103 protein-coding genes, 1 pseudogene and 1 other annotated feature (1 of these 105 running past the window's edge) are annotated in these 115,343 nt (G+C 28.6%); of the genes and pseudogenes, 7 read left to right on the forward strand and 97 right to left on the reverse strand.

The features are described from left to right. From M4I33_RS02775 to M4I33_RS02805, 8 genes and pseudogenes are all read right to left on the reverse strand, one after another. On the reverse strand, positions 1–1,624 hold a 1,624-nt coding region (locus M4I33_RS02775; protein WP_257915356.1), incomplete at its 3' end, for an FAD-dependent oxidoreductase. A gap of 35 nt (positions 1,625–1,659) precedes the next feature. Continuing rightward, the gene (locus M4I33_RS02780; RefSeq protein ID WP_257915357.1) at positions 1,660–1,941 is read right to left on the reverse strand and encodes a helix-turn-helix transcriptional regulator; all 282 of its coding nucleotides are present in this window, start codon (positions 1,939–1,941) and stop codon (positions 1,660–1,662) included. Positions 1,942–2,094: 153 nt separating this feature from the next. Beyond that, the gene (locus M4I33_RS02785; protein ID WP_257915358.1) at positions 2,095–2,724 is read right to left on the reverse strand and encodes a hypothetical protein; all 630 of its coding nucleotides are present in this window, start codon (positions 2,722–2,724) and stop codon (positions 2,095–2,097) included. Between the two features lie 9 nt (positions 2,725–2,733). Then, positions 2,734–3,369, reverse strand: coding sequence for a hypothetical protein (locus M4I33_RS02790; RefSeq protein ID WP_257915359.1), 636 nt, complete (start codon positions 3,367–3,369; stop codon positions 2,734–2,736). 143 nt (positions 3,370–3,512) lie between these two features. Further along, positions 3,513–3,722: a YitT family protein gene (locus M4I33_RS16855; RefSeq protein ID WP_308367138.1), complete on the reverse strand. Its 210-nt coding sequence runs from the start codon at positions 3,720–3,722 to the stop codon at positions 3,513–3,515. A gap of 9 nt (positions 3,723–3,731) precedes the next feature. Then, positions 3,732–4,376: pseudogene (locus tag M4I33_RS02795) on the reverse strand (YitT family protein); the annotation flags it as partial. A 185-nt stretch (positions 4,377–4,561) separates the two neighbouring features. Further along, positions 4,562–5,209 (reverse strand): FMN-dependent NADH-azoreductase, encoded by a 648-nt coding sequence (locus M4I33_RS02800; RefSeq protein ID WP_257915484.1) that lies wholly within the window; start codon positions 5,207–5,209, stop codon positions 4,562–4,564. Between the two features lie 55 nt (positions 5,210–5,264). Continuing rightward, positions 5,265–5,999 (reverse strand): peptidoglycan recognition family protein, encoded by a 735-nt coding sequence (locus M4I33_RS02805; RefSeq protein WP_257915360.1) that lies wholly within the window; start codon positions 5,997–5,999, stop codon positions 5,265–5,267. A gap of 194 nt (positions 6,000–6,193) precedes the next feature. On the opposite strand from M4I33_RS02805, the gene M4I33_RS02810 reads away from it, so the two are divergent. Beyond that, the gene (locus M4I33_RS02810; RefSeq protein ID WP_257915361.1) at positions 6,194–6,481 is read left to right on the forward strand and encodes a DUF1294 domain-containing protein; all 288 of its coding nucleotides are present in this window, start codon (positions 6,194–6,196) and stop codon (positions 6,479–6,481) included. 12 nt (positions 6,482–6,493) lie between these two features. Here M4I33_RS02810 and M4I33_RS02815 read toward each other — a convergent pair whose 3' ends face one another. The 17 genes from M4I33_RS02815 to M4I33_RS02895 all read right to left on the reverse strand — a co-directional run bounded on the left by M4I33_RS02815 (position 6,494) and on the right by M4I33_RS02895 (position 31,670). Then, positions 6,494–7,186, reverse strand: a complete 693-nt coding sequence (locus tag M4I33_RS02815; protein WP_257915362.1) for a TrkA C-terminal domain-containing protein — start codon at positions 7,184–7,186, stop codon at positions 6,494–6,496. Between the two features lie 145 nt (positions 7,187–7,331). After that, positions 7,332–8,867, reverse strand: coding sequence for a cardiolipin synthase (gene cls / locus M4I33_RS02820; protein ID WP_257915363.1), 1,536 nt, complete (start codon positions 8,865–8,867; stop codon positions 7,332–7,334). 1,152 nt (positions 8,868–10,019) lie between these two features. After that, positions 10,020–12,377 carry a bifunctional diguanylate cyclase/phosphodiesterase gene (locus M4I33_RS02825; protein WP_257915364.1) on the reverse strand — a complete coding sequence of 786 codons (2,358 nt, stop codon included), beginning with the start codon at positions 12,375–12,377 and terminating at the stop codon, positions 10,020–10,022. A 92-nt stretch (positions 12,378–12,469) separates the two neighbouring features. Next, entirely contained in the window at positions 12,470–14,443 is a 1,974-nt protein-coding gene (gene pulA, locus M4I33_RS02830; RefSeq protein ID WP_257915365.1) for a type I pullulanase, read from the reverse strand. A gap of 2 nt (positions 14,444–14,445) precedes the next feature. After that, the gene (locus M4I33_RS02835) at positions 14,446–16,473 is read right to left on the reverse strand and encodes an amylo-alpha-1,6-glucosidase (RefSeq protein ID WP_257915366.1); all 2,028 of its coding nucleotides are present in this window, start codon (positions 16,471–16,473) and stop codon (positions 14,446–14,448) included. A 127-nt stretch (positions 16,474–16,600) separates the two neighbouring features. Further along, positions 16,601–18,964 carry a glycogen/starch/alpha-glucan phosphorylase gene (locus M4I33_RS02840; protein WP_257915367.1) on the reverse strand — a complete coding sequence of 788 codons (2,364 nt, stop codon included), beginning with the start codon at positions 18,962–18,964 and terminating at the stop codon, positions 16,601–16,603. Then, positions 18,964–20,445 carry a 4-alpha-glucanotransferase gene (gene malQ, locus M4I33_RS02845; RefSeq protein WP_257915368.1) on the reverse strand — a complete coding sequence of 494 codons (1,482 nt, stop codon included), beginning with the start codon at positions 20,443–20,445 and terminating at the stop codon, positions 18,964–18,966. The genes M4I33_RS02840 and malQ overlap by 1 nt, the downstream gene beginning before the upstream one ends. 19 nt (positions 20,446–20,464) lie before the next feature. Beyond that, the gene (locus M4I33_RS02850) at positions 20,465–22,612 is read right to left on the reverse strand and encodes a TIM-barrel domain-containing protein (protein ID WP_257915369.1); all 2,148 of its coding nucleotides are present in this window, start codon (positions 22,610–22,612) and stop codon (positions 20,465–20,467) included. A gap of 18 nt (positions 22,613–22,630) precedes the next feature. Beyond that, on the reverse strand, positions 22,631–23,650 hold the full coding sequence (locus M4I33_RS02855) for a LacI family DNA-binding transcriptional regulator (RefSeq protein ID WP_257915370.1): 1,020 nt from the start codon (positions 23,648–23,650) through the stop codon (positions 22,631–22,633). A 115-nt stretch (positions 23,651–23,765) separates the two neighbouring features. Further along, a complete protein-coding gene (locus M4I33_RS02860; RefSeq protein WP_257915372.1) occupies positions 23,766–25,481 on the reverse strand; it encodes a glycoside hydrolase family 13 protein in 1,716 nt (571 codons plus the stop codon). Positions 25,482–25,506: 25 nt separating this feature from the next. Beyond that, on the reverse strand, positions 25,507–26,370 hold the full coding sequence (locus M4I33_RS02865) for a sugar ABC transporter permease (protein ID WP_257915373.1): 864 nt from the start codon (positions 26,368–26,370) through the stop codon (positions 25,507–25,509). A gap of 1 nt (position 26,371) precedes the next feature. Next, complete coding sequence (locus M4I33_RS02870) at positions 26,372–27,310, reverse strand: carbohydrate ABC transporter permease (protein ID WP_194192352.1); 939 nt, start codon at positions 27,308–27,310, stop codon at positions 26,372–26,374. Positions 27,311–27,371: 61 nt separating this feature from the next. Continuing rightward, on the reverse strand, positions 27,372–28,586 hold the full coding sequence (locus M4I33_RS02875) for a maltose ABC transporter substrate-binding protein (protein ID WP_257915374.1): 1,215 nt from the start codon (positions 28,584–28,586) through the stop codon (positions 27,372–27,374). Positions 28,587–28,786: 200 nt separating this feature from the next. Then, positions 28,787–29,749, reverse strand: coding sequence for a CdaR family transcriptional regulator (locus M4I33_RS02880; protein ID WP_257915375.1), 963 nt, complete (start codon positions 29,747–29,749; stop codon positions 28,787–28,789). A gap of 52 nt (positions 29,750–29,801) precedes the next feature. Next, positions 29,802–30,914, reverse strand: coding sequence for an ABC transporter ATP-binding protein (locus M4I33_RS02885; RefSeq protein WP_257915376.1), 1,113 nt, complete (start codon positions 30,912–30,914; stop codon positions 29,802–29,804). Between the two features lie 108 nt (positions 30,915–31,022). Continuing rightward, positions 31,023–31,328 (reverse strand): hypothetical protein, encoded by a 306-nt coding sequence (locus M4I33_RS02890; protein WP_257915377.1) that lies wholly within the window; start codon positions 31,326–31,328, stop codon positions 31,023–31,025. A 69-nt stretch (positions 31,329–31,397) separates the two neighbouring features. Then, a complete protein-coding gene (locus M4I33_RS02895) occupies positions 31,398–31,670 on the reverse strand; it encodes a hypothetical protein (RefSeq protein WP_257915378.1) in 273 nt (90 codons plus the stop codon). Positions 31,671–31,838: 168 nt separating this feature from the next. Between M4I33_RS02895 and M4I33_RS02900 the strand changes: the two genes are divergently transcribed. Then, positions 31,839–32,270, forward strand: coding sequence for a nucleoside 2-deoxyribosyltransferase (locus M4I33_RS02900; RefSeq protein WP_257915379.1), 432 nt, complete (start codon positions 31,839–31,841; stop codon positions 32,268–32,270). A 31-nt stretch (positions 32,271–32,301) separates the two neighbouring features. Here M4I33_RS02900 and M4I33_RS02905 read toward each other — a convergent pair whose 3' ends face one another. The 3 genes from M4I33_RS02905 to M4I33_RS02915 all read right to left on the reverse strand — a co-directional run bounded on the left by M4I33_RS02905 (position 32,302) and on the right by M4I33_RS02915 (position 33,688). Continuing rightward, on the reverse strand, positions 32,302–33,027 hold the full coding sequence (locus M4I33_RS02905) for a hypothetical protein (RefSeq protein WP_257915380.1): 726 nt from the start codon (positions 33,025–33,027) through the stop codon (positions 32,302–32,304). Between the two features lie 95 nt (positions 33,028–33,122). Beyond that, a complete protein-coding gene (locus M4I33_RS02910; protein ID WP_194192344.1) occupies positions 33,123–33,284 on the reverse strand; it encodes a hypothetical protein in 162 nt (53 codons plus the stop codon). Between the two features lie 65 nt (positions 33,285–33,349). Beyond that, positions 33,350–33,688, reverse strand: a complete 339-nt coding sequence (locus tag M4I33_RS02915; protein WP_257915381.1) for a hypothetical protein — start codon at positions 33,686–33,688, stop codon at positions 33,350–33,352. Positions 33,689–33,887: 199 nt separating this feature from the next. Between M4I33_RS02915 and M4I33_RS02920 the strand changes: the two genes are divergently transcribed. Next, positions 33,888–34,688 (forward strand): hypothetical protein, encoded by an 801-nt coding sequence (locus M4I33_RS02920; RefSeq protein WP_257915382.1) that lies wholly within the window; start codon positions 33,888–33,890, stop codon positions 34,686–34,688. Positions 34,689–34,898: 210 nt separating this feature from the next. Here the strand turns inward: M4I33_RS02920 and M4I33_RS02925 are convergent, their stop codons facing one another. Genes M4I33_RS02925 through M4I33_RS02935 form a run of 3 tightly spaced genes read right to left on the reverse strand, consistent with a single transcriptional unit; the run spans position 34,899 to position 37,518 of the window. Further along, entirely contained in the window at positions 34,899–35,690 is a 792-nt protein-coding gene (locus M4I33_RS02925) for an ABC transporter permease (RefSeq protein WP_257915383.1), read from the reverse strand. 3 nt (positions 35,691–35,693) lie between these two features. Beyond that, a complete protein-coding gene (locus M4I33_RS02930) occupies positions 35,694–36,509 on the reverse strand; it encodes an ABC-2 family transporter protein (protein ID WP_257915384.1) in 816 nt (271 codons plus the stop codon). Beyond that, positions 36,502–37,518 carry an ATP-binding cassette domain-containing protein gene (locus M4I33_RS02935; RefSeq protein ID WP_257915385.1) on the reverse strand — a complete coding sequence of 339 codons (1,017 nt, stop codon included), beginning with the start codon at positions 37,516–37,518 and terminating at the stop codon, positions 36,502–36,504. The genes M4I33_RS02930 and M4I33_RS02935 overlap by 8 nt, the downstream gene beginning before the upstream one ends. A 715-nt stretch (positions 37,519–38,233) precedes the next feature. Here M4I33_RS02935 and M4I33_RS02940 point away from each other — a divergent pair. Further along, positions 38,234–38,905, forward strand: a complete 672-nt coding sequence (locus tag M4I33_RS02940; protein ID WP_194192338.1) for a YitT family protein — start codon at positions 38,234–38,236, stop codon at positions 38,903–38,905. A gap of 51 nt (positions 38,906–38,956) precedes the next feature. Here M4I33_RS02940 and M4I33_RS02945 read toward each other — a convergent pair whose 3' ends face one another. From M4I33_RS02945 to M4I33_RS03025, 17 genes are all read right to left on the reverse strand, one after another. Beyond that, entirely contained in the window at positions 38,957–39,295 is a 339-nt protein-coding gene (locus tag M4I33_RS02945) for a hypothetical protein (RefSeq protein WP_257915387.1), read from the reverse strand. 353 nt (positions 39,296–39,648) lie between these two features. Next, a complete protein-coding gene (locus tag M4I33_RS02950; protein WP_257915389.1) occupies positions 39,649–40,053 on the reverse strand; it encodes a PH domain-containing protein in 405 nt (134 codons plus the stop codon). A gap of 194 nt (positions 40,054–40,247) precedes the next feature. Continuing rightward, positions 40,248–41,744 carry a glycerol kinase GlpK gene (gene glpK, locus M4I33_RS02955; RefSeq protein ID WP_257915390.1) on the reverse strand — a complete coding sequence of 499 codons (1,497 nt, stop codon included), beginning with the start codon at positions 41,742–41,744 and terminating at the stop codon, positions 40,248–40,250. Positions 41,745–41,777: 33 nt separating this feature from the next. Continuing rightward, positions 41,778–42,482 carry an MIP/aquaporin family protein gene (locus tag M4I33_RS02960; protein ID WP_257915391.1) on the reverse strand — a complete coding sequence of 235 codons (705 nt, stop codon included), beginning with the start codon at positions 42,480–42,482 and terminating at the stop codon, positions 41,778–41,780. A 225-nt stretch (positions 42,483–42,707) separates the two neighbouring features. Continuing rightward, positions 42,708–42,968 (reverse strand): hypothetical protein, encoded by a 261-nt coding sequence (locus M4I33_RS02965; RefSeq protein ID WP_257915392.1) that lies wholly within the window; start codon positions 42,966–42,968, stop codon positions 42,708–42,710. A 13-nt stretch (positions 42,969–42,981) separates the two neighbouring features. Further along, complete coding sequence (locus tag M4I33_RS02970; protein WP_257915393.1) at positions 42,982–44,232, reverse strand: DNA polymerase IV; 1,251 nt, start codon at positions 44,230–44,232, stop codon at positions 42,982–42,984. A gap of 140 nt (positions 44,233–44,372) precedes the next feature. Beyond that, positions 44,373–44,504 carry a MetS family NSS transporter small subunit gene (locus tag M4I33_RS02975; RefSeq protein WP_257915394.1) on the reverse strand — a complete coding sequence of 44 codons (132 nt, stop codon included), beginning with the start codon at positions 44,502–44,504 and terminating at the stop codon, positions 44,373–44,375. 18 nt (positions 44,505–44,522) lie between these two features. Then, the gene (locus M4I33_RS02980; protein WP_257915395.1) at positions 44,523–46,070 is read right to left on the reverse strand and encodes a sodium-dependent transporter; all 1,548 of its coding nucleotides are present in this window, start codon (positions 46,068–46,070) and stop codon (positions 44,523–44,525) included. 264 nt (positions 46,071–46,334) lie between these two features. After that, positions 46,335–49,496, reverse strand: a complete 3,162-nt coding sequence (locus M4I33_RS02985) for a DEAD/DEAH box helicase (protein ID WP_257915396.1) — start codon at positions 49,494–49,496, stop codon at positions 46,335–46,337. A gap of 94 nt (positions 49,497–49,590) precedes the next feature. Continuing rightward, positions 49,591–49,779, reverse strand: coding sequence for a hypothetical protein (locus tag M4I33_RS02990; RefSeq protein WP_257915397.1), 189 nt, complete (start codon positions 49,777–49,779; stop codon positions 49,591–49,593). Positions 49,780–49,978: 199 nt separating this feature from the next. Next, positions 49,979–50,290 carry a hypothetical protein gene (locus M4I33_RS02995; RefSeq protein ID WP_257915398.1) on the reverse strand — a complete coding sequence of 104 codons (312 nt, stop codon included), beginning with the start codon at positions 50,288–50,290 and terminating at the stop codon, positions 49,979–49,981. A 12-nt stretch (positions 50,291–50,302) separates the two neighbouring features. Next, positions 50,303–50,926, reverse strand: a complete 624-nt coding sequence (locus M4I33_RS03000) for a nuclease-related domain-containing protein (RefSeq protein ID WP_257915399.1) — start codon at positions 50,924–50,926, stop codon at positions 50,303–50,305. A gap of 214 nt (positions 50,927–51,140) precedes the next feature. Beyond that, entirely contained in the window at positions 51,141–52,043 is a 903-nt protein-coding gene (locus M4I33_RS03005; protein ID WP_257915400.1) for a sensor histidine kinase KdpD, read from the reverse strand. A 17-nt stretch (positions 52,044–52,060) separates the two neighbouring features. Then, on the reverse strand, positions 52,061–52,804 hold the full coding sequence (locus M4I33_RS03010; protein ID WP_257915401.1) for a hypothetical protein: 744 nt from the start codon (positions 52,802–52,804) through the stop codon (positions 52,061–52,063). Between the two features lie 10 nt (positions 52,805–52,814). Continuing rightward, complete coding sequence (locus M4I33_RS03015; RefSeq protein WP_257915402.1) at positions 52,815–53,549, reverse strand: ABC transporter permease subunit; 735 nt, start codon at positions 53,547–53,549, stop codon at positions 52,815–52,817. Beyond that, positions 53,542–54,462, reverse strand: a complete 921-nt coding sequence (locus M4I33_RS03020) for an ATP-binding cassette domain-containing protein (protein ID WP_257915403.1) — start codon at positions 54,460–54,462, stop codon at positions 53,542–53,544. The genes M4I33_RS03015 and M4I33_RS03020 overlap by 8 nt, the downstream gene beginning before the upstream one ends. Positions 54,463–54,556: 94 nt before the next feature. Next, positions 54,557–55,249 (reverse strand): response regulator transcription factor, encoded by a 693-nt coding sequence (locus M4I33_RS03025; protein WP_257915404.1) that lies wholly within the window; start codon positions 55,247–55,249, stop codon positions 54,557–54,559. A 376-nt stretch (positions 55,250–55,625) separates the two neighbouring features. Between M4I33_RS03025 and M4I33_RS03030 the strand changes: the two genes are divergently transcribed. Next, positions 55,626–56,441 carry a hypothetical protein gene (locus M4I33_RS03030; protein ID WP_257915405.1) on the forward strand — a complete coding sequence of 272 codons (816 nt, stop codon included), beginning with the start codon at positions 55,626–55,628 and terminating at the stop codon, positions 56,439–56,441. 597 nt (positions 56,442–57,038) lie between these two features. Here the strand turns inward: M4I33_RS03030 and M4I33_RS03035 are convergent. From M4I33_RS03035 to M4I33_RS03050, 4 genes are all read right to left on the reverse strand, one after another. Then, positions 57,039–57,257 (reverse strand): hypothetical protein, encoded by a 219-nt coding sequence (locus M4I33_RS03035; protein ID WP_257915406.1) that lies wholly within the window; start codon positions 57,255–57,257, stop codon positions 57,039–57,041. A 324-nt stretch (positions 57,258–57,581) separates the two neighbouring features. Further along, positions 57,582–58,064, reverse strand: coding sequence for a hypothetical protein (locus M4I33_RS03040; RefSeq protein ID WP_257915407.1), 483 nt, complete (start codon positions 58,062–58,064; stop codon positions 57,582–57,584). Positions 58,065–58,172: 108 nt separating this feature from the next. Continuing rightward, a complete protein-coding gene (locus tag M4I33_RS03045) occupies positions 58,173–58,598 on the reverse strand; it encodes a hypothetical protein (protein WP_257915408.1) in 426 nt (141 codons plus the stop codon). 128 nt (positions 58,599–58,726) lie between these two features. Further along, positions 58,727–59,140, reverse strand: a complete 414-nt coding sequence (locus M4I33_RS03050; RefSeq protein WP_257915409.1) for a hypothetical protein — start codon at positions 59,138–59,140, stop codon at positions 58,727–58,729. A 321-nt stretch (positions 59,141–59,461) separates the two neighbouring features. Between M4I33_RS03050 and M4I33_RS03055 the strand changes: the two genes are divergently transcribed. Further along, the gene (locus M4I33_RS03055; protein WP_257915410.1) at positions 59,462–62,986 is read left to right on the forward strand and encodes a polysaccharide lyase 8 family protein; all 3,525 of its coding nucleotides are present in this window, start codon (positions 59,462–59,464) and stop codon (positions 62,984–62,986) included. 44 nt (positions 62,987–63,030) lie between these two features. Here M4I33_RS03055 and M4I33_RS03060 read toward each other — a convergent pair whose 3' ends face one another. From M4I33_RS03060 to M4I33_RS03105, 10 genes are all read right to left on the reverse strand, one after another. Beyond that, positions 63,031–63,708 (reverse strand): TVP38/TMEM64 family protein, encoded by a 678-nt coding sequence (locus M4I33_RS03060; protein WP_257915411.1) that lies wholly within the window; start codon positions 63,706–63,708, stop codon positions 63,031–63,033. Between the two features lie 202 nt (positions 63,709–63,910). After that, positions 63,911–65,212, reverse strand: coding sequence for a HAMP domain-containing sensor histidine kinase (locus M4I33_RS03065; protein WP_257915412.1), 1,302 nt, complete (start codon positions 65,210–65,212; stop codon positions 63,911–63,913). Then, positions 65,209–65,886, reverse strand: coding sequence for a response regulator transcription factor (locus M4I33_RS03070; protein WP_257915413.1), 678 nt, complete (start codon positions 65,884–65,886; stop codon positions 65,209–65,211). The genes M4I33_RS03065 and M4I33_RS03070 overlap by 4 nt, the downstream gene beginning before the upstream one ends. A gap of 1 nt (position 65,887) precedes the next feature. Beyond that, positions 65,888–66,436, reverse strand: coding sequence for a class I SAM-dependent methyltransferase (locus M4I33_RS03075; protein WP_257915414.1), 549 nt, complete (start codon positions 66,434–66,436; stop codon positions 65,888–65,890). Positions 66,437–66,522: 86 nt separating this feature from the next. Continuing rightward, positions 66,523–67,344: an alpha/beta hydrolase gene (locus M4I33_RS03080; RefSeq protein ID WP_257915415.1), complete on the reverse strand. Its 822-nt coding sequence runs from the start codon at positions 67,342–67,344 to the stop codon at positions 66,523–66,525. 50 nt (positions 67,345–67,394) lie between these two features. Then, positions 67,395–68,384: a tryptophan--tRNA ligase gene (gene trpS / locus M4I33_RS03085; protein ID WP_257915416.1), complete on the reverse strand. Its 990-nt coding sequence runs from the start codon at positions 68,382–68,384 to the stop codon at positions 67,395–67,397. A 382-nt stretch (positions 68,385–68,766) separates the two neighbouring features. Then, a complete protein-coding gene (locus M4I33_RS03090; RefSeq protein WP_257915417.1) occupies positions 68,767–69,801 on the reverse strand; it encodes a septation ring formation regulator EzrA in 1,035 nt (344 codons plus the stop codon). A gap of 169 nt (positions 69,802–69,970) precedes the next feature. Continuing rightward, positions 69,971–70,348, reverse strand: coding sequence for a PH domain-containing protein (locus tag M4I33_RS03095; protein ID WP_257915418.1), 378 nt, complete (start codon positions 70,346–70,348; stop codon positions 69,971–69,973). Positions 70,349–70,471: 123 nt separating this feature from the next. After that, positions 70,472–73,867, reverse strand: a complete 3,396-nt coding sequence (locus M4I33_RS03100; protein ID WP_257915419.1) for an FtsX-like permease family protein — start codon at positions 73,865–73,867, stop codon at positions 70,472–70,474. 10 nt (positions 73,868–73,877) lie between these two features. After that, positions 73,878–74,579: an ABC transporter ATP-binding protein gene (locus M4I33_RS03105; RefSeq protein ID WP_257915420.1), complete on the reverse strand. Its 702-nt coding sequence runs from the start codon at positions 74,577–74,579 to the stop codon at positions 73,878–73,880. A gap of 215 nt (positions 74,580–74,794) precedes the next feature. Here M4I33_RS03105 and M4I33_RS03110 point away from each other — a divergent pair, with 215 nt between their 5' ends. Then, positions 74,795–75,352 carry a TetR/AcrR family transcriptional regulator gene (locus tag M4I33_RS03110; protein ID WP_257915421.1) on the forward strand — a complete coding sequence of 186 codons (558 nt, stop codon included), beginning with the start codon at positions 74,795–74,797 and terminating at the stop codon, positions 75,350–75,352. Positions 75,353–75,374: 22 nt separating this feature from the next. On the opposite strand, the gene M4I33_RS03115 is transcribed toward M4I33_RS03110, so the two are convergent. From M4I33_RS03115 to M4I33_RS03285, 35 genes are all read right to left on the reverse strand, one after another. Beyond that, the gene (locus tag M4I33_RS03115; protein WP_257915422.1) at positions 75,375–75,929 is read right to left on the reverse strand and encodes a DUF6512 family protein; all 555 of its coding nucleotides are present in this window, start codon (positions 75,927–75,929) and stop codon (positions 75,375–75,377) included. Positions 75,930–76,036: 107 nt separating this feature from the next. Further along, positions 76,037–76,864: a cysteine ABC transporter substrate-binding protein gene (locus M4I33_RS03120; RefSeq protein ID WP_257915423.1), complete on the reverse strand. Its 828-nt coding sequence runs from the start codon at positions 76,862–76,864 to the stop codon at positions 76,037–76,039. A 20-nt stretch (positions 76,865–76,884) separates the two neighbouring features. After that, the gene (locus M4I33_RS03125) at positions 76,885–77,613 is read right to left on the reverse strand and encodes an amino acid ABC transporter ATP-binding protein (RefSeq protein WP_257915424.1); all 729 of its coding nucleotides are present in this window, start codon (positions 77,611–77,613) and stop codon (positions 76,885–76,887) included. A 12-nt stretch (positions 77,614–77,625) separates the two neighbouring features. After that, positions 77,626–78,303 carry an amino acid ABC transporter permease gene (locus M4I33_RS03130; protein WP_257915425.1) on the reverse strand — a complete coding sequence of 226 codons (678 nt, stop codon included), beginning with the start codon at positions 78,301–78,303 and terminating at the stop codon, positions 77,626–77,628. After that, positions 78,284–78,949 (reverse strand): amino acid ABC transporter permease, encoded by a 666-nt coding sequence (locus M4I33_RS03135; protein WP_257915426.1) that lies wholly within the window; start codon positions 78,947–78,949, stop codon positions 78,284–78,286. The genes M4I33_RS03130 and M4I33_RS03135 overlap by 20 nt, the downstream gene beginning before the upstream one ends. Before the next feature lie 63 nt (positions 78,950–79,012). Beyond that, positions 79,013–79,228 (reverse strand) — a binding site (T-box leader). Between the two features lie 151 nt (positions 79,229–79,379). Continuing rightward, entirely contained in the window at positions 79,380–79,727 is a 348-nt protein-coding gene (locus M4I33_RS03140) for a DUF1048 domain-containing protein (RefSeq protein WP_257915427.1), read from the reverse strand. Between the two features lie 13 nt (positions 79,728–79,740). Continuing rightward, positions 79,741–80,100, reverse strand: coding sequence for a DUF1048 domain-containing protein (locus M4I33_RS03145; RefSeq protein WP_257915428.1), 360 nt, complete (start codon positions 80,098–80,100; stop codon positions 79,741–79,743). 1 nt (position 80,101) lies between these two features. After that, a complete protein-coding gene (locus M4I33_RS03150) occupies positions 80,102–80,425 on the reverse strand; it encodes a PadR family transcriptional regulator (RefSeq protein WP_257915429.1) in 324 nt (107 codons plus the stop codon). Positions 80,426–80,573: 148 nt separating this feature from the next. Continuing rightward, on the reverse strand, positions 80,574–80,948 hold the full coding sequence (locus tag M4I33_RS03155; RefSeq protein WP_257915430.1) for a hypothetical protein: 375 nt from the start codon (positions 80,946–80,948) through the stop codon (positions 80,574–80,576). A 60-nt stretch (positions 80,949–81,008) separates the two neighbouring features. Further along, positions 81,009–81,860: an ankyrin repeat domain-containing protein gene (locus M4I33_RS03160; RefSeq protein WP_257915431.1), complete on the reverse strand. Its 852-nt coding sequence runs from the start codon at positions 81,858–81,860 to the stop codon at positions 81,009–81,011. 205 nt (positions 81,861–82,065) lie between these two features. After that, a complete protein-coding gene (locus M4I33_RS03165) occupies positions 82,066–82,689 on the reverse strand; it encodes an ankyrin repeat domain-containing protein (protein ID WP_257915432.1) in 624 nt (207 codons plus the stop codon). 305 nt (positions 82,690–82,994) lie between these two features. Then, complete coding sequence (locus M4I33_RS03170; RefSeq protein ID WP_257915433.1) at positions 82,995–83,675, reverse strand: SMI1/KNR4 family protein; 681 nt, start codon at positions 83,673–83,675, stop codon at positions 82,995–82,997. 27 nt (positions 83,676–83,702) lie between these two features. Continuing rightward, entirely contained in the window at positions 83,703–84,389 is a 687-nt protein-coding gene (locus M4I33_RS03175; protein ID WP_257915434.1) for a hypothetical protein, read from the reverse strand. A gap of 8 nt (positions 84,390–84,397) precedes the next feature. After that, the gene (locus M4I33_RS03180) at positions 84,398–84,988 is read right to left on the reverse strand and encodes a DUF4303 domain-containing protein (protein ID WP_257915435.1); all 591 of its coding nucleotides are present in this window, start codon (positions 84,986–84,988) and stop codon (positions 84,398–84,400) included. An 809-nt stretch (positions 84,989–85,797) separates the two neighbouring features. Beyond that, positions 85,798–87,168: a 23S rRNA (uracil(1939)-C(5))-methyltransferase RlmD gene (gene rlmD / locus M4I33_RS03185; RefSeq protein WP_257915436.1), complete on the reverse strand. Its 1,371-nt coding sequence runs from the start codon at positions 87,166–87,168 to the stop codon at positions 85,798–85,800. A gap of 116 nt (positions 87,169–87,284) precedes the next feature. Next, positions 87,285–87,413, reverse strand: a complete 129-nt coding sequence (locus M4I33_RS03190; protein WP_257915437.1) for a hypothetical protein — start codon at positions 87,411–87,413, stop codon at positions 87,285–87,287. A gap of 210 nt (positions 87,414–87,623) precedes the next feature. After that, on the reverse strand, positions 87,624–88,166 hold the full coding sequence (locus tag M4I33_RS03195) for an NADH peroxidase (protein WP_257915438.1): 543 nt from the start codon (positions 88,164–88,166) through the stop codon (positions 87,624–87,626). 587 nt (positions 88,167–88,753) lie between these two features. Further along, entirely contained in the window at positions 88,754–89,389 is a 636-nt protein-coding gene (locus tag M4I33_RS03200; protein ID WP_257915439.1) for an ABC transporter ATP-binding protein, read from the reverse strand. Position 89,390: 1 nt separating this feature from the next. Further along, positions 89,391–91,508: a DUF1430 domain-containing protein gene (locus tag M4I33_RS03205; protein ID WP_257915440.1), complete on the reverse strand. Its 2,118-nt coding sequence runs from the start codon at positions 91,506–91,508 to the stop codon at positions 89,391–89,393. A 178-nt stretch (positions 91,509–91,686) separates the two neighbouring features. Next, entirely contained in the window at positions 91,687–93,105 is a 1,419-nt protein-coding gene (gene pyk, locus M4I33_RS03210; RefSeq protein WP_194192193.1) for a pyruvate kinase, read from the reverse strand. Between the two features lie 50 nt (positions 93,106–93,155). Then, positions 93,156–94,115: a 6-phosphofructokinase gene (gene pfkA, locus M4I33_RS03215; RefSeq protein ID WP_194192192.1), complete on the reverse strand. Its 960-nt coding sequence runs from the start codon at positions 94,113–94,115 to the stop codon at positions 93,156–93,158. Positions 94,116–94,630: 515 nt separating this feature from the next. Then, on the reverse strand, positions 94,631–98,206 hold the full coding sequence (locus M4I33_RS03220; protein ID WP_257915441.1) for a DNA polymerase III subunit alpha: 3,576 nt from the start codon (positions 98,204–98,206) through the stop codon (positions 94,631–94,633). 39 nt (positions 98,207–98,245) lie between these two features. Continuing rightward, a complete protein-coding gene (whiA, locus tag M4I33_RS03225; protein ID WP_257915442.1) occupies positions 98,246–99,196 on the reverse strand; it encodes a DNA-binding protein WhiA in 951 nt (316 codons plus the stop codon). Between the two features lie 716 nt (positions 99,197–99,912). Continuing rightward, a complete protein-coding gene (yvcK, locus tag M4I33_RS03230) occupies positions 99,913–101,280 on the reverse strand; it encodes a gluconeogenesis factor YvcK family protein (protein WP_257915443.1) in 1,368 nt (455 codons plus the stop codon). Continuing rightward, positions 101,277–102,155 carry an RNase adapter RapZ gene (rapZ, locus tag M4I33_RS03235; protein ID WP_257915444.1) on the reverse strand — a complete coding sequence of 293 codons (879 nt, stop codon included), beginning with the start codon at positions 102,153–102,155 and terminating at the stop codon, positions 101,277–101,279. The genes yvcK and rapZ overlap by 4 nt, the downstream gene beginning before the upstream one ends. Positions 102,156–102,295: 140 nt before the next feature. Continuing rightward, complete coding sequence (gene hisC / locus M4I33_RS03240) at positions 102,296–103,396, reverse strand: histidinol-phosphate transaminase (protein ID WP_257915445.1); 1,101 nt, start codon at positions 103,394–103,396, stop codon at positions 102,296–102,298. Between the two features lie 28 nt (positions 103,397–103,424). Further along, complete coding sequence (locus tag M4I33_RS03245; protein WP_257915446.1) at positions 103,425–103,745, reverse strand: hypothetical protein; 321 nt, start codon at positions 103,743–103,745, stop codon at positions 103,425–103,427. A 377-nt stretch (positions 103,746–104,122) separates the two neighbouring features. Continuing rightward, on the reverse strand, positions 104,123–105,031 hold the full coding sequence (murB, locus tag M4I33_RS03250; RefSeq protein ID WP_257915447.1) for a UDP-N-acetylmuramate dehydrogenase: 909 nt from the start codon (positions 105,029–105,031) through the stop codon (positions 104,123–104,125). 76 nt (positions 105,032–105,107) lie between these two features. Beyond that, positions 105,108–106,991 carry an excinuclease ABC subunit UvrC gene (gene uvrC / locus M4I33_RS03255; protein WP_257915448.1) on the reverse strand — a complete coding sequence of 628 codons (1,884 nt, stop codon included), beginning with the start codon at positions 106,989–106,991 and terminating at the stop codon, positions 105,108–105,110. Positions 106,992–107,307: 316 nt separating this feature from the next. Beyond that, on the reverse strand, positions 107,308–108,777 hold the full coding sequence (locus M4I33_RS03260; RefSeq protein ID WP_257915449.1) for a penicillin-binding protein 2: 1,470 nt from the start codon (positions 108,775–108,777) through the stop codon (positions 107,308–107,310). A gap of 1 nt (position 108,778) precedes the next feature. Continuing rightward, positions 108,779–109,993 carry an FtsW/RodA/SpoVE family cell cycle protein gene (locus M4I33_RS03265; protein ID WP_257915450.1) on the reverse strand — a complete coding sequence of 405 codons (1,215 nt, stop codon included), beginning with the start codon at positions 109,991–109,993 and terminating at the stop codon, positions 108,779–108,781. Between the two features lie 16 nt (positions 109,994–110,009). Further along, positions 110,010–110,450 carry an FHA domain-containing protein gene (locus M4I33_RS03270; RefSeq protein WP_194192181.1) on the reverse strand — a complete coding sequence of 147 codons (441 nt, stop codon included), beginning with the start codon at positions 110,448–110,450 and terminating at the stop codon, positions 110,010–110,012. Positions 110,451–110,595: 145 nt separating this feature from the next. Continuing rightward, entirely contained in the window at positions 110,596–113,418 is a 2,823-nt protein-coding gene (gene uvrA, locus M4I33_RS03275; RefSeq protein ID WP_257915453.1) for an excinuclease ABC subunit UvrA, read from the reverse strand. Between the two features lie 267 nt (positions 113,419–113,685). Next, complete coding sequence (locus tag M4I33_RS03280) at positions 113,686–115,005, reverse strand: WG repeat-containing protein (protein ID WP_257915454.1); 1,320 nt, start codon at positions 115,003–115,005, stop codon at positions 113,686–113,688. Positions 115,006–115,090: 85 nt separating this feature from the next. Further along, positions 115,091–115,343 carry the 3' end of a Pr6Pr family membrane protein gene (locus M4I33_RS03285; protein ID WP_257915455.1) on the reverse strand. 407 nt of this gene lie beyond the right edge of the window, so only the last 253 of its 660 coding nucleotides appear in the window; the start codon falls outside the window, past its right edge — the gene reads right to left on this strand; its stop codon occupies positions 115,091–115,093.

Raw genomic sequence — 115,343 nt, forward strand, 5'->3', positions numbered from 1 at the left:
AAGTATATCCACCTGATAGGTTTTTTACATTTTTAAATCCATTATTTCTAAGGATTCTTTCTCCTATCCATCCTCTAAGACCTACAGCACAATAAATTAAAATTTCTTTATCTTTTGGAAGTTCATTTAATTTACTTCTTAAAGAGTTTAGAGGAATATGGATTGCGCCATCTATCATTCCGTTTTCTACTTCTATATCATCTCTTACATCTACTAAGATTTGCTTATCTTTATCTATATTTTTTATATCTTCTATAAAGAATAATTCAGTTAATCCATTTTCTACGTTCTCAGCTACAAATCCAGCCATATTTGCAGGTGATTTTGCTGAAAGATAAGGTGGTGCGTAAGCTAATTCTAATTCAGCTAAGTCTTCCATAGTTCCTCTTAGCTTAATTACAGTTGCTATTACGTCTATAAATTTATCTACACCTTCGTAACCTACAGCTTGAGCGCCTAAAACTTTTCCTTCTAAATCATATAAAACCTTTATATGAAGAGCTTTAGCTCCAGGGTAATACCCGGCATGAGTCATAGGGTGTATATAAACTTTTTTATATTTAATTCCTTTATTTTTTAAAGTTCTTTCGTTATTACCTGTTGACGCTGCAGTTACATCAAATACTTTTATTATAGATGTACCTATAGTTCCTTTATAGGAAGAATCTAAACCTGCTATATTATCAGCTATAACTCTTCCTTGTCTGTTTGCTGGTCCTGCAAGTGGAATAAATGCAACTTTACCGTTAACGTAATCTTTAACTTCTACTGCATCTCCTGCTGCAAAAACTCCTTCTTTGTTAGTTCTCATGTGATCATCAACTCTTAAGTGACCGCGTTCTCCAAGTTCTATTCCTGAACCTTTTAAAAATGAAGTATCAGTCATAACCCCTATAGCAGATACAACTATATCAGCTTTTACTTCTTTTAAACTATCAAGTTTCACTACTACTTTATCACATTCTTCTTTAAACTCTACAACTTTATCGTTTAATATTATAGAAACTCCTCTATCGTTCATTTCCATTTCTAATAGCTCTGATACTTCTGAATCAAATGGTGCTAAGATATGGGGTGCAGCTTCAACTAAAGTAACGTTTATATTTCTGTGCTTTAAATTTTCAGCGACTTCAACTCCAATATATCCTCCGCCTATAACTACAGCTTCTTTTACGGTTCCACTATCTACTTCTTTTTTTATTCCATCCATATCATTTATAGTTCTTAATCTATGGATTCTTTTATTATTTATTCCAGGTAAGTTTGGCATTATTGGTTTTGCACCTGGTGCTAAAACTAAATAATCATAATCTTCTTCGTAATTTCCATCTTTTTTTGATTTAACTTTAACTTTTTTGTTTTCTGTATCTATTGAAACAACTTCACTGTTTACTCTTACATCAATTTCGAATCTATCTCTCATCTTTTCTGGAGTTTGAAGTATTAATTTACTTCTATCTTGAATAACTTCCCCTATATGATAAGGTAATCCACAGTTAGCAAATGAAATATAATCACCCTTTTCAAATACTACTATTTCTAAATCTTCATTTAATCTTCTAAGTCTAGCTGCAGTAGATGCACCAGCTGCAACTCCACCAACTATTAAAACTCTCTTTGACATAATTTATCCTCCTCGATATAAATGTTATATCCTTATTATTTTTCCTCAATTATTTTAATGATATCTATAACTCTTTTATCTTTTACTTTGTAAATCACTTCAAGTCCTATTCTTTCACCTTCAATTATTCCTACACTTCTAAGTTTTTGAAGGTGTTGTGATATTGTTGATTGAGGCATTCCTAAGCAGTCTTGCATAAAACCTACGTTACAGCTACCCTTATCTAGAAGTCCTCTAACTATACATAATCTAACAGGGTGTGCTAATACTTTTAAAAAATCAGCTGCCTCTTGTAGTTCCTTATAATTATTTTCCATAATTTATTACCTCCTTGTTATCACTATATCATAATATTACGATATAGCGATATATGTGTCAACTATTTTTTATTTTATACTTTAGTTTATATTATAAACTTTTATTTTGTTCAAAAAAATAGAGCTTTTAAGCTCTATTTTGAATTATCTATTTTAACCTAGTATCACAGATACAGGTAGTCCACCAAGCATAGCTTGTAAAACTTCATCGTCATTTTGAATTTTATATTTTCCATCAATTTTTTTAAGTTTTACTAAAACTGTAGTTTCCTTCATAGGAACAGTTTGATTTTCGAGTGCTGCTATAAATTCATCAACATAATCTACATTTCCATAATTATTTTCTGAATAGTTTGTTTTAGTGTAATCTTCTTCGCTACTATTTATAGGGTTTTTAATGTCGTTATTTACCCTAGCTGGAGCCATATTTTTTATTCCTTCTTCGTAGTTTTTATAAATAACATTACCATCTAAAGCATTTATAGTAACCTTTACCTCTGCTTCATCATTTCCTAAATCTTTAACTTCTCCTATTTTATAAGAAATTTTAGATACCCAGTATCTTAAAGCATTTTCACGTTTTTCATCATAACTTTCAAACTGAGTTATAACTTTTGATATATCATTTCCGTCTACAGCATATTGATTTATATTATTAAAGTCTAATGCTTTATAAGAATCAAAAAAATCCTTAACATCTTTTTTTGCATTATCAGTTCCACAAGAAACTAAAATTCCTACTGATAAAACTAAAGTTAATACACACCCTATAATCTTTTTCAAATCCATCACCTACTTAAAATTAACCTTATCTGGGTCTAGTCCCCCATAAATTGCAGTTAATAGTTCATTATTAAATTCTAATAACCATTTTCCATCCTTTTTATTTAATTTTATATCTACTGTCTTTGATACAATTTCGTTATCCTTATCTTTTAAGGCATTTACTAAAGCATTCCCGTATTTTTCGTCTGCAAGCTTTGCACCTTCTTCATCTAATTCTTCCTGTTCACTTGGCTTTATCTTTAAGATATTATCTTTATACTTATTATAAATTTGATTTCCATCTAAAGCTGATACTTTAACTTTAGCTATAGCCTCATCACCATTTACATCAATTTTTATGATTTCATAGCTTAATTTTTCAAGCCAATATTTAATTGCCTTTTTCTCTGAATCTGAGTAGTCTTCCATCCCCTTAAGGCTTATACTTTCCTCTGTTAAAATATCATTTTGTACTCCGCTAAAATTACAGTTTTTGAACTTAGTAAAGAAATCTGTAATAACATCTTCAGGTTTTTGAGCTTTAAGGTCTTCTTTAATCTCCGATTTGTTTTTAGGTTCAGTGTTATTTGTAGTATTGTTATTGCAAGAAACTAAACTTCCTGCCATTATAATTCCTAATAAGACCGTTATAATTTTTTTCATAAGCTTTTCGCTCCTCCTACATATATGTAACTATTATTTATTATAACAATAATAAATATATTAATTCCCCCTGTTAACACTAATTTTACGGATATTATAAAAAAAATTAAGCAATACGCGTTAACATATTGCTTAATTTCTATTTAAAATCCTGATACTATAGGGAATCCTTTTCCCTTAACTTCATCTACTACACCTATAGTATAGAAGACTTCTGTATCAACTTCTTCAATATACTCTTTTAATTTGTCTAATTCTTTTTTATTTAAAACTGAATATATAACCTTTTTTGAATCTCCAGTATGTGCGCCTTCACCCTTTAGGTAAGTACACCCTTTTTTTAATTCAATCATTATATATTTAGATATTTCCTCTGTCTTTTCGCTTATTATAGTTATTTGTTTTCTTTGATTCATAAATGCAATTAACTTATCTATAAGAGGTCCATTTATTATTACGCTAGCTACTGCATACATTCCTTTATCTGCGCCAAATGTTATAGCCCCTAAAAGTGTAACTATAAAATCAACACATAAAAGTGATATTCCTATATTAAATTAAGTATACTTATTTAATATCTTAGCTAAAATATCAGTCCCTCCAGTTGATGCATTTTGGTTAAATACTATAGCTAGTCCAACTGCTGTAAATAGCGTTCCAAATAACGTTGCTAAAAATAAATCATTAGTAAGTGCATTTGGTTTTACGACTCCGTCAAAGAACCAAAGCATACCTGATAAACCAAAACTTGAATAAATAGTTTTTACTCCAAAGTCTCCACCTACGACTATAAATGCTAAAATGAATAAAACTAAATTTGTAATAAAAGTAAAACTTCCAACATCAAGTGCTGGGAAATAGTTTGTTACTACAACTGCAAGCCCCGTTACTCCGCCTGCAGCTAAATCGTTTGGTGCATAAAAATACTCAATACCTACTGTTACAAAAAATACTCCAAGTGTTATTAAAAAATATTCTTTAATATATTCCTTCGTCTTTTGCTTCAACTAAAATCTCCCCTTTACCAATTAGACTTATATAGAATAACAGAATAATATAGATTTGAACAGTATTTTAAAGATTAAAAATTATTACATTTTAACATTAAAAAAAAGCTTAGATATTTTAAGAAAGATATCTAAGCTTTTTACTTTGTTTATAATTAATCTATTTATTTGTATTTTTATAAATTCTATTCTTCTAAATCATTTATGATTTCATCTATTTTTTTAATAGCTTTTTCTTCTGCCCTTAACCTATCATCTTCTGTAAAGCCTGTTCCGTCTATAAGAAGCTCTTTAAATTTTTTGATACCTAAAAATTTCATAATATCTTCTATATACTCAACTCCTTGACTTAACTTTCCTCTAAGTAAGAAGGGAATAGTTCCTCCTGAAGATTGAACGTACACCATCCTTCTGTATTTGTCGTCTAAAAGGCCTTTGATTTTATCTTCTTTAATCATAATAGTTTTTCCTTCTTGGACTACACAATCTACATACTCTTTTAAAGGAGCTGGATACGAAAGGCTCCAAAGAGGTGCTGCTATAACATAAATATCAGATTCTTTAAATTTATCACCTAATTCATTAATTCTATCTACATCACGCTTTTCTTCGTAAGATAGATTTTCACAAGTTTTCGAATCAACTATACAGTTTCTTCCTTTAAATAAGTTGTACTTAAGTTTAGGGATATATTCTTCGTAAAGATTTAATTCTTCTATCTGAAGATCTTTATAAACCTCAAGATATTTGTTTACAAGTTTTCTAGATATCTTTCTGCTTGAAGATTCTTCTTCTTTTTTAGAGTTTACAATAATATATAAAAGTTTCATTATATCACCTTCTATTTTTTAATATTATTGTGCTATAAAAAGACTTTTATTATACATACTAAATCTTTTCTCTGTTACTTTCTATATTTTTCAAAACATCTTTTTTTATAGATTCAATATCTATATTTTTTCCAGGACAAGCTGTTTCATTTAAATTTCTATGACCTACTATATCTTTTAGGTTATAAGTTACAATTAAGCTAGTCGCTAAGTCTATCAAACTTTTATTTTGACTATCTGTTAATTTGTCTTCTTCAAAGTTACCATCTAAGCAAATAGCAATACTCTTTCTGTTGTTGTTATAAGCATGAGCTCCCATCTTCTCATCTGGCCTTCCTTTAAAAATAGTACCATCTTTTTTTATATAATAATGGTACCCTATTCCTCCATATCCCTTTTCTTTATGCCACTTATTAATCTCCTCTGGGCTTGCCCCCTTAGATACTGAGTGATGAATTACTAAAGTTTCCGGACTTTCTAAACCCTCTAGTTCAGGTGAAAAATCATAATTCACATTCTTTATAACTATTTTATTTTTGAAATTTTTTAACTCTTCGTTAAGTTTAGTATTACTTACCTTTTCATCACTTCCATAAGCCTTTAAATATGTAGAATATTCTTTTCTAAATAAAAATTCATAAGAAGCTATAGATACTATACTTAAAACTATAAGTGTTACTACTAAATAAGTTCTTCTTCTTCTTTTTTTCATAAGCTTATCATACTCTGCTTTCTTCTTTTTATAATAGAATTTTTCTATATCTTGTAGCTTTTTATAATTTTCACTTTTCATAACTACACCTCTACATTAATAACAAAATAATTCAAATCTTTTTATTTATGTACAAATTCTACTCTACAATATTTTACCATTAAATGTAATATTTTTCAAATTAATTTTATTTTATTTTATTTTTGAAATTATAATTCTTTTATTGATAATTTTATGTTTAGACAACTATAATAATATAGTGGAGGTTTTATATTATGAAACATTATATTTATTTATATTTAGTAATTATTAATATAGTAGGATTTTTATCTATGTATATTGATAAAAGAAAAGCGAAAAAGCACGAGTTTAGAATAAGTGAAAATACTTTAATGCTTATTGCACTTATAGGTGGAAGCGTTGGAAGTTTGATTGGAATGAATATTTTTAGACATAAAACAAAACATATAAAATTCAGTATAGGTATACCTTTAATATTATTATTACAACTTGTTTTTATTATGTATTTTGAGTTAAAAGAAATCTATTGGTTTCATCTATAAATAAAAAAGTGGCTAAATGCCACTTTTTCTTTTTTTTGCTATATGATCAAAATTTTCTTTTATGTTTTTGATATTCCCATAAACAGTTAGCTTGTCTAAAGATTCAAATACATAATCTGCTGTTGCAAATTTTATAAAGCTATCACCTTTATCTATGTTTAATACTTCTATTTCAATTTCTTTAAGTCCGCTCTTTTCTATAGATTTTCCTACTAAAAAACTATCGGCACTTACATAAACTTCGTATACTCCGTACCCTCTATTACTTGTTATAGCATTAGAATGTAATAAATTAAGTTTTTTCCACCCTTTAGATGAAGATATAACTTTTTCAAAAAATGTCTCTATCTTTTCTAACGAATCTGTTCTATATATCAAAAATACTACTACTCCAAAAAAACCTATAACAGCAAAAAAACCTATACTAGTTACACTATCAGATAACATTCTAACAAAAAATGATATAAATGTAGCAGTACTTACGTAACTGATTATCATAAGCCAACTTGCAAGTTTTCTTCTTACAGGATGCTGCACAATAGTTTCACTTTCCTTTGTTGTATATCCTGTACTTGATAGTAAGGATATGACTTGAAATCTTGCCTTTTGCACTGGTAGTCCTGTCATTCTAAATAATATAGTAAAAAAATTTATTACTAATAAAAATATAGTTAAAAATAAAATAAAAGTTAAAATTAATACCACTTGGTTAATCCTCCATATAAGTTATAGATATTATTATATATTATGTCTAAATCATTTATGTTAAGCTTTTTTAAACAAGATATAAAAAATAGGTTTGATTTAACAAATTAATTAAATCAAACCTATTTAGTAATTAAAATATCTATTACATAAGCGGTGCAAAAACTCTTAATATAGCCGTTAAGACTCTATTATACCAACATACGTGCTTGCAATCATATAAAGATACCTGTTCTGATTTATCTAAAATATCTAAAAAGTCTTTTTTGATGCTATTTATAGATTCGGTTTTATATAACCATACACCACACTCAAAATGTAGATATAAACTTCTATAATCAAAATTAATAGTACCAACCGTTGCAATTTCATCATCAGCAACAACAACTTTTGAATGAATAAATCCTGGCGTGTATTCATACACCTTAACTCCAGCTTCTATAAGCTGCGCGTAGTAAGCTCTTGTTACTATGTGAGCATACCATTTATCTTCTATATGCGGAGTAACTATTCTAACGTCAACTCCATTTTTAGAAGCTAAAGTTAGCGCTGTTACTAATTCATTATCAATTATTAAGTACGGAGTTTCTATGTATACATAATCTGAAGCTTTATTTATTATATTAAGATATACATTTTCTCCAACTATCTCATCGTCTAATGGGCTATCAGCGTAAGGCTGAACGTATCCATCCGATGTAACATTTTCTCTTTCATCATAAATATTTTTATAATAATTGTAATCTATATCTTCTTTACTATTAAAACTCCAAGCTTGAAGAAACATCACAGTTAAATTCCAAACTGCATCTCCTTTTATCATAATAGATGAGTCCTTCCAGTGACCGAATCTAACTATCTCATTTATATATTCATCAGCTAAATTAATTCCACCTGTAAAAGCTGTATGACCATCTATAACAGTTATTTTTCTGTGATCTCTGTTATTTAATATTAAAGATAGAAACGGTACAAAAGGATTAAACACTTGACACTTTATCCCTTTTTTTATAAGAGTTTCATTATATTTGTAAGGAAGTGTTGTTAAGCACCCCATATCATCATATATAAATCTAACATCTACGCCTTCTTTTACTTTTTCTTCTAATATGTCTAATATAGTGTTCCACATCTTACCTTCATGAACTATAAAATACTCCATAAAGATATACTTTTTTGCTTTTTTAAGTTCTTCTACAAGTCTTTCAAAAAAATCTTCCCCCGGTGATAAGAACTCTGTTTGAGTATTTTTATATATAGGAGACATAGCAAAATTACTAGTATATCTAGCTTGGTTTGCTACATTCTTATTTATTTTTTCAATCTCATCAATTATATCTGCATCTTGAGATACCACTCTTTTAGATTCATCATAAACCTTTTTTACTTTTTCTTTATATTTTTTGTTCATTTTCTTCCCACCGAATATAAGATAAAAGAACCCTCCAAAAAGTGGAAATAACAATACTGGTATAGTCCAAGCTAATTTATATGATGGGTTATCACGTCTACTTAAAATATAAATTACAACTAAAATACTAATTATAAAGAAAAATACATATAGGTATACAAAAGCTTCTGTAAGCTTCCAAATTGCAAAAGTTAAGATAGTTAATTGAAATAATAATAAAATCCCAACTATCACCATTCTGCTAAATAAAAATTCTAAAATCTTTCTCATTCTAACCTCACAAAACTTGTTTCATTTATATAACTTAATTATATAATAATATACAATACTTTTTAGCATTTAGTTATAATTTTATGTTATTTTAAGGTTATTAATCAATAGTTAATTTATATAAATTTTATTTTAATCCTAATTATTTAGATTATATTAAGTTTAATATTATATAAGCAAAAAAAGATTTATTGCTACTAGAGTACCAATCTAGTAGCAATAAATCTCTTAAAATCTAATAACCATATTCTCATAATACCGTTTTATACTAAGTTAAAAAGACATTACCCGTTTAACTTTGTATACGTAAAAAGCTTTACACTTTAAATCCCTTTTGTATAGATATCCCGTCCCCTAAAACGTTTAACCTATAATCTAATCATATACTATTTATAGCCCTTTGTTAATACTTTCGACATTATTAGTACCTAATTATTTTTAAAGTTTTAATAACTCTTTATTTTTCTATTTTTTTTAATATAATTAACTATAGGTATATAATTAACCTAAATTTTCCTATCTAAAGTAAAAATAAAAGGCTAATTCAAACGAATTAACCTTTTCCCCTAAGATATAATTTATTTTCCGCAAAATCGAAAGTCCCCACTTTAAATTTTAATAAATATATCATGCCACCGTATTGTATATGCAAAAACGTGCTTTAAAACTGTCCCATCCCTAAAATAACTTCACTTTCATTTTAGTAATTAAAATCATATCCCCTTGTATATATAATTTTAAATTTAGAAAGCCCCTTCGAAGTATTTTATTTTTAATAGTTCCCCTATTACTACTTTTAATTTAATCTCTATTAAAATATGATTTATAACCTATAAAGAAATCATACCTAGAAGTGATTTTTTATATCCCTTTAACCTTATCGTTAAGTACATTTTTATAATCTTACATTATGTTTTTAAGCTTCCATATACTAAAATTTAATCAATAGTCTTTTGTCTAATCCTCTTGACTTTTGATTATTTAATCGGCTGTTTATAATATTATATCTTTTTATTAACATTTTCAATATATTATTCATATTTTAGACATATTTCGCACTTTAATCTTTTTTTCTACATTTTTTTAACATTTTATTATTTGAAATCAATCTTTTTTTTATTATTTTTCTGTTTTGCTAAGTTTAAATTAAAATCAGTTTGTTATTTCACTTAAACAAAATCCTCTTTTTAAATATTCTTCTTCAAACTCTTCTTTTAAAAGAGGTTTACTCCATACATATCCCTGAATCTCATCGCACCCTAGAGACTTAATTTTATTTAGTTGATCTTCTGTTTCTATACCTTCTGCTATAGTCTCTATATTCATCCCCTTTGCCATCATTATTATAGCTTTAACTATTTTTAGATCTGATTTTTTAGTTGTAATATTATCTACTAAGCTTTTATCTATCTTGATTTCATTTATATTAAATTTTTCAAGATAACTAAAGGATGCATACCCTGTTCCAAAATCATCAATAGAAATTGAGAACCCTAAATTACTTAAATTACATAGTACGTCTTTTATATAATCATTTCCCTCTAGTTTTATTCCTTCAGTTATTTCTAAATTAACTAACCTTGTTTCTACATTATATTTTTTAACTACATTTAATAGATTTTCAGTAAATCCAATACTATTAATTTGACCTGGTGAAACATTAACTGAGGCTCTTAGGCTAGTATTGTATTTTTTATTCCAAACTTTTACTTTCTTTAAGGCCTCTATTAAAACCCAATTTCCTATAGATTCAATCATTCCACACTCTTCTGCTATAGGAATAAACTCTGACGGAGAAATATTTCCAAGTTCCTTACTTTCCCATCTCACCAAAGCTTCTGTACCTATTACCGTCCTTGTATTTATATCAAATTGAGGTTGATATAAAACTTTAAATTCTTCGTCAAAAGATACATTTTTAAGTAATTTTTCTATTTCATTTTTTCTTTCTAGTTCTCTATTTAATTCCTCATCGTAAAATTCAAAGAAACTTCCTTGAGTGTTTTTACACCTATACATAGCAAAGTCTGCTCCCTTTAAAAGAGAACGCCTAGTACTATCTTTTTTTGATGTAGCTATTCCAATGCTTGGTTCTATATAAAATCTATAGTTATTTATAATTATTTCCTCACTTACAGACTTAATTATTTCTTTTGCAAAAAGGCTAAGTTCCTCTTTAGTCTTTTTTCCTTTTAAAATAACTGCAAACTCATCTCCACCAAGTCTACATACAAGTCCCTCTTTAGGTAATATTTTAATTAATCTTCTGCCTACATATATTAAAATTTCGTCTCCTATATCATGTCCGAAAGAATCATTTATAAACTTAAATCTTATAAGGTCTATAAAATACAAATTAACTTCTCCTACCCTCTCTTCTCTTAAAAGTTTATCTACCTCTATATTAAAGAATCTTCTATTATAAATCTTAGTTAAGTAATCTTTATTAACTATGTCTTCTAATCTTTTATTAGTATTTAATAATTCTCTAGTTCTAACTCTAACCATCTTTTCAAGTTCATATTTTAATGCTTTTTCTTGATTTAATAATTTTTTAGTGTAATAAGAAAATCTAACATAATAACTTAATAGTTCTCTAATTAAAATCACCCCAGCAAATACTATCAGTGCAAAAAACTCAGTTTTTTTAATAAATAACATAAAAACTATAGGGAGGAATATTATCAAACTATTTTTCCTTTTAACTGTTATGTTGTAAGGCATTTCATAGTTGTAATTATTAGCATATCCTTCTTTAAATAGGTCTGAATAGATCGATATAAAAGAAAAAATCAAATAAGGAAGAAAATTATAACTTTCTACAATGCACATACTTTCATAGTGACCTTTACTTAAAATTTGATATATAAACCCTAAGTCTACTATAGTAAAAACAATTATTCCAATTCCAAATAAAGATATAACATTTTGATTTTTAAAGTTAGATATTGATAATTTTATTATTATAATTATGCTTATAGACGAGATATCTGTAAGAACGTATGATATTGCAACTAGATGTTTTAAACTTATAATACTTTTAAAATTTGCATCCATAAAAAATATTATAGTAAAACTAATCATTAAAATAACTACAGTTACTATATCTATAGTTAATTGTACTGATTGAAGATTATATATATTTCTTTTAAAATAATGGATTGCTGCAAGAAGTATAAATATATTAGGTATAAAATTTATCATAACTAAAGCGTCACTATACATAACTACAGGTCCGTTTAAAATATAACTAAATATCCAAAAACACCCTACTACATAATTACTTAATGCCGCACCAAATAATAGGAGTACGGTTGTTTTGTACTCCTCCATTTCTCTTACTGAATTATGAAATATTATTATAGTAAAAAATGAGGTAGCTAAATACATTTCTATAGAAATCACACTGCTGTTTAAAAGCTTTAGGATTATATAAAAGGAGTATAAAATACACAAAAATAAAATCTTTTTATTACCTTCTTTTATATCTCTCTTTAAATCAACAGTCACTTAGCTCGCCTCACTTTTAAAATACTTTTTACATATTTTATCAGCAAAATATATATTCTATATAAATAAAGTGTAATTTTAAAGTAAATATATTATTTATCTATTTTTTCTAAAATCACTGAACTTCTTCCTGAAACCTCTATAAATTTTCCAACAAAATGAACATTATCTTTATAAATTCCTTTGTGGTCTAAAAGTATTTTGTAGCTTCCATCATCTATTTTTACTACTTTATTTTCTTTGTTTCCATTGTGAATGCATATTAAATTTTTTTCTCCATTTATTTTGTAGTAAATAAGATTTCTTATTCCTGTATCTTGAAACCTTATTTTGTTGTTTATATCTTCTGAGCTTTCAAGCCTAAACTCTTTATATTTTTTTCTAAGTTTTATAAGTCCTTTGTAGTGATTAAAGACATCTTGGTATTTTTCTTTTCTAGCCCAATCAATTTTATTTACACAGTCAGGTGAATTATAACTATTTTCTATTATATTTCCGCTTAAATCCTTTTTAGTTCTTAAAAATTCTTCACCTGAATGAAGAAATGCTATTCCGTTTGAAGTAAGAGTTATATTTGCTATAAGCTTATTCATCTTTATAACTTCCTCTTCTTTAGAACTTCCAGAACTTATAGTTAATTTATCAAATAGAGTATAATTATCGTGAGCTGAATTATAAGTTATAGTTTGATAAGGTTCGTTTGCCCAAGATCCGTTAGAATAAATTACTCTATTATAATCTATTTCACTATGATTAGTAGATGCTACTATTCCGCATTTTATAGTTTCTTCAAAACCTTCTCCTCCGCTTGCAAAACCTCTTGCATAAGAGTTAAACACATCTCCTTTTACTCCATCTCTTATATCATCACTAAATGCTGCTATTTGCATTTTGCCGTATTTTGGAGTATTTACTTTAAGAGCTCTTAAATCTTCTCTTAAAGGAGTATTACCTCCAGTCCAGCCTTCCCCATACATCAAAATAGATTTATCAATTTTATCTAATTCTTCTCTTATTTCTTTCATAGTATCAACATCATGAAGTCCCATAAGGTCAAATCTAAATCCATCTATATGGTATTCTTTTGCATAATATTTAACTGAGTCTATCATATATTTTCTAAACATATATCTATCTGATGCTGTTTCGTTTCCACAAGCTGACCCGTTTGAAAAACTTCCATCATCCCATTCTCTATAATAATACATAGGAAAAGTTTTATTAAAATTAGAATTATCTCCTTCAAAGGTATGGTTATACACAACATCCATAACAACTCTTATCCCTGATTCGTGTAATTTTAAAACAGCTTCTTTAAATTCTTTTATTCTGCTTTTAAAATCATTAGGTGAAGTAGAATATGACCCTTCTATAGAATTAAAATTATCAGGGTCATAACCCCAATTATAATCATTAGTATCAAATTTACTTTCATCTACTGATTTATAATCAAATACAGGTAAAAGATGAACGTGAGTTATCCCTAGTTCTTTTAAATGGTCTAAACCGGTCTTTACAGAATTATATTTAGTCCCGTCTTCTATAAGCCCTAAAAACTTTCCTTTATTTAAAACTCCTGATGTTTTATCTATAGTAAAATCTCTAACGTGCATTTCATAGATTATAGAATCTAATGGAGAGTTTAGATCCGGTTTAATATCTTCATTAAACCCTTTAGGGTCAGTGCTCTTTAAATCTACTACTACAGAAAACTCACCATTTAAAGAAACAGCTTTAGAATAAATATCACAGGCTTCCGTAGAACTATTATTTATATCAAAAGCGTATCTATAAAAAACTCCATCTAAATCTCCTTCTTTTGTAAAGGTAAATAATCCTTTTTCCTCTTCTTTCATTTCTTCTACTTGAAAGATAACTCCATTTTTATCATAAAATTTTACAAAAGCCTTTTTAGATACTGGAGACCAAACTTTAAATGTAGTTTTTTCTTTAGAATAAATTGCACCTAGTTCTCCATCGTATTTATATTCATTTTGGAATTCAGTGCTATTTAAGGTTTTTACTATTTCCCATTTGTCCTTGTTATACAAATTCTTAATATCCATTTTTATACCTCAAATCCAAATAAATTTTCTCTTGCCTTATCTAAATTTTTATAATTACCTAATATATCTTCATAATAAACTCTAAGTATTTCTCCAACTCCCCAAGCTTGGTTGTAGCATCCTCTAGCTTTGTTTGGGAATTCTCCGTCAAATATTTCTGCTATACCATACAGACAATCGTCTTTAATATGCTCTTCCATATCTTTTAAACATTCATCTACAAATTCTAAACTATCTTTACTGTAATCATTAGCTTTACATACACCTGTTAAATAAGCACCAAGTGGGAAAGACCAAGCTGTTCCTTGATGATATGCCATATCTCTTTTAAATAATTCTCCTTCATAATAAGGTTTATAATCTTTATTATTTTTATCTAAACTTCTTAATCCAAAAGGAGTATATAATTCTTCATAGATTTTATCTAAAATCATCTTTTCTTTTTCTTTATCAAGCATTGTAAAAGGAAGTGATACTGCATATACTGCATTTGGTCTTATTGAGTTATCTTTTAAAGTATCGCTTAAAGCATCATATAAATACTTATCCTCTTCTGACCAAAACTCTCTATTAAAGCTTTCTTTTACCCTTTCTCCTAAATCTTTATATTCTTTAAAGTCTGGATCTTTAAATTTAATAGCTAATAGTTCCATTATTTTTAAAGCATTATACCAAAGTGCATTTATCTCAACTGGTTTACCGTGCCTTGGAGTTACAACTATTCCATTTACCCTTACATCCATCCAAGTTACCTGATCTAACCCGCTTCCTGCACTTATTAAAGAGTCTTCTTCCATCTTGATAGAAAAATCTGTTCCTTCTTTATAGGCTTTAATTATTTTTTTCATAGTAGGATATAATTCCTTATATACAAAGTCTAATTCTTTTATATCATTTTTATATAAAAGATAAGTATATATAGCGTGAATATACCATAATGATGCATCTACTGTATTATAAAGAGGTTCTTTTCCAAAGTCCGGGAACATATTTGGAATAAGACCATTTTTCTCATATCTTGAAAATGTCTTTAAAATATCTTTTGCATCATCTAGTCTTCCTGTAGACATAGTAAGTCCTACTACTGCAATCATAGTGTCTCTTCCCCAGTCTAAAAACCAAGGGTAGCCAGCTAGTATAGTTTTGCTATCTGTTGAATCCCTATGAACTATAAAATGGTCTCCCCCTATAGGAAGTGCTTTAGCTAAAATTCTATCTTCTTCAAATGTATTTCTTAAATTTTCTATTCTTTTTGTTTCTTTTTTTATAATATTTATAGGGTCTATTTCCTCTTCTTCTAAAGTACACACAAAGTGAATTTCTTTTAAAGAATAAGGTTTAATACTTATTTTAAATTCACCTGGTATATAGTATTTTTCTAAATATTTATCTCCTGTAGTTTTATCCACATCATAATAAACTTTATCTGTTAATAACTCACCTTTTTCTTCTGAAACTGTGCATTCTTTATCTAAAAACAGCCTTATATTTAAATCTTTCTTTAGCTCTGGATTTAATTTAAATCCATAATCTATAATTTCTCTTTTGAATTTTAAATTTTCTTCTAAACTAACTTCTCCCGGGTCTCTAAAAGACATAAATGGAGTTAGTATTAAATCTCCAGAAGTTTTTTTAGATTCTATTTTATATTTTATTATCGCTGTATTTTTTTCTCTTTCTAAAAATACTTCCTTTATTATTTTTATTCCATTAACTAGATAAGTATAAGTAGGTATTCCATTATAATTAAAACTCTCTAAATTTTCATATCCTTTAATAACTTTATCTTCGTATTTAGTCGTAGTTAAAGGATATTCTTTTTCTTCTATTAAAAGCTTTTCTGAAACCTTTGGAAGTATCATATATCTTTCATCAGGAGATTTTAATGAAGCTATTAGTATGCTATGATATTTTCTACTATTTGCCCCAATAATAGTACTTCCTGAAAAGGCACTCCTGCCGTTTGATAACATCCACTCTTTTTCTATTCCTCTTTCATATGTAGGATAACTATTTTTACTAAACCTCATTTTGACTACTCCTCCTAATATAAAACTATAGCTTAAGCTATGTAAGTAGAACTTAACTTTAGCTTAAGCTATAAATTTTAGTTGTATTTATGATATTAGATTATCACTTCAAAGAAGTGTGATTTAACTATTTTTCATTTTTTTCTCTTTTTACATTCCAAATATCTTTTGCATATTCTAATATAGTTCTATCTGATGAGAATATTCCTGCATTACAAGTATTTAAGAAGCATTTTTTAGCCCATCCATATTTATCTCTATAGCTTTCAAATACTTTTTCTTCTTCATCTTTAAATCCTTTAAAATCAGCAAGTAAGAAGTATTGATCTCCTTCAAATAATAGTGAATCATAAAGGTCTTTAAATAATCCTGTATTTGAATCATCTAATGTTCCATCTATTAAAGCATCTAAAACTCTAGCTATATCTTTATTATTTTTATAGAACTCTTTTGAATTATATTTTTCTTTTAAGCTTTCAATATCTTCAACTCTTAAACCGAATATAAAGTTATTGTCTTCTCCTGATTCTCTAACTATTTCAACGTTTGCACCATCAAATGTTCCAAAAGTCGGAGTACCATTTAGCATAAATTTCATATTTCCTGTTCCTGATGCCTCTTTACCTGCTGTAGAGATTTGTTTTGAAACATCTGCTGCTGGGAATAATTTTTCAGCATATGAAACTCTGTAGTTTTCAACAAATACTATTTTTATTTTTTTACTTACTTCTTTATCTTCGTTTATAAGTCTTGCAACTTCGTTTGTAAGTTTTATTATAGCTTTTGCTCTTCTATATCCTGGGAAAGCTTTTGCACCGAAGATAAATGTAGTTTTTTCTATATTCATGTTTGGATTTTCTTTTAATCTAAAGTATAAATCTAATACATATAAAGTATTTAATAATTGTCTTTTATACTCGTGAAGTCTCTTAATTTGAATATCAAAAATAGAATCTGTATCTAGTTCTATACCTTGAGTTTCTTTTATATATTTTGCAAGTTCTTCTTTTTTCTTATGCTTAATTTCCATAAATCTATCTAATATAGCTTTATCGTCAGCATATTTTTCTAAAGATTTTAACTTTTCTAAATCAGTTACCCAAGACTCATCTCCTATAAGTTCTGTTATAAGAGCTGATAATTCTCTATTACAAAGTCTTAGCCATCTTCTTGGAGTTATTCCATTTGTTTTGTTTTGGAACTTTTCAGGATATAATTTGTACCAGTTATTAAGTTCTATATCTTTTAATATATCAGTGTGAAGCTTTGCAACTCCATTAACTGCAAATCCTATATGAATAGCTAAGTTAGCCATTCTAACAGTTCCATCATTTACTATTCTAAATTCTTCTATAGCTTCCTCGCTATATCCTTTTCTTTTTAATTCTTTAATGAATCTTGCATCTATCTCTTCTACTATTTCAAGGATCCTTGGGAATAGTTCATATATTAATTTTGAATCCCACTTTTCTAAAGCTTCTGCTAATATAGTGTGGTTAGTATAAGCAAATACTGTCTTTGCAGTATCTATAGCTTTATCTATATTTATACCGAAATCATCTACTAAAATTCTAACAAACTCTGGTATAGCTAAAACTGGGTGAGTATCATTTAATTGGACTGCATGTAGCTTTCCGAAATTATCAAAATTTTCACCGTGCATTTTTACGTGACTTCTTATTATATCTTTTAATGATGCACTAACTAAGAAGTATTGTTGTTTTAATCTTAATAACTTTCCTTCTTTCATATCATCGTTTGGATATAATACTCTTGATATATCTTCTGCTCTATTTTTATCTTTTACAGCATCATCATATCTTCCTTCATTAAATGCTATAAAATCGAATTCTTCTAAAGGCTCACATTTCCAAAGTCTTAAAGTGTTTATATTTTTATTTTTATAACCGATAATTGGAGTATCATAAGGAACAGCTTTAACTTTCATTCCTTCAAATTCTACAAGTACTGTATCTTTATCTTTTCTAATGCTCCAAGGGTCGTTATATTTAAGCCAGCTATCTGCACATTCATATTGGAATCCGTCTTCGAAGTATTGTTTGAATAACCCGTTTGAATATCTTATTCCATAACCTTTTAAAGGAATTTCAACAGCTGCTGCTGAATCCATAAAGCATGCTGCAAGTCTACCAAGACCACCATTTCCAAGTGCAGCATCTTCTTCTGCTTCTTCAACTGCATTTATATCTATATTTAATTCTTTTAAAAGTTCTTCTACCTCTTCATATAATCCAAGACTTATTAAGTTATTTCCTAAAGCTCTTCCCATAAGGTATTCAGCTGATAAATAATAAGCTTGTTTATCTTCATTATATAAATCTGTTGTGTTGCTCCAATCGTCTACTATAGTTCCTACTAAAGCTTTTGAAAGTGCAGCAAATATTTGCCCGTTATCTGCTTCTTTTAAATTAACACCGTAATTAACCTTTAATTCTCTCTCCATATTAGCCTTTAATTCATTCTTAGTCATTAATTTGTCCTCCCGTATAACTTAGTCATATCATATAAATTTTTAGCTAACTCTTTTGTTAAGCTACCTTCTTTCATTCTCCACTGCCAGTTGCCTCCAAGCGTTGAAGGTATATTCATTCTAGCTTCAGTTCCTAATTTTAGAAGGTCTTGCATAGTAGCTATACTTAGTCTACTTACAGAACCCCATATACCTCTTATTAACCCGTAACTTACACCTTCATTAAGGTCTAACTTTAAGTATTTAATAGCTTTTTCTCTTTCCTCTTCACTTATACTTAAAAACCATCCTAGTGCAGTATCATTATCATGAGTTCCTGTATAAGCTATTGAGTTTTCAATGTAATTGTGAGGTAGATCTGTGCTATCTTCACCGCCAAATCCAAACTCTAATACTTTCATCCCTGGGAATCCAGTTTCGTCTCTAAAATCTATTACTTCTTTAGTCATAAATCCTAAATCTTCTGCTATTACGTTTACATCACCTAGAGCTTCTTTTATCTTATTAAATAATTTAATTCCAGGCCCTTTTACCCACTTACCATTTTCAGCTGTTTTATTTCCATAAGGTATTTCGTAATAACTTTCAAAACCTCTAAAGTGGTCGATTCTAATTATATCGTAGATTTTTAAGCTCTCTTTAACTCTTAAAATCCACCAATCAAAACCGTCTTTCTCCATCTTATCCCAATCATATATAGGATTTCCCCAAAGTTGTCCTGTTTTTGCAAAAGCATCTGGAGGACACCCTGCAACTACTTTCAGGTTATTATCTGAATCAACTTTGAAGTTTTTAGGATTACTCCACATATCTGCACTATCATCTGCAACATATATAGGTAAATCTCCTATGATTTTTATTCCCTTTGAGTTTGCGTATTCTTTTAGATTACTCCACTCATAGAAAAACTCATATTGTAAAAAGTTATAATACTCTATTCTTTCTTTTAGTTTTTCTCTATATTCTTTTAATGTTTCCTCGTCTCTATTTACTAACTTTTCATCTTCCCATTCTCTAAATGATTTAAGATCAAAACTTTCTTTTATAGCCATATAAAGACTATAATCATCAAGCCAAAAGCTATTTTCTTTTTTAAATATTTCAAAGTCCTCATTCTTTTCTTTATAGAAATTATTATATGCAATTTCTAAAATTTCGTTTCTCTTCTTAAATATTAGCGCATAATCTACTTTTTCTTTATCTTCACCAAAGTTTATATCTTTGTAATCTTCTTCTTTTAAATATCCTTTTTTACTAAGTGTATCTAAATTTATAAAATGTGGATTACCTGCAAAAGCTGAGAAACATTGATATGGTGAATCACCATAACTTGTGTGTCCAAGCGGTAGTATTTGCCAATACTTTTGACCTGCAAGTTCTAAAAAATCTACAAACTCATATGCTTCTCTTCCAAAGGAACCGATTCCAAATTCGTTAGGAAGAGATGAGATATGCATTAATATCCCACTTTCTCTTTTCATTTTTAATCCCCCTTATACTCTAGGAAATAGTTATTTTTTTCTCTACTCTACTTCCGTCTAAGTTAAATATAGTTAAATTTAACTTTTTCTCTTTCTTTAATCCTATGCTTTTAGTTTCTATTTTATAATTTTCTTTATCTTTCTCTATTACTATATCTATTTTTTCGAATTTACCTTCTTTAAAATCATTTGTTATACCATCATCATTATAGTAAGTGTAATTAGCTTTCTTATCTACAAATGCAAAGACATCTAATGTGTCTTCATCTATTTCTTCTACTCTTTTAGCATTACTATTATTTATCACTAACATCTTATTCTTTCTTATGAAGATTGGTACTTCATTAAGTTCTAAATCCATATAGCTTACGCCTTTTTTACATACTTCAAACTCTATATTTTCTAAAGAATTTGCTTTTAAAAGTAGCATGTCTTCTGGAATATATACATATCTTCCTTTTGCATTTTCTTCATAAACTGGAGCTATCATTAAACTATCTCCAAGAAGTAATTGATCTTCAACTCTCTTTGAAAAATCATCATTGTATTCAAATGCTAAAGGTTTAAAGTACATATCGTTATTTAGAATTGATTTCATATATTCACTATATAAATGAGGTATTAGTGCATATCTTAAATCTAATATATTTTTTAATGTTTCTCTTCCTTCTTTTGAGAAAGAATAAGGTTCTTGGTTTCTAGTACCTAGTGCTGCATGATTTCTAAATAAAGGAGTGAATAAGCTAAGTGCTGACCATCTTATAACTAATTCCTCATTTGCATCAGATCCAAAGCCTCCTGTATCTGCTCCTGTAAATATAAATCCACACATATTAATTCCTGGCATCATTTGAAGATTTAATTTTATATGTTCAAACCAAGATGCATTATCTCCAGTCCATATTCCACCGTATCTATGCATTCCAACTGTTGAAGCTCTTGAAAATAGTAAAAATCTTTTATTTTCGTCTATTTCTTTTAGTCCTTCACTAGCTGACCTTGTCATATTAAATCCAAAAAGATTATGAACTCTATCATGTCTTATTAAATTTCCATCTATGTTATGATAAAAACTTTTGTAATCTTCAATACTATTTTTTAATTTATCGAAGCTAGAACTTAAATCAAAATAATCATAAATTCCAATATTTTTATCTTTAAAAGAATCTATGTAATTAAAAGCTTCTTTTAATCTTTTTTCTGAATAAAATATTGCAGGTTCATTCATATCATTCCAGAACCCTTCTATTCCTTTATCAGTTAAGAATTTATATTTTAATCCAAACCATCTTCTAGCATCTTTATTTAAAAAGTCTGGAAAGTGAACTAGCCCTGGCCACACAGCTGCAACAAAAGGATCTCCATTTTCATCGTTGCAATAAAAATTATTTTTTATTCCTTCTTCGTAAACATCATATCCCTTTTCTATTTTGCACCCTGCATCTATTATAGGTATTAGTCTTATTCCTTTTTCTTTGAATTCCTTTACAAACCCTTCGAAATCTTTAAATCTTTCTCTGTCTACAGTAAAGTTTTTAAAATCTTTCATATAATCAATATCAAGATAAATCATATCAAGTGGCATTTCTTCTTTTTCGTAGCGAGATAAAACATTTCTTATATCTTCTTCATTTTTGTAACCCCATCTACTTTGCCCAACTCCAAGTGCCCATTTTGGTGCTACGTAACTCATTCCGATTATATCTCTAAAGTTTTTAACTATATCTAAAATATTATCTCCATCTATTATATAAAGGTTAAAATCATTTTCTGAAACTTTTATTTTTAATTTATCTTTATCGTTAAAACCTAAATCAAAGATAACTTTTCCTCCAAAGTCTAAAAATACTCCAAAAGTTTTTTCACCGTGAACTACAAAGAAGTTATGAGCTCCGTAAAGACTCTTTTTTTCAGGAGTGTGAGAGAAATCATCAGTACAAAAACTTTCAAAAATTCTTCCTCTCTTATTTATTCCTCCGACATTTTCCCCAAGCCCATAGATTATATCTTCTTTTTTAAGTCCAAATGTAAAGCCTTCTTCTTCTAAAGTTAAATACTTTAGATCTTCTTTTATTTCTTCACCTTTATTTTTTATAACTGATTCAGTTTCTAATGGATCCCCAAAAGTATACTTAATTATATTTTCATTTATTTTAAAACTTCTCATAATACCCTCCATTAATATTTACTTAACGCTTGTACATGACTCTCTTTCAATTATTTTAGTTTCAAAAACAATATGTTTATGATTTTCTTTTTTAGTTAAAAGAGCTAGTAGTAAGTCTATACTATTTGTTGCCATATCTTTGTTTGGCTGTTTAACTGTAGTTATACCTGGATTATAGTATTTTGCTATATCCATTCCGTCAAATCCTGAGATTGATATGTCTTTCCCGATTTCAAGTCCTAAATCTAAAGCTGCTTTAGAAGCTCCAACTGCCATAGTATCAGATATAGCAAATATAGCCGTTATATCTTTGTTTTCTTTTAAGAATCTCTTAGTTTCTTTATAAGCACCATCAAATGTATATTCACCTATTAAGATATTTTTTTCTTTTATTTCTAAAGAAAATTTATTCATAGCTTCCTTATAACCTTCAAGTCTTTGAGAACTAATTCCATCGTGCTCTTTATCTCCAAGCATCATTGCAATATTTTTATGTCCTCTATTTATTAAATACTCAGTCATATCTCTAGCTGCTTTTTTGTTATCAATACCAATAGATGAAAATTGATTTTCATTAGCCTTATCCATATATAACGTATTTACAGATGTTAAGATAATAGGTATATTTAAAAATTTAAATGTATCTTCGTTTATGTGATTAAAGTTTCCCCCTAAACAAATCAGTGCTTGAAGTCTCTTTTCTTTTACAAATGAAATTAATCTATCTGAATCTTCACCGTCATTAAAATCATTTTGTTGAAGTATCATAGTATACCCAGCTTCTCCTACCCTATTTGAAATAATACTTATCATCTCTGAGAAAAATGGGTTAAATACACCTTTTACTAAAACCCCAATGTTGTTGTTATTATTCTTTTTAAGTATCCTTGCACTATCGTTTGGGATATAATTACTCTCTTTAATTATCCTTTTAACCTTTTCACGAGTTTCATCTTTAACATCTGGATGATTATTTATAACTCTAGAAACCGTACTAACTCCCACTCCAGCCATCTTTGCTATATCTTTTATATTCATATAATTTCCTCCCATATACTCTTTAACTCTATAATTTTCTGAAAATATTACCGGTATCGTTCCCGTCTATATGGTATATTATACCCCTTCTGTAAAGAATATGGAGTATTTTACCTTATAATTTTAGTATATTGAAGTTAAATTCATTAATCCTTAATTTCTCATCTATAAATATATCTTTTTCATTGTAGATATCTTTATAATTACCTCTTAAACCTAAATCTAATTCTAATGACTTTTTAGAATTATTTATTATTACCATAATTGAATCATTTCCTAAAACCCTTTTATAAACTAAAACCTTATCTTCTGAAACTAAAATCTCTGTAGTTCCATCTATAAGTTCTTTATTTTCTTTTCTAATCTTAGTTAATTTTTTATAATGATTTAAAAGATCTATATCTATTTTTTCATCTTCCCAAACCATACATCTTCTACAGTCAGGGTCATCTCCCCCTGTAAGTCCAACTTCGTCTCCATAATAAATATACGGAACACCTTCACTTGTAAATTTAAACACTTCAGCTAAAGCAAGTTTTCTTTTATCTTCCTTACATTCATGCAAAAATCTAGCCGTATCGTGAGAATCTAAAAGGTTTAGCATCTCTTTATACATAGAATCAATAAGACCTTCTTTTCTTAAAGTTATCCTATCTATTAATTCTCTTGATGATATATTTCCATAAGCAAAGAAATCTAAACAAGCTTCTCTAAATGGGTAATTCATAGTTGAGTCAAACTCATCACCTTTTAAAAATTCATTTCCAAGGTGCATAACTTCACCTATTATTAAAGCTTCTTCTTTTAAATCTTTAACTGCTTTTCTAAAGTCTTTCCAAAATGAATGGCATACTTCATCAGCTACATCAAGTCTCCAACCGTCGATATCAAACTCACGAATCCAATACCTTCCGACTTCTAAGAAGTATTCCTTTGTTTCTTTGTTATCCATATTAAGCTTTGGCATATACTTTAGTCTTTCACCAAAAGTTTTATAGTTAATCTTCTCTTGGCATACGCTATCACCATCTATATAGTACCAATCTTTATATTTTGAATTACTATCTTTTTTTAATTCTTCAAAAGCAAAGAAATCATCACCTGTATGATTAAATACAGCATCTAAAACTATTCTTATACCTTTACTGTGAGCCTTTTCTACTAATTCTTTAAACTCTTCTTTAGTTCCAAAACTCTCATCTATCTCAAAATAATCCATAATATTATATTTGTGATTAGATTTTGATTTAAAAATAGGCGTTAGATAAATAAGATTTACTCCTAAACTATCTATATAATCTAAATTGTTTGTTATTCCTTTTAAATCTCCTCCAAAGAAACTTTTAGGCTTAACATCGCTTCCCCATTTTTCTATATCTCTTGGATCATTTTCTTTATTTCCGTTAGAAAATCTTTCTGGAAATATTTGATACACTATAGAATCTTTAGCCCAAGTAACAGGCTTATAAATTTCACTTTCGTGAACATAAGGCTTATGGAAATTTCCAAGTTCATCAGGTTTATTTTTAGATACGCCTCTTTCACTAAAGAAAATCTCTAAGCCGTTTTTATCTTCCACAGAAAAGAAATATTTAGCCTTTCCTTCACTTACATCTATAAGAGTTCCAAAGAATTTAAATAATTCAGTTTCCGCTTCTAAATTCATTTCTTTTTTTGTAAATCCAGTTTTCCAAGCATATTTTTCTTTGTAATAAAGATTCACCTTTTTTAAATCTTCATTAGCTATTCTAAGCTTTAAATAAATAGTATTTTTAGAAGTTCCATAACAATATGGAACTTCAGGGATGTGATAAATTGCATGTAAATTCATAGCTTTAGCCCTCCAAAGTTATTTATTAACCTTTTACTGAACCTGCAACTAAACCTTTAGCCATGTATTTTTGACCAACTGTTGCAAGAACTACTATTGGAATTGATGCCATAATAGCTGCTGCTGAGTATTGAGTCCAGTTAGTTGAGAATTGGTTTCTTATAAATTGTTGTAAACCTATTGGAATAGTTTGGCTTGCAGGGTCTTTCATAATTGCTGAAGCAAAGATAAATTCACTGTAAGCTCCTATAAATGTAAATAAGAATATTACAAGTAGCATATTTTTAGTTAAAGGTAATATTACTTTTCTAAATGCCTCAAATTGACTTGCTCCGTCAACATAAGCTGCTTCTGTAAGTTCTTTTGGAATTCCATCCATAAATCCTTTCATAAGCCAAATGTTATATGCACTAGCACCACATTGAATTACTATAAGAGTTATAAGGTGGTCCATTCCGTTTATTCTATAAACTACTGCAAGTATTGCAGGTAATGCCATAGTTGTTGGGAACATTTGAAGTAAAAGTAAGAACATAAGTCCATTTTTTCTTCCTGTAAACTTCATTTTTGAAAATGCATATGCAGTTGGTATAGTTAATATTAATTGTATTATTGAAATTGCAAAACATACGATTAATGAATTTTTCATCCAAACTAAAAAGTCTGTTTCAGTTAAAACCTTTTTATAGTTTTCTAATGAAAATGCCTTAGGTAAAATAGAAGTTTGAGTGAAGGCTTCACCCTTTGCCATTGAAGCTCCTATTACTGAAAGTACTGGGAATAATACTATTAAAACCATAAGTATTAAAAATATTCTAGATATCCAAACGCTTCTTATTTCAGCTGGTCTTAGTTTCTTTTTATATTTAATTGCTTCTCCATTACTCATATTATTCCACCTCCTCGAATTGACCTGACATTTTCATTTGAATGTATGAAATACTAGCTAATATAATAAATAAGATTATACTGATTGTTGCAGCTATATCGAATCTACCAAATTGAGTTGATAATTTGTAGTTAACTGATGCTAGTATATCTGTGTAACCTGCAAAAGATGTACCTACTCTTGCTGGTAAACCTTCTGTAATTAAGAATGCTGAACCGAAGTTATTAAAGTTAAATGCAAATGAAGAAATTAAAAGCGGATAAGCTGTTCTAGCTAAGCTTGGAAGAGTTATCTTTCTAAATTGAAGGAACTTGCTAGCTCCATCAACATCTGCTGCTTCATAATAACTATCTGGAATTGAACCTAAGGCTCCTAAACAAACGTTCATCATATATGGGAAACCAAGCCAAACACTAACTACGATTATTGATAATCTAGCCATATTAGGATCTGTTAACCATTGAACTGGTTCACTAATAATGTGTAAATTCATAAGTAAATTATTTATAGCTCCATAGCTTCCATTTAAAAGTCCTTGCCATGAAAGAACGGCAACTGTTGCTGGAAGAGCCCATGGAATTATAAGGATTGCTCTATAAAATGCTTTTTCCTTTAAGTTTGGATTATTTAAAGCTATAGCAACTATAAGTCCTAATAAAAATGTTAATACTGTTGCGCAAACAGCAAATATAATATTCCATCCAAATACAGGCATAAATACCTCTTTAAATGGACCTGTAAATACGTCTTTAAAGTTTTCAAGTCCTACAAATTTTGGACTTCCTTGAGTAAACATAGTGTAATCAGTAAATGCTATATAAACTGTGTATACTATCGGTATAACTGTGAATATTGCAATTGATATCATAGCCGGTATTAAATAAGGCATTGATTTTATAGTATTAATTCTATTCTTTTTACTTTTTGGCACCGTTTCCATCCCCTTTCAAAAAAAATAACTTATTTGACAGGGAGGCTTAAACCTCCCTATCTTAAGTTAATTATTTTTGTTGTGCAATACCTTGTTTAATTTGTTCTACCATGTTTTTACCGCATTCTGCTGGTGTGATTTTTCCTGAAGTTAATAATGTTAAGTTGTTACCTGCTGGTTCCCACATAGCTTGAACTTCTGGAATGTTTGGCATTGGAGTAGCGTTTTTAGCTTGCTCTGCGAATGCTGCCATTAATTTATTATCTTTAAATTCTTTACTATCTAAATATTTTTTAGTAACTGGTATTCTGTGTCCTGTATTAAGAATTACTTCACCTGAGTTTTCAACTAAATATTTACATAACTTCCAAGCTGCATCTTGATTATCTGATTTGTTATTAACAAATGCTGCTTGTACACCCATGAATGTTGGAACTTTCTTACCATCTAAAGTTGGCATTGGAACTACATCAAAGTTAACTCCACCATCTTTGAAAGCTTGAACATCCCAAGGTCCTGAAATATAAAGACCTGATTTTTTATTTAAGAAATCACCTTTTGCCATATCACCTTTGATATCAGCTGGCATTAATTTATCTTTAACTACTAAATCTTGAATGAATTGGTATCCTTTTATTGCACCTGCATTATCAAGTCCTATATTGTTTGGATCTAATGTTCCGTTATTATCTTTAAATACATATCCACCGTTTGCAGCTATAAATCCGTAGCTGTTGTAGAAGTTATTTATATCAAATTTAAATCCCACACTTTCTCCAAGTTTTGCTACTTCTTCCATAGTTTTTGGAGCTTCTTTAACTTTATCTTTGTTGTAATATAAAGCTATAGTTTCTTGTGCTAGTGGCACTCCGTATTTCTTTCCATTTATTGTTACTGCATCTAAAACTTGTTTTGATGCGAAATCTTCATCTTTAATTAAATCGCTAGGTACTTCTGAAAGTAATCCTGCTTTTTCATAAAGACCTAAGTTATCATGTGCTATACCAAACATTAAATCTGGACCTTTACCAGCTTTAATCGCTTGCATTGACTCTTGAGTTTTACTCTTGTCTATAACCATAGTAACTTTATAGCCGTTTTCTTCTCCCCATTTTTCAGCCATAGGCTTAATTTTTTCAACCTCTTGTTCTGTAAGTCTTGACCATACTTTTAATTCTTTAGATGCATCTGCTGATTTTTTATCTCCGCCTCCGCATCCTACAAGTGTTCCTGCAACTACAACAGCTGCGATAATTCCTGCTAAAATTCTTTTTCTTTTAATCATTTAACCTTTCCCCCTTAATACTTTTATGGAATTTCGGTAACGATTCCAAAATTCTTAAAAAAATTTATGACCTTTATGATTATAATAAGTTCTGTCTTGTAACTTCTGGTATCGTTTTCAATTATATTTTATAACTTTTTCTACCTAATCACAATATATTTTTTCTAATTTTTGTCTTTTTGTAATCTATTACAATTGAATTATGAACAAATTGTTAATAGATTTTCTTTCCATATAGATATTATCATTTTAAATTCTACAGCTTGATTAAATTCCCTTATATCATACCCTGTTATCTTTTGAATCTTTTCAATTCTATAGATAAGAGTATTTCTATGAATATATAAGCTTTTAGCTCCTTCACTTAAGTTTAATCCAGCTTTATAAAACATATCTATAGTTCTTAAAAGTTCATCGTCTAACATTTTAAGCTTATCATCGAATTCCTTGCATATTCCATTTTTAAACTTAATGTTTATGTTATCTACCATACTTTCAAGAAATAAATCATCATCTCCAAATACTCTTTTGCTTAATTTATTTTTCTTTGCAAGTATTACTTTATAGTTTATAATTTTAAAATCTTCTTTTAGATTTAAAACATTACTAATAGTTCTATATGATATATAGCATTCTGAATAAACGTTAGATTCTATAACTTCAAGTATACTGTTTATGTGATCTAACACATTATCGAAATCTCCAAGTAGCAAAATATGATCTTTGTAAATTAAATTTACAACCTCATTATTTTTATATAATTTATCTATAACCTCTTTAGCTATTTCTAGCTTCTCTCTGTCTATAAATATATCAATTAAATAAAAACTATCTTTAACTACAGTTATCTCTGCTTCAATATCCTCTTTTCTTATTTCTTCCCCATTTAAAATTCTTTTAATTAGCATCTCATTACTTTTAAAATACTCATGTAATTTATCACCAATAAGATACTTTAGAAGACTCATACAATTTTCATCTCTCTCTAGAGTTATAATACATATTTTATTTTTCCCAATCTCTAATACTTCAGCTTTTATCATGCTCTCAAGAAGTTCCTCTTTGCTGATTTTATTAAAAATTTCTTCCCCATTAATTTTTACCATAAACGGTATTTTCGTATGTGAATATATCTCTTCTAATAGCCTTTTAAAATTTCGCATTTGCCTTCTCTTCCCCTTTTTATTTTATATACCTCATATACCTCACTTACTATTATCCTATATTTAAATTAGTTTCTCTATCAAAAATGTGAATTTTTTCTGTATTCATATAAAATTTTGCTTTATCTCCAGTTCTTAAATTGCTTGCATAATTTAATTTTATAGCTACATCTTGGTTATTAAACTTAGTATATACATAACTTTCAGAACCCATAAGTTCAGTAACTTCTACATTAGATTCTATTATGCAATCTGGATTAGCTTTCATATATTTTTCCTTATCATTTAAATCTTCTGGTCTTATTCCGAAAATTATCATTTCACCTAATTTATTTTGAGCCTTAAGTTTGTCCCCTTTTTCTTTTGGGAATCTAACTTCTCCGCCTTTTTTAAAGTAAGCTTTGTAAGTTCCGTTTTCCTCTTCTACTTTACCTTCTAAGAAGTTCATTTGTGGGCTTCCTATGAAACTTGCAACAAACATATTAGCTGGTTTTTGATAGATGTTTTGTGGAGTATCAACTTGTTGAATTATTCCATCTTTCATAACAACTATTCTAGTTCCCATAGTCATAGCCTCAACTTGATCGTGAGTTACGTATATAAAAGTTGTTTGTAACTTTTGATATAATTTACAAATTTCAGTTCTCATTTGAACTCTTAATTTTGCATCTAAGTTTGATAAAGGTTCATCCATTAAGAATACTTTAGGTTCCCTAACTATAGCTCTTCCAAGTGCAACCCTTTGTCTTTGTCCTCCTGATAAAGCTTTTGGTTTTCTCTCTAAAAGATGTTCTATATCTAGTATTCTAGCTGCTTCTCTTACTTTTTTATCTATTTCATCTTTTGGAACTTTTCTTAATTTTAAAGCAAATGCCATATTATCAAATACGCTCATGTGAGGATATAATGCATAGTTTTGGAAAACCATAGCTATATCTCTTTCTTTAGGTTCAACGTCATTTACTACTCTATCTCCAATTTTTAATTCACCTTTTGAAATCTCTTCAAGTCCTGCAATCATTCTAAGTGTAGTTGATTTACCACATCCTGATGGTCCAACGAAAACTACGAACTCCTTATCTTCTATATCTAAATTAAAATCCTTAACTGCTACCACATCTCCTGGGTAAACTTTATAAATATGATCTAAAACTACTTTTGCCATATATATTCCCTCCTAAAATTTTATACCCTTATTCTACATTAGTTAAACCTTTTCATCTATGCACAAAATTCACAAAAATAAGCTAGGCTTATAAAATATAAACCTAGCTTATTTAAACTTTTCTAGTCTTTTTTTACAAATATCAATCTCTTCTTTAGTAAATATCTTTTTATATTTACTCTTAGTAACTAGAGCTTCAATCGTAAGGTCTAGCCTATCTTTTTCTTTTAAAATCCTTATATCAAAGATTTCATTTTCATCTTTAATTAGCTCTTTAGCTGCGTTTATTCCACCTTTTACACTAATAAAATTCAAGTATTTTTCTGGCCTATAATTACATTCAATATCAGCTTTTTTGTAAAGTTCTAGCATATCCATATATAAATCCGATTCTAATACTAATCCTATTCCCACGTCACTTTCCCCGCTTTTACTTTATTACTAATATTTTATGTTATTTAAAGCTATATTATTACAAGAGCCTTAAGTAAGCTCGTTTATATTATCATTTTTATGAGTTAATCTTCTTTTACAAATATCCCTCTCTTCTTCACTAAAGATATCTGAATATCTATCTTTTAATACAATTTCTTCTATATCAAAATCCATATCGTTATTTCTAATAAGTTCTTTAGCGGTAAGAACTGCCCCCTTATTATTTAGCATTTGTAAAAGTTTATCTGTGTCTCTATTATTATGTAGGTTGTTTACCCTATATATTTCTAGAAGATCATTATATAATGTAGAACTATTCATTTAAATTCCTCCTTAAATTTAAAACCTCATAAAAATATTATTACCAAATTTTCTAATAATATATAATTTTTTATTAGAATTTATATATTTTCATTTTACCCCTTATGTAAATTAAATTTATTTCATATAATTAGACTAATATAAATTATTTAAATTTGGAGGAAACCTATGAAAAAAATATATTTAGCAAGTCCGTTCTTTAACGATGATGAACTTGAAAGAATGACTAGTGTATTAAAAGTTTTAAGAGAAGAAAAGGGATTTGAAGTCTTTGCACCATTTGAATTAAAAAGCGATTTAGAATTTGGTTCACTTGAATGGAGAAAAGAAACTTTCCTAGCGGATAAAACTGAAATAAATAAAGCTGATTTAGTAGTTGCAATCATAAGTAATGGAAATTATTCAGATAGCGGAACTGCTTGGGAGTGTGGATACTCTTATGCTATAGGTAAAAAAGTTATAGTAGTAAACTTAACTAAAAACCCAGTTAACCTTATGATAAGTGATAGTCTACACGCATATATAGATTCTATAGAAGCATTAAAATCATATGATTTTGATAAACTTGAAACTAGTTCTTACATCGGAAAAGTTTTCTAAATTTAAAAGAAGCTGTGTAATGCACAGCTTCTTAAAATCTATATGTTTTAAAATCTTCTTCTTTAACTATAAATTCCTCATAGAAAAATCTATCTATTACTTCTATAATCTCTTCTACATTTTCCACTTTTAATTTTGTTACATTTGAATTTTCAATTGCCTTGTTATAAAGTTTCATAAAGTCTATTGCAAACAATTCTTTATTAATTTTATTTTTTAATCCATATTTTTCTGCAATAAGTCTTCTTTGGTCTGGAGGTAAATATCCTGAAATAACATAATCTTTATCAATAAATACTATCCCTCTATTAAAATAGGCATCAATTTCACTTATATCTGCTTTCATTACTTTTATAGCATTTATATCACATAGTGTTTCAAGAATCATTCTTTTAATTATGACTTCTTTTCCTAAAAATCCTCCTAATTTCAAAGTTAATCCTATCCCCTCTTGTAATTTTTTAAGAGTATTTTCTTCCTTTTTACTTTTAAAAAACTTAGCATGAGTTAATTCATGCCCTAAAAGCAATTTTAATCCTTTATCTGCATACTCAAAGTCCATTTTAGAAATTCCAACTTTAAGTTTTTTCTTTCCTATAATACTTTTGCTTATAAAAGCATTGTTTATATCTCCTCTTTCATAAACTACATGTATTTCTTCATCTTCTAAATCAAATAGCTCTTTATTGTTTTTTATTATTTTTTTTGCTTTTTCAATTACCTCGTCTTTGTCTTTAAAACAAATTATTTTCTTCATTAACACTCACCCATATAATTTTTATGAGTTATAATATGAGATAGATTTAATTTTTGTTACAAAAAAGCTACGCCTTTTATAGCGTAGCTTTTAAATTAGTCATGCAGAGTTGGATCAAACATTCTCTTATTATCATATTCTGTCATCATACTTTCTAGTTCAGCAATTGTTTTACTTTCTAGTGCTTCTTCTGACTTTCCATCTTTTGATAATCTTTTTATGATTTCTTTTTTGTATAACTTATCTTCATATGTCATAAAACCACCTCCGACATTAATAGTATTCCTAATTAATTTGATATTTAAAGAGGTAGTTTTTGTATTTAAATTTCTCCTAATATTCCACTTAAGACTTTTTTAGGAGTATATTCACCATTTAGATATTTTTGTTTATTATATACTATTTCCCTTGCTGTTTCTCTGTCTAAATTACCTTTATTTAATAATATATCCAAAACAACTTCTTCGTCTATTAATGCCTCGTAATCCGAAACACTGCAATTATCATATTGCATTTCTCCAACTATTTTTATTATATATTTTAACTTATTTATTATTTCATTTTTATCTTGTAAATCCGCTATGCAATTAGATACTTCAATTACAAATTTTCTTATATTAGAAACTGATTTTTCTTTTAAGATTAATTCATTTATATTCATAAAAACGCTCCTTTTTCTTTTTATTATATAATAATTATTATTAATTTCAATCTTTTTAAAAACTTTTTTTAATATTTATCCCTTACTAATAATACATTCTCCCCAAATCTCCCTCTCCCTATCCCCTCTGTTCTGAACTTTTGTTGTTTATGTATATAACTTTGCCAAGTTGTAAATACTAAAAATAGAGGTGATAACTATGAATAATTCAATATCTTGTCCGCATTGTAATTCTAATTTATATATTAAGCATGGTCACTATAAAAACAATCAACGTTATAAATGTAGATCATGTCTAAAAACTTACACTAGTGGATCTAAATCAGTCTGGAATAAATCTAAAAAATCTCATACTCTTTGGCTTGAATATTTTAAATTGATGTCTTCCGGACTATCTATTAGAGAATGTGCTTATAAATTAAATATTTGCATAGATACTTCTTTTAGATGGCGCCATAAAATTTTAAATAAAACTGAAATCCCCAGTTCACCTTACAATCTACACGGGAGAGTTTTGATAAAGCATACTTATTTTAAAGAAAATTTTAAAGGTCAAAAGACTCCTCCAGTTTTAAAAACACTTGATAATCGTGATAAAATCTATGTTTTACTCGCAATAAATAAATATAAAAACTCATTTGCAAAGGTTTCTTTTAGAAAAAGTATGACCCTTAACGATATAGATAATATCGTCTCATCATTGAAATATAATAAAAAAGCCAAGTTTATACCAGCCCATGATATCCCGTCGAAAAGAGTTTGCATAAGGATATCTAGGCGAAACTTAAAACTATCTAAATATAATTCTAAGCTTATTGAAAACTTGACTTATTTATCTCAATATTTCATTAAATTTTTACGTAGAATTATTTTTAAAAAATATCGTGGAATAGCCTCTAAGTATTTAGATAAATATTTGAATTGGCTTGTAATTTTGTTTGAAAATAAACTTGATTCAAGATTTTTTTACCCTAATATTCACCATGATATTTTCTGTTAATTTTAAAACTTGTCTAAATTATTTTTCTCATAAATATATTATTTTTAGTACAAGCATCTTTGAACCAACTCTTAATGGCTGATTTCCTAATGTCCTAAAAAAAATATCATAATTTTTTTCATCTACTGCACGAACAACACAAGTTCAGAACAGTTAGGTCAGTAAATCTGATAAAGTTTAGATTTATATATAAACCCATGCTCTTAACCATTAATTCCCAACACTTTCATAAGATTTTACCCCTTTAAGCCATATCAAATATGCTATAACCATTACCAAAATACCAACAAAAGCCGTAAGCAGCACACCTTTTAAGAAACTTTCCTTACCTAAAATATAAGCAGCTGGATAATATCCTGTAAAAGCAAAAGGTATTATAAAAGTTAATATCCCCTTTATTCCACCTGGGTAAATATTAATAGGATACTTAGAAAATCCGCTCATCTCGTAGGCAACCCTTAAATAACTCATACTCCTTTTAGTCCAAAAAGCAATAGCTGCCATCCCAGTTTTTATTCCAGTATATATTAAAGTTCCTCCTAAAACTGCTATTATAAATCCCAAAACATCCATAAACCCTATAGATATATTAAGTTTTATCCCCGAAAAAACAATAAGAATCATACCTGTTAAAAGTTCACCAAACCCATCTGGCTGAAATCTTTGCGCAATTACTTGAAAATACGGATTTAAAGGCCTTAAAAGATATCTGTCCATCTCACCTGTAACTATAGAATCACGGCTAAATATCCAAAGATAATCCGTAAACACATGATCTATCCCTCTAGGAATTTGAGAAAATCCATAGATAAATAATATTTCATAAAATGACCACCCTTTTAGGCTTGGGATATTATTAAATACTAATCCTATAAATACTATCGAAGAAAGCTGAACTAGAAAAAATCCAACTATCCCAGCTAAAAAATCTTCCTTATACTCCATAAGTACCTTTAAATATTGCTTTAAAAATTTAATGTATATACTAAAATACCTTTTCATCTTTTAACCCCCTTGTACACTTAAACTTCCAATAACCTTACTAAAAATAAATTTTGATAAATATCCAAGTATTATCACCCAAAATAATTGAAATCCTAATTCTTTAATAATTAATGCACCTTGAATTTTTCCAAGATAGATCATAGAGGGTGTGTATATAACAGAACTAAATGGAAGTATTTTTATTATTTTCCCTATCACATCTGGGAAAAAGGTTAGAGGTATTAAAGACCCCGAAATAAGCATTATAATAGCATTTTGTATTTGAGAAACTCCCCACATATTATAAATTTTAAAGGCAGCTAACCCAAACATATATGAATAATACACATTAATTAAAAAAGCTAAAACTATACTTAAAAGTCCAAACGCTATATTAGAAAATCCTATATTTATTCCTTTATATATTCCAAAAATACTAATAAAAATCATAGCTGGTATAACTACTAATATAAATTTATATAAAAATTCTCCAATTCCTATAGCTATCATCCTTTTCCTATAAGAAATTGGCTTTGTTATACTCATAGCGACACTTCCATCTCTAACTTCCTTAGAAACTTCATAAGAAATAGTTGAAGATGCTGCCATCCCAATTATATAGCTTATAAGTACATAGATTAGCATTTCATTTAAAGTAAATCCCTTAATTATGCTTTCGTTTGAACTGCTGTATATTGCTTTCCATAAAAAATAAGTCACAATAACAACAATAAAACTTCCAAGCATCCACATAAAAGTCTCAGCTTTGTATGCTAATTCTTTTTTAAAAGCTCCCTTTATGAAGGTGTAAAATATCTTAAGGTCTCTTTTATTCATACTCAGTCATCCCCTCTCTGTAGATTTTTTTTATTATATCCTCTATGCTACTTTCTAATATCTTAAAGTCATTTACATATATTTTTTGCATAAGTTTATATAATATATCAGAGGATGTTATTAGATTTTTATTATATTTAATACTTATTTTTTCTCCGTCTAAAGTTAACTTTAAATCATCTTTTCCTATATTAAATAAATTTCTTAAACTATCATAACTAATACTTTCTTCTTTATTTTTAAAAGATATATCTAATGTAGTAATGTATCCAAACTTTTCTTTTATCTTATCTAAACTACCATCATATATTTTCTTTCCTTTATCTATAATTATTATTCTTTCACAAAGTTCTTCTATATCACTTAAATCGTGAGTAGTTAATATTACAGTTGTCCCAAACTCCTTATTAATTCTTTTTATAGCCTTCCTAACATTCTCTTTTACAACTATATCAAGCCCTATAGTAGGTTCATCTAAATAAAGTATTTTGGGGTTGTGTATTAAAGATGCTGCTAAATCTGCCCTCATTCTCTGTCCTAATGATAAAGTTCTAACTGGCCTGTCTATAAATTCTTCTAATTCAAGCACATCATTTAAAAACTTCATACTTCTATTAAATTCAATATCATCTATTGAATAGATATCTTTTAATATATCAAATGTTTCTCTAAGTGCTAAATCCCACCAAAGTTGAGTTCTTTGTCCAAATACAACTCCAATATTCATCGCATTTTTTTCTCTTTCTTTGTAAGGCACTATTCCATCTACTATTATTTCTCCAGATGTTGGCGTTAAAATACCTGTCATCATTTTAATCGTTGTTGATTTCCCAGCCCCATTTGCTCCAATATATCCTACAACTTCTCCCTTTTTTATATTAAATGAAATATCTGATACAACCTTTTTTAGTTCAAAATCATTCGTAAATAATGATTTCATCGCACCTTTTAATCCCTTTTCTTTTTTCTTTATCTTAAATTCTTTATTTATATTATTTACCTTTATCATAAATTCTCATTTCCCCCATTCATTTAATTTAAATACTCTTATAATGAAGCAATAATTTTATTATACATCGAAAACGTTACCAATAAGCAGTTTACATAATACTTTTACATTTCTTTGTAGATTCTCACAAATAAAATTCATATTTTTTCATGTTTAACACTTTTTCCATTTTATGTTTTTACATTGTTCAAAATTTAACATTATAATTTTATATAAGCATAGTTTACATTTTAAAACAGTCATAGCATTGATTGTTTTTTCAATAGCCAGTAATCTAAATTATTTAAGAAAGTAATTATAATTTAGATTTTTAAATTTAGATATGCCTGACATATCGCGTTACAACAATATTTTATATCCTTAAAAAAGAACTTGATTTTATATCAAGTTCTTTTTGTTTATATATCTTTTTTCCTTCAAGCAATTGAAAACCTTTCACTAAATTCTACTAAATACGACTTTGTATTTGATAATTGTATATTTTCATTCACACTTTTCCCATTTATTTCAAATCTTTCTCTTAAAATTATATTAATTTTAAAATAATCCTCGAACTTTTTTGATAATTTATTAATTTGTAAAAGTATTCAATTAACATATTTTTATGTAAACCTTATGTAACTTTGATGATATTTAAAAATAGGGTGTTTTTTTTATTAATCTTTTTATGATATCGTATGATTGTTGAAAATTTAAGTAATGGAGATTGAAAAATATGAAAAATGTAAACGTAAAACAAATGCTATTAAAATTATTATTCTTTTTCCTTGGCGTTTGGATAATCCAAGCTGGGGTTGCTATTTATCTTGAATCAAATATAGGATCAGATCCTTTTACAATATTTACTCAAGGTTTAGCTGATATATTAGGTATTATGCCTGGTACTGCAAATATGATTATTACTTTCACTTTCTTAGTAATAATATTCTTCGTAGCTAAACACCATATATTTATAGGAACAGTTTTAGCTATGTTCACAGCTGGACCATTCATCAATTTAATGATGACTGTTTTAAGACCTTTCCATTTAGAGCAATACAACTTCTTTATTAGAATGGTATTCGTTGCTATTAGTTGTGTAATTATAGCAATCGGATTCTCACTATTAAAGTCAACTGACTTAGGGGTTGCTCCAAATGATATAATTCCATTTATCTTAGCTGATAAAGCAAAGAAAAGTTACAGCGTAGTAAGAATGTGCATAGATGCTACTTTCTTAATCCTTGGATTCTTCCTTGGAGGAGTTGTTGGTGTTGGTACTGTAATCGCAGCATTACTTACTGGTCCATTAATACAATTCTTTATGCCAAAAATAGAAGCTGTATCTCACAAAATAATTTATTCAGAAGATGAATTAGCTGAGAGAAAGAAAAACGCACAAGCTTAAAATAACACTTACTTATATACAAACAGACAAGCATTACGCTTGTCTGTTTTTTTATTTTACTAATTCATTTACTATTTCTATTATCCTATGGATACAATTTATACCCGCTCTATTTTCTATCTCTTTATGCCTTAATTCTAATTCATCCTCACCATCATAACTAAAGTCAACTTTTAAACCTAGTACGTAGATATTATGATCTAAATTATCTAAAACTGAATCATTTAGCTTACCTCTTAAGCCTTTTACTGCAAAATCTAGTTCATCTAATATTCTTTTTATCTCTATAACATCATCTTCTTCATAAATATCTCCCTCGAAGATATTTATCTTTTTTCCTAAGTTGTTGCTCTCATTTAAAATAACGCCTAGAAGTTCAATAAAATCCATATAAAGTCCCCTTTTTATTTCTTTCCTAATAAAAATCTATTATAAAACTCTATAATTTATTACATATAATCTCGTTTTTTTATAGAATTCTACATAATTTCCTTAAGGTATGCATGTCTATACCACTATGTCACATATTTTTTATGCCTCTATATTGATTTTTAAGCTTGTTTTACCTTTGCAGTAATCCTTTTGCATATATCTACATCAAAACCTCTTATATTTCAATTTAAGCACATTACGATTTCACCATTAATTTTACATAATAATAATTTAGTTAATTAAATCCTTATTTATAAATTATTTTCTCCCGATTCTAATAAAAAAAAGATGCCCTAAAGCATCTTTTAAAATTACATTAAATAATATTTTTTAACTATTCCTATTACTTCTTTTGCTTGATTTGCTTGTGATTTAGGAACTTTAAATGAAATAGGTGCGTTATAAAATACTCCAGTGCTATGAATAGCGCTATTTCCATCTACTCCAATTTTTATATCTACATCATAATCAAAAGTTCCTGCTGTTTCAAAAGTTACACTCTTAACATTTTTCTTTGGGAAAAACTTAACTTCTACCTTTTTTCCAGTCATACCTTGAACATCAACTTGGTAAATCCCTAGATTAGTTAATATTATAGAATCTCTTAAAAATTGATATGAAGCTATAACCTCTTCTCCCTCTAATAAAAAGTCTTTTATAGGTCTTATATCAGCTCCAACCGTTGCTTTACCTACCATTTTATCAAATAATCCCATTATTCTTCTCTCCCTTTAAAATATAGTATTTATTAACTTATAACATGATATTAATATACTCTTATCTTTTTGTCAATTAATTTTACACAAAAAGTACTCTTTAAATAAAAAAAGCATAATATTTAATACTATGCTTTTCTTATACTCACTCATTAATTTTTTTGTTTCACTTTACTTATTTTAACTTTAATAGATTACTCTTTTTCCCACTCCATAGATCTTTTAACTGCTTTTTTCCAGCCTTTAAATAATTTATCTACTTCTTCTTTTTCCATCTCTGGTTCAAAAGTCTCACCTATACATTGCATTTCTTTTATTTCTTGTTTATCTTTCCAGAACCCAACTGCAAGTCCAGCTAAATAAGCTGCTCCAAGTGCTGTTGTTTCTATAATTATAGGTTTTTGAACTTTCCTTCCTATAATGTCAGATTGGAATTGCATTAAAAATTTATTTCTACTTGCTCCTCCATCAACACTTAAGACGTTTAATTCTGAACCTAAATCTGATGCCATTGCATCAATTACTTCTTTAGTTTGGTACGCTATAGCTTCAAGTGATGCTCTTATTAAATGATTTCTACTTGCTCCTCTTGTAAGTCCTAGAACAGCACCTCTTGCATACATATCCCAATAAGGTGCTCCTAGTCCAACAAATGCAGGAACTACATAGACTCCACCATTATTTTTAACTTTTTTAGCAAAATATTCTGAATCGGCTGCATCTGTAATTAATTTCATCTCATCTCTTAGCCATTGTATAACTGCACCACCGACGAATATTGAACCTTCTAAAGCATATTGAACGTTGTCTTTTGTACTTGCTGCTATAGTAGTTAAAAGTCCATGCTTACTACTTACTGCTTCATTTCCTGTATTCATAAGCAAGAAACATCCAGTTCCGTATGTGTTTTTAGCATCTCCTTTTTCAAAGGCAGTTTGTCCAAACAGTGCTGCTTGCTGATCTCCAGCCATACCCGCAACTGGAACTCTAACTCCCCCTGTACCACCAAGGTTAGTATACCCATATATTTCAGAAGAGCTCTTTACCTCTGGTAACATGCTCTTTGGAATATCTAATTCTTTTAATAATTTTTCATCCCATTTTAATTCTTTTATGTTATATAACATAGTTCTTGAAGCATTTGTATAATCTGTTACGTGTACTTTTCCGTTAGTAAGTTTCCAAACTAACCAAGTATCAACTGTTCCAAATAATAAATCTCCTCTTTCTGCTTTTTCTCTTGCACCTTCTACGTTATCTAAAATCCATTTTATTTTAGTGCCTGAAAAATATGCATCCAGAACTAATCCAGTAGTTTCTTTAATATATTCTTCTAAACCTTTTTCTCTTAACTCATCACAAATTTTAGCTGTTCTTCTACACTGCCAAACTATAGCGTTATAAACTGGCTCACCAGTATTTTTATCCCAAACTATAGTAGTTTCCCTTTGGTTTGTTATACCTATTGCTGCTATTTCGTCTTGAGTTATATTTGCTTTAGCAATAACTTCTTGCAAAACTCCAAATTGAGATGCCCAAATTTCCATTGGGTTATGTTCTACCCATCCTTCTTTAGGATATATTTGCGTAAACTCTTTTTGACTAATTCCTAATATATTTTGACCTTTATCAAAAATTATAGCTCTTGAACTTGTAGTTCCTTGATCTAATGCTATTACATATTTTCCCATATTAATCACCTCATAAAATTTTTAAAATGTCTTTTAGAATACAGTTACAAAAACAAATGCTCCAGCTAATGCTCCAACAATAGGTGCAACTACTGGTATCCAAGCATACTTCCAATCTGAATCTCTCTTACCCGGAACAGGTAAAATAGCATGTGCTATTCTTGGCGCTAAGTCTCTAGCAGGGTTAATTGCATACCCTGTTGTACCCCCAGAGCTTAAACCTATAGCCCAAATTAAAAGCCCTACTGCAAGTGTGTTTAAACCATTTGCCATTTCTACATTTCCAATCCCTAAAATACCAAACACTAATAAAAATGTTCCGAAGAACTCACTTATAAAATTAAATTTACTATTTCTTAGTGCTGGACCTGTACAGAATACTCCAAGCTTCCCATCTTTATCATCTGTTTCTTCAAAATGATTGTAATATTGAAGAAATACTAAGACTGCTCCAAGGAATGCCCCTATCATCTGAGCTGTAATATACATAGGAACTTGACTCCAAGAGAAATCACCTATTGCAGCTAAAGCTATTGTTAAAGCTGGATTAAAGTGAGCTCCGCTAGTTGCTCCAAATATAAATGCTGGTATTGCAACTGCAAATGCCCAACCAGATGAAATAACCATCCACCCTGAATTATGTCCTTTAGTTTTTTTCAAAACTACGTTAGCAACAACTCCATCCCCTAAATAGATAAGGATCATTGTTCCTATCATCTCTGCTAAAAAATTGACCATGTTCATTTCCTCCTATAATAATGCTTTTTTTCTATATTAATTAAAATTAAAATAGGCAAAAATAAAAAGAGAGCCCGCAAAGAAAACATCTCTGTCATCTATGCTAAACTCTCCTTCTCTTCCACATAAATTAAAGAAAATTTTATGAATCTTATAATTTGAAAACATTTACAGTATTATTATATCACGCTCGTCCTTAAAATCAATCTATTTTTTATTTTTTGTTTAATTTTTAAAAAACAAGACCCATCTGTTAGATAAAGGATCGTATTTTATATCATATATAGATTTAACATCATTAATAGTTGATGTGCATGTAAATGTCCAAGTTGGATTGCCTCCAAGCTTTTTAAATTCCCTATTTAAAATCTCATCTATAACAACTACCCTAAGTTCTCCCTCATCTTCATATCTAAATTTAACTGGTCTAATCTTACCTTTTTCATCAAACCAAGCAATAACTTGAATTACTTTAGAAACTTTCATAATTAATCAACTCCTATAAAATACTTCCCATCATCATATAATCCTCTTCTTCTAAAACTCCTCCACTAAGGGGTTTAATTTCTGAATTGATAAAAGTAGATCTAAAAACTGATTTATTACCATATCTAAATCTAATTTCATCAATAGTTTTATCAAGTGCTCTTCTTTTATCTTTTTTGTCATCATCAAATAAATTCTTTTGATAAAATTCATTAGAACAAAGCTTAGAAAACCTTACTCCTAAGTGCCTTATCCCTTCACCTTTCCAAACCTCATCAAAAGCCTTTGTTATCTCTTTAAACAATTCTTCTGTAGAATCTGTTGGTGAATTTAAAGTTACTTGGTGCGAATACCTTATAAATACATTAGTTTTTATAGAAACGTGAACTAAAGTGCACATAGTTTCATTTTTTCTAAGCCTCATAGAAGCTGTTTCAACTAAAGATAATAACACCTTTAAAGCATCTTCCCTCTTAAAAATATCAAAAGGGACTGTAGTTGAATTTCCAATACCCTTAACTTCAAGATAATTTTTATCCCTAACCTTTGAATTTTCAATACCATTTGCATAGTTATATATAACTTTTGCATAGCTTTTAAACATATGATTTAAAATATCAAAGTTGTAATGCGCTAAGTCACCTATAGTTTGAATATTAAGCTTTTTTAGCTTTTTTTCAGTTCTAATTCCTACCATAAATAAGTCCCTTATAGGTAATGGCCACATCTTATCTTTTATTTCTTCTTGAAATAGAGTATGAATCGAATTCTTTTTCTTAAAATCACTAGCCATTTTTGCTAAAAGTTTATTTGTGCTTATACCTATATTTACTGTAAAGCCTAGCTCTTTTTCAATCCTATCTTTTATCTCTATAGCTTTATCCATATAATTATCTTTTAAATGGCTCATATCCATAAAAACTTCATCTACTGAATATCTTTGAATAAGCGGAGAATACTCTCGTAAAAGCTCATACATAGCATCACTACATCTCATAAAAATTTTATAATCTGGCGGATACACTTTAAGGTCTTTACATCTTCCTAAAGCTTTTACAACAGGCTCCCCTGTTTGAATATTATATTTTTTAGCAGGGATAGACTTTGCTAAAACTATACCGTGACGCTCCTTTATATTTCCTCCGATTATTGAAGGAATAGTTCTAATATCAATATTATCTTCTCCAAACTGAAGTCTATGAACTGCTATCCAAGATAAATAAGCTGAATTAACATCTACATGAAAAATTATTTTATCATCCATTTTACCGCACCTTCTAAAAATATTTATATTAAAATAATACCGAACATACGTTCTTTTGTAAATAGTAAGTTTTTGGATAGAAAAAAATTAAGACTTATGTTTTTAAAATTTTAAACATAAGTCTTAATTAAAATATTATTTTATTTATTATTTTTAGCTTCTTCTAAACTAGCTTTCTTTTCGCTTTTTATAAGCATTGTCAAAGATACAGCTAAGCCTCCCCACAAGACTGTTGCACCTATCAAAAAGAAAGCTATCGCTACTTTTGTCATATAAAAAAGCCCCCTTTTTTAAACATCTAATTCTAAATTATTATTTAATTCCTCTTCTAAATCATCCTCTTTAACCTGCTCATCACTAACTTTATTAGCCTTCCAAGGCTTTTTAGTTATAACGAGTGCTACAATAATCCCAAACCCTATTACGCTCCATCCATAAGCTAAAAGCTGACTTACTTCATACCCTCCGTATGGTGCATTGATTTCTTTTAATACATTTTGAACTATCATATAGATTAAAAGAGCTGGTGTGATGAACTTAATAGCTACATCCCACCATTTCCCTATCTTAAAGTGAGAGATAGAATTTGCGTGCTCTCTTAATTCATCAGGTTTCAAAATCCAACCAATCAATATAACTTCAAATAGTCCCACTACAACTATTCCATAGCTATTTATAAATTGATCAACTATATCTAAAATATATAAACCTGCTCCTGTTGCAAATAGCGAGCTAAGTGTTGCCCCAATTAAACACATAGCTGTAACTACCTTTTTTCTGCTCCAACCAAACTTATCATTAAAAGGTGCTGAAACCGCTTCTGTTAATGATACTGACGAAGTTATTCCTGCAAATATTAAACATAAGAAGAATAACGGTCCAAGGAAGTTTCCTACAGTTCCCATAGTACTAAATATCTGTGGAAAAGCTACAAATGCTAATCCAATTCCACTTGATACAACTTCTGAAACTTGTACTCCTTGTGCTGTTGCCATAAACCCCAATATAGCAAAAACAGCTATAGCTGATAAAAACTCAAATCCACAGTTTGCAAAAGCTGTTACAAACGCACTATTATTTATATCAGTTTTTTTAGGAAGGTAACTTGAATAAGTCATCATAATTCCAATAGCTATACTTAATGAATAAAAAACTTGTCCATACGCTGCTATCCAAACATCAGGCTTAGTTACCATCTCCCAATCTGGAGTAAATAATGTATTAAGTCCAGCCATAGCCCCCTCTAAAGTTACAGCTCTAACTGCTATAATTATCATTATTAAAACCAAAGTTGGTAATAAAATCTTATTTACTTTCTCTATTCCCTTTTTAATACCCTTATAACAAACTACCCAGTTGATAACCCAAATAACTGCCACTCCAAGGAGTACATACCAAACTACTCCTCCTATTTGAAACGGTGATTCACTTAAATTAAGGAAGTCACCATTGAAAAATGAATTTGCATCACTTCCCCAGCCCTTTTTAAAACTAAGTACAAAATAATTCATAGCCCAACTTATGATTACTGAATAATACGCTACTATAATTGCTGATGTTATAGTTGGCCACCACCCAAGCCATTCCCACTTTTTAGATGCTCTTGCTATTGCAAGTGGTGTAGATCCTTTGTACTTATGCCCCATAGAATATTCAAGGATTAATAACGGTATACCTGCTGTAAATATTGCAAAGAAATATGGTATTAAAAAAGCCCCTCCACCATTTTCATATGCAACATAAGGAAATCTCCAAATATTCCCTAGTCCAACAGCTGAACCTATAGCTGCAAGTATAAATCCAATCTTTGATCCCCATTGTTCTCTGTTTTCTTCCATTAGCTTGCCCCCCTTTTTAAAATTATCAACCTATCACTTTTATTTTCTTTTTGTTGATAATTTAATAATTTATTTCTCTATATGTAAATATATTATTTATAATATTATATTATTTTTGATAAATTTCAATTGTTTCTTTTGTACTTGTACACAAATTCCAAATTTGTTCGCCATTCGTATACTTTTTTTACCAAATACCTCTTTTAACTCAAATTAATCAAGCTATAAAAAATAGCACTAACAAATCTGTTAGTGCTATTTTCACTATATAATAATACTTTTATTTGCTTTATTTATAATATTAGCTGGTATTTCTTCATTAAGTTCAAATATAAAACTTATCGGTTTATTACCTTTGTGACTTCTGTATTCACAAGTTCCTAAATACATAAAACTTTCTGTAATACCATCTTTTTTACTATTTTCTCTTACAAATAATAATATCTTACTATTTAATTTTTTATGGTTAATATATCTTTGTCCTGTATTACTTTCTACAGAAGTAGTGCTTTGACTCTGCCAATGGAATAACTTATCATTTATTGCATAGTCTTCATAAAGGGTAGATGGTGAAAATTCTTTATCGCTTTTATTTAATGTTATAAAAAACGCATCTAATTTTTTATCTTTAAAATACTTTACCCCTTCTCTAAAACTTGGCTTATTTTCATTATAATATCCTAAGGCGGCCATAATTTGATTTCTACTATACACGCAATGTAAGTCTAAAGGACATTCAAATCCTAAATCTACTTTTTTATCTATAAATGAAATATTATTATAGTTAAATTCTAATATTTCTTTAACTTCATTTATCATATTTGTGTTTTTTAATAAATCATTTATACCATCTTTTAAATCTGTATATCCTAATTTTTCGGGGCTCGCATCAAACATTGTGTAATAAAACATATATGCCATTAAGATATCTTCACTGCTCATATTATTAAATTCTACTCTTCCATTAATTAATTTTAAAATAAAATCAATAAACCTTCTTGAATTAATACTAAATAAGTTTTTAAGCTTTTTAGTCATATCTTTTTCTAAATTTTCATTAAAATCTTCTTTCTCACCTGCATCAACTAATAATCTACTAAAACTCCTATCACCTGATTTACCATAAAAATCTATCAAAGATAGGTTATAGTAAGATATAAAATTATAAAAATTAAGTTCTAAATCTGTATCACTTTTAAAATTCTTTATTTTAGAAATTAAATTTCTTTTATTATTAGTTAAACTTTTTATATTTTCTAAAATATATTCTTTTGCTCTCTTTTCTAGCTTAATATATGAACCTCTAGGCAAAGTTAAAAATCCATTTTCAATATATTCTTTTACCGGCTTATTAGTTTTTCCTATTAAAGCTCTAAACTTCTCTTCAAAATTATAGTTTTTATTAGCTTGTCCTACAAAGTCTAAAACAGTCAAACATTCCTTATCATCTGAAAGTCTAAGCCCTCTTCCAAGCTGTTGTAAAAATACAGTTAAACTTTCCGTAGGTCTTAAAAACATCACAGTATTAATTTCAGGAATATCAACCCCTTCATTATAAATATCTACTGCAAATATAAATTTTATTTCGCCACTTACTAATAATCTTTTTGCATCTTTTCTCTCATAATCCAAGCTCTCTCCAGTTACAGCTATAGATTTTATTCCTCTTCTTTTAAAGCTTTCTGCCATATATTTTGCATGTTCAACGCTAACGCAAAAACCTAATCCTTTAACATCCTCTAAATCAGTAACATATTCATTTAAACTTCTTATGATTTGGTCTACCCTTAAATCATTTCCTGTATAAACTTTATTAAGTTCTGATAAATCGTATCCTTTTCTTTTCCATTTTAATCTAGATAAATCTATATCATCTGTAACTGCAAAATATTGAAAAGGACATAATAATTTTCTATCTATTGCTTCTGGTAATCTTATCTCTGCAGAAATTCTATCTTCAAAATAACTGAAAACACTTTTACCATCTGCCCTCTCAGGCGTTGCAGTAAGCCCTAATAATACTTTAGGCTTATAATATTCTAGTAATTTTCTATATGAAGGTGCAAGTGCATGATGAAACTCATCTACAATAATAAAATCGTATTTATCCTCTGATGTTATATCTATTAATTCTTTGCTATTTAAGCTTTGAATAGATATAAATAAATGATCTAAATTTTCTCCTTTGTATTTACCTACAACTAAATCTCCAAAATTTCTATCTTTTAATATTGCCCTAAAAGTATCTCTACTTTGCTTTAATATTTCTTCTCTATGTGCTACAAATAGTAATGTATTTTTGTTAGAAAAATTATTCTTTTTGCAAAAGTTTTTGTAATCAAACGCTGATATTACAGTTTTACCAACACCTGTAGCTGCTACTAAAAGATTTCTATGCCTATTAAAGATTTCTCTTTCTACTTCTAATTTTTCTAATATTTCTTTTTGATACGAGAAAGGTCTTATATCTAAAGTATAATTAAAATCTTCACTTTCATCTCTAACTTCTTTTTTCAATGCTCTTTTTAAAAGCAACTTATCCTCATCAGTTCCTTTATATAAAACAAATTCTGAATCGTTAAAATAGCTCTCAAAGGTTGCATTAAACTTATTTACTATATCAAAAGAATCTTTTTCCGTAATTTTTATATTCCATTCTAACCCAGAAGTTAGCGCTGCATTTGATAAATTAGACGACCCTATGTATGCTGTAGTAAATCCAGTTTCTCTTGAAAACATATAAGCTTTTGCGTGAAGTCTAGTCCTTTCAGTATCATAAGAAACTTTTATTTCTGTATTTTTAAGCTTACTTAACTCATCTATAGCTTTAAAATCAGATGCTCCCATATATGATGTAGTAATTATCCTTAATCTTTTTCCATTGTTAGTAGCTTCCTTTAAGCTATCTATTATGCATCTTATACCACTCCACTTTACAAATGAAACTAACAAATCTATAGAATCACAAGACAATATCTCTTTGTTAAGTTCGCCTAGCATGTTAGGTTCTAAACTAGCCCCTGTAAAAAGAGAACTTTGTGATATTGGGGTCACAGGTCTTACAGCTTTTCCTTTTTTAAGGGATCTGCTATTATTAATTTTTGAGTATAGCGAAGTTAGTATTTCTCCTCTTTCTTCAATTTTGTATTTATCTATTTCAGAATCATTAGATATCTTTTCAAGTATATTCACTATTTTATTGCAAGCCTCAATCTGGCTTAAAAGCTTCTTTGACTCTTCTTTTTCATTATCTCTTATATAATTAAGTGACTTTCTTATAACTTCTTCTATATAACTTGATAAAACCACCTTAGCTTCTTCTTTATCTATTTTTTCTGTATCTATTAAATACTTAGTTTTATCTAATAGTTCTATGTTTTTTAATACTTCTTTATTTATAACTTGCTCATATATTCCCTCTTTCAAATAATTCACCTCTTTATTTAATTATACCAAATGGAAAACGGGCGTTACAAAAATAATGTAACGCCCGTTTATATATTTCATATAAAATATTATCTTATTTAGCTAATTTAATTTTGTGCATAAAATACATTACTGCAAATAATATTCCGATTCCTATAATTCCTGAAATAATATTTAATGAATTAAAGCTTAAATCGTACTTACTAAAATATTCAACTATTCCTAGTAAAATTAATGATACGAATGAAGCTCCTAAAATTACGTTTAATGATTTATTTAACATTTTCTCACCTCTAAAATAAATTTCTAAGCATTTACTTCTAAGTCTTCCTCATAGGTCAAATTTAAACGACTTACCTATTATAGTACAAAGTGAGAAATATTTACACCTTTTATTATAGATTTTACATTTTATTAAATGGTATTCGTTTACCTTATCATAATTCATAACATAATTTTATCTTTTTAAAAATATATTGTATCTAAACTCCCTCTTCTACTTCTTCTTTCCATATTAAATAATATAATAATGCCAGCCCAAACCCAACAGCTATTCCTATCCTTATATTTTCTGAATTATATAAACTTAAGCTATCAAAAACAATATTAATCGCTACAAGTATAGCTGCATATGTACCCATACTTATAATTCCTACTCTATAATTATGCTTGCCGTCACTATTCTTTTCTTTTAGCTTTTTTATTATATTTAATTTATTAAGTAGTTTTATCGATATAAAGTATACTATTATTCCAATTAAAGTTACTTGTAGTACCTCTTCTAAAAACTCCATTTTATACCGCCTCTATTTTTTTAATTTAACCGTTTCTATATGATTTTTTCTAGATTTTTTATCTAATATATTTGCTTTACTTAAATTATAATAAATATTATCTATCTCATCTTTTGTTAAATTCTTTTTTGGCCTATAATTTTCAATAGTCTTATTTAACATATTTCTTTTTATTACTATCCCTTTTGTATTTATCTTTTTTAATTCACATCTATTTGAAAATACGATTATTGATACTACTTGTACTTTAAACTTATCTAAAATTATACTATCTATAGCTTTTAGATGTCCCTTGTTCTGCCAAATTGGATTGTAAAATTTGCTTTTTTTATTATATATAACTTGAGTCCAAAATTTATAATTTTCATCTCCATAAATCCATCCACTATAATTTTTATCTTCTATTGAAAAAACTCCATTTTTACCTATTAATATGTGATCTATTTGAGTTGTTCCTCTTTCAGTTTTTAAAAGTACATCATCTAAAACCCTATATCCTTTTAGATTTGATAAACTTTTTTTAGTTTCTCTTTCCCCTATATATCCAGTCAATTTTGCTTTGTGCTTTGTTTCTATTATTTTAACTGTAATAACTAAAGCTAAAATAATTATACTTAAAACCATTATTGATTCCATTTCTTCTTTTGTTCCCCCTATTTAGTTTTAAATCATACTTATAAATACTTTACACCCTTGTCGGCAAAAAATACCTATTATCCTATAATTTCTAGCATTATATCACCTCTTAAGTAAAATTGTATCATAATGAATATATGTTATCATTTTTCATATAGAATATTTACATTTTATTCAAAATAAAGCCCTGTAGAAATACTACAGGGCTCATATTTTATATACTATTGAATTTTAATTTTATAACTAACCTATCATCTACTTTTTCGCTACTTATTTCTCCGTTCATTTTTTCTACTAGTAGCTTAACTATCGCAAGTCCAAGACCTGTGTTTTGTCCTGTCCTCATCCTATCTCCAGTGAAGAATTTTTCAAATATTCTTTTTGCACTTATCTCATCAAGAGATTCTGCTTTATTTGAAAATTCTATAATTAAACTTTCACCTTCTGGTTTTAGCTCTATTTTTACGTCACCTTCACCATGTTTTAAAATATTTTCTGTTATATTAGTAAAGACTCTGTTTAGAGCACTTTTTTCTCCTAATATTTTATATCTTTTTTCGTCTATATTTATAACAGGCTCTCCAAGTTTATCTGTTATAGATTCGTAAAAGGCTGCTATTATTTCTACTAAAACATCCGCTGGTACTATTTCTGTAAGTTCTAATTCATAATGCTCAGCTTGTATCCTTGAAAGTGAGTAAAAATCTCCTATTAATTTTTCTAAAACTTCCGATCTCTTTTTAACTATAGATAAGTAAATTTGTTTGTCTTCTTCTTTTGTTTCTTTTTCCTCTAACAAATATACATATCCCATAATAGATGTTAGAGGAGTTCTTAAATCGTGAGACATATTTGCAATAGAATCTCTAAGTTCTACATCCTTTTTCTTATAGGCTTCAATGCTATCATTTTTTTCTTCTATTAATAAGTTTATTTCTTTAACTAATTTCCCTAGAACTTTAGAAGGTGCCTTAAGTCTTATATTTCTTCTGCTATTTTCTATATTTATCTTATTTATCTCAGATGTTATATTTTTTATCTCTCTATTTCTAACTAATAATATAAAATTTAAAATTGCTATAATTATTAAAAGTAAAAATATTAATAGTCCTATCAAAACTTAAGCACCTCCTTTTATTTTATGTCTTTTTTCTTCATCATTAGAATCCCTAAAACCATAAATATTACAGTGTTCATTATTCCTGCACTAATGCATCTAAGTGCTTCGTTGAAAGTCATTCCTTGATTCGCTATTAAATCTAATGGATTCATTAAAAAATATTTATCTATAAAAGTAAATATGTGTCCTATATTTTGACTTAATAACACTGAAATAGTCGGAAATATAAATACAACTATTAAAGATAAAAATGCACCTCTTCCCTCCCCTTTTATAAGAAGTATTATAAGTGTATAAAATGTTATACACCCTAAAAGAGTTGGAATCGCAATCATATATCTAAAGAATATATCTATAAAATCATTTATTCCTCTATTTGGCATAATATTAAATATATAAGATGCAATAATTGAAACCATAAAACAAATTAAAAAAGTTATTAAGCCTAATATTAATTGAGTTATCACTTTTCCTATAAAAATACTACTTCTTTTTATATCTGAAGATGCTATATTTTTCATTGTGTTGTACTTACTTTTTTCAATTACGTTATCAGAGAATATAAACACAAATATTCCAGATAAATTTAGCATAATTAATAGCGGAGTAACAAGATTTTCCTTTGGTACCCCCTTCGTATGTGCATATCCATAAGAAAATCCTAATAATATTATAAATGCAACTAAAACTGCGTTTAAAATATAAAGATACGGCCTATTTAAATACTTATACAGATCAGCTTTTATTAGATTAAGCATATATTATCACCTACTTAACATCTCTTTTATTAAATATCGCTACCCCTATAGCTAAATAGATTATAAGACTTATTCCTCCCCCTATTAAGCATCTGTTTAATGCATCATTTGTTATACTATTATTTGAAATTAAAGGGTTCAGTGGATTTGTTAATATATATGGAGTTATTTCCTGTGCTATTTTTCCGCAATAATAATCTATTAAAGTGCTTAATACATTAACGGCATTAATAACTATAACACATATAAAAATAGCTAAACCTTCTTTTTTAAATAAGCTAACTACTAAATCATATAAAGCTAAAAGTGAAATATATACTGGAAATGATATAAAAAGTTTTTTGATTATAAGAATCATATTATTAACTTGATCGTTTCCAGCTATATTAAATATATTTATTATAATAACGAATGAAACTAATGCTACTATTATTGAAATTATTAATAATATAATTTGATTTAAAAACTTTCCTAAATATATCTCCCATTTAGAAATACTTGATGATACTGAATTTTTTAAAGTATCGTATTTATTATCTTCAAAGAAGTATGGAACATAAACAAGTAAAAATAAAGGTAGCATCGAAAAAGCTATATCAGTTAAAAAGAATAATCCATGTTCTTTAATTCCGTTATCCTTAGTTAATAAAGCTAAAAGTAAAATTCCTAATACTATTATTGCGTTTATTATATAAGTTCCAAGTCTGTTGCTCTTATAAAGTTCTGATTTTAAAACTCTAAACATTTTGCTCACCTCCGATAAGGTCAACAAAATATTCCTCTAAGTTTACTCCAACTCTTTCTATTGAATATACTTCTATTCCTGATTCTACTAAGTTTCTATTTATAACTTCAGGTTTATCTAGGTCTTTATAGATTTTAATGAAACCATCATTTAAGACTTCGTAAGAAGTGTTTCTCATAACTTTTTCTAATATAACTGTAGATTTTTTAGGGTCGCTTACTTTTATTAAAAGGTGATGCTTGCATTTTTCATTTAATTCTTCTTTTGTGATTTCTTCTACTATTTTTTTATCACTTAAAAATCCGTAGCAAGTTGCAAGTTGCGATAATTCACCTAATATATGACTTGAAACTAAAATAGTAACGCCTTTAACTTTATTTAAGTTTATTAAAACTTCCCTTATTTCTTTTATTCCTACTGGGTCTAATCCGTTTGTAGGTTCATCTAAGATTAAAAGTTCTGGATCTCCAAGAAGGGCAAGTGCAAGTCCAAGCCTTTGTTTCATACCTAACGAAAACTTACTAAACTTCATTTTTCCAGTGTGTGATAATCCAACTAACCTAAGAAGTTCATCTATAGATGTACCTCCGACTACCCCTCTTTGAATTTTATAATATTCTAAATTTTTCTTAGCTGAAAGGTAAGGATAAAAAGCAGGAGTTTCTATAATGTTTCCTATATTACTTCTAACTTCTCTCATTTCTTTTTTTGAAGTTTTATTAAATAATGCTATTTCACCAGATGTAATCTCAGTTAGTCCTAGTATCATCCTTATAAGCGTTGTTTTTCCGGCACCATTTTTACCTACTAAACCGTAAATATCACCTTTTTTAACATTCATATTTAAATCTTCTAGTACAGTATTATTTCTAAAACTTTTATTTAGATTTTTAACTTGTATAATGTTATTCAAGATATCATCTCCTCTTAAACTTTCTCTATAGGTTGTATTTTAAGGTATAATTTTCAAATCCCACTAAAGAAACACTTAAGAAAGACTTAATTTTTTATTCCATCTTAAATCCAACACCCCATATTGTTTTTATATACTCATTTTCACTATCTAATTCACTTAATTTATTTCTTAAATTGCTCATATGAACGTTAATAGTGTTATCATCTCCTAAAAATTCTTCTTCCCAAACTCTCTCAAAAAGATTTGCTTTAGTAAAAACTCTCTTAGGATTTTTAACTAGTAATTCAAGAATCTTAAATTCTTTTAATGTTAGATTTAAAAGTTCTCCGTTTACCCTAACTTCTCTTGAACTTGGGTCTATCTCTAAATTTTTAAATTTAAGTTTTTCATTTTCTAAAGAATTATTAAATTTACTTCGTCTTATTTGAACTTCTACTCTTGCTAAAAGTTCTTCTATATTAAAAGGCTTAGTAATAAAGTCATCCGCTCCAAGTTTTAAAACATTTACCTTATCAAAAATATCATTTTTAGCTGATACAACTATTATAGGAGTGTTTTTAATTTCTCTTATTTCTTTAATAAACTCTTCTCCTGTTATTCCAGGCAGCATCAAATCTAAAAGAACTAAATCATAATCATATAATTCTAAACACATTTTCCCCTCTGAACCAGAAAAAGCCTGCCTTGCATCATATCCATTTTTTAATAAGACTTTATATAACAATCCGTTTATATCAATATCATCTTCAACTATTAAAATATTACCTTTAGATTCCTCTCTCATACTTACCTCCCTAGGACTTTCTATTTATCTAATTTATATCTTACTATAATTTTATTTTCTTCTATTATTCTAACTGATTAATTAACATATAGTTAATAATTATCATTTTTTTCTACAATTTCTATCTTTAACTTTAATTTTCCCACTTAACATATTTTTTATTATATTAATCTATATTAATGTTTTAATTTAGATTAACTTAAAATAAACTCCTTAAGTGTATATTTTTCTCTCCACCTTTATAGTATTGATTATTTCCACTACACTATTGTTTTGCTTCTTTGTTGGTATTTTACCAAAATCACCTGAATAAAGGCGCTTTTTTATGTCCATAATCAAAATAACTAAAAAAATCAAAATTTTTCGAGGTGATATTATGGTACATACATCTGCTTGTCCCCATTGTGATTCAAAACACTTTATTAAATACGGTAAATATAGGAATGTCCAAAGGTATCAGTGCAAAGATTGTCTTAAGACTTTTAACGAAGGAACAGGGCTTGTCTGGCATAACACTAGAAAAAATGTTGAGCTTTGGGATAAATATACTCGTCTTATGTTATCTGGTGCTACTATAAGAGCTTGCGCAGATAGATTAAATATTTGCATAGAAACATCTTTTAGATGGAGACATAAAATCTTAAAGCATATCGGAACTTATACAGATTCTAGAAGAACTCACATAGTTACAGCTATAAGACATACTAAATTTTCAGAAAATTTTAAGGGGCAAAAGACTCCCCCTGTTTGCACTATTTCTAGAAGAAAAAATATCTTTGTAGCTACTACTATCAATAAAAACAATTACTCTTTAGCTAAGATATCCTTTGATTCAATGAGTCCTACAAAGGAATCTATAGAAGGTTTATTAAATGCATTCAATCCTGTATTTAATACTTATTTCCTGCCAGGAAAAGATAGATTTTCTTACCTTGTATCGAAAAAGTTAAACTATGCTCTTCATAAAAAGAAAGAATTAGAAATTTCTAAAGAAGAAGGGGAAAATTTACTTAGTAATTGTTCTGATTTTATATTGAATTTAAGAAGATGGCTTAGAAAATTTAGAAGTGTTGCTACAAAGTATCTACAAGTTTATTTAAATTGGTTCGTTTATATTTACGAAGGATCCTATGAAAAACATACTGTTTTGTCTAATTTAATAAGTTCTATTTTTTGTGTAAAAGTGATTTAATTTTCCTTAAAATAACTCCTAATATAGATCTGTTTTAATAGCTTGTCCCTCTGACTTTTACTTGTCTACTACAACCAAATTTTTATAGTTTGTCTAAATAATTTTTATTTGTCCAAAATATCAAAAATTTAACCCTATATAGCGAAAATCCCTTGTACCAATAATATGCCGTAACAATTGTGTAGTTTTTTTCATTTTTAATTTTTTTATTACTTATATACTATTAGTTTTTTTAAAATAGCTTTCAAAATCCTTCTGATTAACCTCATATTTATAGCTTTAAACCTAACTATTGCTATAGTTAACCTTAGTTAATGTGAAAATGGATAAGTAGTTTTTCCCTTTATTTCTTAATTAAACCCAATCTATAAAGTATACTTACTCATTAAAATCTTTCATTGATAAAAGTGCTATTATAAATGATATTACTAATATAGATAAATATTATTCAGATATACTTACCATAAAATAATCAATTAAAGACATTGTAAACATTGTTGAAAGTGTGTCTAACAAAATGAATATCACCTTTGCTGATTTTATATTTTCTATACAAAAAAAAAGATAGCTTCAAATTTAAAGCTACCTTATTAGTTCCTATCTCACATAACCTGAATTTGTATCTTTGCCTTGGGCAATGATTCTATAATTAGCGCCTCCGCTAATTACTTCTCTAACATTTCTCATATCTTCTCTGCAGTATATAGATTTAGAACAACATTCACTAGTATAACTCCATGATCTTTCTCTTACGTCCTGACCTCCACATGCAAAATTTTCAACTCTCTTATCACAATTAGAATTCATTTGAAACATTTCAATGCCCCCTTCTTTTAATATATTTTTATTTTTAAGTAATTGATTTTTATTATACAGTATATTCCAAATATTGTATATATGTTTTTGTATAAATTTTGAATATTTATTCAAAATGGTTATGTAGATACTTAAATTTTTAACTATTTATTCATATCACAGTATATTTCTTCTGTCAAGGAAATTGAATATTTTATAATTTATATAATAATTTTTTAACTAATCCTAATATTAAATCGTTATGATTAATTAAAAAATTATAGGCAAATAAAAAAAGATGATACTGTTTTGTATCATCTTTAATATATCCTAAAACTTATTTTTTTATTCTATTTCTTTGTTATCTTCGTGGTACTTTAAAAGTATTTCTTCGCCTTTTTTTATCATAGGGTTGTCCTCTTCTAATTTTTCAATTTTTTCTAAAGCACCTGGTCCTACTGCAAGAATCTCTTCTTTTGGTACATACCATTTAACTCTCCTGCAATGCTGAAGACCTAACCCTTCAAGTTCAACATCTGAAAATACAGGTTCATATCTATAAGGTCCTAAAACCTCACCTACTGCTACTATTTCTGACGTATCTTCTTCACTTAATTTCATCCTTTTTAAAATTAGTCTATCACCTATTTTTACATCTTCTGCAAAAGTTTTTACTACTTTGCCACTAGTTCCTAGGTCTTTATATAATATTCTATTATCGAAATAATCGCCGTAATCTCCTGGGCCTTGCAAAGCTACATTAAGCTTTATAAAAATATCTGATAGATCTACACTTCCATCCCCTGCTGATATTTGCCAATATTTCATTTAGATACACTTCCTTTTAAAAATCTAATTATTGATTTAATTTTATCACTTTAAATATTTATAGTATCAAACTTCAAAAATACTTTTTTAAAGTTTTACAATTGTAATTTATTCTTTTATATTTCCATCTATAGAATAGATTTTACTATATGAATTGTTATCTGGGAAAGAATATCCGCCTATAACTTTACCTTCACAAATCATAACACAAACCTTAGTATTTACTTTAAAATCACTTCTTAAAGTATGATTATCAACAACAAAAACATACAACGAAATATTTTTATTTAAATATTCCTCTGCCTTTTCTCTTTGCACATTCCAAACCATAAATTCATGCATACTTTTTAGCTTTTCTTTAGTTAAGGTGTATTCGTAGACTTTATTAGAAGTCTCAACTATGTTGTATCCCTTAGTCTCTAAATACTCTTTTGCAGTATTAAAATCTGCACTTGTAGGTTTCACATTTCTCTCAGTACATCCAACTAATAAAAACATACTTATTCCAACTAAAAACAAAAGAAATTTTTTCATAAAATCTCCCCCTTTGTAAACCTTTTCCATAGCTTTATTATAACACATCCAAGTTTAAAAAACTGTCACATAATTATGAATAAAAGTTTAAAGGGACTTTCCCTAAACTTAGAGAAAACCCCTTTTTCTTATCCTATTCTTTCACAAGTATATTCATTTAATAATGTCATTAATTTTCTCCAATTTATAGGATATTTATTGTTTCCTGTCTTCTCAATAAATCCACCATCTTTAGGCTTAATAGAAACGTACCATCTAGTTCCATCACAACCACTTCTATCTCTTGCATCAGTATCCCACGAATCGATGTTTATTAAGTAGATTTCTTCAACAAAATCATTAAAAACTTCCTCATCAATTTCTACTTCCTTATAATAGACCTTAGGGTCATCATCATAATTTATATAGTCTCTTGATAAATCAATTCTTATACCACCTTCTGTTCTTCCATATTTTAATTTTTTATCATCTGCTTTACCATCAAGGTAAATAAAATGGGATCTACCAAAGTACCCTCCCATATAAAAATTAAACGTTAACATAATTTTCCCACCTTTGTAACAATCTATCCACTTAATATTATATACCTCTTTATATTGTAAATTAACCCATTTAAACCAAATTTATTAGTTTTATAAAATTTATCTTACAATTTTTACAATTCTAAAATTTAGTACATAATTTAATATTTCAAAAACTTTCTAGTGTCTTATAAAATTTCTTATTATTATGATTTATTTCAATTCTGTTATATGACAGTTATTATTGGTTTTCCTATTATTAAGGCTACACTTAACTTGGTATATTTCTTGCTTTTAATATTTTAAATTACTAATTTATTAAACTTAAGGAGTGAATTTATAATGGATAAATACAAAGGAAAATGTCTATCTAAAACAATCTTAGCTATAATGATAGCAAACACTATAATTACAGCTTTTCCAGCATCAACTAAAGCTATAGAATCTAAAAATCCAACATCTACTGAGTCGCCGTCTTTAAATTCTGCAGCCGATTATATTGATATTAACGGAGATTTTGAAAACACTCACGTTATAACAGATTCTTTTAAAGATTTTTGGAAAGATTCTATTAAGCCACAAAAATGGGATCTAAGACATCACACTTCTGCTCCAAATAATCCTTTAGGCGAAGTTATAAAAGATGATGTAACTTCAAACTCTAACGCTGTAAAAATTTCTTTAGATAAATCAAGTGGTTTCTTACTTCAAAGCGTACCTGTTAGTGGTGGACGTAAGTATACCGTATCTGCAGATTTAAAAACAGAAAATTTAAGTATTGATAGCACTAACCAATCCCATACCCCTTTTGAATTTAGAGTAGAAGAACTTAAAGGAGATACTGTTTTAACTAGACATTCTATTACTAAATTAAAAGGAAATAATAGCTATAAAACTTATTCAAAAGAAATAAAATTAAATCCTGATACTACTTCACTTAAATTCGTATTTGCTTTTGATACTTATACTAAACTTGGTGCCTTTGGAAATGTTTTTATTGATAATGTATCTTTAAAAAAGGAAGAAATTAAACCTATTTCAATTTCTTTAGATAAGAATGAAATTAATTCTTCTACTGGTTCTAAGGGGTTATTAAATTATTCTATAGAGCCAAAAGATTCAACTTCTAAAGATGTTATTTTCACTTCAAATAATCCAGATATAGTATCTATTAATAATTCAGGTGAATTTAAATCTTTAAAAGAAGGAGAAGCTATAATAACTGCATCTCTTAAGGATTACCCAGAAATAAAAACAAATTGCAGCATTAAAGTTTTTGATTTTCTTCCTATAGATAAGATAGAGTTTGATAAAACTGATTACTCTATAGAGTTAGGTAAAAACCTTATTATAAATCCTAAAATTTCACCAAAAGATTCAAATGAATCTTACTACTTCGACTTTAGTAATCCTAGTATATTAGAATACAAAGATGAAATAATAAAAGGAATTAAGCCTGGAACTTCAATTGTTTATGCTAAAAACAGTAGCGGAAATATTGTAGGAAAATTTAACCTTACTATTAAAGATTATAAAGAAGATAAGTTTGATAAATTAGTAAACAGATATTACGATTCACTTGTGCCTAATGACCTTTTAGATAAAAATAATCCTTCTGATATGGAAGCTGTAAAAAGTATTTCAAACCAAGCTGAAGAATACTTAAAATCTATGAATAAATCTCAAGATAGAACTTCTCTTTGGGATGAATTTGAAAGTACTACAGCTTCAACTAACATAACTAAATCCTTTGAAAGATTTTGGACTATGGCTAGAGCATTTTCTTTAAAAGGATCTAACTTAGAAGGAAATACTACTCTTCTTAAAGAAACTATTTCAGGAGTTAACTGGCTGCTTGAAAATAGATATGACGGAAAAAGTTATTATAACAATTGGTGGGACTTTCAAATAGGAACTCCTCAAAAGCTTAACGACATATTAGTTATGCTTTTAGATTATCTTTCTCCTGAAGAATTATCTAAAGCTTTTAATTCTATAGATTTTTATGTTCCAAACGCTAGAGACCAATGGAGAGGAAATACAACTGTCCCTGGACAAGTCGTAACTCAAACTGTTGGTGCAAATAGAACTGATATGTGCTTAGTTATAGCCCTTAGAGGTCTTTTAGGAAAAGATGAGAAAAAGCTTAAAGAAGTTTCACCTGATATGATGCAAGAAATTAAATATGTTGATAAATTAGATGGATTTTACGAAGATGGCTCTATAATACAACATACTGCTCTTCCATACACAGGAACGTATGGTTCTATTTTATTAAGTGGAATTGGAAAAGTTTCAAGCTTACTTTCTGGAAGTGAATATAACATTCCAGAAGATAAAACTACTATGATGTATGATATTATTGAAAAATCCTTTGAACCTCTAATGCATAAAGGTTTACTTATGGACTCTGTAAGCGGAAGAAGTATATCTAGAGCTTCAGGACAAGACATAAATAATGGTGAAGGTTTAATGAAAACTATAGTAAAATATTATATCCCAGCAGCCTCTCCTAAAAAGGCTACTGAACTTAAAGAGATGGTTAAATACTGGTTAGTTTCAAACGACTCAAAAGATATACTTCAAACTACTAATGATTTAGAATTTAGGGCTTTAGCAAAGAATATAGTTAATGACCCTAACATTAAATTAAGAGGTGAACTTTTAGGAAATTGGAACTACGCAAATATGGATAGAGCAGTTCAAAGAAGTAAAGGCTTCCAAGCTTCTTTAAGTATGTATTCTACAAGAACATTTATGCATGAAGGTGGAATGAATGGTGAAAATCTAAAAGGCTACCATACAGCAGATGGAATGCTTTACGTATATAATGATGATTTAGAGCAATTTAATAAAAACTTTTGGCCAACTGTTGACCCAAATAGACTTCCTGGAACTACTGTAGATAAAACTAACCTTAAAAATTCTTCTGGTGGAGACAAGCAGCGTGGAAATTCTGATTGGGTAGGTGGAAGTTCCCTTGGTGATTTTGGTGTATCTGGAATGCAATTAGATAAAAAGAATCATAAAGATCACGGCTCTATGGATTTAACTGCTAAAAAATCTTACTTTTTCTTTGATAACGAAATTGTTTTATTGGGTTCAGATATAAATAGCTCAACTGATACTAACATAGAAACAATTATAGAAAACAGAAGGCTTATAAATGGGGATGAAAAAGTTACTGTAGACGGGAAAGAAGCTATAAAAGATTCTGGTGATTCTATAGTTAAAGAAGATGCAAGTTATGTTCATCTAAATGGATCAAAAGAAAACACTTCTTTTGGATATTACTTCCCTGAAAAAACTACTATAAACCTTTTAAGAGATTATAGAACTGGTTCTTACAAAGATATAAACACAGGACAATCAGATTCTAAAGTTTCTAATACCTTTATGACTATGACTTTAGACCACGGAATAAAGCCTAAAGAATCTGGATACTCATATGTTATCCTTCCAAATGCAACTGAAAAAGAAACTAAGGACTATTCAAAAAAACCTGATATAAAAATATTATCTAATACTAAAGATATTCAATCAGTTAAAGACAAAAACTTAAATGTTACAGCTGCAAACTTTTGGAGTGAAAATGGTGGAAAAATAGATAAGGTATCTGTAAACTCAAAAGCATCAGTTATATATAAAGAAAAAGACGGTATTTTAAAGGTTGGAATATCTGATCCAACTATGAAAAATAATGGCACTATAAGACTTGAACTAAACAAAAAGTTTAAAGAACCTATAAAGTTAGATAAAGGTATGACTTTAGTTCAAACTAATAATTCTAAAATAATTATAGATGTAGATATGTCTAACTCAAAAGGACAAACAAAAATCGCAGAATTTAAACTTCATAAAAATTAAAATTTTAGGCTTCTAAAGTATTAAACTTTAGAAGCCTATTTAAATTAAAATGATATATTATCTGGGTCTGGTCCTATTCTCTTTGATTTTTTACTAATAATTAATTTTATAATTAACATACTAATCAAAACAGCCCCTAAGAAAACTTTTATTAAAATACTATCTAAAGAGTAAGCAAACATAAATACTGTTAGTAATTTTGATAGAATTGCTAAAATAATAAATTTATAAACCTTTATATTTGAAAACCCTGAACCAATACATATAACTTCGTCTGGTAAGATTGGAATTATAAATAAAAAAACTATTACAAGCGCTTGATTCTTTTCAATATATCTGTTGAATTTTTCTAAGCTTTTATCTTTAATAAAATTTTTAATAACTTTCTCACCTATAAATTTAGATATAGAAAACATAGTTATTATACCAAATATAGTTCCTAAAAAACCTAAAATCGCACTACTAAAATTACCAAAGATAAGGCTTCCTGTCATAATTATCAAAGGTTCAGGTAAAGGTAGAATTATAGGCTGTAAAAAACATATCATAAGGTAAAGAAATTTAACATTTACCTTTGATGAAAGAATTAAATCTTTAAATTCATTAATATCTGTTATTTTTAAGTATTTATAAAGAACATATAATAATATCATTACTAAAATACTAATTATAAAAATTAAAATAGCTTTTCTTTTGTTTCTCTTTTCTAATATTTTATCCATAATTCACCCTACCTTTATATTAATGCTTAATTTTTTTAAAACAATAATAAGCTATAATACTTATTACTAATACAGCAAAAATAATCATCTATCCACTTCCTTATATCCTTTTCTTTAATATAATTTTAAAAATATATCTTTAATAATCTAATAGGAAAACTTTTAATTTTTCTTAATAAATAAAAAAAGCATAACTTTTGAGTTACGCTTTCTTTAATAAAATATTGAATTTTATATAATCATTTTCTTTTTTTACATTTAAACTTCCGTTATGTAATTCTATAATTCTTTTAGAGATATTAAGCCCTAATCCTGATCCTTCGTTTTCACTAGATCTAGCCTTATCTAATCTATAAAACTTATCGAATATTTTCTCTAAATCAGCTTCTTTTATACCTTCGCATTTGTTTTCAAAAGATATATTTATAAAGTCATTCATATCTTTAACTTTAACCTTAAAGGTTGTATTTGAGTCGCTATATTTTTCTGCGTTTTTAACTAAATTTTCTATAGCTCTTGTAAATAGTTTGCTATCAATTTCTAAGTATAATTCTTTATAAGGATTATCTAAAATCACTTCTATATTGCGCTCTGAAAAAGAAAGTATGCTCTCTCCTACTATCTGATTTATTATATTTGATATATTAAATCTCTCTTTATTTATAACTATATCGCTACTTGTTAGCTTAGTGTATTCAAAAAGTTCATTTACTAATTCTTTAAGCCTTAAGCTTTTATTATAGGCTGTTTTAGTGTATTTCTTTTTAGTTTCTTCATCTAAATTAGAACTATCAAGTAATTCTAAATATCCAACTAATGCTGTAAGAGGCGTTTTTAAATCGTGTGATATGTTAGTTATTAATTCGTTTTTTGTATTTTCTATCTCTTTTTCTTTATCTATCTTTTTTCTAAGTTCTATAGACATATCATTTATACTTTCGCAAAGCTCACCTAATTCATCTTTTCCTTTTACTTCAAGCGTCTTTCCAAAACCTTCATACTTAATTTCTTTAACCCCTTTTGTCATATATTTTATGTATTTAATTTTTCTATTAATAAGGATCATAAATGTTAGTAAAAACATCCCTACTATCCCTATCCACAGCATATAAAAAGCATTTATTGATATAAAATAGTTTGTCGTCATAATTTCATAAAACTTAGGATATAGCTTAAGAACTATTATTCCGATTAACATCACAAATTCTACAGCACAAAAAATCGAAACTGCAACTGCTAATATTATATAGATGCTTAGTTTGTTTAGGTTTATATTTCTAAGTTTTTTAGTGCAAAATATTATAACTGTCAAAATAAAGACTACTATAGCTAAAATCTTAAAAAACCTTTCTTCTCCTAAAATTGAAGGAACCTCTGAAGACCCGCTTCTTTCTTGCCTTAATACTAATAGTGCATATCCTTCTGATATTACTAATTGAGCTAAAAAGAATCCAACTATAACTCCTATAATTATGTTATATCTTAATTTAAGTTTAAGCTTCATATCTTATATCCTACTCCCCATACAGTCTTAATAAATTCAGGATTTTTAGGATCTTTTTCAAGCTTTTGTCTCAGCTTAGTAATGTGAACCATTATTGATGTATCACCTACAGCATATTTATTTTTCCAAATATTTTCGTATATTTCTTCAACGCTAAATACTCTATTTCTATTTTTACAAAATAACTCTAATATCTTATATTCTGTAGGAGTTAGGTTAACTTCCTTCCCCTTAACGGTAACTATATGCTTTTCTATATCTAAAAGTAAATCTCCAATATTTATTATTTTATTATCTAAATTATTAAATACTGTATATCTTCTAAGCTGCGCCTTTACTCTAACTATAAGTTCCATAGAACTAAAGGGTTTTGCTATATAATCGTCAGCCCCTAAAGTTAAACCCTTTACCATATCTATCTCGTCGTTTTTAGCTGTTAAGAAGATAACTGGCATCTTATGCTTTTTTCTTATTCTTATTAATGTTTCTATACCATCTATTTTAGGCATCATTATGTCTAATATAACTAAATCATATGCTTTTTCTTCTATTAAAGATAACGCCTCTTCTCCATCTGATGCCTTATCTACTATATAACCTTCTGCTTTTAGATATGCCTCTACTAGTTCTCTAATATCTTTATCATCATCAACAACTAATATATTTTTACTCATATTACTCTCCTTCACATTCTAAAACGTAAGCTGGCGGTAAATTAATAAATACTTTTTTAAAGTGAATTTTATTAAAGTATTCTTTTAAGTGCTTTAGCTTAAATAGAGAATATTGAAAAGTTATAAACTTTGAATCCTCTTTTAGTATTTCAGATGTCTTTTTTAATATTTTGTTTGATACTTCCTTAGGTAAAGATGCAAAGGGAAGCCCTGAAACTATACAATCTACCTTTTTTATAGAATATCTTTTTATTATATTATCAATATTTTCAGCACTATCATTTAAAATTATTACATTCTTTTTATGCCCATAAGTATTTTTAAGTATATTGTAAAATTCGGTATTTACTTCAATTAATATAACTAAAGTGTCTTCTTTTACTCTAGATAAAATTTTCTCTGTAAATACGCCAGTTCCAGGACCATATTCCACTATACAATTAACTTTTTCAAAATCTATACTATCAATCATCTTATTTGATAAGTTTTTTCCGCTAGGAGATATCGCTCCAACTGTTCTAGGATTTTTTATATATTCTAAGATAAACATTTAAACACTTCCTTTAATGATTTTTCTTAAGTTTAAAGGAAAATATTTAATTCTTACTCTATCAATGTTTTAAGATTTCTTAATATTTAGCAAAATAAAAATTCTATCATTTTAGGGAATCTTTTTCTCCAAGATACCTCTGAATGTCTTCCACCTTTATCTAGTAAATAATATAATTCTTTATCGAAACCTATTTCTTTTAATTTATCTCTTGTTCTCTCGTTGCAATCCATATATATTTTAGGGAAATCTTTGTTTTCTTTATCGCTTGTTTCGTCTGTTCCGACATCTAAATAGATTTTCATATTTTTATTTTTCCCTGTATCTTCTAAAAATTTCACAAACTTTTCCTCACAGAAATATATAGCTGAAGAAAAGGCTGCTATTTTTGAAAAGGTATCTTGATACTTTATTCCCCCACAGATAGATATAAGTCCACCCATAGAGCTTCCGCAAATACCAGTATTTTCTCTTCCTTTTAAAGTTTTATAATTAGAATCAATATAAGGCTTTAAAGTATTTACTAAAAACTCTAAATATTTAAAACCATCTCCCCCTAAATTACCTGTAGCTTTTGCGTGTGGTAAATACTCTCCGCCTATCTTGCTATTCCAAGGGGAATACTCTGCATACCTAAACTCTTCTCCGTTATCTATCCCGACAACGATTATTGAAACTTTATATTTTTTATATATCTCATCTAATGCATTTTTAACATCCCAAATTTCACCAAAGGTAGATGTTTCTTTATGAAATAAATTTTGAGCATCATGCATATATAAAACCGGATGCCTAGTATCAGACTCATCATAGTTAGGTGGTAGATAGATTCTTAAAGTTCTATATCTATCTAATTCTGGCATATAAAAATCATTTATCACTTCTACTTTTCCCTGTAATTTTCCCATAAAATCTCTCCTTTATATACAATATATAGTAATTATACCACCATCTAATTTTATATTAATATATTCATAGCACTTTTAACTTCTTTAACTGTTTCGTTTCCTATTTTGTTTGCCTTTTCACTTCCTGAAATTATTATTTCTTTAACCTCTGATTTATGGTTTTCATAATAATTACGTTTTTCTCTAAATGGCTCTAAAAGATTATTAATTTTATCTCCTAATATCTTTTTACAAGAAACACAGCCAATGCTCGCATTTTTACACATATCACAAATATTTTTATATTCACCTTCATTAAATACTTTGTGATACTTACTAACAGTGCAGATATCAGGATTTCCTTTATCAGAAACTTTAATCCTGTTTATATCAGTTTTAGCTGCCCTAACTTTTTTATTAACTTCCTCTATGCTGTCTGATAAGTATATTGCATTTCCTAAACTCTTACCCATTTTTGCATTTCCGTCTAAGCCCATAAGCCTTGAATTTTCACTTAATAATATCTCTGGCTCTTTTATTATAATTTCACCTTTTCCATAAAGGTCATTAAATCTTCTAGCTATCTTTCTTGATTGTTCTATATGGGGTATTTGATCGTCTCCTACCGGAACTAAATCTGCCTTACAAAAAGTTATATCTGCTGTTTGACTTACAGGGTATCCTAAAAATCCGTAGCTTAAATCATCATATCCGTACTGTTTTGCTTCTGTTTTTATAGTTGGATTGTGTCTTAGTGAATTCACTGACACAAGCATAGAATAAAATATAGTAAGTTCTGCTATAGAAGGTATCTTTGATTGTTGAAAAATAGTTACTTTGTTTGGATCAAGCCCTACTGATAAGTTATCTATAGCAACATCATATATACTACTATTTATAAGTTCTGGTCTTTCAAAATGTGTAGTTAAAGCTTGAATATCTGCAAGTAAAATGAAAGTATCATAATCATCTTGAAGCTTTACTCTATTTTGAAGACTCCCTACATAATGTCCTAAATGTAATTTTCCTGTTGTTCTATCACCTGTTAAAATTCTTTTCATAATAAACCTCTCCTCTTAATATATTTTCCTTATAAATAGCACCACCAATCAACTTCCATAAAACCATCTCCTTTATAAATAAAAAAACTTCCATCCCAAAAAGGGACAGAAGTAAAAATTTCTGTTTTGCCACCCGAAAATAAGCAATAATTAAAACGTACTAACATACGCCTCCATCATAACGGTTAGGATTTCCGTAAGCACCTACTTGCAAAAAAGCTTTAAGCACTTCCCTCTTAAGTCCATTCAATATATATTAAAATGCTATATTCACACCAAATAATAGCTCTCTGAAATTTTAAATAGATATATTTACTAATCTTAATCAACGGTTTATTTATATTAATTGCAATTATACTCTTCTAAAATTTATTAGTCAAACTTAACTAATAGGATTTATAGTGTGAGATATATTATAACTATCTCTCACCATTTTTATATACAATTTAAATTTTGGATTATCCTCTCCCATAACAAGACCTGTTGGTCCTCCGATAACATACTTAACTCCTTTGGCTGTAACATATCTCTTTCCAATCCCATCATATGTGCTTAAATCACTTATATCACTTTCTTTTTTTACACTAAATAAGTATCCTTCATTTTCATATTTTTGATTACACTTAACAAATACACTAAACCCATTAGGATTAGAAGTTATTCTATAGTTTCCTTCCCAGCTTCTAGGTAAAGTCATTTGTATCCCTAGTTCATTATTTTTATAAACTATATTACCAGTTTTATTACTAGTATTTTGATTATTTTTTGTTTCTTTTTTATTAGTGCTCTCTTTTGATGCTTGAGCCTTCTTTTGATCTTCTAATTTTTCTTTTTTGATCTTTTCTTCTTTTAGCTTTTCCTCTTTTAGTTTTTCTTCCTTTATTTTATCCTCTTTACTTTTTAAATCAATTTTTAAATTTTTCAACTTATCTTCTTGCTCTTTTGTTAGAATAGCTTTTATATTTTCTATCTCTTTATTTGCTTCACTTAATTTATTTTCTTTTATTAACTTCTCTAAGCCGTTTAATTTTTCATCTATAGCTTTTATTTCTTTTAACTTTTTATCTATTTCTTCTTTTAATTTATCCACATTTTCTTTTATATTATATTTTGAATATTCACTAGGAATCTTATTAATTTCTTCTTTAGCTTTAGTATAATCACCGCTCTTATATAACTCTTCTGAATCTTTGTAGTTTTTAACTATTTGTTCTAAGACCTTTGCTTCATTATTATCTGGTTTTTCTTTAATAATTTCTCCAAATGATTGTTCTGCTTTATCGTATTCTCCATTATTCAAATATGTAATTCCTGTTTCTAATTTTTCTTTTATATTGTTTCCGCAGCCTGCTGTGAATAGCACAATAGATAAAACTATAGCACTTGCAATTATTTTTCTAATCCTTTTATTTTTCATATTCTTCCCCCTAATCCTTCTATATGAATATATTTATTTTTGATTCATATTATTATTTTACCCTTTTTTCTTGCAACTTCCTTTCTTTTCCTAATTATTAAAAGATTATTCATTTATTTTAAATAAAAAAAGTAGCTAATTAAATTTAGCTACTTTTTAAAACTTTATATTATAATATTTTACTTACTAATTCTTTATAAATAAGATTTGCATTAGTGACGTCACTTTTGACAAATTTTAATTTGTATTTTCCACCTTTTGATATTATAACTATCTCATCAGATGTTGCAAATGCTTTATCATTTTTTACTAAACCTATTTCTGTGATATTTTTATAAGGAATTGTTATAACTGCTGTTGTAGGATCTTTAATGCTAACTTCCTTATCTACAAAAATTATTCTCTTATTAGTTACGCATAGAAAATCTATAACTAACGGATAAAGTGATTCTACAACTTCTCCGTCTAGTAAAAATTCCTCTACTGCTTCTCTATGTTTATTCCCTTGTGATTTAAGTAATTTTTCTTTTGCTCCAAATAGTCCCATTATATTTCTCCCTTTTATTAAATTTGATTTTATGGTTAAATTATACAATATATAGTATATATACACAATTAAAATAGCTGCTAGATTAATTTAAATCTAACAGCTACTTATTTTTATTCTTACTTACTCATTTGATTTTAAAGCATCTATCATGTTAACTTTTCTAAGTTTAATATGCATAAGAAGCATAACTACAACTGAGAAAAATATTGTTATTAAACTTGCAAAAATATAGCTAGTAAAAGCAATCTTAGGGTACATCATCATAGTATCTGTTTCTGATGTTATTATTATAAACTTATGAAGTAAGTTTCCAAGCACTCCCCCTGAAATTACTCCAAGTAAAGTTAGTATAATATTTTCCCTTAAGATATACATAGTTACTTCATCATCAAAAAATCCTAATACTTTTATAGTAGATAATTCTCTTATACGTTCTGATACGTTTATGTTATTTAAATTATATAAAACTACAAAAGCTAAGCTTCCTGCTGATAGTATTATAACTAACATAACTACATTCATATTTGCAGCTGATTCCTCTGTTGTTTTTTTCATATCGCTTACTTCTGTTACGTTGATTACATTTTTACAATCCATTAATTTTGATGAAATCTCATTTTCATCAATAGTTGAAGGATTAAAGTTTATAAAATCTGTATTGTAGGTAGGCTTTTCTTTAAATACCTTTTCGTAGTAAGTATCTGACATATAAACTGAGTGCATAATATAATTTTCAAATACTCCACTCACCTTTACTTTATAAGAATTTTCATCATCTTTAAATTCTATAGTATCACCTTTAGTTACTCCTAAAAGTTTAGCTAACTTTTCATTTATTATCACGCCATCATCTGGCAATCTATAATTTTCTTTTGAAACTATATCATTTAATACTACAAAATCACTTAATCTATCAGAATCCTTAGGAACATAAAGGTTTGCTACTTGCTTATTCATTCCTTCTTTAGTAAATGAAATAGTTCTGTTACTCATCTCTAAATTATTTTCATAACCTTTTAAGCTCTTTAAAGTTTTGTTATACGTATCTATTTCTTCTTTGGTTTGATCTTCACTAAAAATAACCATAGTTTCGTATTTCCAAAGTTTATCGAATTGATTTGTAACTATACCGTTATTTGAATCTTTAAGTCCAAAACCAGTAACTAAAAGTGCCATACACCCAGCTATACCAAATATAGTCATAAACATACGTTGCTTATATCTAAATAGATTTCTAAAAGTTACCTTTTGATTAAAACTTAATCTTTTCCATAAAGGAGTTATCCTCTCTAAGAATATCTTTTTTCCAAGCTTTGGTGCTTTAGGTCTCATTAAGTTACAAGGTTTATCTTTAAGTTCAACTCTTACAACAAACATAGCTGCACCTACGGTACAAAGAACTGATATAACTAAAGATTGTATTATATATAAAGGATAATAATATGTTTCTACTTTAGGTAATCCGTAAACACTAGTATAAGCGTTACTTATTATGCTTGGAATTATATTACTTCCTACAAGAAGTCCTAAAAAGCATCCTAGCACGCTTGCAAGCGAAGCATATACTATGAATTTTAAGGCTATACTTAAGTTTCCATACCCTAAAGCCTTCATAGTTCCAATTTCTATTCTCTTTTCTTCTACCATCCTAGTCATAGTTGTTAAACAAATTAATATTGCAACTATAAAGAAGAAAACTGGAAGTACCTTTGCTATACTATCTAAACTATTTATAGAATCTTTATACCCTGAATAACCTTGGTTGTCTGTTCTATCAAATACTATATATTTAATATTTTTAATATGGTCTAAAGCTGACTTTTCCTTTTCTTCTATATCCTTTTTAGAAGTAGCTATCTTTTCTTTATTTTCTTTTATAGCTTTTTCTCCTGAAATAAGCTTTCTTTCAGAATCTTCTAATTTGTTTTTAGCTTTTAAAAATTCGTCTTCCCCTTTAGTTTTTCCTTTTTCTAAAGAATTTTTTGCATCTTCTATCTCTTCTGATTTTAGCTCTATTTGATTTTGTGCAATATTTATTTTTTCTTTTCCAGAGTTTAATTTGTTTAATCCCTTTTCGTATTCACTCTTACCTAGTTTATACTCATTAACTGAAATTAAAGCTTTTTGAAGATTATCTTTATTTAAATCAACTTCTTTAATCTTTTCGTTTAAAGTAGACTCTATTAAATAAGCTAACTCTTTGTTTTTAGGATCTTTTTCTAGATTTTCAAAAGAAGAATTTAATTCTGTTAAACCTAAAGTATTCCCTATCTGTTTCCAATATAGTATCTTTTCTTTAGGTATTTCTTCTCCTTCTTTTAAGTTATCTACTGTGTTTTTAATGTCTTTTGAAAGTAAATTTAACCCGCTAGATAGCTTATCTAAGTTTTCTATATTACTTTGGATTTCTTTAGTATCAGAATCTGGGTCTATTCCTGATTTTAAAAATTCTTCCTTTGCTTTTTCTAAATTATCTTTTGCTAAATCTAAAGCTTTTTCACTTTCTATTATTTGTTTGCTTTTGTTTTGCAAATCAAGTTTTCCGTCTTGTAGCTTTCTTTCACCGTCTTTTAGCTTAGCTTCGTTTTTTTCTATATTTTCTTCAAACTCTTTTTTGTTTTTCTTATACTCTTCTTTACCTTTTTCTAATTTTTCTCTAGCTTCTTTTAAATCTTTTTCTTTTTCATTTAATAGCTTTTCATTTTTTTCTATTTCTTCGTATCCAGCTTTAAATTCTTTTTTTATATCAGATTTAACTTCTTCTTCTCTTAATGGAATCCTGCCTTTAAATAATTCTTCTAAGTATTTATTGTTTTCTTCAGTTAAATCCTTATATTCATCACTATAAGCATCAAGCCCTTGTACATTTTTAAATCTAAGATAAATTTCAGTATAAGGTTTTAATTTTATATCTTCACTATTTAACACTCCAAAGTAATCTATAGTTCCCTTACCAACATTAGTTACGCCTCTTGATTCTTTTTCTATGTACATAGGATTTTTTACTTTTCCTACAATCTTATACTTTTCTTTTTTAAAGTTTTTCATTGTATCTTTATCTGATTTTATTACAAACTCATCGCCTATTTTTAGACCTTTGTTAAGCTTAAATGCTTTTTCATCTAATGCAATTTCACCTTCATTTTCAGGAAGTCGCCCCTCTAAAACCTCAAATTTATTTATATTATTATTTTTATCATACTCCATAAACCTAACTACATTACTCATATTAGTAAGGTTTGCATCTATAGTATGACTTCCGTAATAATCTAATACTTTATCATCATTTTTAAGTAAATTTAAATCTTCATCACTTAAACCTAAAGTTGATATAACTTTACTATCCATAAGGTTTTTATCTTCATAATACTTATTAATAGTTTTATTCATATCAGGTCCTGCTGATTTTATACCAGAATAAAAGGCAACACCTAAAAATATGATAACCATAATAGAAAAGAATCTTGCTTTAGATGATAGAATTTCACGAACTATTGATTTTCTATCTGCTCTCATATCTTAACTCCTACCATTCAATATCTTCTACTGATATTGGATTTTTGTTTTCTGAAACTTCACGAACCTTTGCATCATTTATTTTTATAACTTTGTCTGCCATAGGTGCTATAGCTGAGTTATGAGTTATTATAACAACAGTAGAACCCATCTTTCTTGATGCATCTTGAAGAATTTTTAAAATCTGCTTTCCTGTTTTATAATCTAAAGCCCCAGTTGGCTCGTCGCAAAGTAAAAGTTTAGGATTTTTAGCTATAGCCCTAGCTATAGAAACTCTTTGCTGCTCCCCACCTGATAATTGAGATGGAAAGTTATCTTTTCTCTTATCTAACCCTACCATCTTTAAAGTTTTATCTACATCTAATGCATCATCTGTAATTTGAATTGCAAGTTCTACATTTTCCTTTGCAGTAAGGTTTTGAACTAAGTTATAAAACTGAAATACAAATCCTACATCATCTCTTCTATATTTAGTTAATTCCTTGTTATTAAAATTCGATATATCTGTTCCATCTATTATTATTTTTCCTGAATCTAAGCTATCCATTCCCCCTAAAATATTAAGAGTTGTAGATTTTCCTGCACCGCTTGGACCTAAAATAATAACAAATTCCCCTTTTTCTATTGAAAAGCTAACTCCGTTATTAGCTACAATTTCACTATCCCCTACTTTATATCTTTTGTGTATATCTTTCACATCTATATATGCCATAGTAGCCCTCCTCTATTTAATAATCCCCTAACTTATACTTTTAGTTATTAAATAGACACTTTGTATATTTAATACTATAATAAAAGTATAAATTATTAGTCTAACTTAGACAATAATCACATAATTTCTAACCGTTATTAAATATACACTTTTTCATAATATGTCTATTTAATAACATTTTATATTAAATTAACTAAATTAGAGGAGATTTTTAAATGGCTGGTATTAAAGGAAATCGTAGAACAATCTATACAAAGAAAGTAATAAAAGAAAGTTTAATTGAACTTCTTAAAACTAAAGAGATTCATCAAGTTACTGTTACAGATATATGTAAAAAAGCTGATATTAACCGCGGAACTTTTTATACTCATTATAAAGACGCTTTTGATTTACTTAGTTCTATGGAAGATGAATTATTTACTCAAATACTTATTTATATAAGTGAAATTCCAGCTAAAGAATATAATAGCTTGCTTTTACTTAGGGTATTAGAATTGATTAAAGAAAATAAGGATCTTTGCAGAGTTTTATTTTGTAATCAAAGAGATAATAGTATCTTAAATAGAATAAGTGAAATCGCAAATACTATAGATGTAAGTAAAGTTTTTAATAATAGTACTCTAGAAAATAAAACTTTAGCAAATTATTATATGAGATATTCTGTAGGCGGGTGTTTATCTATTATTGAAACTTGGCTTTTAAACGACTTACCTGAATCGCCAAAAGAACTTGTAGTTATAATAAATAAAATTAATAAGATAAATTTAAAATAAAACTTCTAAAATTTTAGAAGTTTTATTTTTTATACTCAATCCCATATTTTTTAGTTATACTGTCTCTAAACATTGGGATTTTAGGAGGCGATAAAGTAAGAAAAATATACCCTCCTACTATTAAAATCAATATTACACTAACTAAATTATGGTTTATTCCTTTAGAGTATCTGTATATATGAAGAGCTAAACTTTGCCCAAAGGCTATAGCTAAAAATAAGATTAAAATATCACAGACTATACTCTCTATCCCAAAGGCAGAGGTATAAAAATAATAAAGCATAGGTATTGAAATAATAGAAGTTAATAAGGATACTAAAAGACTAGTTAACCACTTGTCTTTGTTTATTTTGTGCTTCTTAAAAAAGACTAAATAATAAATTAAAAACCAAGCTATTATAGGAATTAAAACCATCTTTGTATGTTCCCAAATACTTTCATTTACTGCGGCAAATAAGCCTACTAAAAATTTATTTCCTGTAAATTCATATATAGAATGCCAAAGTGAACCTATTATAAAAAGTACAGGTATTCCTATAAGAATCCATCTTTCTTCTTTTAATAATCTTCTTTTCATAACTACTCCTTTAAATATAAACTTAATTATAGTTATTATATGTATTCTGTTATTTAAATATAAATTAAAGACATCATTAAACTAATTTAATGATGCCTCTATTACTTTTAACTAACTATTATATCCTCAGCTTCTATTGAATTTCCATAAGCTGGTTTTAAAGTTTTTTCATAAGCTTCTTTTATAAAGCCTGATTTTTTAAGTTTAGTTAAATCTTCATTTATCCAATTTAATAATTCAGTATTTCCTTTTCTAACTGCAGGTGCAATCATATCTTGCTCCCCTAAAGATTTAATTCCAACTTCATATCCTGGATTTTGTCTAGCCCAAGCTAAAACTAAAGTGTTATCGTGTGCTAAAGCATCGCCTCTTCCATCAAGTAATGCTTGGAAAGTTTCTGTGTTTTGCTCAAACTTTAAAAGTTCTATATCTTTATAATTTTTAGTTAAATAGCTCTCTGCTGTAGTCCCTTTATTAACAAGGACCTTTTTACCTTTTAAATCATCTATTGATTTTACTTTTCCATCTTTAGATACTACCCCAAGACCTACTTTCATATATGGATCTGCAAAATCTACTTTTTCTTTTCTTTCATCTGTAACTGTGAAATTCGCTAAAATAACATCCACCTTATTAGATTCTAAATATTCAACTCTATTTGCAGCTTCTACTAAAACAAACTCTGCTTTATTTTCATCACCTAATAAATCCTTAGATAACCTCTTTCCTATTTCAACGTCATAGCCTTGGTTTTCACCATTACTATCAACGTATCCAAAAGGCGGTTTGTCGCTAAACACCCCAATTCTTATCTTGCCTTTTTCTTTTATTTCTTCTATAGACCCTGATTCCTTTGAATTACCGCAACCTACAAAAGCTCCTGCCGCTACACCTACTATTAAAACTAGCCCTATTAATTTTTTAATTTTTTTCATATTTAATGCCCCCTTTTTATTTAATACTTTAAGATATTTAAAAAGCTTTTAGCTCTTTCACTCTTAGGATTTTCAAAAAACTCTTTTGGATTTGAAATCTCTTTAATTTCACCTTCATCCATAAAAACTATCTTATCTGCAACTTCTTTTGCAAAGTTCATCTCGTGAGTAACTATAACCATAGTCATACCACTTTTTGCAAGTTCTAATATAACATCTAAAACTTCCCTAACCATCTCAGGGTCAAGGGCTGCTGTAACTTCATCAAAAAGCATTATCTCTGGATTTAAACAAAGTGCTCTAACTATAGCTATCCTTTGTTTTTGCCCTCCTGATAATTGTCTTGGAAAGGCAAGTTCCTTATCAGAAAGATTAACTCTCTTTAAAAGTTTTAAAGCCTCTTTTAAAACTTCATCTTTATCTCTTTTTTGAGATTTTGTAGGACCTAAAAGTATATTATCTATAACATTTAGGTGCGGGAATAGTTCATAGCTTTGAAAAACCATCCCTATCTTTCCTCTTGCACTTCTCCAAGATAAATCTTTTCCTAGTTCTTTATCATCTAAAGATATTTTTCCACCTGAAAATTCTTCAAGGCCGTTTATACATCTTAATAAAGTACTCTTACCACAGCCTGAAGGCCCTAGCACTACTATAACTTCACCTTTTGAAACTTCTAAAGAAACATTTTTTAAAACTTCAGTATTATCATACTTTTTTACTAAATTATCAATCTTTAATAAACTCATTAATCCCCCTCCTTAATATGCCCATCTTTTTTCTAGTTTTTTTGATAACAATGATAGTGGATAACAAATCATAAAATATAAGAAAAATATAAATCCATACACCCAAAAGGTAGCCATAGGTGATTTAACTGCTGATACTTCTATTATTTGCTGTCCTACCTTCACTACTTCAACTACTCCTATCATAATCACAAGAGAGGTTGTCTTAATCATCCTAGTAGAAAGATTAATAGCAGATGGAGTTACTCTTTTTAAAGCTTGCGGAATTATTATATATCTATAGATTTGAGTTTTGTTTAGTCCTATTGCCATAGCTGATTCTTCTTGAATTTTAGGAATCGATTTAATTGCGCCCCGCATTAAATCTCCCATTTCAGCTATTCCCCAAAGTGAAAATACAACTATAGAAACAACAACTCCGTCTATATGGATATTAAATAATCTTGATATCCCAAAATATCCAACAAACAACCAAACTAAGATAGGTATTATCCTAATAGCCTCTAAATATATATTTGAAATAATTCTAATAACTTTAGACTTTGAATTCATAACTACTCCAAATACAGTTCCTAAGATTAATGCTATAACTACTGAAATAAAAGCAATTTCAGCTGTTACTAGTAATCCACCTAAAAGTCTTAGAAAGTTTTTTCCCTGAAATATTACATCATACCCCATATTCAGCATACCTTCCTCTCTTTTCAAGATATCTTATAAATATAGAAATCGGTAATAGTATTATTAGATAAGCTATAATTAGCATAACTAAAGCTTCGCTTGTTTTGTATTGCATACCTATAATGTCTTTAGTAACAAACATAAGCTCAGCTACTGCAATAGATCCAACTATAGAAGTTTCTTTTATTAAAAACAAACTATTAGCTCCAATAGCTGGTATTGCTATATAAAATGCTTGCGGAAGAATTATTAGTCTAAATATTTGAAACTTACTAAGCCCTATGCTAATACCAGATTCAATCTGCCCCTTTGGTACTGCCTCAAGGCCTGCCCTAATACTTTCAGACATATAACTTCCCCCTAAAAATGATAACCCTATAACTCCACACTCAAATCCTGAAAAACTAATTCCAAACTTAGTTAATCCGTAATACAAAAAGAATAATTGGATTAATAAAGGTGTGTTCCTTGAAAGTTCTATATATATTTTTGATATCTTACTTAAAACTGGGACTTTAAAATAAATTAAATTACTTGTTATTATTCCTATTATCAATGATAAAACTATTCCTAAAAAAGCGATCTCTAGAGTTATTTTCATAGCATCTAAAAATACAGAAATATTTTTTATCATAAAATCTATGTCTAATCCCATTTTTATCCCCCCTTTTTATTTACTTAAAGCAAATTTTGGATATAAAAAAAGCTTCGTCTCTTAATAAGAGACGAAGCTAAAACTCCGCGGTTCCACTCTAGGTTAGACAATATGTATTGTCTCTCTTTCAAGGCTATATAGGGCTCCCCTTATCTTCTACTACTATTTCAAAGATTAGCTCCAAAGTGCACTTCATATTTTTCTTCATCAAAGGTTCTCAGCTACTCCTTCTCTCTGTAAACTTCTAAAAAATATTACTCTCTTCTTCAACGCCATTATAACTATTCCGATAGGATTACTATGATTTATAGTATACAATATGGCAAATAATTGTCAATATTTTTTTACAACTATTTTTATTAACAATCTGTTAATAGGAGCTGTTTTAATATTCTATTTTACTTATTAATAGTTAAATCTATTGATAATTTTATTTATTATCTTCCTTAGCCTTACTTATAATTTCTTTATTTAATCTTTCAGCATACCTGTCCGTCCACTTTTTAGTACCAAGTAAAAGCTCATCTGAAAATCCAATAACATCATCCCCAGTTACCTCTAAAACCTTTTTACCTTCTAATGCACTATATTCAAATAAATCTAATAAGTCACCTTGTACTTTTAGCATTTCAGAACCGTCTCCTGAAGCAAATCTCCAAATATACTCCTGTATCTTATTAAAAACAAATTTATAATCCTCTGGTAATTTTTCTTTTCTTTCCATTTGATTTTTATATTCTTTTTTGTCATGGATCATTTTTTTAATAAATTTAATCAAAGTTACCCCTCCTTTATTTAAGTTTTTCTTTAATTTCTTTATTTATCTTTTCTTTTATAGTTTCTGAATTCTCGCTAAAAGCTTCCATAAATTCATCACAAAACTTACTAACATCATTTCCTACAACCTCTGTAACAGGCTTTTTATCAAATGCGCTAGTTTGAAATAACTCTATTAATTCATTAAACATATTTAAGTCTTTAAATATGCTCATATCACCGTTTGGCGCTCCTACTGTGTACATATATTTTTGAATTTTCTTAAAGGCGAATCTATATTCTTCTGGAAGTTCTTCGACTCTTTTCATCATTTGCTTGTATTCACGTTTTTCATCTAAATCTCCAACTACTAATTTTATAAATTTATCAAACATCTTAAATCCCTCCCTTTAATTGATTTAATTTTCCTGAAACAAACTCCCACTTTTCCCAAAAGTTTTTTAATTCTTCTTTTCCTGCATCATTTAAAGTGAAGAACTTTCTAGGAGGCCCCATCTCAGACGGTTTTTTAGTAGTTTCTACTAATTTATTTTTTTCAAGTCTAACTAAAATAGTATAGACAGTTCCATCTACGACATCTTTAAATCCAAGTGCATTTAGCCTCTTTGTAATCTCGTATCCATATATCTCTTCATGGCTTATTATTTCAAGGACACAACCTTCTAATATCCCTTTTAGCATCTCTGTTATATTTTCCAAATAAATCACCTCATCATTTTTTAAATTCACTACTTAGTATTACTTACTACTTATATATAGTATTACTAAGTAGTATGCCTGTCAATATAATATTTTATTTACCGAAAAAAAAGTGGCTTTAGCCACTCTGTATAATATCTATTTCTTTTTAAAGTTCTCCAGCTGGAATCCTTTTATTTTTATATTCTTCTATCAATTTATCTAGCCATTTGTCTTTATAATTTACTATTAAACTGTCATAAATCAGTCCAAAATCATCAGAAACATAATCTGAAAGCTCACTAAAAGTATTTTGTTTGATTATAATAAATGCTTTTTCTCTTATTTCATTTTGAATTTCTTTATTTAAATTGGTATAGTTTTCTTCATTTTTCAATGAATTAATTTTTTTACTAACTCTACACCATTTATCATCAAAGGGATTACTATCTCTACTATCAAGTAATTCGTCTATATACTCTTCATCAAATTCACTATAATCAATACTGCTAAGGCAGCTTATAAGTTCATCTATCAATTCCATAAATTCGTCCTCCATAAAATTTTTATTCTATTTATTAGTCCTAAAATTATACTCATAATATTAATTAATAAAAGAATGGATTAATTCTAAATTCTTAGCTATAAATGTATTTTCTGGATATTTAGAAAGTCGTTCCTTAGCATATTCATAAGGACTTAGTTTTGTTTTTTCAAGAGTAAGAGTCGTTACTACTCTTACAGGTTCCGTTTTAAAATCAGCACCCGCCTCAAGAAGAATTTTGATTGTTTCTCTTCTATCACCACGATTATCAAGCACTAAAGTATCGTGATAAAGTGACTTGTAAACACCCTTACAGCTTTTATACATCGAATCTAAATCAGCTCCCAGTTCTATTAGATAACTTATTGCTTTTGGTGCATTATAAATAATTGCAAAGCAAAGTGATTTGTTTAAATTCGCTAAGTCTATGCCATTTTTCAATAAAAACGCTATTGCATCACAGTTATTGGTTATAGCTGCATCTTCTAATAGGGGTGTGTTATCTACTGAAGTTGAATTAACTAAACATCCCTTCTCTACTAAAAATTCTGCGAAGTTTTTATCCCAAGCATATAGTATCAACTGACTTAGTGCATTTCTGTTTTGGCATCCCTTTTTATTAACATTTGCACCCTTTTCAATCAAATATTTCGCTATATCTAATTTTCTTTCTTCTATACAAGTAAGTAACGGACTATTTTTCATAAAATTCCCTTTTTCTATATCCGCACCAGCTGATAATAAAAGATCAATCGCTTCTATATTCCCATTTTTAGCAGCAGCATGCAATGGTGTACCTGTTTCTATAGTACTCTTTTTTAATTGAGCAGATGTTACACCTACTATTCTTTCTTTAATCAAATCCATATCATTTATATAGCATGCATAGAGCAAAGAGTTATCTTTTTCCATAATTAAACTCCTCTCTTAAACAAAACATCAAGATGTTTATCTATTTCCTCTTTACTCATTAAAGATATATATATTCAAACCTCATATTTATCATTGCCTCTCTATAAATATCACTATTTAAGTAGCCTCTTTTACCAATCTGATTTTTTATAGTTTGTATATTTGTCATAAAACCTCCTTCTAAATTTAGCAATCTAAGTACATATTATTTAAGCCTAGATATTAAATCTGAATATTTATTATTAATTAGGTTAAATATTTTTTCATAAGAAATTTTTAAATCTGATATATCTCCATCTGTTAGTAATTCTATTATTTCTATTGCTGTTATTTCTTTTAGATTGTCATTTTTTAAAACAGTTACTACAGGTAGTAACTCATCATCATAATTATATTCTAATATAAATGCATGTAATATCTCTTTTGAATCTAACTTTTCTATTTTTGAGCATATATCCTCTATGTCCTCATTATATAAAAGCTCTTCTAATATATTTTCTTCATCCTTATTTAAGGTTAACCTTATAGCTCCCTTTGTTTCTGATAATATATCCGCAATTTTTTTATTTTTACGAGCAAAAAACCAAGGAGAATCTTCTATATTTTCGCTTTGAATATTGACTCCATTTTTAATTAGTAACTCCACTACATCCATCCTTTTAAACTTTATAGCTTTTTTAAGTGCAGTATCCCCTAATTTATCTTTTAACTCTAAATTCGCACCAGCCTTTATTATAGACTCTATTGAATCTACTTGCTCTCTTTTAACTATTGCGTTTATAAGTAGAGTCCTTCCTCTACTATCTTTTTCATCTATATTTTTCCCCATAAATTTAATCTCCTATTATTTCAACCTCTATCATATATTCTGTTTAACTAATCAATATCTACAACCTTGAACTTGTTAAGAAACCTCGCATCACTTTTTACAAGTTTACTTTTCAAGTATAATAGAAAGCGATAATACATCCCCCATAATATTAACTTGCCCTTGAATATTAATACTTTTATCTGTTATTTCTAACGTACCTATAAAATCGGATAATACTTAAGGTCCATTGGCTTTTTATCAATATCTTTCATTTAAATCTACTTTACTCATAATATTCCTCCTAGTTTTTTTATTTGCACCTATTAATTTTTAGAAAAATATTCTTCAGGTAAACCTAATATTTTTCTAAGAATAATAGCATTATCACAAGTCATATCAATTCCTACTTTATGATCAGTTATAAAAGGCTCTGTTCCCCATGATTCTAAGCCGCTGCAAGCTATTCCAACATAATTTGTGATATAACTTTCAAAGCTAAGTCCTAAGACCCACCCGTGCTCTTTAGCATCATCGTGACTTAGATAAACAACATTTGGCTCCTCTTTATCGCTTAATAAATCAAAGGCTATTACATCACCATTACCAACACTCATAAGCCCTAGTTTGTTATGCCAAACCTTATCATAATCATCTTCTAGATTAGAGAAACATGTATTTATCCAATTTTCTCTATTATCCTCTGCATCTATAACGCCTTCTAAACTTAAATTTAATTCAAACAATCCAGTGCTAGCTAACTCCTTATTTTTTTCTAATTCTTTAAGTAATGTTTCATCAAGGTCTATAAAAAAATTTATATCCTTAGATACAGTTAAAAAGAACTCTTTTAAGCTTCTAGGCAGTTTTTTTCCAAGCTCTCGTTCTGTTTCTTCAATTTCTGCCTTTGTTGCTGGAACGTCTACATTAAATAAAACTCTGCTCTTTGAAGAACTAAGGGTTTCTTTAATTAGTTCTAATGATTTTATTAGTTTACTATAATTCATTTTATCCCCCTAAAATATAATATAAATTTATAAGTAATCAGAAATATTTATTTGATTTTCCTCTATATTATCTAAGTTATACCCTTTGTATTTTAAATCTGACCATTCCTTAGCTTTAGCTGTAAATCCATAGCTTTCAAGTGATTTAAATCCTTTGATATATTCGTATTGTTCATCAGTAATTTTTGCAAAATTTATTAATTCATCATTTATAAACTCAGAAACAAATCCATAATTAAAACTACCACTATCATCTCGCATAAATCCAAGAATAAATAAACTGTTTTTTTCAAAATCAAATTCAATATGGTCTAATACTATAGAATCATCCTCTGTAAAAAGATATTTTACTACTTCAAAACTTCTTGTATCATATATAGCTAAACGTGTTTTAAAGCTAGATATATTACGCTCTATATTGTAAAAATATTTACCATCTTTAGAAAAGCAAAACCCATCATCTTGTGAGTTACTTACCTTTGAAAAACGAAATTTACGGAGCAATTTTAATTCATCTAATGAATATATTGCAAACATACCATTAGTTGATTTAACGACGAATATATCTTTACTCGGACAAAACATAGCCTTATAACCGTATTTTATATCTTTAAACTTAGCTATCTCTAAGTCGTTTTGATAAATATATACCGTTTGCCCTGTACACCCAACCGTAATATTTGATTTTTTTGCAATCCCCCAAAACTTTTTCATTATATTAATTACCTCCTCCCATATCTCATTAAAAAGTCTTTAGCCAAATCTTTAGGTGTCATTTTAATAACAGATTGGTTTTCTAACTCTTCCGCCATATCATCATCTGTCATAGATACAAAGAAAGTTATATCTTCTTTTGATTGTCCATACTGCTTAAAAATTTCTGAATCAGTACCAATCACAGTTTTAGCAATGATTTCAACTATCTTATCTTTATAATCCGATACGTTTTCCGTAGAATTTAGAAGCTTATAAATATGGTTAAAGTGCGAGTTACCATATTTGAATTCGGATAAACACCACCTGTAATAAATTTTATCTTCCTGACTGTTACATAGCCCCTCATTTTCCATATCGGTTATATGTTTTTTAAGGGATTCCTCTGTATTAATTGCAAGAAAAAGAGTACTAAAATCGCTATCTGTTCCAAACGCACAAGCATATACCTTTTCATTACTTATTTTTTCAAGAAGATTTTTGATATCGTTATAAAATTCCTGTTTAAATTTCTCTTCAAATTCCTTTAAAAAATTTATCATTATATAATTCTCCCTTGTTATATCTATACCATCTTGATTGTTCTTATTCAGCCCCATACTGTAAGCTTCTCACTTTACATATTTACAAAAGCTTTGATTGTACTATTTAAATCTCGTCCATAAAAACTTCTACTTTAACAATCTGTTTATCTTTTAAGAATAAATAGCCTTCAGAATTTCTTATATAATCAAAGAAGTTTCCAGTAATTCTAAAATTTCCATAGTCTCCTCAGCACTTCATAATCTAAATTTAGAACTCTTCTTACTATGACTATATCATATATTATCTTTTCTATTTAAACTTCTAACACAAGTAGTTACTTTAGATTTTAATTTTTATATAAAAAGACAGCAAATTAATAAATTTGCTGCCTACTTTATTTATATCTATTTAATTTTAAAAACTATTAAGTAGGTTATTCCCAATCAATCTTCACTATCGTTCGATTTCTTGGATAACCCTTGCATGGAACGTACTATATTACTTATCTTCGTCGTTTCTCTCCTTGATAAGTAAAGTTACTGTTCTCAGCAGTAGGCTGCTTCCAATCGAATTTCGCTATCGCTCATTCTCTTGGGCATCCCTTGCATGGAACGTGCTAAATGCTTCTCTTCGTCACTAACGTTCCTTGATGTGTGGAGTTACTGTTCTCAGCAGTAAGTTGATTCCAATCGCCCTTCTCTGTCGTTCGGCCTCTTGGTCAACTCTTGCATGGAACGTACTATATTACTTCTCTTCGTCACTAACGTTCCTTGATAAGTAAAGTTACTGTTCTCAGCAGTAGGTTATTCCCAATCAATCTTCACTATCGTTCGATTTCTTGGATAACCCTTGCATGGAACGTGCTAAATGCTTCTCTTCGTCACTAACGTTCCTCGACAAGCAAAGCTACGTTCTCAATGTGGCTTGTTTGTGGGAACATGTCTACGGGTTGTATTTCTTTAGTTTTGTAGCCTTGTGTTTCTAGTATTTTTAGGTCTCTAGCTAGGGTGCTTGGGTCGCATGATACGTATACTACTTTCTTTGGCTTAACTTTTCCTATAGCTTCTAAAAGTTTTGCGTCGCAACCTTTTCTAGGTGGATCTACTACTATAACGTCAGCTTTTACTCCTGATTCTATAAGTTCTGGAATAACTTCTTCTGACTTTCCTACTAAGAATTCTGCGTTTTCTATTTTATTTATTTTTGCATTTTCTTTTGCGTTTATTATTGCAGGTTCTATTATTTCTACACCGTAAACTTTTTTAGCTTTTTGTGATAGGAATAGTGTTATAGTTCCTGTTCCGCAATATGCATCAAATACTACTTCATCTCCTGTTAAATCTGCGTATTCTAAAGTTTTTCCGTATAAAATTTCTGTTTGAATAGGGTTAACTTGGAAGAATGATAAAGGAGATATATTGAATTTAAACTCTCCTATATAGTCTTTTATAGTATCATTTCCATAAATAGTTTTGCAGTTATTACTTAAAATAACGTTAGTGTCTTTGTTATTAACATTTAATATAACACTTTCTAAACCGCTTAATTCTTCTTTTAATCTATTAACTAAATCATCTAAATGAGGTACGTCTTCTTTAGTCGCAACTAAGACTACCATAACCCCACCTGTTTTAAAGCCTTTTCTTATCATTATGTGTCTAACTAAACCTTTTTTATCGAACTTTCCATCAACAAAAGCAGGTCTTATATTAAACTCTTCGATCCATTCTTTAGTTATCTTTGAAACTGTATCTGCGTCTTCCTCTTGGATTAAGCATTTATCTATATCTATAATGTCGTGACTTCTCGGTGCATAGAATCCTACATTTACTTTTCCATTAACTAATCCTATAGGTAATTGAACTTTATTTCTATATCTATAAGGATTCTCTTCCATTCCTAAAGGATATTTAACTATACTGTCATCTAACCCGCCAATTTTTCTTACGCAATCTTTAACTCTTTCGAATTTAAAGTCTAATTGTGTTTTGTAATCCATATGTTGAAGTCTGCAACCACCACATCTTTTATAATATTTACAAGCTGCATCTACTCTTCCTTCTGACTTTTCTAAAACTTCAATTAATCTTCCATAGGCGTAATTTTTTAAAGCTTTAACTATTCTAATCTTAACTTTTTCGCCTTTTAAGGCACCTTCTACAAATATAGGGTAGTTATCAATTTTAGCTACTCCTTCGCCTTCATAACCTTCTGAAATAATATCTAATATGTATTCTTCATTCTTTGTAACCATAGAAATCCGTCCTTTTCTTCTTTTTATCTGCTTAATTATAGCATAGGTGATAGGAAAATAAAAAGGAACTTACCTTTAAAGATAAATTCCCAAAACAACTCTAAAATTTTTAAGTATTATTTTTTTAATTTAGTAGCTAAAAATATTGCCCCTCCAAGTCCTACTATAGCAAGTGTACTTACTCCTATTAACTTTCCTAAGTGGTCCTTATCACAATTTTTAACTAATGCTTTTACATCACACATACTAGCTACCTCCTATATATAAACGTTTACTCTATATTATGATTGTACACCTAATCTTGTACTCTTTTCTACAAAATAAAACAAATTTAAGGTTATTTTAAACTTGTTAAAATAAGTACAATTTCATAAATTTAAAAGCTGCTATATCAAATCTGATATAACAGCTTTTTTCTTATCATATTAGGGAATATTAATAAGTTTTTCTATATCCTAAGCAAAGTATCTTTCTAATAAACCTTTGAATGCTTTTCCGTGTCTAGCTTCATCTTTACACATTTCATGAACTGTGTCATGGATAGCATCTAAGTTTAATTGTTTTGCTAATGTAGCTAATTCTTTTTTACCTTGGCAAGCTCCGTATTCTGCATCTACTCTTTTTTGTAAGTTTAATTTAGTATCAGCATCAACTACTTCTCCTAAAAGTTCAGCGAATTTTGAAGCATGTTCAGCTTCTTCGAAAGCTATTCTTTTATAAGCTTCTGCAACTTCTGGGAATCCTTCTCTATCAGCTTGTCTTGACATTGCAAGGTACATTCCAACTTCTGTACATTCTCCCATAAAGTTAGCTTGTAATCCTTCAATGATTCTTGGATCTACGTCTTTAGCAACTCCGATTCTGTGTTCGTCAGCCCAAGCCATTTCTCCTACTTGTTCTTGGAATTTATCAGCACCTGCTCCACAGATTGGACATTTTTCTGGTGCTTGTTCTCCTTCATAAATATATCCACAAATTGTACAAACAAATTTTTTCATAATTACCGTCTCCTCTTAAATAAAATTTATATAAAATCTTTTTCACACACATTTATTATGTATTCAAGTTTTTGTTCTCTTCCTGAATACAATCTTATTATATAATAATTATTATTACTTGTAAAGTACTTTTTGTTAATTTATATTATTAAGTTTTTAAACTATTTGTTAACTACTTATGGATATTTGGACAAAAAAAGTGCACCCGTTAGGGTGCGGAATCAGTTGCCAAAAATTTCAAAACATATATATATTATACACATATATATTTATTACTATTCATTATACAACAAATTTATAAAAAATTTTGTTAAATCTAGCTACTTTAATAAAATTTTATTCTTTTTTATTTAGAAACCCTAATATTTTTTAGATATAAACAGAAAAAAGCTTAAGGTATTTATAATTTCACTAAGTAAATACCTTAAGCTTTTTCTCTCTCTAATTCTCTTAACCTTTTATATTGTTTTGTGTTTTTTTGATTTATGAGTACATTTTTATAATACACCTTTGTTAAATCGTTTTCAATATAAAATACTTATTGTTTATTTTTTGTTTACTTTATTTTTAGTACAACAAAATAATTTTTATATCTTTATTATTCTATCACACATTTTAGCAAGTTCTAAGTCGTGAGTAACTATAACTATAGTCTTGCCTTTAGAGTTCATATCTTTTAGATGTTTAAAAACCATATCTCTATTTAAAGTATCTAAAGATCCAGTAGGCTCATCAGCAAGTACTATCTTGCTATCTTTAATTAAGACTCTTGCTATAGAAACCCTTTGTTGCTCCCCCCCACTTAGCTGATATACTTTCTTATTTTCTAGACCTTTTAAGTTAACTTTTTCAAGTGCTTCTTCTATAAGTGCCTTTTTTTCACTCTTTGATTTTTTTAAGTATTTTGTGGCTATCTCTAGATTAAAGGAAACAGTTTTATTTTCAACTAGTGCAAAGTTTTGAAAAAGATAACTTATTTTATTTCTTAAGTTTAAGTTTGCTTTCTTTGAATTTACACTTATATTTTCTTCTCCATCTATTATAAGTTTTCCAGAATCAAAACTTTCTAATAAACCTATTATATTCATAATAGTAGTCTTCCCCTTACCGCTATTACCTATCAAAGCAACCATTTCTCCCTTATCTATTTCTAAAGATAAATCTTTTAAAACTACCTTTTCACCATACCTTTTGTTAACTTTCTCAAGTTTAATTATCCCCATCTTACCAATCTCCCTTTAATACCTTTAAAAGATGTCTTTTATTTATTATTATCAATAAAACTAATGCAATTAGGATTTCTAAAGTAATCCCAGTAATTAAAATAGTTAAACCTACTTTTAAATTAACCCTAATTATTAACATAAATAAGGCTATAAAGCCGTAAGTTTTTAAGATAAAATAAAAATACTCTTTAAATTTTTCTAAATTGCTGTATCCGTGAAAACTTCTAACAGAAATCAGCTTTTTATTTTGATTGAAGTAATTATTTATGCTTTGAATTATTATTACAAAAATAATTATAACTCCACTTATTAACCCTAAAACTAAGTTCTTAAAGTAATTTTTATACTCATTTATTTTAAACTGCACTTCTTCATTTGCATAATTTACTCTTAAACTAGATGAATCTATCCCTGAAGATTTAATAATATCCTTGAATTGTTTATGCAACGGTTTATCTTTATCTACCTTTGCTTTTAAGGGGTTCCCGTCTGCATTAAAAATATAATGATTCCACCCTTTAAATAAACCATCCTCTGTTCCAACAAACATAACAGGGTCTAAAACTTTATTTCCTTCTGTACTCACATTGATATTATACGAAAAATATTCTTGGCTAGGTTTAGTCCAAATTATTTCTATTTTATTGTTATCTCTGTAAGTGGACTTCCAGTTATTAAAGTATTCTTTAATTTCCTTTATATCTTTTTTATACTGGGTAGGTATTAAAATCACCCAATTTTTATTTCTTTCTGAAACTACAATCTCATTATTAAATTCATCATAAATTTTATGTTTATTTAAATAATTAGGGTTTATATAGCAAGCCTTAGAATAGTATTTACTATCTTTATTTAAACTAGAGTTTAGATCATTAAAAATAGAAAACTCTGCATAAATAGCTCCCTCTTTATTTAGCTTTTTATATAATTTATCTTGCCCTTCTTTAAATTCTTCCGAATCAAAAACAGTAGGATCTAATGAATCTAAGTTAAATGTTACATAGTCATTAGCTTCTTCCCAGCTGTTATATTTACCATTATATATTTTTTTAACTTCATTAAGTTTCTCTAATTGGTTACTTATTATAAAGGTAAACCCTAAGATTAAAACTATTTTAATCACTGTATTAAAATATAGGATTTCCTTAGTGTTTCTCATATTTTTGATAACTAAATTAATCTTTATTTTTTTCAAATATAAATAAGGTATTGAAACAAAGATTATAGTAATTATTAGCATTATTAAATATATAAAAATCATATTCTTTAAAAATATAATATAACTACCATTAAACCTATTTATAAATATCTTACTCAAAACTATAATAGTTGCTATATTTGATATAACTTGAACTAATACTATACTCTTTAATTCTTCTCTCCAAATATCTAAATCAGAATATCCTAATAATTTTTTTATTCCAAATTCCCTATATGAATTTATTATGTTATAAATCAAAATTATTATAATTAAAAAATATAAAACTCCTAGATAAAAAAAGCTTATTGAATCCTTTTTACCTATTGTTTCACTTTTACTATAACTCAAATCTTCCACATCAAATATATTGCATATATCCTTTATCTTTTTATCTATATCTTTATTATTTTCAAAACTAATAGTTACAAACCCCGTAAAGCTCATTCCATCTTTAAGCATTATTTTTAAAGGTTTTATCTGTAATATATCATCATCTGAAAGTACTTTAATAATTCCAAGTTGCTTCTCATACTTAGAATTTTCAGTAGATAAAATTTGATCCTTATTCATAGAATCTTTATTAAGCTTCACTCCACTATCTAAATCTATCTTTTCCATATATCTATCATCATTTAAATATGTATACTTTATAATTTTTTCTTTATCATCATCTCTATCTACCCTTGTGAAAAATATTGATGAGTTAGTTTTTTTAGATATTTTTTCAAATGCTTCGTACTGCTTTTCCCTATCTAGCTCAGCTAAATTTGCTGGAATCATAATATCATAACTATTTTCTAAATTGTTCTCTATATTTTTAATATTAAAAATCTCATCACTTTCAAATTCTTTTAAGTATATGAAAAAAGATAATACTGAAATAATTATGATTAATAATTTAATTAACTTTTTCAAAGCTACCCCCTATTTAATTTTTAACTATATTCTAATCATTTGATTTAAATATATTTCCCCCTCTATTTATAATTACATATTTTTATAATTATGTAAATTAAAAGAATATAGTTTTAAAATTAAATAAAAAAAAGATGGATTCCTAAGAATCCATCTTTATATATAATCAAAGTTTTGATTATTCTACTTCTGTAACTTTCATTAAGTTAGTTGTTCCAACTTTTTCTACAGGTACTCCAGCAGCTATTACAACTGTGTCACCTTTCTTAACGAAGTTTCTAGCTTCAGCTATTTCAACTGATTTATCCATCATTTCATCTGTTGAAACGAATTTATCAGCTACCATTGGGTATACTCCCCATGAGAATGCTAAAGTTTTAGCAACTTTCTCGTCTGGTGTTATAGCTAAAATTGGGCAGTGTGGTCTGCATTGAGAAATTCTCTTAGCAGTAGCTCCGCTTTGAGTTGAAGTGATTATTGCAGCAGCTTCTAATTCATTAGCAGCGTTAACTGTAGCTCTGCTTATTACTCCAGCAACAGCAGGGATGTGTTTAGTAGCTTTTGATACAGCTACTTCGTGTGATAATTGCTTTTCAGCTTCTGTTGCTATTCTAGCCATAGTTCTAACAGCTTCTAATGGGTAGCTTCCGTTAGCACTTTCCCCTGATAACATTATAGCGTCTGTTCCATCTAATATAGCGTTAGCTACGTCTGAAACCTCAGCTCTAGTTGGTCTTGGGTTTCTGATCATTGAATCTAACATTTGAGTAGCAGTTATTACTGGCTTACCAACAGCGTTACATTTTTCGATGATCATTTTTTGTACTGCAGGTACGTTTTCTATTGGAATCTCAACTCCTAGGTCTCCTCTAGCAACCATGATTGCATCTGATTCAGCTAAGATTGAGTCGATGTTATCAACACCTTCTTGGTTTTCGATTTTTGAGCAGATTAAGATGTGCTCTCCACCGTTTTCGTTTAATAATTTTCTGATAGCTCTTACGTCATCAACTTTTCTGATGAATGAAGCAGCGATCATAGTAACTCCGATTTCACAACCGAATTTTAAGTCTGAAGCATCTTTTTCAGTTAATGCTGGTAATTGGATGCTTACTCCAGGAACGTTAACTCCTTTGTGAGTTCCAACTAAACCTGTGTTCATAACTTCACAGATAACTTTGTTTCCTTCAACTTTTCTAACTTCTAATCCAACTAAACCGTCATCTATTAAGATTGTGTTTCCTGGAACAACGTCGTTAGCTAATCCGTCGTAAGTTACTGAACATTTAGTAGTGTCTCCTACAACTTCTTCTTGAACGTAGATAGTGAACTCAGTACCTTTTTGTAATTCAACCTTGCTTGGTTCGAATTTACCAGTTCTTATTTCTGGTCCTTTTGTATCTAAAACGATAGCAACCTCTTTGTTTAATTCTTTTGCTAATCTTTTAACTTTCTCGATTCTTCCACCGTGCTCTGCATGGTCTCCGTGTGAGAAGTTATGTCTTGAAGCGTTCATTCCTGCTTCAATTATTTGTCTTAAAATATCGTCGTTTTCACTTGCTGGTCCTATAGTACAAACCATTTTAGTCTTTCTCATTGTAATAACACTCCCTCTTTGTTTTAATAATTCAAATCTTGTTTAAATTATTATTTTGATAATACTTCAGCTAATTTATACATATCTTCATCGATAGTTCTTTCTTGAGCTAAAGCTTCATCTATATCTAAATCAACAATTTGATTGTTAACTGATCCAATAACTCTTGAAGTCTTACCTTCTAATAATACTTCAACAGCTTTTCCACCCATTCTAGAAGCTAACACTCTGTCGAAAGCACTTGGGCTTCCTCCTCTTTGAATGTGTCCTAAAATAGTTGCTCTTGTTTCTATTCCTGTAACATCTTCTAATTCTTTAGCAAGTTCGAATGCTCCACCTATACCTTCTGCAAGCATAACTAGGTTGTGCATTTTTCCATTTTGCTTTCCTTCTAAGATTGTTCTAGCTAATTCGTCTTTGTCGAATCCTTTTTCTGGAGTAATGATTGCTTCTGCTCCACCAGCTAATCCTGTGTAAAGAGCGATATCTCCGCAATTTCTTCCCATTACTTCTACAACTGATACTCTCTCATGTGAAGTTGAAGTATCTCTAATTTTATTTATTGCATCTAAAACTGTGTTTTGTGCAGTATCAAATCCTATAGTATAGTCTGTGTAAGCTAAATCGTTGTCGATTGTTCCTGGAAGACCTACAGTTTTTACTCCTAATTTTGATAGAAGTTTTGCTCCCATGAATGATCCATCTCCACCGATAACAACTAGTGCGTCAACACCATAAGCTTTTAATATTTTAACAGCTTTTTTTCTTACTTCTTCTTGTTTGAATTCAGGGCATCTTGCAGTTCTTAAGATAGTTCCACCTCTTTGGATTATATCTGAAACTGAAGTTCTATTCATTGGGAATAACTCACCATTTATAAGTCCGCTATATCCTCTTTGAACTCCCATAACTTCAATACCTGCTGCTAAAGCTGATCTTACAACCGCTCTGATGGCAGCGTTCATTCCAGGTGCGTCTCCGCCACTTGTTAAAACAGCTATTTTTTTCATCTTTACTCCTCCTTATTAACCATAGGGGCTTGTAAAGTCCCACTGGTTTCAAAACTTCCCATGTTTATATGACCGAATATTATTGTACATAAATTACTTTAATTTATCAATCTATATTTATAACATATTTAATTTAAGTCTAAGTAAGTTTTCAGAAATTTGATACAAATTTATTATACCCTATCAAAACTAAAATTATATATTATTACAGTCTTTTTATAGAATTAATTTATGTAAAATTTTTCATTTATTATTTGTTTAATAAACATAGGTATTTTTAATAATTTATTAATAAATAAACTTATTTATTTGCAATTTAATTTTTACATTCTTAAAAAATGCGACTTTTTTTTATAAAATTCGCATAAAATTAGATTTTAATCATATTATAATTATCTACTGTATCGATATAAATATCAAGTCAAATCTTGTCTAAATTACTATAATTAATATTAATTTAATCAAAAAAACTGTAATTTTACTATTGTAAATAATTACAGTTTTTTAAAATCCACTTATTTTTCTACTATTTTGACATTTTTTTCTCCATACTTCTCTTTAAGTGCAGAGATAATATTACTTTCTGTATTTATCCAAGTATCTCTAGATAATCTATAGCTTTTTCTATCTTTTTCATTAAATAAATATATAGCTGTATCACCTTTATACTCGCCATAATTATATTTTAAATCCTTGTTAGCTATACTCATCTCTACAGTATCTTTAACTCTTATATATACTTTTTCTGAATTTACTTTTTCTAATCCTTCAACTTTTTCACATAAAAGTTTAGGTTCTTCGTCTTCTTTTAAGCTTATTCTTCCCTTTATTGTAACTAGGGCGTCTTGTACTACCGAATCACGAACTCTATCTAACGTTTTAGGGAATATTACAACTTCTATTTCCCCGCTTAAATCTTCAAGTTTTGCAAATGCCATAATAGTATTATTTCTTGTTACTTTTTGATTTACTTCTGTTAAAATACCACCTAAGATTACAGTTTGGTTATCATGAATTTCTATATCATCTAAGACTTCGTCTTCAAGTCCATTTTCAGAAGTTTCCTCTAAAATTTTGTGAGCTTCTAATATAGAATTAATCTCTGTTGTAGTCTGCATTTTAAGGCTTTTAACATAATCATCTAAAGGATGCCCTGAAAGATACATTCCAGTCATTTCTTTTTCCATAGCTAGAAGGTTTCTCTTATTAAATTCTTTAATGTTTGGATAGTCTACTTCTGGTAAATCTGTCTTATCCTCTTCTAATGCGAAAAGACTAATTTGCCCATCTATATTTCTCTTTTTTTCGTTTGCTACTCCATCCATAAGTTTTTCAAAAACCGCAAGCAGTTTAGATCTATAAACTTTAAAACAATCTAAAGCTCCAGCTTTTATTAAACTTTCAACAGCTCTTTTATTTATAGCTGATAAATCTATCTTGTTTATAAAATCCATTATAGATGTGAATTCACCTTTTTTATCTCTAGCATTTGTTATCCCTAGAACAGCATTAGCTCCAACGTTTCTTATAGCTGCAAGCCCGAAGATAATCTTATCTCCTTCAACTGTAAATCTAGCATAACTTTTATTAACGTTTGGAGGTACAACCTGTATCCCCTGACTTTCTGCAAATTTAATGTAGTGCGCTACCTTTTCTGATGTACCTATTACAGAGTTAAGCATGGCTGCTATCATCTCTACAGGGTAATACCTCATAAGGTACGCAGTTTGGTAACCAACTACACCATACGCCGCTGCATGACTCTTATTAAATGCGTAACTTGCGAAGTCCATCATCATATCGTATATCTTATTTGCTGCGTCTTCTGAAATTCCATTCCTTACACAACCCGGAACTTCTACATTTCCATCTTTATCAACGATACCGTATATAAAGTTCTTTCGCTCTTCTTCCATTACTTTATGTTTTTTCTTAGACATAGCTCTTCTTACAAGGTCACTACGTCCCATTGAATATCCTGCAAGTTTTCTAACAATTTCCATTACCTGTTCCTGGTAAACCATGACTCCATAAGTAACATTTAGGATATCCTCCAGTTCAGGTGTTAAATATTCAACCTTATCTGGGTTTCTTTTTCTTTCTATATATCTTGGAATCTCAGCCATAGGTCCCGGTCTATAAAGTGATATCCCGGCGATTATATCCTCTAAGTTATCTGGTTTTAATTCCTTCATGAAAGAAACCATACCAGCTGATTCTAATTGGAATACCCCTGCTGTTTTCCCTGATCCTATCATCTTATAAACTTCTTTGTCATCCATATCGATTTTATCTAAATCAATATCGATTCCTTTGTTATACTTAATCATCTTAACTGCATCTGCCATAACAGTTAATGTTCTAAGTCCTAAGAAGTCCATCTTTAAAAGACCTAATTCTTCTAAAGTAGTCATTCCAAATTGAGTTACTATCATCTCATCATTTTTCTGAAGTGGAACATACTCAACTAAAGGCTTTGAGGCTATTACTACACCAGCTGCGTGAGTTGATGAGTGCCTTGGAAGACCTTCTAAATCCTTACTTATATCAATTAAGCTTTTAACTCTTTCTTCTGAGTCATAGGCTGCTTTTAGCTCTGGATTTAAATCCAAAGCCTTTTCTATAGTTATACCTAGCATAGTTGGGATCATCTTTGCAATCCTATCAACTTCAGCATAAGTATAATTCATAGCCCTTCCTACGTCTCTAATACAAGCTCTTGCTGCCATAGTTCCAAAAGTAATAATTTGAGAAACGTTCTTTTCTCCATACTTTTCAACAACATAATCTATAACTTCCTGCCTTCTTTCATAACAGAAGTCAGAATCGATATCTGGCATACTTACCCTTTCAGGATTTAAGAATCTCTCAAAAAGTAAGCTATATTTAATCGGGTCAATTTTTGTTATATCTAAAGTATATGCAACTATAGACCCTGCAGCTGAACCCCTTCCTGGGCCTGTTGGTATACCATTTACAACAGCATATCTTATAAAGTCCCAAACTATAAGGAAGTAGTCAACGTATCCCATTTGATTTATAACTCCAAGCTCGTAATTAAGCCTATCTATTATAACCTTAGCTTCTTCATTTTCATCAGCAAAAGCATTTACTTTTTCATAATCATATTCTTCATTTCTAAACTTTTCTAAAACATCATATCTTTCGATAAGTCCCTTAAAACATACATCCCTTAAATAAGTAAAAGGATCTGTGTTTTCTGGAAGTGGGAATTTAGGAAGTTTTGAAACGTGGAACTCGTAATCAAAGTTACATTCTTCTGCAATCTTTACAGTGTTTTCTAAAGCCTCTTCAACGTAAGAAAACATATCATACATCTCTTCTGGAGATTTTAAATAAAACTGGTCTGAAGGATATCTTCTTCTGTTTGGATCTTCTACAGTTTTTCCAGTTTGGATACACATTAAAATATCGTGAGATTTAGAATCCTCTCTATTTATATAGTGAACGTCATTTGTTGCAACAAGTGGAATTCCTGTTTCTTTTGAAAGTTTAATATTAAGTTCATTAACCTTTCTTTGTTCTTCCATATTGTGATTTTGAAGTTCTAAATAAAACCCATCTTTAAAGATATCTTTGTATTCTAAGGCCACCCTCTTAGCTTCATCATAATTATCATTAAGTAAATGACCTTGAACTTCTCCTCCAAGACAAGCACTTAAAGCTATTAACCCTTCACTATGCTTTCTTAAATAATCGTGATCTACTCTAGGTTTATAATAAAACCCTTCTATAGATGCATCTGATGCTATCTTCATAAGATTTTGATAACCTATTTCATTTTTTACTAAAAGAACTAAGTGGTTAGTCTTATTTTCTTTATCTACCCTTTTGATATCCATAGACTTGCTTGCTACGTATATTTCAGAGCCAAGTATAGGTTTTATACCTTCATCCTTGCAAGCCCTATAAAAATCGACACAGCCGTACATAACACCATGGTCAGTTATAGCTATGCTATCCATTCCTAGTTCCTTTGCTTTTTTAACTATCTTTTTTATCTTTCCAGAACCATCAAGCAAACTATATTCTGTATGAAGATGTAAGTGACAAAACTTTTTATTATCCATCCATTCACATCCTTTCTTTTTAATAAAGTTATAAGGCCATTAGTATGAACCTGACCTTATCTCTTCTGCAATCTTTTCAATTTTTCTTAATCTGTGATTTATACCTGATTTTCCAACAGGTGGATTTAGCATTTCTCCAAGTTCTTTTAAAGATTCCTCTGGGAATTCTAATCTTAAATTAGCTATTTCTTGAAGGTTCTTTGGAAGTCTTTGAAGACCTATGCTAGATTTTATCAAATTAATGCTTTCAACTTGTCTTACTGCTGCATTTACAGTCTTTGAAAGGTTTGCTGTCTCACAGTTAACAAGTCTATTCACATTATTTCTCATCTCTTTTTTAATTCTAATGTTTTCTAGCTCTAAAAGACAAGTATGAGCTCCTAATATACTTAAAAGGTCTACTATTTTTTCTCCTTCTTTTAAGTAAATAATATGGCTGTTCTTTCTTTGAATAACTTTAGAGTTTAAACCATATGTATTTATAAGTTTACTTAAATCTATAGCATATTCTTCACTGTGAGTTACAAACTCTAAGTGATACGTTTTTTCTGGGTTACTAATACTTCCCCCACCTAAAAAAGCACCTCTAACGTAAGCTCTTTTAGTCATCTCATCACTAACCATAGAATCCTCTATACCGTAATCTAAACTCATAACTCCATCAACTTCCTTAAAGATTCCAGTCTCTTCAAGAAGTCCACGAACACCCATATCCTCTTCTATAACAACCATATAAATGTTGTTTTTCTTAAGCGAATTACTCTTTTTAACCATAAGCTTAGAGTGAATATTAAAATGTTCTTTTAAAAGTGTAAAAATTAATCTTGCACTTGCTGGGTTTTCTGTAGTTATCCTAAAGCCTAATCCTTTACCGCTAAACGCTATAGTTCCACTAACTTTCATAATAGCGGAAATCTCAGCTAAAGCCTCTTCCCTACTAATATCAGCGTATCTACATATCTCTCCCTTAACCTTTGCTGAAAATGACATGCTAAGTTCTCCTTCTATCTATATATAATTCTTTTTTCGATTCTTTATCTCTACGACAATTCATTATATCATAGATTAAATAACTTATGATACACTCGGCTCAATTTTCGACCTATTTTTTTAAAATCGGTGTGTCACCAAGTAAAAGCACCTCCCTAAAATAAACTCTAACTCTTTGCCTTAGCAAATTTAGAGTTTTAGGAGGTGCTTAAAATTCATTTCTATATCTTTATCTTTAATAAGCTAATCAATTCTAAATTGGTGAGAACCATTAAACAAAAATAAAATGAGTAGTTTAATAATAATATGGAGTGAATATCTTATATAAACTTTAGAATTTGTTTAGTTACGTAGTGTTTTTTCGTTAATAAACTTAAACCTTTTGCCTTAGCAAATTTTAAGTTTTAGAAAAATAAACGAAGTAACTATTACAAATCCTTAGTGAAATATAATAATTCACGGAGTATGTTATATTTCATCCAAAGTTTGAAAATTAATCTCCATAGGGCAGGCTTTTAATTATATGGAGATGAATTGCTCTTATTTAAACTTTAGAATTTAAGCAGTTACGTAAAAGCACCTCCGTTAATAAACTCTAACTCTTTGCCTTAGCAAATTTAGAGTTTTAGGAGATGCTTTGGAGTAACTGCTATAAATTCTTAGTGAAAAATAACAAATTCTCGAAATATAATTAAAAGTCTAGCCCAAGCATATGATTAGTTTTCACCCTTACTCATTGCGGCTCTTTTAGTTTTTTTCTCACTCTTATCACGCTCTTTTATACGCTGTGATAAATACATATACTCAATGATTTTCTTTCTATCATAAAGTAATTTTTTCTCCATAATAGTTTCAACAAGAACTTGAGCTAAATAGTCAGAATCATGTTTAACAGTTCCGTTTTTAGTTCTAGCTATGTTTCTTTCTACTACTTCTATATCTTTAAGGTTTTCTCTATCTATTTTTACTACATCTGAATTCTTTTCTTTATACTTAGCTTTCATATCTTCACTTATAACGCCAGTGTTTGCAATTACGCATTCAACTATATCACGGCCAAAATATTTTCTTAGTATTTTTACGTGATCTGAAACGTTAAAGTTATCAGTTTCTCCAGCTTGAGTCATTACATTTGAAATGTAAATCTTAAAGGCATCAGATTTTTTAACTTCGTTTGCTATTCCTTTTATTAGAAGGTTTGGAAGTACGCTAGTATAAAGGCTTCCAGGCCCCATAACTATAGCATCAGCTTCTTTAATTGCGTGAAGCGCCTCTTCTAAAGGTTTAGCGTCGCTAGGATTAATAGATAATTTCTTTATAGGTGACTTTTGCTTAAATGCCTCTTCTGGAATTTGAGATTCACCTTCTATTATGTTCCCATTTTCAAGTTCAGCAATAAGTTGCATATCATCTAACGTAACAGGTAATACTTTTCCTGTTACAGCTAAAACTGAACTCATCTTTTGAACTGCATCTTCAAAATTTTCAGATACTCCATCCATAGCTGCTAAAAAAAGGTTTCCGAAGCTTTGGTTTTTAAGCCTTCCGTCTGGAAATCTGTATTGAAGTAAATCTTCCATTAAAGGCTCAGTGTCTGCTAAAGCTAGAAGACAGTTTCTTATGTCTCCTGGAGGAAGCATCCCTAAGTCTTCCCTTAAGTCACCAGAACCTCCCCCATCATCTCCAACAGTAACTACAGCTGTTATGTTTGAAGTATAGTATTTAAGTCCTCTAAGCATAGTAGAAAGACCAGTCCCTCCACCTATAACTACGATTTTAGGACCTTTAACTAAAAGTCTTTTTTCACTTATAAGACTTTCTATTTTTCTACTATCTAGAGACATTTTTATATATCCTCTATTCATTAAGGCTATAATAGATTTTACACCTTCACTAACAGATATATAAATAACAAATACACCTGTTATATTTAAGCACATATAAAATACTTTGTAGTATGCATCATATAATCTATGATTAACTAACTCTGTAAATCCAAGTGCAATTAAAAGCACTCCAAAAAGCCCAGCAAAAAACCATCTCTTAACTCTTATCCCTGGCTTTAGCCAGTCAGACAGCCTCATAGTTTTTTAGCCCCTCTATTTACATCCTCAGAAATATCTCTATGTTCTATTCCTGTCTTATACCCTTCTTTTGATAATAAATCATATAGTTCGTTTGCTATTGCAACTGATCTATGTCTTCCACCTGTACATCCTATTGATACAATAAGTTGTCTTTTACCCTCTTGAGTATAATTTGGAATTAAGAATCTTAGCATATCCATAAGTTTCTCTAAGAAACCTTCTGTTTCTTTTTGCTCTAAAACATATTTTCTAACTGGTTCATCGCTTCCTGAAAATGCTTTAAGTTCTGGAATGTAGAATGGGTTTGGGATGAATCTAACATCGAAAACTAAATCCGAATCTACTGGAATACCATATTTAAATCCGAAACTTAAAACTGTAATAGAAAGTTCTTTGTCTGGTTCTTCAGCGCTTCCATAAAGTTCATTTATCTTTTCTCTTAAATCTCTAATCTTATATTTTGAAGTGTCGATTATTTGATCGGCTCTATCTTTAACTTCTCTTAACTTATTTCTTTCTTCGCTGATTCCAGTTAAGACTCTTGAATTAGGTGCTAAAGGATGACTTATTCTAGCCTCTTTAAATCTCTTAACTAAAACCTCATCTGAAGATTCTAAGAATAGTATTTCGTATTTAAAGTCATTATTTTTTAGATAAAGTAAGCTTTCGAATAAATCATCAAAGAATACTCCCCCTCTGATATCTGTTACTATCGCTACTTTCTCTACGCTGCCATTATTACAAGCTTCTGCAAACTTTGGTATTAATTTTGGTGGTAGGTTATCAACACAAAAATATCCTAAATCCTCTAAACTTCTTGTTGCTTCTGTTTTACCTGCTCCTGATAATCCTGTTACTATAACAAATCTCATAATAGCCTTACCTCCTTATAAACATTTATATAATTATATCATAATATACAAATTAAACTAGTTTGGTTAATTTTAAATTAAAAAAAGTAAAATTTCACTTAAAAAAGCACAGGGTACCTAAATAATAGGCACCCTTAAACTTAATTATCTCTTTCATTTATAGCTTCTTCTAATAGATCGATTAACTCTTTATTATCTTCTTCTTTACCAAAACTAATTCTAAGCCAACCATTCATCCCTAAAAGGAAACCAGGTCTAACTATAAATCCATTTTTTAAAAGATATTCGTAGATTGGTTTATCGTCTCCATTTACATTTACCATTATAAAATTGGTGTGTGATGGAAGGTATTTTAAACCCATCTTCTTAAATTCTCTCATAAAGTATTCTCTCTCTATTTTATTTAAACTTACAACCTTATTTAAATACTCTGAATCCTTCAAAGCTTCAAGTGCTGCATTTTGAGCGAAAAGATTTGAATCAAAAGGATTTATTACTCTATTTAAATATTCTACAATCTCTTCACTTGCTATTCCGTATCCAAACCTTAAAGACGCTAAGCCGTATGCCTTTGAAAAAGTCCTAAGAACTATAACGTTTTTTCTAGTTTTCATAAGTTCTAAAGAGTCTACAACGTCTAAAGTATCTTTAAATTCCATATAAGCTTCATCCATAACTATAATAACATCCTCAGGAATTTTATCTAAAACCTTCATAAATTCAGTTTTTGTAAATAATGTTCCTGTTGGATTGTTAGGATTGCAAAACCAAATTATCTTTGTTTTTGAAGTGATAGCTTCTACCATTTTCTCTATATCTAACGCATTATCTTTCATAGGGATTTCTATAGCTTCCCCTCCTGATAATATAACGTTACTTTTATATCTTGGAAAAGTTATCTCACCCATTATAGATTCATCGCCTTCTTTTATAAATGTTAAACATATATCTTTTATAAGAGAATCAGATCCTGCCCCACAAAATATGTTCTCGTTTTTTATATTTAACATTTTAGAAAGCTCAGTTTTGAAACTATATGATATAGAATCAGGATAAATATTAGTATCTGAAACTGTGTTTATAAGAGCTTCTATTGCTTTTTTCGAAGGTCCATAAGGATTTTCGTTAGATGCAAGTTTTACTACTTTATCTAATCCAAGTTCCCTCTTTACTTCTTCTATAGGTTTCCCTGCTATATAAGGTGATAACCTAGAAACTTCGTTTCTTATAATTTTTTTCATTTAATCGCCCCTCTTTATTTAACTAAAATTAGTATTTGCCTACTTTGATTTTTCTATCTATACTTCCAGTAAAAGATGACCACAAAAGTGCTCCTAATATTAATATTGCAAGTCCTACATAAGTTCCTACCTTACCTAATAGTAAACCTAAAAGATATGGCATAAGACAAGCAACTCCTAAAAAGAACAGATGCACTGATACATCTCTTGCGAATATATCTTTTTTTCTAACCTTTTTAATTTGTACTTCTGTAATTGATGGTGCTATATTAATTTTCTTTAATACCCCTACTAAAAAAGCTAATATAGTAAATAAAATGAATCCCCCAATTGAAACTAAAAATATCATAAACTACCTCCACTCCCCTTTATTTACATATATTATAGCATATAAGAAAAATTTAAAAATAGCTAGACTTAATAAAGCCTAGCTATTTAACTAATATTTATCTAATCGTTAAATTTATAAGTACACTAATTACAACAAATATTTCTATAACACTTGCATATCTTATTGCTTAATTAAAACTAAATTTAACTGCTACGATTAAAATTTCATATATTATATCTTAACTTAGAGGAAAAAACTTAACTTAAGATAAATATTAGCTTCTAAATCTATTATATATCTTTTGGAATAAATTGTAAATTGTTTTTTAAAATATTTTATTCTTTAATTAAAAAAGGCGTAAGACTTATAAATCTTACACCTTTTAGAAGTTAGTTTTACTTTTCTTCTTCACCGATTATTCTAACTTCTGTATCTAATTTAACTCCAAATTGTTTCATAACTTCATCTTGAACGTGATGAATAACATCTAAGATATCTTTAGCTGAAGCTCCACCTTTATTTATAACAAAGCCTGAATGTTTATTAGAAACACACGCTCCACCTATAGAGTAACCTTTTAAACCTGCATCTTGAATAAGTTTTCCTGCAAAATATCCTTCAGGTCTTTTAAAAGTACTTCCTGCTGAAGGGTATTCTAAAGGTTGTTTTGATTCTCTTTTTTCAGTTAAATCATCAACTCTGTTTTGTATTGTCTCTTTCTCTCCTTTTTTAAGCGTGAAAGTAGCTCTTAAAATAATTCCGCCTTCTTTCATAACTTTTGAAGATCTATATCCAAGTTCTAATTCTTCTTTATTTAAATCTTTGATTTCTCCATCTCTAGTTAAAACTTTTGCGCATTTTATAACTTCTGAGATTTCTCCGTTATATGCCCCTGCATTCATAAATACAGCACCACCTACAGAACCTGGGATTCCGCAAGCAAATTCGAAGCCTGTAAGTTCATTTTGAACTGCAAGTTTAGACACATCTTTAAGTAAAACACCACAATCAGCTGTAATATCTTCACCTTCTGATGAAATGTTATTTAGTTCTGTTAGTTTTATAACAACACCTTTCATTCCACCATCTTTAACTAAAAGATTTGATCCATTACCTATAACGTAATAAGGAATTTTATTTTCCTTACAAACTTCTATAGTTTTTACTACTTGTTCGAAATCATTAGGAACAACTAGCACGTCTACAGGGCCTCCAACCTTAAAATATATATGTTCACTCATATTTGAATTAAGCTCTATTTGATTTTCTAAATATATGTCCTTAAATAACTCTTTGTAATTCATAACAAACTCCTTCAAAAATTTTCACTAAATAGTATATTCTATATATATTATTAAAACAAGTACAAAATAGTTAAAATTACTCTTCACCCGTATCTTCATTATTGTCACCAAAGTAATTAATTATACTCTCCGCTGATTTTTTATCTATACTCGGAGTATCTAATAGCTCTTCTAGAGTAGCTTTCTTTATATTATCAACACTTTTAAACTTCATTAAAAGCTCTTTTCGCCTCTTAGCTCCGACAAAAGGAATATCATCTAATATAGAATGTAATGTTCTTTTATCTCTAAGAGATCTATGATATGTTATTGCAAATCTATGCACCTCATCTTGTATTCTTCTAATCATTTGCATTAGATTAGAACTTCTATTTATAATAATCTCTTCGTTATTATAAATAATCCCCCTAGTTTGGTGCTTATCATCTTTTACTAATCCACACACAGGAATTTCTATATCTAAATCCTTCAATACTTCTAACGCTATATTTATTTGACCTTTTCCACCATCCATCATTATTAAATCTGGAAAGCTTGAAAATTTTCCATTAGGAAACTTAAGATTTCGCTCCTGTATTTCTTTAATTTCTTTAAGACCGTGCTTAAATCTTCTTTCAAGTATCTCTCTCATACTGTCGTAATCATTAGCACCTTTTACAGTCTTAATTTTAAACCTTCTATAATCACTATTTTTAGCCTTACCATCTTCAAATACAATCATACTCCCTACCGAGTCTACCCCTTGTATGTTTGATATATCGTATGCTTCTATTCTATAAGGTAAATCGTCTAATCCTAAAACTTCTGCAAGTTCTGTTAAGCTAACCTTATTTATCTCTTTTTCTTTTAAGATTTTATCTTTAAATTGTTCTAAGGTTATCTTAGCGTTTTCACGAACCATATTAAGCATTTTTTGCTTATTTCCCTTTTGAGGAATCTTTATAAAAGATTTAGCTTCTCTTTTTATAGATAAAAATTCTTCTAATGCTTCTTTATCTTCTACTCCATTACAATAGATATTTTTAGGAATCTTAGATGCACCACTATAGAAATTAACTATAAATTGGCTAACTATCTCTTCTTCTGAATATTCTAATGTGTTTTGAAGCATAAAGTGTTCTCTTCCAACAATCTTTCCATCTCTTTCGAAGAAAACTTGAATGCAAGTATCTTTTTCATCTTTATAAAGGTTTATAAAATCTTCATCTGTATCCGTGATTTTAAACATCTTTTGCTTTTGAACTAATGCTTCTATTGCTAAAATTTTATCTCTAAAAGATGCAGCTTTTTCAAATTGAAGGTTCATTGAAGCTTCTTCCATTTGTTTTTTAAGCTCACCTAATATATGCTTATCTTTTCCATTTAATATATCTATAATTTCATTTATCATTGCACCGTACTCTTCTTTTGTTGTAAAACCTTCACAAGGTGCAGTACATTTTTTTATATGATAATTTAAACAAGCTCTAGTTTTCTCACCACCTACAGTAATAGATCTTTTACAAGTCCTAAGTGGGAAAACCTTTCTTATTAAATTTATAGTTTCATAAACGGCAGCCCCATTAGTGTAGGGACCAAAATATTTATTTCCATCCTTAGCAAAGTTTCTTGTAACAAAAACTCTAGGAAAATCTTCATTTATAGTTATCTTTATAAAAGGATAAAATTTATCATCCTTAAAGGTAATATTGTATTTAGGGCTATATTTTTTTATAAGGTTGCACTCAAGTATAAGTGCTTCCATCTCTGAATCTGTTATTATGTACTCAAACTCTGAAATATTTTTTACCATCGCCCTTACTTTTTCAGTATGATTTTTTGAATTTTGAAAGTACTGTCTAACTCTATTTTTTAAAACTTTAGCTTTACCAACATATATTATTTCGCCTAAGGAATTTTTCATAAGATAAACTCCCGGTTTATCTGGTAAAATTTTTAGTTGATATTCAAAGTCAAACATAAGCAAACCTCCCTTTCAAAAGCTTCTCTTACCTAAATCATTTATCCCATTTTTTATATTATCGCATTTAATGGGACTTGTAAATTTTTTAACGAAAATTAGTTTAATTTTGTAATAATAATCCATTTATTTCTATAATTTAATATATAAAATTAATATTTTCATTATATTTAACAATAATATTTTACTATTTATTTATTAATTTTGTATTACAAAACAATTATTTATTTTTACTTACCTAAAAATAAAAGACTGTCTCACCTTTTATATAGTGCGACAGCCTTTTTAAATCTATCTATTTGTTACGTTTATTATTCTATCTTAATGCTGCATTTATTACTTTTCCAGCAACTGATGCTGCTTTTATAGCACCGTATCCACTATTTTCTGCAATAACTGCTACTACTATTTGTGGATCATTTGCTGGAGCCATTCCTACAAACCATGAGTGTGGTTTTGCTGGTGAACCGTCTGGATTGTTATGGTCTGCTGTACCTGTTTTACCAGCAACATCTAATCCATTAAAGTATGACCAACTTCCATCTTCTCTTGATTGTACAAGGTCTCTCATGTAACCTTTTATTGTTTTTGCGTCAGACTCTGACATAACTTTTTTATATTCTTCTGGTTTGATTGTTTTAACCGTTTCTTTGTTAGCATTAACTACTTTGCTTACTAAAGTAGGCTCCATAATAACACCGTTATTTGCAACAGCACAACCTACTAAAGCCATTTGCATAGGAGTAGCTAAAATACTACTTTGACCTATACCACTTCTTGCTAAATCTCCAAGCACCTGTTCATCTTTAGGATATTTACTAGGTGTAATACTAAAGCCATCTGACGGAACTTTTTGATTAAAGCCAAACTTTTCAGCTGTATTTTTTAAATCTTTTCCAAGGTCCATAGCTAAGTTACCATATACAAAGTTACTTGAAGCTACGAAAGCTTGATTTAAGTTTATGTTACCATTTGCTTCGTTACTATCGTTATTAAGATTTTTTCCATCTTTAAACTTAATAACTCCTGTATCATTCCAAGTTTTGTTTTGAACACCTGGTATATTATCAAGTGCACTTGCAGTAGTAATTATCTTAAATACTGACCCTGGTGGATATAATCCATTAATAGCTCTGTTTATAAGAGGGCTATTTTCAGCGCTTCCCTTATTAGCTTTTGCCATCTCTGAATCTAGTTTGTTAGGGTTAAAACTTGGTTTAGAAACCATAGCTAAAACTTCACCATTTTTAGGATTAATAGCTACAACTGCACCTCTTGAATCTCCTAGTGCATCGTAAGCTACTTGCTGAAGGTTAGTGTTTAGAGTAGTTACTACTCCATTACCTATCTTTTTCTGAGTTTTATCTCTATCATCAAAAGCTTTTTTAAATCCTTCAGTACTAAAATCTTTCATTAATGTCTTAAGCCCTGTTGTCACTTCGTTGTAAGTAGTTAATTCTTTATCGTATGCTTCTTCTAGACCTGTAATTCCGAATCTGTTACTTGCATACCCTAACGGATGGGCATATAAATCTCCGTAGATATACTCTCTCTTTTGAGTAGTTGCAGATTCTTTTGATGTTTTTGTTAAAGGCTTACCATCTCTATCATAAATAGTTCCTCTTAAAACTTTGTTTCTCTCTATCCACAATCTTTGATTTCCTGGTTTCTCTGCTATTTCTGGAGCTTTAAAAGCTTGGAAATAAGCAATATATGAAATCAATCCAATCAAACAAAATAAGAAGACTATCATTACATTCCTTACATTCTTTTTTATGTCGTTCATGTTAGCCCTCCTCTGATATTTTTTGTAGTATTCCAAGAGCTAAGAAAGTTGTTACCATTGAAGTACCACCATAACTTACTAGTGGTAATGCTATACCTGTTAAAGGTATTACAGCAAAAACTCCACCGATTATAACTAATACTTGACATACTATCATAGTACTAAACCCAACTCCTGCAAGTTGTGAAAAAGAATCATCACTTACAAACGCTGTTCTTATAGCTCTATAGAATAATAAGAAGTATATTATCATTACACCTATTCCAAATACCATACCAAGTTCTTCACATATTGCTGCAAATATGAAGTCTGTAGTTGGTACTGGCACAAGGGTTGGATGTCCTTGTCCAAGACCTGATCCAAACATTCCACCTGATGAAATCGCATAGAAACCTTGCACTAATTGATACCCTTGATCATTTGCGTATTCCCAAGGATTCTTCCAAATTAAAACCCTTCTTCTAACGTGGGCAAATAATTTGTATGCTACTACAGAACCTGCTCCAAACAGTCCAAGAGAAGCAAAAACATACTTTTTCTTGGAAGTTGCAATATAAAGCATAGTAACTGCAATACCGAAGAAAATAAGTGCTGATCCTAAGTCTTTTTGTAAAACTAAGAATATTAAACTAAAACCTACAGCAAAAGCTGGTTTTATAAGTGTTTTAAATGCGTGATCACTTGCTTTAGAATAATCCTTTAGCGTTGCTGCTAAATACAGAATAAGACAAATTTTACCGAACTCAGAAGGTTGGAATCCAAACCCTCCAATAAATACCCAGTTCTTTGCCCCTAACTGCTCTGTACCTATAACCATAGCCATAGGCATAAATGCAATCACTCCAATTAAATAAAGAACTTTAAATTTAGAAAAGCTTTTAAAGCTTGGAAAAAGCCTCACAACTACTATAAATATAGCAATACCAGCTATAAACCAAATTAATTGTTTTTTACCTACTGAAGGATCTAATCTGTAAAGCATCGCTATACCTATAGTTACAAGTAAACTTGAAAAAAGTAGTATAAATCGATCTCCATCAGGATCAAATTTTCTAATTATAAGATATGCTACACTAATAACTACACAAATAAGTAATCCTATATATATGGCATTCTTATCTATAGGATCCTTTAAAATAGCTAAGTTTGTAAATAATGCCATGCATAATATATAAATAAGTACTAGTAGCATTACCTCACTTCTATTTTTCTTCATTTCTTCACCCCTGTTCCTAAGTTAAAACCTTAAATACAGCAGTCCCTATTCTAATTTCATCACGTGTAAATAATTTAACTTTGTTTTGTATTTTCTGTCCATTTAGGTAAGTTCCGTTTGTACTACCTAGGTCTTCTAATATAAGTACATTATTTTTTACCAATATCCTAGCGTGCTTACCAGATACGTATTTATCTGTAAGAATTATCGTATTATCATCTGTCCTACCTATACTCATATAAGTCTTTATAGGTATTATAGTACCTACTTTTAAGTTATTATTTTCTCCGCTAGCAATCACTTCTATTCCGTGATGCTTATGGCCGACTGGTCGCTTTTTCTTTTCGCCATTTTTAACGTCTTTCGCCATTATTTTTAACGCGTAAAAAATTATAAAGTACAAGATTACGATGAAAATTATTCCGAATACGCCCCCAATTATTTTTGAAAAACTCATATCTTCACCTCAAAATATTTACTTTATCCTTGTAATTATACACTAATTTTTGCCTTAATTCATTCTTTAATATTACAAATAAATTAAAGATATCTAATAACTGGCTTTACACCAAGGTCTAAGCCAGTTATTTATTTCTCGAACCTTATAGCATCTTCTTTAAATATTTACCTGTATAAGATTCTTTTACTTTTGATATTTCTTCTGGTGTACCTTCTGCTACTAACGTACCACCTTTGTCTCCACCTTCTGGTCCTAAGTCTATAATATAGTCAGCACATTTTATCATATCTAAGTTATGCTCTATAACAATAGCAGTATTGCCTGTATCTACTAATCTTTGAAGTATTTCAACTAATCTATTAACGTCATCTATATGAAGACCTGTTGTAGGCTCATCTAGGATGTATAGAGTTTTTCCTGTACTCCTTTTTGATAACTCTGTTGCTAATTTGATTCTTTGTGCTTCCCCTCCTGAAAGTTGAGTTGAAGGTTGCCCTAATCTAATATAACCTAATCCAACATCAAAAAGTGTTTGAAGTTTGTTTTTGATTCTTGGAATGTGTTCGAAGAACTCTAAAGCTTCTTCAACTGTCATATTTAATACGTCATCTATGCTTTTTCCTTTATACTTAACTTCAAGAGTTTCTCTATTATATCTTTTTCCTTTACATACCTCACAAGGAACGTAAACGTCTGAAAGGAATTGCATCTCTATTTTGATTATTCCATCTCCAGAACAAGCTTCACATCTTCCACCCTTAACGTTAAAACTAAATCTTCCAGGTTTATACCCTCTCATTTTAGCTTCAGGAGTTTGAGAAAATAATTCTCTTATTATATCGAATGTGCCTGTGTATGTTGCAGGGTTTGAACGAGGTGTTCTTCCTATAGGACTTTGATCTATATCTATAATTTTATCTATATTTTCAAAGCCTGTTATCTCTTTGTGAGCTCCAACTGAGTTTCTGCTTTTATTTACTAGTTTATTAAGACCCTTATAAAGTATTTCGTTTATTAAAGTACTCTTTCCTGACCCTGAAACTCCAGTAACCATAGTTAAAGTCCCTAAAGGGAAGCTTGCAGTTACGTTTTTAAGGTTATTTTCTTTTGCCTTAACTACTTTAATAAAGTTTCCGTTCCCTTTTCTTCTTTCTTTAGGCACTTCAACTTTCTTTCTTCCTGTTAAGTAATCAGCAGTAAGAGATCTGTCTGATTTCTTTATTTCTTCAACAGTCCCACAAGCTACTATTTCTCCTCCGTGTTCTCCAGCTCTAGGTCCAATATCAACTATATAATCTGCCTCTCTTATAGTATCTTCATCATGTTCAACAACTATTACAGTATTTCCTACATCTCTTAAATTTTTTAAAGTTTCTATAAGTCTGTCGTTATCTCTTTGATGAAGCCCTATACTAGGTTCATCTAGTATATATAAAACTCCCATAAGTGCAGATCCTATTTGAGTTGCAAGTCTTATTCTTTGAGACTCACCTCCTGATAACGTTCCTGAAGCTCTTGAAAGGTTTAAGTAATCTAAACCTACGTTTACTAAGAACTCTAACCTACTTTTTATCTCTTTAACTATCTGTTCACTTATTATTTTATTCTTTTCTGAGAATTCTATGTTATTTAAATAATCTAATTCTTCTCTAATAGGTAATTCTGTAAATTCAAAAATATTTTTTTCACCTACAGTTACAGCTAAAGCTTCTTTTTTAAGTCTAGCTCCTTTGCATTTAGGACAGAATTTGTTACTCATATACTTTTCTATTTCACCTTTTATAGTATCTGAGTTTGTTTCTCTATATCTTCTTTGAAGGGCATTTATCTCACCTTCCCAAGCTGAGTTATAAGTTGCTTTAATTCCTTCTTTAACGTAATTTACTTTGACTCTTTTTCCGTTACTTCCAAAGAGAATAAGATCTATTATTTCTCTATCTAAATCTTTTATAGGTGTATTTAAATCGAAGTTATATTCTTTACTTAATGCTTTTAAAAATGCAAAAGTCCAAGAATCGTCTTTAGTTCTTCCTTCTCCCCAAGGTGCTATAGCCCCTTCCATTATACTTAAATTTCTATCTGGAATTACTAAATCTTCATCTATTTCTATAAGTGTTCCAAGCCCGTCACAGTAGTCACACTTACCAAATGGAGAGTTAAAAGAAAATAATCTAGGTGCTATTTCTTCAATACTAATACCACAATCAGGACAAGAGAATTTTTCACTAAATAGTCTATCTTCTCCTCCTATTTCATTTACTATAACTAATCCGTCTGCAAGTTTTAAAGCTGTTTCTATAGAATCTGATAATCTTCCTTCTATTCCTTCTTTTATTACAAGTCTATCTACAACCGCTTCTATATTATGTTTTTTATTTTTATCTAATTTGATTTCCTCTTCTGTTATCTCGTAGATTTCACCGTCAACTCTAACTCTTACAAACCCGTTCTTTTTGATGTTTTGTAATACTTTTTCGTGAGTTCCTTTTCTTCCTCTTATTATAGGTGCTAATATTTGAACCTTTGCTCTATCTTCTAGGCTCATAACACCATCTACTATTTGATCTACAGATTGCTGAGATATAACTTTACCACATTTAGGACAATGAGGAATTCCAACCTTTGCATACAAAAGTCTTAAATAATCATATATTTCTGTTATAGTTCCAACAGTTGACCTTGGATTTTTGCTTGTAGTTTTTTGATCTATAGAAATTGCAGGTGATAACCCTTCTATATATTCTACATCCGGTTTATTCATTTGACCTAAGAACTGCCTTGCATATGCTGAAAGAGATTCAACGTACCTTCTTTGCCCTTCTGCATAAAGAGTATCAAAAGCAAGTGAAGACTTTCCTGAACCTGAAAGACCTGTAAATACTACAAGCTTATCTCTTGGTATTTCTAAATCTACGTTTTTTAAGTTATGTACCTTAGCGCCTTTAATTATTATTTTATCTTTCATAATCTCCGTACCTCTCCTTTTTATTATCTATATTTTTAGCTTATATTATCAGATTAATTCTCGAACATAAGTTCCCATTATATATATAATAATTTTAACTTGTCCACTTGTCAAACTCTCTAATTAATATGTATTATTAAATAATAATCCAATTCTATCATATTACCATACATTTAAAAAGAAAAAAACTTATAATAATTCTTAAGAATTATTATAAGTCTTAGCTGTGTACTGATTATTAAAATTTTATAGTATTTAACTTAAATACTAACTAAACTTCTTCATATTTTTATTTAAATAAATTCTATCTTTAGGACTTCCTTCTTCTAAAGTTATTATATTCCCATCGTATTTATAAGTGAATTCTCCCTTTTCTTTAAAAATCTCTTTTAGATTTTTATTATATATAGAAATAAAATCTTTACTTCTTTCAATTAATATATCATCATATAACTCGTATAAATTATCCTCTTTCTTTTTTAAGAAATCACCTTTATCTTTATAGATATAATAGTTTTCCTCGCCTTCAAAAAACTCTTTAGTAATTAAAAATGTTTTATTTACACCTAAAATATATAAAAGTTCATCACTTGAAGATCTACTTTTAATTTTATTTATATCTTTTCCTGTTTTATCCTTAATAATAATATTTGAATAATCATTTATTATTATATATCCATTATTTATAGAAGTATTAAAAGACTTATCCCCTTCATAAATTAGCTTTAGATTGTAATCATACACTCTAACTGCATGGTTTTCATCTGAAAGTAATATTAGACCATCATTAAAATACACATTGTTATAGTTAAAGTCTATATTTTTTTCATTTAAGTAATTATCAGTAAGTCTTTCCTTATAGATTGCAATATTATTTTTATAATCAAATAGCTCTACTTCATCATTTATTTTATAACCATTTAGGTTATATATATCATTTTCTGAAATAATCATTCCATCTAAAATATAAGGCTCTACTAAATTATCTAATATAATATTCCCTTTATAATCTATTATTGTAGATTTAGAATTTAAGGTTATCACTGCCCTCCCTGATTCAAAGCCTCTATATATGCTTGTATAAAATCCGCTAAGGCATGTTATATCCCCATTTAAACTTAAAATATCTATATTACCTCCCTTTAACCCTAAAGCATAACCTTCATTAAAGTCTGTAATATCATCATATTCTAATTTAAATATTTCTCTTCCTTTTGAATTTATAACTCCTACTTTATCCCCCTTTGAAACTATAGCTACTCCTTCTTTAAAATCTCTTCCGTAGTCGTAAGTTGAAGGTTTTATAACAGTTTTAAAATCTTTATCAATATAACTTACCTTATTATTTTTCTCTACTCTATAAAGGCTATTTGAATCTCCTTTTATAATTTCTTTATAATCATCATTTCCAGATTTTTTTCTAGAACTCGTATCTTCTGATTTGAAGACACCTTTTATAGAATCTAGTTTTATATTATTTATATCTAATAAAGAAAAAACTAAAGATATAACTGTAACAACTATTACTGTACCAAAAGAAAGAAACAATATAACCTTATACGGTATATTTACATTATTTTTACCCATAAACTCACCCCACTATAATTATACCATTTTATCCCATAAAATATAAAAAGGTTATGCCAAAATATATAAGACATAACCTTTTAAATTATCTAAATGATATATTATTAATTTCAGTAACCTTTTTAGATTTAAATCTAAATTTATCTATAAAAACTATAGCACTAGATAGCATAAGGAATGCTATAACTAAGAAAAATACATTTACTACTAATCCTTCTAAGTTTAAAACATTCATATCTAAAAATGAATACGGATATACTCCTATAACATTTCCTACAGCTAATGCCCAAAATAAATATACTATAGGGAAAACTACCCAGCTTAATATATCCTTGTAT

Origin of the sequence: Clostridium sp. LY3-2 (genome assembly GCF_024705715.1) — a bacterium.
In the GTDB taxonomy this organism is placed as follows: domain Bacteria; phylum Bacillota; class Clostridia; order Clostridiales; family Clostridiaceae; genus Clostridium.

Excerpts from the sequence above, each read along its gene's own strand:
- M4I33_RS02780 (WP_257915357.1), bottom strand. The coding sequence starts at position 1,941 with ATGGAAAATAATTATAAGGAACTACAAGAGGCAGCTGATTTTTTAAAA.
- M4I33_RS02790 (WP_257915359.1), bottom strand. The coding sequence starts at position 3,369 with ATGAAAAAAATTATAACGGTCTTATTAGGAATTATAATGGCAGGAAGT.
- M4I33_RS16855 (WP_308367138.1), bottom strand. The coding sequence starts at position 3,722 with ATGATTGAATTAAAAAAAGGGTGTACTTACCTAAAGGGTGAAGGCGCA.
- M4I33_RS02805 (WP_257915360.1), bottom strand. The coding sequence starts at position 5,999 with ATGAAAAGTGAAAATTATAAAAAGCTACAAGATATAGAAAAATTCTAT.
- M4I33_RS02810 (WP_257915361.1), top strand. The coding sequence starts at position 6,194 with ATGAAACATTATATTTATTTATATTTAGTAATTATTAATATAGTAGGA.
- cls (WP_257915363.1), bottom strand. The coding sequence starts at position 8,867 with ATGAGAAAGATTTTAGAATTTTTATTTAGCAGAATGGTGATAGTTGGG.
- pulA (WP_257915365.1), bottom strand. The coding sequence starts at position 14,443 with ATGGATATTAAGAATTTGTATAACAAGGACAAATGGGAAATAGTAAAA.
- M4I33_RS02835 (WP_257915366.1), bottom strand. The coding sequence starts at position 16,473 with ATGAGGTTTAGTAAAAATAGTTATCCTACATATGAAAGAGGAATAGAA.
- M4I33_RS02840 (WP_257915367.1), bottom strand. The coding sequence starts at position 18,964 with ATGACTAAGAATGAATTAAAGGCTAATATGGAGAGAGAATTAAAGGTT.
- malQ (WP_257915368.1), bottom strand. The coding sequence starts at position 20,445 with ATGAAAAGAGAAAGTGGGATATTAATGCATATCTCATCTCTTCCTAAC.
- M4I33_RS02850 (WP_257915369.1), bottom strand. The coding sequence starts at position 22,612 with ATGAGAAGTTTTAAAATAAATGAAAATATAATTAAGTATACTTTTGGG.
- M4I33_RS02855 (WP_257915370.1), bottom strand. The coding sequence starts at position 23,650 with ATGAATATAAAAGATATAGCAAAGATGGCTGGAGTGGGAGTTAGTACG.
- M4I33_RS02860 (WP_257915372.1), bottom strand. The coding sequence starts at position 25,481 with ATGAATTTACATGCAATTTATCACATCCCTGAAGTTCCATATTGTTAT.
- M4I33_RS02865 (WP_257915373.1), bottom strand. The coding sequence starts at position 26,370 with ATGAGTAATGGAGAAGCAATTAAATATAAAAAGAAACTAAGACCAGCT.
- M4I33_RS02870 (WP_194192352.1), bottom strand. The coding sequence starts at position 27,310 with ATGGAAACGGTGCCAAAAAGTAAAAAGAATAGAATTAATACTATAAAA.
- M4I33_RS02875 (WP_257915374.1), bottom strand. The coding sequence starts at position 28,586 with ATGATTAAAAGAAAAAGAATTTTAGCAGGAATTATCGCAGCTGTTGTA.
- M4I33_RS02880 (WP_257915375.1), bottom strand. The coding sequence starts at position 29,749 with ATGCGAAATTTTAAAAGGCTATTAGAAGAGATATATTCACATACGAAA.
- M4I33_RS02885 (WP_257915376.1), bottom strand. The coding sequence starts at position 30,914 with ATGGCAAAAGTAGTTTTAGATCATATTTATAAAGTTTACCCAGGAGAT.
- M4I33_RS02895 (WP_257915378.1), bottom strand. The coding sequence starts at position 31,670 with ATGAATAGTTCTACATTATATAATGATCTTCTAGAAATATATAGGGTA.
- M4I33_RS02900 (WP_257915379.1), top strand. The coding sequence starts at position 31,839 with ATGAAAAAAATATATTTAGCAAGTCCGTTCTTTAACGATGATGAACTT.
- M4I33_RS02905 (WP_257915380.1), bottom strand. The coding sequence starts at position 33,027 with ATGAAGAAAATAATTTGTTTTAAAGACAAAGACGAGGTAATTGAAAAA.
- M4I33_RS02910 (WP_194192344.1), bottom strand. The coding sequence starts at position 33,284 with ATGACATATGAAGATAAGTTATACAAAAAAGAAATCATAAAAAGATTA.
- M4I33_RS02915 (WP_257915381.1), bottom strand. The coding sequence starts at position 33,688 with ATGAATATAAATGAATTAATCTTAAAAGAAAAATCAGTTTCTAATATA.
- M4I33_RS02920 (WP_257915382.1), top strand. The coding sequence starts at position 33,888 with ATGAATAATTCAATATCTTGTCCGCATTGTAATTCTAATTTATATATT.
- M4I33_RS02925 (WP_257915383.1), bottom strand. The coding sequence starts at position 35,690 with ATGAAAAGGTATTTTAGTATATACATTAAATTTTTAAAGCAATATTTA.
- M4I33_RS02930 (WP_257915384.1), bottom strand. The coding sequence starts at position 36,509 with ATGAATAAAAGAGACCTTAAGATATTTTACACCTTCATAAAGGGAGCT.
- M4I33_RS02935 (WP_257915385.1), bottom strand. The coding sequence starts at position 37,518 with ATGATAAAGGTAAATAATATAAATAAAGAATTTAAGATAAAGAAAAAA.
- M4I33_RS02940 (WP_194192338.1), top strand. The coding sequence starts at position 38,234 with ATGAAAAATGTAAACGTAAAACAAATGCTATTAAAATTATTATTCTTT.
- M4I33_RS02945 (WP_257915387.1), bottom strand. The coding sequence starts at position 39,295 with ATGGATTTTATTGAACTTCTAGGCGTTATTTTAAATGAGAGCAACAAC.
- M4I33_RS02950 (WP_257915389.1), bottom strand. The coding sequence starts at position 40,053 with ATGGGATTATTTGATAAAATGGTAGGTAAAGCAACGGTTGGAGCTGAT.
- glpK (WP_257915390.1), bottom strand. The coding sequence starts at position 41,744 with ATGGGAAAATATGTAATAGCATTAGATCAAGGAACTACAAGTTCAAGA.
- M4I33_RS02960 (WP_257915391.1), bottom strand. The coding sequence starts at position 42,482 with ATGGTCAATTTTTTAGCAGAGATGATAGGAACAATGATCCTTATCTAT.
- M4I33_RS02965 (WP_257915392.1), bottom strand. The coding sequence starts at position 42,968 with ATGAAAGTTTCTAAAGTAATTCAAGTTATTGCTTGGTTTGATGAAAAA.
- M4I33_RS02970 (WP_257915393.1), bottom strand. The coding sequence starts at position 44,232 with ATGGATGATAAAATAATTTTTCATGTAGATGTTAATTCAGCTTATTTA.
- M4I33_RS02975 (WP_257915394.1), bottom strand. The coding sequence starts at position 44,504 with ATGACAAAAGTAGCGATAGCTTTCTTTTTGATAGGTGCAACAGTCTTG.
- M4I33_RS02980 (WP_257915395.1), bottom strand. The coding sequence starts at position 46,070 with ATGGAAGAAAACAGAGAACAATGGGGATCAAAGATTGGATTTATACTT.
- M4I33_RS02990 (WP_257915397.1), bottom strand. The coding sequence starts at position 49,779 with ATGTTAAATAAATCATTAAACGTAATTTTAGGAGCTTCATTCGTATCA.
- M4I33_RS02995 (WP_257915398.1), bottom strand. The coding sequence starts at position 50,290 with ATGGAGTTTTTAGAAGAGGTACTACAAGTAACTTTAATTGGAATAATA.
- M4I33_RS03000 (WP_257915399.1), bottom strand. The coding sequence starts at position 50,926 with ATGGAATCAATAATGGTTTTAAGTATAATTATTTTAGCTTTAGTTATT.
- M4I33_RS03010 (WP_257915401.1), bottom strand. The coding sequence starts at position 52,804 with ATGCTTAATCTAATAAAAGCTGATCTGTATAAGTATTTAAATAGGCCG.
- M4I33_RS03015 (WP_257915402.1), bottom strand. The coding sequence starts at position 53,549 with ATGTTTAGAGTTTTAAAATCAGAACTTTATAAGAGCAACAGACTTGGA.
- M4I33_RS03025 (WP_257915404.1), bottom strand. The coding sequence starts at position 55,249 with ATGAGAGAGGAATCTAAAGGTAATATTTTAATAGTTGAAGATGATATT.
- M4I33_RS03030 (WP_257915405.1), top strand. The coding sequence starts at position 55,626 with ATGGTACATACATCTGCTTGTCCCCATTGTGATTCAAAACACTTTATT.
- M4I33_RS03035 (WP_257915406.1), bottom strand. The coding sequence starts at position 57,257 with ATGTTTCAAATGAATTCTAATTGTGATAAGAGAGTTGAAAATTTTGCA.
- M4I33_RS03040 (WP_257915407.1), bottom strand. The coding sequence starts at position 58,064 with ATGAAATATTGGCAAATATCAGCAGGGGATGGAAGTGTAGATCTATCA.
- M4I33_RS03045 (WP_257915408.1), bottom strand. The coding sequence starts at position 58,598 with ATGAAAAAATTTCTTTTGTTTTTAGTTGGAATAAGTATGTTTTTATTA.
- M4I33_RS03050 (WP_257915409.1), bottom strand. The coding sequence starts at position 59,140 with ATGTTAACGTTTAATTTTTATATGGGAGGGTACTTTGGTAGATCCCAT.
- M4I33_RS03055 (WP_257915410.1), top strand. The coding sequence starts at position 59,462 with ATGGATAAATACAAAGGAAAATGTCTATCTAAAACAATCTTAGCTATA.
- M4I33_RS03060 (WP_257915411.1), bottom strand. The coding sequence starts at position 63,708 with ATGGATAAAATATTAGAAAAGAGAAACAAAAGAAAAGCTATTTTAATT.
- M4I33_RS03065 (WP_257915412.1), bottom strand. The coding sequence starts at position 65,212 with ATGAAGCTTAAACTTAAATTAAGATATAACATAATTATAGGAGTTATA.
- M4I33_RS03070 (WP_257915413.1), bottom strand. The coding sequence starts at position 65,886 with ATGAGTAAAAATATATTAGTTGTTGATGATGATAAAGATATTAGAGAA.
- M4I33_RS03075 (WP_257915414.1), bottom strand. The coding sequence starts at position 66,436 with ATGTTTATCTTAGAATATATAAAAAATCCTAGAACAGTTGGAGCGATA.
- M4I33_RS03080 (WP_257915415.1), bottom strand. The coding sequence starts at position 67,344 with ATGGGAAAATTACAGGGAAAAGTAGAAGTGATAAATGATTTTTATATG.
- trpS (WP_257915416.1), bottom strand. The coding sequence starts at position 68,384 with ATGAAAAGAATTTTAACAGGTGATAGAACAACAGGAAAATTACATTTA.
- M4I33_RS03090 (WP_257915417.1), bottom strand. The coding sequence starts at position 69,801 with ATGAAAAATAAAAGGATTAGAAAAATAATTGCAAGTGCTATAGTTTTA.
- M4I33_RS03095 (WP_257915418.1), bottom strand. The coding sequence starts at position 70,348 with ATGGGACTATTTGGAGCAAAAGAAAAATTACTTAAATCACAAGGGAAT.
- M4I33_RS03100 (WP_257915419.1), bottom strand. The coding sequence starts at position 73,867 with ATGAGAGCAGATAGAAAATCAATAGTTCGTGAAATTCTATCATCTAAA.
- M4I33_RS03105 (WP_257915420.1), bottom strand. The coding sequence starts at position 74,579 with ATGGCATATATAGATGTGAAAGATATACACAAAAGATATAAAGTAGGG.
- M4I33_RS03110 (WP_257915421.1), top strand. The coding sequence starts at position 74,795 with ATGGCTGGTATTAAAGGAAATCGTAGAACAATCTATACAAAGAAAGTA.
- M4I33_RS03115 (WP_257915422.1), bottom strand. The coding sequence starts at position 75,929 with ATGAAAAGAAGATTATTAAAAGAAGAAAGATGGATTCTTATAGGAATA.
- M4I33_RS03120 (WP_257915423.1), bottom strand. The coding sequence starts at position 76,864 with ATGAAAAAAATTAAAAAATTAATAGGGCTAGTTTTAATAGTAGGTGTA.
- M4I33_RS03125 (WP_257915424.1), bottom strand. The coding sequence starts at position 77,613 with ATGAGTTTATTAAAGATTGATAATTTAGTAAAAAAGTATGATAATACT.
- M4I33_RS03130 (WP_257915425.1), bottom strand. The coding sequence starts at position 78,303 with ATGCTGAATATGGGGTATGATGTAATATTTCAGGGAAAAAACTTTCTA.
- M4I33_RS03135 (WP_257915426.1), bottom strand. The coding sequence starts at position 78,949 with ATGGGATTAGACATAGATTTTATGATAAAAAATATTTCTGTATTTTTA.
- M4I33_RS03145 (WP_257915428.1), bottom strand. The coding sequence starts at position 80,100 with ATGTTTGATAAATTTATAAAATTAGTAGTTGGAGATTTAGATGAAAAA.
- M4I33_RS03155 (WP_257915430.1), bottom strand. The coding sequence starts at position 80,948 with ATGGAATTGATAGATGAACTTATAAGCTGCCTTAGCAGTATTGATTAT.
- M4I33_RS03160 (WP_257915431.1), bottom strand. The coding sequence starts at position 81,860 with ATGGAAAAAGATAACTCTTTGCTCTATGCATGCTATATAAATGATATG.
- M4I33_RS03165 (WP_257915432.1), bottom strand. The coding sequence starts at position 82,689 with ATGGGGAAAAATATAGATGAAAAAGATAGTAGAGGAAGGACTCTACTT.
- M4I33_RS03170 (WP_257915433.1), bottom strand. The coding sequence starts at position 83,675 with ATGAATTATAGTAAACTAATAAAATCATTAGAACTAATTAAAGAAACC.
- M4I33_RS03175 (WP_257915434.1), bottom strand. The coding sequence starts at position 84,389 with ATGAAAAAGTTTTGGGGGATTGCAAAAAAATCAAATATTACGGTTGGG.
- M4I33_RS03180 (WP_257915435.1), bottom strand. The coding sequence starts at position 84,988 with ATGGGGCTGAATAAGAACAATCAAGATGGTATAGATATAACAAGGGAG.
- rlmD (WP_257915436.1), bottom strand. The coding sequence starts at position 87,168 with ATGGTTACAAAGAATGAAGAATACATATTAGATATTATTTCAGAAGGT.
- M4I33_RS03190 (WP_257915437.1), bottom strand. The coding sequence starts at position 87,413 with ATGTGTGATGTAAAAGCATTAGTTAAAAATTGTGATAAGGACCACTTA.
- M4I33_RS03195 (WP_257915438.1), bottom strand. The coding sequence starts at position 88,166 with ATGAAAAAATTTGTTTGTACAATTTGTGGATATATTTATGAAGGAGAA.
- M4I33_RS03200 (WP_257915439.1), bottom strand. The coding sequence starts at position 89,389 with ATGGGGATAATTAAACTTGAGAAAGTTAACAAAAGGTATGGTGAAAAG.
- pyk (WP_194192193.1), bottom strand. The coding sequence starts at position 93,105 with ATGAGAAAGACTAAAATGGTTTGTACTATAGGACCAGCAAGTGAAAAC.
- pfkA (WP_194192192.1), bottom strand. The coding sequence starts at position 94,115 with ATGAAAAAAATAGCTGTTTTAACAAGTGGCGGAGACGCACCTGGAATG.
- M4I33_RS03220 (WP_257915441.1), bottom strand. The coding sequence starts at position 98,206 with ATGGATAATAAAAAGTTTTGTCACTTACATCTTCATACAGAATATAGT.
- whiA (WP_257915442.1), bottom strand. The coding sequence starts at position 99,196 with ATGTCATTTTCAGCAAAGGTTAAGGGAGAGATATGTAGATACGCTGAT.
- yvcK (WP_257915443.1), bottom strand. The coding sequence starts at position 101,280 with ATGAGGCTGTCTGACTGGCTAAAGCCAGGGATAAGAGTTAAGAGATGG.
- rapZ (WP_257915444.1), bottom strand. The coding sequence starts at position 102,155 with ATGAGATTTGTTATAGTAACAGGATTATCAGGAGCAGGTAAAACAGAA.
- hisC (WP_257915445.1), bottom strand. The coding sequence starts at position 103,396 with ATGAAAAAAATTATAAGAAACGAAGTTTCTAGGTTATCACCTTATATA.
- M4I33_RS03245 (WP_257915446.1), bottom strand. The coding sequence starts at position 103,745 with ATGATATTTTTAGTTTCAATTGGGGGATTCATTTTATTTACTATATTA.
- murB (WP_257915447.1), bottom strand. The coding sequence starts at position 105,031 with ATGAATTACAAAGAGTTATTTAAGGACATATATTTAGAAAATCAAATA.
- uvrC (WP_257915448.1), bottom strand. The coding sequence starts at position 106,991 with ATGTTTGACTTTGAATATCAACTAAAAATTTTACCAGATAAACCGGGA.
- M4I33_RS03260 (WP_257915449.1), bottom strand. The coding sequence starts at position 108,777 with ATGAACGACATAAAAAAGAATGTAAGGAATGTAATGATAGTCTTCTTA.
- M4I33_RS03265 (WP_257915450.1), bottom strand. The coding sequence starts at position 109,993 with ATGAAGAAAAATAGAAGTGAGGTAATGCTACTAGTACTTATTTATATA.
- M4I33_RS03270 (WP_194192181.1), bottom strand. The coding sequence starts at position 110,450 with ATGAGTTTTTCAAAAATAATTGGGGGCGTATTCGGAATAATTTTCATC.
- uvrA (WP_257915453.1), bottom strand. The coding sequence starts at position 113,418 with ATGAAAGATAAAATAATAATTAAAGGCGCTAAGGTACATAACTTAAAA.
- M4I33_RS03280 (WP_257915454.1), bottom strand. The coding sequence starts at position 115,005 with ATGGGTAAAAATAATGTAAATATACCGTATAAGGTTATATTGTTTCTT.